The following is a 115,343-nucleotide window of genomic DNA, read 5'->3' on the forward strand; positions in this document are numbered from 1 at the left end:
TTGCGTAAGCAAGAGGAGTGCCAGAAGCCTATGTGTCGCAGACCGAGCGAGGGCGCAAGTCCCGAAGCGAAGCGGGTAGTCGCTGTTATGCGAAGTAATTTCTTGACTAAAAAGAGATTCCTGTAGAAATATATATCTGCTGAAATTCTGAATTTCTCTTTTTACTTTGGAATATTAAATTAGTCATTAAGTGTTGTTCGATGATAAAAGGTAAATTGTTTCCGTAATATTCAGGGTTGTAGGTAAAATGTTGGTTTACTTTTCCGGATTCAATGTAACCTCTTTGATATTCAAAAGCAAGTAAGAACCAATTTAGAAATTCTTCTCTATATCCTATTCCAACGGTGCCAAACATCCTATCATCATAAATGATTTTTTGAGCTACAGGTTGGTTTATGAAATAATCATTTCTTATTAAAATAAAATTGTTTTTATCAATTGAGAATCCTTTTTCTAGGCCAAGATTCAAACTAGTATAGAAAGATTTCCAAAAGAAATATTGGAAATTAAAAGTAAATGTTTGAGCTTCTCTTGTTATAGAATATTGATATATTCTTGCCGTAGATGAAGATCCTGTCGGTAAAGCTTCAATTGTTTGCTGGGGATTTTTTCCTATTGCATAGTTTAATCCCAAATATAGTTTACTAGTGAACCCGTAAAGGATTTGAAAATTAGTTGAATTTTTTATTTCTCTTGCTGAATTTTCTAAATTGGAATGTAAAACAATTGGTGAAATCATTATATGAATTTTCTTTCTTTGTTCCTCATCTGCATAGCTTGGTGTTGAAATAAAGAGAGCAAAGATAATTATTGTGAGTATTTTTTTCTTCATTTGATAAATTTTGAAATTATTTCGCATAACGAACTAGGCTACTCGACGTTCCCCGACCCTGAGTCCCAACGGGACGTTAGGGACTGGCATGTAGCTTGCGTATGCGAGCGAATGCCAGAAGGGGAATGTGCCACAGGCCAAGCGAGGCCGGAAGTGCCGAAGCGCAGCGTTTCCGCGCTGTTATACGCTGGTTGCGGAATGCTATAATCAGTTATTTTTATCGGAAACTAATCTTGCTTCCGTTATTAGTTCATGTGCAATGAAAAATAGGTTTGATAGTTTTGATTTTTCATTTCCAAGATTTTCCTCTAAATCAGCGAACGAAAATATTCCATTAGTAGTGAGAAAATAAAAGATAACTTCATTTTTTTCTGGAAGTCGAAATTGGTTACTTTTTTCTTGTTGTGTGAATGGAAGATAATTATTTGCTTCATTTGTAAAAAATATACTTTTGGCTTTAGGTTTTTCATGTTCACCTATTCCAATCATTCCTCCACCATTACTGAAGTATAAGCTTGTAGTTCCGTCAGCTAAAGAAATTAGAGATACAACAGCATCTGGGTATCCAGTTTCCATAACGACGCCATAAACTGAATTTTGTTTGTTTATTGGTAAGTTTATTTTTTCCGGAGTTATTGAAAAGGCGTTTGATCGTAATCCTTTGTATGTTTCAGAAACTTCATAATTCATTTTTTTTTTTGAGCAAAAATTTAATAGTGTAAGGAGTAATATAAGTATTGTTTTCTTTTTCATTTTTTCTCTATTGAGTTAATATTTATAATTTCTTACATTCTGAATAGCATTAAAACTATTTAATACTTCCTGAATTTCTTATATTTTCTATTTTTTAATGGGTTTATATTCGCTAATGTAGAGTGATCAAGAATTTTCAGAAATTTTTCGCAACTTGCGTATAACGAACTAGTCTTAACGAAGTTTCCCGCCCTGAGCCTGCGCAGTAGGCGTTAGGAGAGCGGGAAATTTGCCGAAGGCCGAACGAGGGCTAGTCCCGAAGTGAAGCGTTAAGATGCTGTTAATTGCAGTGTCCAATTAGAGTGTAAAATTTTGGTAAGAAAGTTTAAAGTTAAATCCAGTCTCTTAAAATTTCTTGTTCTTAATCTCTTAAATCAATTTTCGCGTGAATATCCCAAACAGTGTAAACTAAAACAGAACTGTGAATTAATTAAGCAAAGCCAATACATATTGAGAAAGACGAAAAATAAATAAAGACTTAATAAATCTCTTCCAAAGCGCTTTCTAATTCAATATAGTCTTTCTCAAAAGCATGACAAAGAACGTTAAATCAAAGACACCGCGAAAATTTAACACGAAAATTTCTTTATCTCTTTTTTTGGACATTGCAATTAACGAACTAGACTAACCGACGTAGGCTGGCCCTGAGTCCCGAATGGGACGTTAGGGATTGGCACGACGCTTGCGTAGGCAAGAGGAGTGACAAAAGCCTATGTGTCGTAGACCGAGCGAGGGCTCGTCCCGAAGCGATGCGGTTAGGTGCTGTTATGCGAAGCTGAATAGTGTTAAAAAATTTCTATTGGCGATACTTTAAGATTTTCTCTATATCTATCTTTTGATTTGCAAATAGTTGTTTTCCCGATCGAGAAGCTATAACTAAGTTCAAGTCATTTATTATTTTAGTATCGTTTTTGCTAAGCAAGTTTTTCCTCTTAATAGATTTGGTGGTGCTTTGAGAATTATAATATGTTTTTATAAAAATTTTGGGACTTAATGGGAAATAATAGGATTTGGCTAAAATAGGCACACCAAATTGATTATACCAATTTTTTGGATTATTAGAAACTACAGGAGTATCTGATGTTATAAAATTATCTTCAATTTTCGAGATATAGATAATCCAATTTTGCGTGTTTAGTATGTTTGCAAAATTAGGAATTTTTGATAAAAAATTAATATGCGGAGCATTATTGACGTCAATTTTGATTTGATTTTCTTCCAGGGCTTTTAAGAAATCTTTTTTGTCGCTTGAGCTTATGATACTCCCAGTATCTCGCTCATAATAATTAAAAAACCTTTTTTCTCCTTTTACATTAGCAATTCCTTTTAGTGCTTCTAAGGTTAAATTCGATGTTGTCTGCTTAATTTGATTTCTTGTAGTATTGTTTCTTATATAAAGCATACTCATCAAAAGAGAAATAATATGCTTTTCTTCAAGAGTTATTTCCGAACTTCCTATTAGTGATTTTTTTAGTATAGGAATGCTTTTTGATAATGGTGTTTCAAAACTTTGTAGAAATTCTTCTACGATTTGGCTGATTTCGTCTTGAACTCCTGTTTCCGCTCCATAGTAAAAATATTCTGCACAAAGTGGTTTTGTTCCTTTTGGTTGTCCGAATTTTTTATTTGAAATATCGTAATTTTCAATTAGATTTTTTTCATTCCTAAACTCTTTTAAATAGAATTGAGGAACTATATGCTGCCATTTTGTGATATTTTTCATCAGTAATTAGTTTATTCAATTTCGCATAACGAACTAGACTAACCGACGTGGGCTGGCCCTGAGTCCCGAATGGGACGTTAGGGATTGGCACGACGCTTGCGTAAGCAAGAGGAGTGACAAAAGCCTATGTGTCGCAGACCGAGCGAGGGCGTAAGTCCCGAAGCGAAGCGGTTAGTCGCTGTTATTTGCAGTGTGGCTTTTTTAACTATTTAATTTGTTTTGATTTTCTAAACTGATAGCCGTTTCTTTCTAAATGAGAGGATTTTTATGGATAGCAATTCATTTACCGCTTGGGGAACAGGAGTTTTGGCCTTCGTTGGAATAACCCAGGTAGTTATTTTATTTATTCAACATCGTCATAATCAAATTACATTGATTGAGGAATTTCGAAAGCAATTCGTAACAATTAAATTGAACTTAGGAACATTAGAGTTTCTTGGAAGAAGTTCTGAGGAGTATTATCAAATTTTAGACAAAAGCGAGATCGCAAGACTGAAAAAACTATCGTTGAGCAGTGATTCACCTACTGTTTGGGCATTAGATGCAGCAAAGTCTTTTTTTCCTTATTTCAGTGGTGTTTGTTTAAAAATACTTCAAGGTCAACTTAATATACAAGATATATATCCTTTGTTTGGAACTGAATTATTAAGACATAGTCTACCATTGAAGAGGTTACTGGAAAACTTTCATGAGGATTATTTTCCAGTAAATGATAAACATATTAGTATTCGATCTGAAATACAAGACTGGTTATTATATCACGATGGTATTCGTAGGAGGTGTTTAATTTTACTTGATTTACTTTGGGCAGAAGCATCTAGGTTGGAAGATTTGGTGCCATCAGATTTAATTTCTGCTGCTAATGTAAAAATAAACACCGGAAAAATTAATAGAAATCGAATATTTGAAGAATGTAACAGGATTAATAGACAATTAATACCATTTAGGGCATATTTTCTATCAGAGTATCTTCGACATAGTGAATATAAAAGATTCCGTTTATTAAAAGGATTGGATAAAGAACGCTTGAAAACGCTAGATGAAATTTGGACTAAAAATCTTTTAAAAGTTGATTTTGATTAAGATTTGCTAAATTGCATATAACGAACTAGACTTACCGAAGTTCCCTGACCCTGAGTCCCAACGGGACGTTAGGGACTGGCATGTAGCTTGCGTAAGCAAGGCGAATGCCAGAAAGGGAATTTGCCGGAGGCCGAACGAGGGCTTGTCCCGAAGTGAAGCGGTAAGCCGCTGTTATGCGAAGTAATTTCTTGTTAAAAGTAAATTGGATAATTAAATATTTCAAACAGGATTAATTGTGGAAAATACCTATCTGTTAATTTCAATAATCGATTTAAGATCCAATAAATATCATCTTTTTCAATTATTATTTTTTGTAAACTTTCTGGTTCATATCGGACTATATTGCTTAGTATAAACATTGCCATATGATAATAAGCAATTCTCGGGAAAGCCTTTTGTTTACTCTCATCATATAAATACCAAACTGAGTTTCCTTCAAATCCTTGCCAATCTAAGTCAGTCAAAAAAGTTTCATTAATATGTCGTATAATTTCATTTATATTTTCAAAAATAGGGTTATCATAGGAAAGTTTATTTTTGCTTTTTAAAATGTAATATTGTGATAATTTTGGAAACATTTCTTGCCAGCGACTTTCTAAATTATCTACTTTATGTAATACTCTTATTGAATGTTCTCCAGTTTTGAATGCTTCTGCTGAAAATGGAGTGTAAGCTAAGTTAAAATCAGAAAAAGTAACAATATCTCTACGAAATTCTATAATATGCTCAATACATTCTTTTAATGAATAGGTTTTCTTTAGAAAATTATTTTGATCATGAAGTTCTAAATAGTGTTTAAATGTTCCGTTTGTAATAACTGCTTTTGCGTTAAGAATCTCTTTATCGGAGGTAAATTTTGTCTTAGTTCAGTGAAAAACAGAGTTTTGAGATTCAAAATTAAGCTAAGCAACAAGCCTTATATTAGCCTTTACCGAGTATTGTTTTCTCTTCAATTTTGCTTCAAGTAGTTTTTCTTTTCTTTCTGCTAAAATCTTTTCCTTGCGACCATAAAACACATCCATAGGTGTTACGTAACCGATTGCAGAATGAAGTCTTACCGAATTGTATTCTTCAATCCATTTACCAACTTCTTCTCTAATTTGTTCGAGTGAATACATTGGTATTTCACGGATTAACTCAGTCTTAATGGTTCCATGAAATCTTTCTAGTTTCCCGTTGGACTGAGGATGATTTACAGAAGTCCGAACATTATGGATAGAAAATTCTTTCAAAATTTGTTTGAATTCCTTAGTCAAGAATTGAGATCCATTGTCAGTTATAAGACGAACCGCTAAAAACTTTTCGCCTCCAAGCCATTTGTCGCATGCGTCCCATAAAACTAACTGTGTATCAAGTGACTCCATTCGGGTACTGATTGACCAAGCAAGGACTGCACGTGAAAAACCGTCTAACACTGATATCAAATAAACAAAACTCCCTTTAAAATTGATATATGATATGTCCATATGCCAGTGTTCATGAATAGCTTTAGGTTGATCAAAACCTGTTTTCTTTGAATCTCCCAAGGGCTTTTGCCATCTGCGGTTTAAACCACAGTCCACCAGAATGCGATATACACTAGAAGGAGACATATATGCTATGTTTTCATCAATCATCATCCATGCCAAAAGAACATATCCTTTGAATGGATGATTTCGTTTGTAATCTTCAACTGCCTTTCGTTCCTCTGGTGTTATCCAATGCGATTTTGGAATTACTTTCTTTGGTGATTTGTTTTTACATTTTCTCCACACAGTTAACTTGCCTGGATTTACATCTATTTTACTACACAGGTATTTGATGGGGAGACCTGACGCCTCTTTCAGCCGATCTAAGGTATTTACAATCTCATGCTTTAATGCAGTCGAAACATGTAATCCTGTCAGAGCTCCCCAGCTTCTTTTTTTAGGTCGATGATCTCCCCTGTGAGTTCAGCTATGATTCTGTTTTTCCTCTCCAGTTCCTTTTCATACTTTTCTATCAGTTTCTTGTTTTCATTGGATTCTTTTTGATTCGACCCAGCCAATGCTTCGCGTCCTGCTTCCAATACTATTTTTAACCAATTTTGCATCATGGTTGGATGAATCCGATATTCATCACAGGTGTCTACCAACTTTGATTTTAATAGGTGTTTTCGGATGATGCCTATCTTGTCATCCGCTTTGAACGTACGTCTTTCTCTTACTTGTTTTTCCATCTCTAATCTCCATTTTCGGCTTGGAGTATTAGCTTAATTTAGGTCAGTAAAATTGCGTTTTCATCTGAACTGGAATAATTTTAATCCATGTCCTTTTTCAGCTTCCATTTCAAATGTAAGGGGGATCATTCCTCGGAGTAAATTTAACATTGTATAATAGTAAAGTAGGGGACTTGTCAATAATGATTGATTTGAGTATGATAATCTTAATTCTATTGCTTGGTTAATTCTGGTTGAAGAATAGTTTAGTAATTTTAAAATAATATCTTCAGATTTTTCTGATGTAAAAATTTTTTTCAAATAATTCAAAGAGCCAAATCTAGCAATTCTATCCCATGCTTCATTAGCAGGGTTGTCACTCTTATATCTATTATTAATTTGGAATGTGGAGATGTGTGGAACTTTAATCATTTTTTGACTTTATTTCGCATAACGAATGATATTGGAAATTTCTAATATTTGTTCTTATATGCTTTGTATGTGTATGTTTTATATTACTTAAATTTTAGTGTGCTATGCGACTATTATTTATTGTGTAATAGTTGTGTGGTTAATGGATCGTTAATCTCCGCTGCAGGCTGTATGATAATGGATATTTTTGTTTTATGGGACATAATTCCGTCTTCCTTGTAGGTAACTCGGTCATGGGTATCGGACAAATATGGTGTAGGAGGCATAGCTTCGCCCCCTTAGTCCCATAGTTGGAAAATTGAATCTGATTCTTAATTCAAGGGAGGTTTGTTCAAATATTTTTTTGTTTGGTGGTTAAATTTCTCGTTTAACACAGAGTTGTGCTTTCTTTTTTTTGATTCAATTTTCTTTGGATGATGCAATAAAAATGGAATTGGTAGAATTGATGGTTTTGGAGTAATTCTGATCTTTTTCAAAAGTGAAAGGTAAAAAAGTTTCTTCGCTTATTAGTATTTCAAAGTTTTTGAAACTAGAGATTCCAATCCAAATTTCTTTGAACGATTTAACTAAAAGGTTTCTGTAGTATTTTTGATCGTATTTTGGCGTTAGGTTGGTGAATCTAGAGTCTATTCCTCTACAATTCGATAAACTATCCATCATTTTGTCTCCAAAACGTGCTAAAAATTCCTGTTTTTCTGCAGTGTTTGGGGAAATCTGTTTGGGGTGTGAATTCTTGTGTAGTGATTGATTTATTTTTTTTTCCATACGTTCGATGGTAAGGTATCGGTTTCCTTTTTTATCTGATTTTTGGTTTAATACGATGTATTTGATTTTTTCGCCGGCTTGGACGCGGACTCCCATATCCATTAGGTCTTTGACTGCTATGGTGCTAGGTGCATCCACTGTGTAATCTTCTGGTTCTTTGGATGTTGATTTTTGGATGACAAGGTCTTTCCAGTGAAGATTGCCTAGAACGAGTTTTTTGTCATAGGAATAGAATAGGTTGATGATTTCGTTTTCTTTAGATTGCATTTCTTTGATTGTTTTGAATCGGCACATCCATTCGATCATTTGGTTTTGTGCGTCACGAATGAGTTTGGGAAAATCTTTTCTTCTTGTGATGATACCTCTACCTTTAAAGTTTCCATCAGTGAATCTTCCCATATAACGATTGGCAACGGGTAATTTTTCATCTTGAGTGGAGGGTGGAAAACACAACCAAGAATAAATACCTTCTACTTCCATTTTGATTTTAGTGCGTTTTTGAATTTCTAAACAAAGTTGTGTGAGTTCTGTTTTAGAGATTGGACTATGGTCTTTTTTTTGAATGAAGATACTATCCGTGATTCCATGAACTACTTTGTAATGATATTCTTCTGAGACTTCTTTTGCCGTAATCAGTTTTTCTCTACCAAATGCTGTAACGGCTTCATGACTTTCTAGTTTGCCAAATTTTGCATTTCGATATCCGAGATATCCAAAGGAGGTGACCAACATCCACTTTAAACTAGATTGTTTGGATTGGATGTTGATTGAGTTTGGGTGGTGATTTTTTTTTTGGTCTTTGTAATGATTCCGTCTTTGGACGATATGTGCCAGTGCTTCTGAAACAATTCCTTTTCGTTTGGAACAAATTCTATAACCGAGGGAAGGGACTTTTTCTATATGAACTTCGTTTTCGCAACACAAACAATTGATGGTTTCTGGTGAAATATTATGTGTTACCATAATACTAGGATACATTTGAGAAAAATCAAGTTGAGCAACATTTTCTAATACAAAACCGTTTTGTATATCTGCTTGGAAAACAAGGCCTCCTTTGTCAGCATTAAGTAATTGTAAGGCGGTTTTTTCGGATTCTAAGGCACTTTTTTGCCAAGGAACTAAGTAGTTCATTCGAAGAGCGACATCTACTTCGATGTAAGTGAGTGCCTTTCCTGTGGAGGCACGTGCCATTTTTTGAACGGGTAATCGAGAGATGCGAGAAAGTTCAATGATACCGATGAGTTCTGCTTCTTTGTATACAAAACTATTGCGAGAATCAATATGCCACCTGCCGAATAGGGGATAAGAGGGTGCCCTGTATACAATGGTTCCATAGGTGTTAAAACTTGTTCCTTGGGTTTGGATGGATCTTCTGATTAAACTTGTTTTGTCTCTATCGAATTCTGTTGTTAGGTGATTTTCTTGTGCGGTTTTAAATAGGTGTGGGAATATCACCTGGTCTCCAAAAGAAGACAAAACAATGTCTGGATTGTGTTTGAGAAAAATTTGGTTTAGATTCTGGATGAGAGAGATTCCATTCTTAGTTGGGATTTCGTAAGTTTTTTCCGTTGTTTCGACGATCAGTGTATTTTCCGAAAAAGGATGCCTGTGGCTTTTTTCTAAATAAAGGGAAATGGCGCGTAACTCTGGGATTTCATAGTCCAACTCATTGATATCGGTGAGAGACTTTATGGTTTTGATTTGATTTAATTTGTTTTTGGAAACTTCATATTCGATTGTAAGATATGCAAGTGGATAGATGTTTTTTTCTACCATATAACCGGTTGTGATTTCGATATCAGAATGATAGATGTCGTATTTACCATATAAATTAAAAAGTTTGTTTGTGATTTTGGGTAGAAGTTGTGGTTTTGAAATGACAAGTTTCAGAACAGGGATATTTTTGTTTTGGTAAAATAATCTTTTTTCGGTAAAGGTTGGTATTTCAGCTAACGCATCTAATTCATAAAATCGTTTTACTAGTTTTTTGAGAATGTTTGGGGAAGCATTGGCATAAATGATCGGAAAATACTCGTCAACAAAAAGTTTGAGTTCACCTGACTCTGATTTGATCCAAAGATAAATTTTTTGTTCGGAATGGTAGATATCAAACAAATACCCTTTATAGATTTCCATTGTAATTCGTTTGAATTCGTTTATTGTATTGGACCTTATTGGTTAAATCTTCTTTTCATTTTTTAGATTTTTCTTTCCTTTATGAATTTGTTTCTGTGGGAAGTTTTCTTTTTAATTCATTGAGTTCTTTTTTTAATTCAATCATCATTGATAGAAGCATGGAATCGATTGGATAGGGGAGTGAGGCCATCACTCCAGCTTGGACTTGTAATTTGGCAACACGAATCAGGTCATCGTAAATCTCTTGGTCTGCCTTTCTGAGTGCCCTTCGGAAATCAGACAAATTTTCTTCGATTTGTAAAATTTGGCGAGAGTAAGGGGAAATGGTTCTGCCCATTTTATCCTCCAGTAAGGGAAGTTTTTCGAGTGCGGATCCTTGAGAGACCTTTTTCTGTTTTGAGTTCCCACAAACTTTGGGAAGCACGTAAAAGTTTAGGGAAAAAAAGTCGGAAGTTTTGGTGAGAATAGGTCCAAGATTCTATAATGAGAAGTGGTATGTTTTGTGTAGGAAATTTTTCGATAAAGTTTAACATTAAATGTAATAAATAAATCCCTTCGTCGGCTTTGACATCTCCATCTAAGAATTGTTTGCAGGGAGCTAACAAAAAATAGACGGTGTTTTCCCTTTTTTCTTTTAAGATGTTTTGTAAAGCATCTAGGATTTGATACGGGGTAAACGCTCTTTGGATTTGGATTTGTTCGAGAAAAGGTTCTGGTGCCAAATTTTGTTTTCTGGTTTCTTCTGTGATGGTGAAAGGGTTAAAACGAATGGCGCAGTCCAAATTAAACACCTGAAACCCAGAACAGACCAGGGCATATTGCCAGTAGTGGGCAAGTTTGTACATCCCCCTTTCTCCTGTAAGAAGTCCCAAGTCCTTTTGGTTCCAGCTTTGTATGGGTTCGTAGAGATTGGAAGAAGAGTGGTTTTGTTCTGCGAGTTCCATAGGATAACTATATATATGTTTAGCAAAAATATGTAAAGCTAAATTTACTCGGGCTTACTTTTTTCACTTCCTGTAAAAAACCAAGTGAATTGGCTTTTATGGGACATAATTTATGAGATCCTTTCTGTCTCAATCCATCAGGTATCAATCTCCAAAGAAAGACAGGTCGTTGCCTCCTCTTAAAATCGACTCCAATTTCGATCAGGAAACGACTCACTGAAAATAGAACAGAAATTGGATCCGAACGAATCGCTGTCTTCAGAAAAAGAAAAAGAGCCATCCAATCATCAAGAGAACCAACAAGTAAACAGACAGACAAACAGAAGCACGCACGCACAAGGAAAGGAGGATTCGAAGAGAAGAGGGAAAGAAAGAGAACCACATGGAAACCTAGAAATACAAAAGAAAAGAATTCACTACGAAGGAATCTATCTAGTTGATCAGATTTAACGATTCGATGACCCGTGCCGCATAGCAAACGAGAGAAAAATCATTGTTTGGAAAACTTTGATCTCTTGAGATGTGATTTATCGAACATTATAAATGTTTGGATCGGATTCATTTGTAGGGGTAAATCGAAAATGAAATCATTGTTTTTGTATCTTGTGGCAATTTGTTCTTTATTCAGTGTGAGTCTTTTTGCATCTAACAAATCGATAGACTGTGGGCGAGCGAAAAAGGGGTTCTTCTATTATGAAGCGTCTCCTGATATGTTTATCATTATTGAAAGAAATACAAACTTTCAAAAACAACATCGATTGTATGAAACATTTTATAAAGAGGAAAGCATCACTTGGGTGGATTCGTGTTCCTACATTTTAAAAACAACAGAAGTTAAGGATCCATTTCTCGGAAATGAAATTGGTGCAGAATCTGAAATTAGAATTTTATCTGTAACCCAAGAATATTATGAGTATAAATCGAAAGAAAATGGGGAATGGAAAGAGGTGGAGAGGATTTATTTTCTGAAAGATCTGACAAAGATGATCGAAAAACAAAAGAAATACAACCAAATCGACTAAAAGCAAAGAAATCTTCGAACGACCAACACGAACAATTGATTGTTAGTTGGTCGTTCGAAATAAATCATCTAAACTAGATTCGTTATCATTAGAGAGGTGGAACTTCCCCAACCGATTTCACACCTGTGACAAAATAACGAGTTTCCGCAAAACAGCTGATAGGAACACCGATGTGTTCTTCATACTCTAAGACAACACGTTTGCCAATAGAACGATTGAGTTCATCAGCAATAGATTCGTCACGGACACTGAAATAAAATTTTTCCGTCATGGTTCCTGGCATGGTGACAAGAGCCATTTCCCCTTCCCAAGTTTTACAAACCCAACCTTTTTTGGAAAGTTTTTGGATGTAACCCGCACGATCCCCTTCGGAATAACTCCACGTAAGAGTAAGCCAAGTATATCCCGCAAAGAGTACTGCGAGTAGAATAAGAAATAAACTGAAACGAACGATGAATTTACTCATATAGTATGCAGAAGTTTGCCAAGGAATGAGAAACTTTCAAGACAATATTTGGAAAATCATTCTTTCAAAGCCCTGAAACAAAAGAGAATTCAGTGGATTCTTTGCGCCAGGGATGCGGCGGGCTTGGTCTGACTTTGGTCAGACGGGAGCGAACGCGGACCCCGGAGTAGCCCGCTCCTTCTGAAAACGAATGAGTGATTCCTATGGATGGGAGGCGCCATACGGCTTTCCCTCGTGTTAGTTTTCTGTGGAAAGGTGAACTTTTGGAAGAAAAAAAAGGGGGGTTTGCCAGTTGCGATTGCCAAAAGGATGCGGACGTGGTAGAGGAGAGACATTGGGTGGCGGGTCTAGTTCCCCTCCCTGAATCGGGCGGGGAGTACCCCGCAAATTCCTTGCCAAACCCCAAGTCCCAAACCAATCTAACACCATGCGTCAGATCTCGTTTTTGCTTTTTTTCGTCTCTTTTTTGGTGAGTTGTTCCTCTTCGGTTAGTTACCAAAAACCAGAGAATGCCAAACCAACAAAACAATGGGGGGTGATCGAAGTCAAAGAAACGGCAAAAAGTATGAGCCATTCTCTATCAGTATATTATAAAACAGAATTGAAGAATGGTTATTTGGAATGGAAGGCAATTGAAAATAGCACTTCGGAACATATCGATACCAAACTCATTAGCAATGAAATATTAAACCAACTTACCAAGGACAAAGTCCCTTTTGTGGATACAACGATTCGGGGAGATGCAACAAAAGAAATGGCGTTTGGAAAAACGGGAATGGTTTCGTCTGATTCACGTTTGGCGGTTGGAAAATTCAAATCACCGTCTCATCAAATCAAAGGGGAAATCAATGAAGTTGTGAATTATGAATCAGGAAATAAAATTCAATACATCACCGTGACTCTATTTTTGGTGAGTTTGGAAACAAACCAAATTGTTTGGTCGGAACAAACCAATTTTCTAAAAAGAAGTCGAGTGGAAGGTTATGGTTTTTGAACGTCAGGCACAAAACCAAATCGCACTTTGATTTTTCCTATGGCAGGTGTGAGTTTGTAAGTTACTGGACCTTGTGTGGAAGATAGTTTAGGATCTTTTAGTTTGGTTTTTGATTTTCCAATCCAAACGTATTCAGGAAAAAATCGAACATAACGGTATTCGTTGGAAATATCCAAATCTTCTTTGATATTGGTTTTGGCATCGTCAATGGACTTTTCTACCAATTCGCTTCCCAATTTGAACCCAGCGATCATCAGCGTAATTCCAATTCCAGCAAGTTCTTTTGAACTTGCTTCCGCACCCAAATAAACGATTCCAGCACCAAGTGCAACAATACTGGTTCCCACTAACACGGAACCGGTGATTTTTAAGGTACCTTTGGTTCCTTCCTTTAAGGCAGTTGCTGAAATCAATTGGAAGTATTTGGAATCTTCAACCAGTTCTGCAATTTCATTGTCTCGGATGAGGTGGCGTTCATACCATCCTAAAGTTCCTTTTTCTAAGTTTAAGGAAATGGTTTTGTTTCCATCAATGAGTAACAAATTACTTTGATTTCCGGAAGGGCGAAACTTGAGGTTACGGAGTCCTCGTATAAAGTTTAAGTTTACAGAAGGGTCCATCTCTGGTTCGGCACCTGGTCCACCGTAAACGAAGATGAATTCCCCATCCAATGGAAATGGTTCCGAAATGGTGGAGCGAATGATAGGTGAGTTTGGTTTTAATTGATTGGCTTTTCGGAAATCGACAAGTGCTTCTTCTCTTGCGCCAGTTGTGAGCCAAAGACTAGCAAGTAGGAGACGTAAGGTGGGATCATCAAATTGGCCTTCCGCACTCCATTCTCCACTCAGGAGATTTCCAGCATACCTTGCTTGGATTTTGGCTTTCTCATATTCTTCCGCTCGGGCATAGTATAGGCCAAGTAAGATGTGTAAGTAGATGATTTCTGCTTCCGATGCATAATAACCATCTTCTGATTCTAAATAAAAAAACGATTTGAGAGAACGAGTGGCACTAAACCGAAGCCGTGTTTTACTTTCCTCCGCTAGAGATTCTAAATCACGGTAATTGGTTTCTCCATTTAAAAATCCGAGATGGGCTTTTTCTAAGATGGAGATAAAACCTTTTCTTTCACTTGTGGGTAAAAGGGAGATCGTTTGGGATAGGTCAGCTGATTCGTATGATTTACGAGAGGCATCGTAGTCCTGTCTTTTGGCAAGGCTTCCGCATTGGAGAGTGCAACTCACTGCGAGAAGGGCAAAAAAAAGGATACGCATCAGGCATATCCTTTTCTTTCAATTCTCTGTTGTCTATTCGAAATAAGATTTGAGTCCTGATTCAAATTCCACTTCTAAAGATTTAATTGTCCACTCCCAATGGAAGGCATCCCCTTTCACAGAGAGAGCTGATTTTTGGCTGGAGTTTCCAAGAGAAGTAAAGGAAAGTCCGTTTTTCGTAAAACTTGTTTTTACGTTTTCCTCATCCTTTGGTAAATAACTTACGATGAAACTAGCACCTGTTTCTCCAAAACACAAAGTATCGAGTCTAGGAATTTGTTTTTGTAATTCACTCAAATTCACTTCGATTCCTTTTTTGCCAACAATCGCAATCTTTGCGAGCGCCACAAGAAGGCCACCGAGTGACAAGTCTTTGGCGGAAGTAAGCCATCCATTTTTGCGACATTGGATGAGGCTATCGATGGTTTGTTTCTCCTTTGCGAGGGAGATAGAAGGAATGGCTCCTGTATCAAGCCCTTGTGCTCTATACAAATACTCTGATGCTGATATTGTAGGTTGGAAATTTCCAACGAGAGCATACTTTACCTCACCCGTTGTTTTCGGATAGGTGCGAAGTCCCTTGGAAACATCATCAATCACTCCCACCATACCAATGGTAGGTGTTGGAAACACGGGTCCTTCCGGGGATTCGTTATAAAAGGATACGTTTCCCCCTGTGACAGGAAGACCAAGAAAACGACAGGCGTCTCCTAGACCTCGTACACATTCGCTAAACACATAATAGTTTTCTGGGATGTAGGGGTTTCCAAAGTTGAGGTTGTTTGTGACACCGTATGGTTCGGCACCGGTTGCAGCCACGTTTCTTGCCGATTCACAAACGGCAATTTGAGCCCCTTCATACGGGTTTAGATATGTATAACGAGAGTTACAGTCTGTGGCAACAGCGATTCCTTTTTTGGTTCCAGGAATTCGGACAAGACCACCGTCTTCCCCAGGTTCTACTACTTTCACAAGTCCCACTTCAGTATCGTATTGTTCATACAGAGGTCTTCTGGAACTGATATTTAAGGAAGAGAGTAGGCTATTTAGGGTTTGCGGAACTGTGTCGGCTTTGAGGTCAGGGATTTTGTTGGGATCAAATTTTACCACCTCATCTAAGTAAGCTGGTCTTTTTTCTTCTCTGACATACCGAGGAGCACCGCCACCCAAGACAAGGGATTCCGCTGGGATTTCTGCTTTGAGTTTTCCGTTTTTTCGGATGCGTAAAATTCCGTCACCAGTGACGGTTCCAATCTCAACGGCGTTTAACCCCCATTTGTGGAAGATGGAAACAAGTTCTGATTCTTTACCCACTTCAGGGATCACAAGCATCCGTTCTTGGGATTCGGATAACATGATTTCATACGCATTCATGTCCCCTTCGCGAAGAGGGACTTTGTCTAAATCCACATCCATTCCCGTTTTCCCTTTGGCACTCATCTCAGATGTAGCACAAGAAATTCCTGCCGCACCCATATCTTGGATTCCGACAAGGAGTTTCTTTTGGATGGCTTCGAGGGATGCTTCCATCAGAAGTTTTTCCATAAAAGGATCACCTACTTGGACGGCGGAACGTTTTTCTTCTGATTCTTTTGTGAGGTCTTTGGAAGCGAAACTTGCCCCATGGATCCCATCGCGGCCGGTAGTGGCACCGACGATGTACACTTTGTTTCCGACTTGGCCTTTTGTGGAAGCAGAAGCCATTTCATCGTGTTTGGCGATTCCTACTGTCATCGCATTCACAAGTGGGTTTTTGGTAAACGTAGGATGGAGGAATAACTCCCCACCACCAACAGCGATCCCAAGAGAGTTCCCATAATCCCCAATTCCTTTTACGGCACGAGTGAGTAAGTATTTATTACGAGGTTCTTTAGGATCACCAAACCGTAATGAGTTGAGGGAAGTGATGGGACGAGCTCCCATCGTAAAAATATCACGCATGATCCCACCCACTCCCGTTGCAGCCCCTTGGTAGGGTTCCACAGCGGTTGGGTGGTTATGGCTTTCAATTTTAAAAACCACAGCAAGGCCATCCCCGATGTCCATGGCTCCTGCGTTTTCTTCACCCGCTTGGGCCAGGAGTTTGTCTGATTTCGTAGGAAGGGTTTTTAATTTTAAAATGGAATTTTTATAAGAGCAGTGTTCCGACCACATGGCAGAAAAAATTCCGAGTTCTGTCGAATTCGGAATCCTTCCTAAGATTTTTTGAATTTCCACAAATTCAGTTTCGGTGAGTCCGTGTTCTTTCGCTTCTTCCAGACTGACTTTCTCTTTTTCCATGTTTGTTTCCTTAAATGAGTTCTCTATAATTGCGATTGAAATAGAGAAGGGGTGAACCTTCCTTTGTGGCCACAGCTTCCACAAGTCCAAGGAAGATCCAGTGGTCACCAGCATCGATGATTTGGTGCACCAGGCAGTCCAAAGAAGCCAAAGATCCATGTAAAATGGGGGCTCCGGTGGAAAGAGTTCCTGGGTTTAGGCCTTCCAAAACAACCGCTTTGTCCAGGGAACCAGAAGCAAAATCAGCGGAAATTTGTTTTTGTTCGGAAGAAAGAATATTCACAGCAAAGTTGCCAGCCGTTTCGATGGCTTCTTTGGCCTTGGATTGTTTTGCCAAACAGAATAAAACTAACGGCGGTTCTAAGGAAACAGAAGAAAAACTTGAAACAGTCACCCCACCTTTAATGGTCTTTGACTCATAGGTGATGACGGATACTCCCGATGCCCAATGGGAAAGTGAGGTTTTGAATTGGTCTGTGGCTACTGGCATAATGACTCCGTATTGACAAATATCAATTTCTGGAAGGATTCTAAAATCGAAATTCCAATTGACCGAGTGATATTTTTAAGCGTCTCATAAGAGAAAGGGCATTCGCATGAAAGCATTAACCAAACACAGAGAATTGATTTTACAAGACCTAAGAGACAGACACGACCATCCTACGGCAAAAATGGTGTTTGAGTCTGTCCGGGACAAAGCAGATAAAATCAGTTTTGCCACAGTGTACAACTCACTTGAGTACTTGGTGGAACACAAACTCGTGAACAAACTGAATATTGAATCCGATTCGGTTCGTTATGATGCATTTCTTTCAGACCATTCCCATTTGATCTGCACCTCCTGCGGAACGATTTTGGATGTTCCTGCCCTTAGTCTTAGCGAGAACACCGATTGGAAGGCGATGGGATTTGTGGCAAACCACATCGACATCGTGGTTTCCGGAACTTGTTCTTCTTGCCATTCCCATTAAAATGTAATAGATAGGGAGGTTTCCCCTCCCAAGCTTGCCCTATATGGGCATCATCCATTCTCTTTCTCCCGATCTCATCAACCAAATTGCAGCGGGAGAAGTCATTGAATCCACGCATTCCATCTTAAAAGAACTCATCGAAAATTCCATCGATGCAGGGGCGACGAAAATCGAAATCGCCACAGAAGCGGCAGGCCTTGGTCGTATCCTCATCTCCGACAATGGACATGGGATCGCAAAAGAAGATTTGCCCCTTGCCATCAAACGATATGCAACTAGTAAAATCCAAACCTTCCATGACTTGGAGCATCTATTTACCTTTGGGTTTCGGGGGGAGGCTCTCGCATCGATTGCATCAGTGTCGAGACTGACAATTGAGTCGGGAACCGAAGGAAACCGCACCGCAAGTCGTGTGGTGGTAGAAGAAGGACGGATTGTCTCCGAAGAAGAAATTCCTTTTTTCCAAGGAACCAAAATTGAGATCAAAGATTTATTCTACAATACACCCGTTAGGCGTAAATTCTTAAAAACCGAATCGGGGGAAGAGAAAAAAAATAGAACCCGTGTACAAACCATGGCACTTGGTGAACCAAACATTTCTTTTCGGTATTTACAAAATGGAAAAGAAGTGTTTCATGTCCAAGCGGAAGAACCACTGGAACGAGTGCTTTCGATTTACGGGGAAAACCTTCGGGATCATTTGCTCCCCATACATTCCAGCCGAAATGGAATGACATTACGTGGTTTTATCTCCCATCCAGATTTCTATAAATCCTCAAGGACGGGGCAATTTTTTTTCGTAAACAACCGTTCGGTGGAACTCAAATTTTCTGCACAAATTTTAAAACGTTGTTATGGGGAATTATTGCCAAGTGGTGCCTTTCCGTATGCGTTTTTGTTTTTTGACCTTCCACGTGAGTTTGTGGATGTGAATGTCCATCCGCAAAAAAAAGAAGTTCGGTTTTTATCAGAAGAAACCATCACAGGGATGTTATTCCAGGGAATCACGGAAGTCCTCCGCTCTTCCACTCCTGTGGAATTTTTAGAGATGCGACGAAGGCTTTCTATGCCCATTCCGTATGACAACACTGGCAACAAATCTCAGTTTGGTGGCAGTGACACTTCGTTTGGAGGTGGTTTGGGATTTGGATTTGGCAATTCTTTTGAAGGAGGGAACAGACAATTAGAAGGAAGCCCACTTCTAGGACCGAGTCATATCGAAGAAAGGCCTGGATTTTCTCTAGATGGGGTAGGGCCTGGTGCAAACTTACATTTATTAGGTGAAAATCCAACCAAACACCATTTGTTTGTTCCAAAAAAACACTTCGGTGTGATTTTTGAAACCTTTATCCTGGCGGAAGCAGAAGATGGGCTGTATATCATCGACCAACACACGGCCCACGAACGAATTCGTTACGAAGAAGTGTTGCGAGACCTGAAATCCAAAGCCTACAAATCCCAAAGCCTACTCACTCCGATTCGTCTCGAGCTCACAAAAGAAGAAGCAGAAGAGATGATTGCAGAGGCAAATCGGTTTCGAGAACTAGGGATCACCCTCGAACCTTTTTCTGGTGGCACAATCCTCATCCGGGAGGTTCCTTCCTACATCGATCCTGGGAAAGAAACAGAGACCATCCTCGATTTATGGGAGCGCTTCAAATCCAAAGACCCAGAAGAAAGAGAGTTGTATGATGAGATGGCCAAATGTGTGGCTTGTCGCTCTGCCATCAAAAAAGGAGACCAAGTCTCTGACCCCATCATTGGGGAACTTTTACAGAGGCTTTCGTTCTGCGAAAACCCGTCCCTTTGTCCTCACGGTCGACCCACTCTCATCAAACTCACAAGAAAAGACCTGGAGACCATGTTCCACAGAATCTAAACTCCCAAGAGACAGCGAAAAACATTGATGGATTTCTTGGTTTCGAAATTCTAGGTTACGATGCCAAGACCCCTTGAAGGCAAAAACATGACCCTGCGCGAGAAGGAAAAAATCCTCCTCCAAAAAATCAAAGCAGGGGATCCGACTGCCTATATGACACTCGTCTCTCCGTTTCGTGAGAGACTCTTCCGAAAAGCAGTTTCCATGGTCAAAGACGGCGATGATGCCGAAGACATTGTCCAAGACGCTCTCATTTCTGGTTACAAATCGATTCAAAATTTCCGTGCGGAGGCAGGTGTCTATACTTGGCTCTACCGCATTGTGGTGAATAAGTCCAAGGATTTACTTGCCAAAAAGAAACGTGGCCGTGAAAAACCCATGGATGACTCAGGGGATAACCAATTTGTGGATTCTCGTGTCGGATATGAAAAAAAATTGGAACTTTCTGAAGAATCGAGTTATCTAATGAGTAAGATTGCACTCTTAGAAGATTCCTACAAAGAAGTCCTAGAGCTTCGTTATTTTGAAAACCTTTCTTATAACGAAATTGCTGAGATTATGGAATGTAATGTAGGAACCGTTAAGAGTCGTCTCTTTAAGGCGAAGGAGTTTTTAAAGCACCTCATCCAGAAAGATGAAAAAGGAGAAGGGTTCTTTGAGAAATAGGATTATGAATTTAAAAGATTGGTTTCGTGCGCAATACCCAGGTCTTTTCCCAGAAGACACTGACTCGGTGGTTTTAGAGAATAAAATTTGTTCTCTGTTCCAAAACATCAAAGAAAAGGAAGATACCATTCTCCCTCGTATGTCAAATGACTTTGATGTTCGGTTACGAAACCTTTTAGAATCAGTTTCCATCGATCGTCCCACAGAAAAAACCTCTTTCTCCCTCCGGGATCTCGTAGAAAACCGCACAGTGCAGTATTCGTTTTCAGCTGTCATGGCAGTGAGTTTGGTTTTTGTATTAATGAACCGCACACAAACAGAAAACAGTTTCACTAAAAATGATTCTGCTGGTGTTGTGATTGAACAAAACAACTACCAATACGAACCAACAAGCATTGACTTAAGTGAATCTTACCAAAAACGAGTGTTACTCGACCACTTACGTTCGGCACCTGGTTCTGTATATGGACTTCGGGAACTCGAACTCTATTATGAAAAAACAGGAAGAGATGCAGCAGCAGAAGAGCTCCACCTCCTCATTGAATCAGTAGAAAGGTAAACTTTTCACTAAAAACTAAACTAAGTTTTTTGCAAACAAAACGGCATCCCTAGAACGGATGTCGTCTGCGGAGTTGAGGATGGCCAGAGCAAACTGTTCTATCCTTGCTTCCAATCGAAAATTCCCACCACTCCTTTCTTTACTATCTGTTAAACGTTTTAATTCGCTGTACCAAATTTGGATGGTGGTTTCTTCTTTTTTCACAGGGAGATGGAATAATCCTTCTCTCCAAGCAAAAACAGGAACCAGTTCCTTCATCTCTTCTTCTTTTTGGCTGAATGACTGTGCCTTTTGGATGAGATTCACAAGCGGTGGCCAACGAACGATGGTAAAAGGAAATAGTTGTGGGTCATTTAAGAAGGCAGTTCGGTACGATTCAATTCCTTCTTTTTCATTCCCCGTCATCACTTGCGTTTCGGCCAAATAGTAGAGTAAAACAGGAGACTGTTTGTTTCCCCCATACAAAAGCACTTCTAATGCCATGGGGTAATCTTGGATTTTGATTAGACTACGGGCAAGGTCACCTAATAACTCTTTGTCGAGAGCATTGGAGCCTTCCCATTGGTAGGCAAGTTTTAGGTGGTCCCTTGCTTCCTTTAAGATACAGTCTTGGGTGGCAAAAAAGCTGTCTGTGTTTTGGAATCCACGTTTACGGACTTCTGTTTCAAAATCGGAAAAAAGTTGGAGCAGTAACTTTCCTCGTTCTTTTCCTTCTCTTGTTTTTAAAATGAGATCCAGTCTGTGATCCCAAAAACTAGCGATATAAAAACCGCTGATGGTAAAAAGATCCTCGGGATCTCGATCCAGAAGTACAGAATAAATTGATTTTGCAGTTTCGAACTCACCGTTTGTAAGATAGGTGAGTGCTTCTTCCGACTTCTGGATCATAAGAGATTAGTGTTGGCTTTTTTTGTCGTGGTGTTTGCTTGTTTGTGAGATGATTTTGTCTTCTAAACCATCGATACAAACATAAATGTCTTTGTCTTGGTTGTGTGCATTAAAGTTGTTTCCATCAGCGTGTAACTTAAGGTTAGCGTGGATCTCTCCATGAATGGCTTCAAAGGAAACTTCACAAGATACAATTTTTTGAACGAATTTTGTCACACGTTCTAGTTTTTCATCTGCATATTTCTCTGCAGCTTCGGATCTGTCTAAATGTTTCCAAGTATAATTGATTTTCATATTTTGTCCCAGTTTGGTATGGATTGATTGTATTTTAGAAAAAAAGCTAACGTCAAATAAAAAAGAATTGAAGGTGGATCTTTCGAGGCATACTCCTTATAAGCATGGCAGAGGAAGAAAAAAAACGTAAGGCAGTGAAAAAAACTGCGGCCAAAAAAAAATCGGTCCCTCTTGTCCCCAAAGAATCAAATAGGTTGAGGAAAACTTCGTCCCCAGTGGAGAAGGACGTCTCTCCTAAAAAAACAACGACACAATCCAAAAAACCTCTTCCTAAAATTTACAATGATTCCAATTTCACGAAACATCCCACGTTTTCTGCAACGGATTTAGTCAAAGTCCTCGTTCGTTCCCCAAAAGAAGCGTTTGTGTTCTGGAAGTTTTCTTCTGAGACGATGGAACGAATCACCAAGGAATTGGAATCCCCCAATACAGAAGGACTTAAGTTTCGTTTGAAAGTGGAATACCAAAATGTCTTTGGAAGTGACCGGGTGGAATGGATGGAACTACTTCCGTTTACCGAATCGTATTATATGAAGTTTATGTTTCCAGTGCGTCATGTGCAATGTACGATTTTTGTTTCCTTCGGAGAGAAAGAAATACCCACCTTACATGCAACTGGCAAAGATCTTCCCCAAGGCACTGAGTCCTTTCGTTTGGACAAAGAATGGATCCATCCCAAATGGGTTGAGGCAGGACTTGTGGTGGAGAGCCCAGGAGGTGAGTTTTATTTTCGAGACGAAGACCCAAGTGGATATTATGTATATCCCCGTAACCAAACCATCCATAAAGAAGGAAAAGCGGAAGGGAATTTTCCTTTTGCCAATGGGTCAGGTTCTGGCAAGGGAATTCTTTGATGAATCATTCGATTAAGGGGCATTTGGTTTTCGTATTACATGCCCACCTACCATTTGTTAGACATCCTGGGTATGACACACCCTTCATTGAAGAAAATTGGTTTAATGAAGCAATTTTAGAAACCTATATCCCTATCATCCGTGTGTTTCGGAATTTAAAAAAAGAGTCAGTTCCTTTTCGAATCACCATGTCCTTTACACCCACTCTTTCCCAGATGATGACGGATCCGTATTTACAAAACCAGTTTCGGAAATACATAAAAAATCTCATCTCCCTTGCAAGGCACGAAACCAAACGAACCAAAACTGACCCTCACTTACACTATTTGGCTACAAGGTATTTGGAACATTTTTTAGACACAGAGTCCATCTTTGAAGAGACAAACGGTGATTTGACGAAGTTATTTTTGCCGTTTATCGAATCGGGAGAACTCGAAGCGATGACAAGTCCCGCGACCCATGCGTTTTTACCTTTTTATGATTCGGAAAAATCTGTCTTTCGTTCTCAATTGAAGAATGGCCGCCGTACCTTTCGTAGGATTTGGGGTCGAGATCCCAAAGGAATTTGGCTTTCGGAATGTGGGTATACGGAACGTTTGGAAGAGGAACTTGACCGCGAAGGATTTCGGTATTTCTTTGTCGACACTCACGGCATCACCCATGCCAACCCACGTCCTAAGTTTGGTGTGTATGCTCCAGTGGAAGTGGGGTATGGAGTGTTTGCGTTTGGACGCGACCCAGAGAGTAGCAAACAAGTATGGAGCTCCATCGATGGATACCCGGGTGACTTTCGTTACCGCGAATACTACCGAGACATTGGCCATGACCTTCCTTGGGAAGAGATCTCTCCCTATTTGCATTCCAACGGAATCCGGATCAATACCAGTATCAAATACTACCGCATCACAGGAAAAACCCAGGACAAAGGTTATTACCATCCTGACTGGGCGATGGAAGCTTGTGGAAACCATGCCGAAGATTTTTTACGAAATCGCATCAGGCAAGCAGAACACCTATATGAGATCAACAAACAACCGTCAGTGGTTGTGTCTCCGTATGACGCAGAGTTATACGGTCACTGGTGGTATGAAGGCCCACAGTTCATCGAATTTTTATTTAAAAAAATCCACTTCAACCAAAACACCATCCAACTTTCCCATCCTCTGGAAGCGGCAAGGGCTTTACCTCGGATCCAATCCGTGGAAATGAAGATGTCCAGTTGGGGAGAAAATGGATATGGAGATGTTTGGTTAAATGTTACCAATGATTGGATTTATCCTCTCATCCATGATTTGAGCATTCGGATGAACAAACGAGTGCATGAGTTTGGTTCTGGGACCGAAGACCAAATCCGGATCTTAAAACAAATGGGAAGGGAACTTCTGCTCTTACAAAGTAGTGACTGGGCCTTTATCATGAAAACGGGAACGATGGTGGACTATGCTGTGCGTAGGACCAATGTGCACACCAATTTGTTTTTAGCCCTGGAGGCGATGCTCACAGGACCAATCGATTGGGCGATTGTCGAAGCAGCTGAGTCTGAAAATAACGCATTTCCCGACATTCGTTTGGAAGATTTTCGTTAGAATCATTCTAAAAAGTATTGCCCTCTCGGTCTTGGTTTGGGAAACTGGAAGGGATCGGAGGGTGTTTATGACGAAGTTTACCCGTTTTCCCTTAGTTCTTTCCGCGCTTTTTTTGTTAGGCAACGTGATCTTTTGTCAGTGGAACCACCGCGATCCCCAAGAAGGAGTGTTTCGCATGAATGATTCCGTCATTCGTTATGTGGAATCTCTGGAGAATTCCGAAAAAATCCAAGTCACCAAAAAACCTTCTGGGTTGGGCCAAGGGATTTTATAAGACAAATCACTCCGTTCGGTACCCGCAAAATTTAAGAATGTTTTTGCGGGTGATTTACTTACCTTTGTGTTTCCCTAAAAGGTGGTTAGAAACAAACCAATCACTTCGGTTTGAAGTCTACGTTATCCCAATAATCCTTTCCGTAATCAAAAAAGATTTCTTCGCCTTCCTTAATGGTTTTTAATACCTTAAACCTTGCTGTTTTCCACCTGACCGATGTGATGAGTTCGGCATTGGGTTTGGAAGAGTGGTTGATGTAACGAGTGTAATTTGACTCTTTTCCTTCCCCATAAATCCACCAATCTTTACAGATCCAAAGTAGATATTTGGAATCTACATATTTATTGGATTCCGCTTGTTCATCGGTAATGATTTTACCCATATAATAACCAACGGTGTCACCTTTATATAATGTTTGTTTGGTGAAAAGTCCCATGCCAATATTGGGAACAGAAGACGGTTTTACGATAAAGTCTTTCTCGGTATACACTACCGGTTTTCTTTTTTTGGCCTTCTTTACAGATTTCTTTTTCTTCATTTTCTTCCTATATGACATAAGAGGAAAACAATTCTGGCTTGTAAAGTCATTGGCATTTAAGATTCACTAGTTCGCACTCCGAACTTTAAAGGGATAGGGGGGCCTATGAAACGGGAACCACAAATAAAGACGGAAGAAAAAACCAATGTTGTCAATTTGGCGATTTACCGAGCCAAAAAAGCACTGGAACGAGATGGTTTTGAAGTGGTGGAAAATCCAGATGGCAAAATTACCCTCGTCATTCGTCTTGCGAAATAACCCCTCTTTTGGAACTTGGATACATGACAGCACAATTGGAAGGCTTAAGGATAGGAAACGGACAAAAACATTGTGTCATCGTTTCAAAGTTCAATGAATTCATCACCGAGTCCCTCTTAAAAGGGGCAAAAGACGCTTACAGACAACATGGAGTTCTCGACTCTGATGTGACCGTCATTTATGTGCCGGGAGCTTTTGAGCTTCCTCAAACCGTCAAACGAGTCTTACAATCTAAAAAATACCAATTCTCTGCCATTGTTTGCCTAGGTGCTGTGATCCGTGGTGCGACTTCCCATTACGACTTAGTGTCTGGGGAAGCGGCAAAAGTAGGATCCGTAGCAGACGGCTCTGTTCCTGTGATCTTTGGAGTCATTACGACTGAATCCATCGAACAAGCAATTGAACGAGCAGGGACCAAAGCGGGAAACAAAGGATACGAAGCAGCGACCACAGCCATTGAAATGGCAAATCTTTTCAAAGAGATCGGATGAGTTCCAGACACCGTGGGCGTAGCCTTGCCCTCATGTGCCTCTACCAAATCGATTTAGTGGGAACAGACCCCGATCGTGCCATGAAATTTGATTGGTACGACAAAAAAATCACCCGAGAAGAAAAGGATTATGCTGTCTTTCTTGTGAAAGGAGTGGTCGAAAATCGAAAAGCGATCGATACTCTTATTAAGAAGTATTCGGAGAATTGGGAACTTTCGCGTATTTCCGTGGTCAATCGTTGCATTTTACGTTTATCAATCCTAAGTTTGCAGAAGGAACCATTCCTTGCGGCACCTGTTGTCATCAATGAAGCAGTGGAACTCACAAAGGAATTTGAAACGGACGAATCAGCGCAATTCATCAACGGACTACTCGATGCCTTCTATAAGAAGGAGATCTTAACAAAAGAGTCCCACTAACAAAAGAAATGGATCCTATCCAAAAAAACCGCTTTCGCATCGAGGAACAAACCTCCAAGCCAAGTTATTACCAGGAAGATCCATATTTAAGGAACCTGGGAAAAGAAAAAGAAACGACTTATGAATCAGAAACAACGGTAAGGCGACCTGTTTTATCGTTTTTGTTTTGGTCGTTTCTTGTTCTCCTCATCCTTGGGTTTTTAACCGCCGCATACTGGTGGTATTTACAAAAAAAACAAAATCCTGAAGAAATTGCCAAAGTCCTAAAAGACCTTCCCACAGACAAAAAAGCACTGAACCTTCTTGTCGACAAACCCTATCTGCCAGATGATTCAGTGAATCCTAAACTTGCGGCCTGTCTCAATGCCTATCACAACCGTTATGTGAATCGTGTGGGCACTGTTTGTGAAGAGTTTCTCAATTCCCCTGGCAGTGACGAAGACAAATCCATTGCCCTCACAGTGCTTGGGGTGATGTATGATGAAGCGGGGCGTTACATCAATGCCATCGAACGATTGGAAAAAGCCATCCAATACGATTCCAAAAACTATTTTGCCTTTTATAATTTGTCCCTTGCCTTCAAACATGCAGGGAAATTTGAAGAAGCTAGGCGTGCGGCCCAACGTGCCAAAGAAATTGCACCTAACGACTACCGCGTGGCTCTTTTACAAGGAAACTTGTTCCAAGAAATAGGGGACCCGGCAAGTGCCATTGAAGCCTATAAAGAAGGGCAAGCTCTTGCTCCAAGTGATGTCACTCTTACTTACAATCTTGCCATCAGTTATCTAAAACAAGGGAATATGGCCGAAGCCATCTCTGAGTTCCAAAAAGTCGTACAAACGGCACCCAATTCCCAAACCGCTGTTTTGTCCTATGGCCACCTCGGAACCATCTTTTACCAAAGAGAAGACTATGACCGTGCGGAGTATTACTTCCGAGAAGTGATTCGTTTGAAAACGGGAGATGCCAAAGCCTACTATAACTTAGGTTTGGTGTATCTGAAGAAAAAAGTCCCAGAAGAAGCAGCCAAATACTTCCAAAAGGCACTTGATTCCAATGCAAACGAACCAGAAGTGTATCGTTATATTGCGGATGCGTTTTTGTCCATGGGGCAAACCAATATGGCAATCACCGCTTTAAAAAAAGCACTGCTCTTAAAACCATCGGATGTGGACTCGTTATTTGCGTTAGCTGAGCTCTATTACAAGAAGGGTGAACTTGTAGAAGCGGAGAGTTTATTTCGTAGGATCATCCGTCTTACCCCTGGAGATACGTATTCCGAAACGGCCTATGTAAATTTAGGAATCATATTAGATGAAATGGAGCGGTATTCGGAAAGTATAGCGGCCTTTGAAGGGGCCCTTGCCTTAAATCCCAAAAACCAATCAGCTTATTACAATTTGGGTCTTTCCTATTTACATGCGGGAAAACCAACCATGGCGATTGAGTCCTTACGAAAGTCCCAAGCCCTGGATCCGAATCATGTTCCTTCGAGGCTTGCCATTGCGGATTATTATTTAGAGAACCGTTTTTATAACGAAGCCATTTCTGAATACGAAGAAGCCATCGCTTGGAAACCCGAACTCTATGAAGCAAGACTGAAGCTGGCCGATGTTTACATCCAAACCAAAAACTATCCTGCCGCCGAAAAGATGTTAGTCTATGTATTGGAAAATGCAAAAGACCCAAAAGAAATCAAACTCGCTCATAGAAAACTGGCCTTAAGTTATGCAAGTAGTGGAAACTCTGGTCTTTCGAAACGTGCCAAAGAAGAAGCCTTCCGTGCCACTCACATTGATCCAGAGGATATGGAATCAAGGTTAGTCCTATCCAAAATTCTCATTGATTCGGGATCCCTTGTGGACAGAGAGAAAGCGATTGAAGAGCTCACGGTCATCACACGTTCCGATGTCACTCCCACCATTTCTTCCAAAGCCCATAATTATTTAGGTGTTTGTTATTTTAAAAATGGGGAATTCAAACGCGCACTTTCCAGTTTCCAAACCGCCATTGACTTAAATCCCAGTTTGTCAGAAGCGTATGAAAACAAACGGGCGGCTCGCGCTCAGTATGAAAAATCTTTGGAAACGAAAAAGAGAACCTTTTATTGAGTTTGTTTGATTTTATTCCACATCGTAAATTCCCAGAATTTTACGAAATATGCCGTCATACGGGTGTTTTGCGATATATTCCCGCAAAACAAAGAGAGTACGGGGACAGTTATTTTATGGAAGAATACATGTCCCAATACAAAAAGTCCTATTACGAAGACGAACCAAACCTTCGTGTCATGGCAAAACGAAGGCTCGCCAACTTGGCAACTTTTTCTCCTCTCTCACCTGTAGCAAACGTTGACACAAGCGGGAGGACAGCGATTCCAAACCAAACATTACTCGAGATTGGTTCGGCAGCTGGATTTTTTTTAGACGAAGCAAGGATGGCCGGATACCAAACGAGGGGCCTCGAACTCTCTCCGAAAGAAGTGGAATATTCGAGAAACACTCTGGGACTCGATGTCGACAGGCGGTCAGTGCTTTCTGTGGAAGAGGGGGAATGGAAAGAATCCTTCTCCGTGATTTCTGCTTTTTTTGTGATCGAACACATAGATGACATCGATGGGATTTGGAAGAGGTTGCAGGCCTGGCTACAACCTGGTGGGTTTTTGTATTTGGCAGTTCCTTCTAGTTTTGGGCCAAGTTTTGAGACCAATCCCAAGGAATGGTTTAGGACCCATCCCTCTGACCACTTTTTTGACTACTCAGTCCACTCCCTGAAAAAACTCTTGTCAATCCTTGGCTTTGACGTGAACTATGTTAGACCTATGTCGTATCACTCCTACCGGGATTTAGGCCTCAGAGGCAAACTCCCCGAATGGCTGTATCGACTGTACGCAAACCAATTTGCCTATGGTGATACCATCGAACTGATTGCCAGAAAAAGAACACACTGAAATCCAATATGAAATTTAATGAATTACCTTTCCACGAGTCTCTAAAGAAAGCCTTAGACAAAATCGGTTACACAGAGCTCACACCCATCCAAGCTAAGTCCATCCCGTTCGCCATGGAAGGACATGACCTCACTGGTCTTGCCCAAACCGGAACCGGAAAAACGATGGCCTTTTTACTTCCCACTTTGCATAGACTTCTCTCTGCAGAGGAAGAGGAAGCACTTCCATATGCCCTTGTCCTTGCACCCACAAGAGAACTCACGATTCAAATCGCAGAAGAAGCAAAAAAATTATTAGAGTTCACAGACTTCGGAGTTGCCACCATCATTGGAGGAACCGATTACAAATCCCAAGAGCAAGCACTCGGAAACAAAGCATGTATCATTGTGGCGACCCCAGGACGACTCATTGACTTTGTGAAAAACCATGGACTCTCTTTGGAAAATATCAAAGTTGTGATCCTGGATGAAGCGGACAGAATGTTCGATATGGGGTTTGTCCAAGACCTCAAATACATCTTCCACAAATGTAAAAACAGAAAACAATCCTTACTCTTTAGTGCCACACTCAGTTACGAAGTGGTACGACTTGCCAGCCGGTATTTGAACGAACCCATCGAAGTTCATATCAATCCGGAAAAAGTCATTACAGAGCGGATCGACCAAACCCTTTTGCATTTGGGAAGAGAAGAAAAACTTCCTTACCTCGTCAATTCTTTGTTAAACTATCCAATCGAAGGCCTTGGGATCATTTTTACAAACTACAAAATGAATATCCCAAAAATTGTTTCTGTCTTACGTAAGTACGGAATCACTGCGACGGGACTTTCTTCGGAACTGGACCAGAAAAAACGAATCCGACTCTTACGTGATTTTAAAGCAGGGAAATACAAATACCTCATTGCGACAGATGTTGCTTCTCGTGGGATTGACATCGAAAACATCGATGTTGTTTATAATTATGACCTTCCCCAAGATGCGGAAAACTATGTGCACCGAATTGGTCGTACAGCCCGTGCGGGAAGAAAAGGACAATCGATTGGACTTTGTTCCGAAACCGATTATACAGAACTCGAACGCATTGAAAAGTATCTCAACTCGAAAATCCCTGTGGGGGAAATCAGAGAAGAGTATTTAGAATTCCCTAAAGGTGAATTTACTCCTGTGTTTGCCGATGAAGTGATTCCTGGTGAAAAAAAATACCAAGACCGCGAACAAAGAGGTGGGCGTGGAGGAAAACCAAGACGGGGAGACGAACCTCGTCGCACAGAACGTGGGGAACGTGGTGGAGAAAGAGGCGAACACCGGTCAGGTGACAGAAGCCGACACAAAGGAAAATCAGGGGGACACCCACCAGCAAAAATGTCTCATCCAGATGGCCATAGTCATGGACACCCAAGTGATCACAAACACCCAGCAAAGATGACCCACCATGAATTCAAACATGGGCATCATACAAAAGATGGTAAGGGCAAACCTGGGCACAAGAAAAACCAACAAGGCAAGTCCTATCAAAAGAATGATCCAAGACGGAATCTCTTCGATATCAACGAAGTGAAACAATCCAAAAAAAAGAACCAATCGATTTGGAAACGAATCCTTTCTTTTTTCAAAAAAGATTAATTCTTCTTTTACTGATTGTTTTCCCAAGTCTCGTAGTCGCAGAAGTCGCCAAACTTCCGCTCTACGGGAAGGGAAACTACGTTGCCTTTTCTGACTTAAAGGCAATTCTACCAGAACTCTCCACGAAACTTAAAAAATATACAAGTGTCGGTGGGATTTATACTCCCCAAGGGAATCTCCAATTTCGCATTGGCAGTAGCTTTTATACCTTAGATGGAAAAATTTACAAACTCCCCAAAGCCATTTTGAAAAAAGAGGACGAAGTGTATCTTCCACTCGATATGGTAGAAGCAGTCCTTCTCAATTTAATTGCCTATGATGTGCGTTACCAATTTAAGGAAGGTGAGTTACTCGTTCTCATTCCCAAGGAAACGGTTCCGAAACGGAGTTTGGGTGTGAAAGCCATTGTCATCGATGCGGGCCATGGAGGAAAGGATCCTGGGACTTCGGACACAACGGGGTATTTTGAAAAAGAGGTAAGCCTTGGTGTTGCCCGTTATACCTATTTGTACTTACGTAAATACTATCCCGAAATTCGGGTGGAGATGGTAAGAAAAGATGACCGTTTTGTGGAACTCGAAGACCGCTCCAAATTTGCGAACCGTGTGTTGTCAGATACAAGGGATGTGATCTTTATCAGCTTTCATTGTAATGCGTCTCTTTCCGAAAAAGCGGCTGGGTTTGAGGTCTATTACCTTTCCCAAAGCCCGAGTACGGAAACTGCGAGAGAAATAGCTCTCTTAGAAAATCGATACATCGGAAAACACAAAAATCCAGTGGTCTCCCAAATTCAGTCTCAAATGCTTTCCAGTGTGACCCAAAGGCGCTCTAAAAAATTAGCTGATGCGGTAGCCGAACAATACGAAAAGGATCTCAGTCCCGAAATTCCGTCTCGGGGAGTGAAAAAGGCAGATTTTTCCGTCTTGCGAGGAAGCCTAATGCCTGCTGTACTTGTGGAAATGGGGTATCTGACAAACCCTGAAGAAAGCAAACGACTGCGAGATAAAACCTTCCAAAAGAAAATTGCTCGGAGTGTGATTAAAGGAATTCATGAATACGCATCTGCAAAAGATTAAAGAAGTACTAAAAAAATATTGGGAATTTTTAAAAACTGTTTCTCGTCGTTTTTATCAAATTGGAACGGGGGAAACCAAACTCACTCGCGATTTTATCTTTTTATTTGGTTCTTGGTTTAGTTTACTCCTCTTTTTTAGTTTTTTCATTTTAGCAGAACAAAATCCATTTCGCCTGCTTGTACCTTTCCAATTGTATTCTTATCCTTCTTTCGACCATAGAGAACCCATTGTGATTTATATTTCCAATGGAGAAGGGGAACAAATTCCCATCCATCGTAAGGTTTTAAAACAAAACGAATCAGGTCCTCTCATTTACCAAATCGTAGGGGAAGTAGGTGCTCCACCTTACTTTGATTCTGTGGAAGCACTGGCAAAAGATGGAAAACTCTTTTCACCAAAAAAACTTTTGGACATTCGATTTGCGTTAAAACAATCCTGGTTTATCGACAAAAATCAAAAACTAGTGATCGATTGGAACACAAGTAAATTAGAAGCAATCATGGAAAAATACCGGCTTCCTCGCACTAAATCAGAAGGTGAGGCTGCCGACTCAGAAGAAGAGAATCCCAATGCACCTGTTGACACGATCACCTATTACACTGGTGGAACAGATACTGGTCCTAAAGATTCGGAAGAGGTTTTAAACAAACGTAGGATCCAAGCCATGGATCAAACCTTACGTGCGTTAAATGCAAGTCTTTTTGAGAATTTCAGAGAAATCAAATCCATCGAACATCAATTTTCAGGAAATTCGAATCCAGTTTACCAATGGAATTCGATTTCTCCCCTCGCTACCCGCTAGTTTAGGGGATTCCCCGCGGATTTTCTCCCTTTTTCAAAATTTGCTTATGGAAAATGGAGAAATACCGATGATCGTATTGGGAAAAATAGAATTTTTTTTAAAAAAAATAAAACGCTAAAGTCGCCAAAAATTGCCAAAAACGGCAATTTTCCTCAGAATCCTCCAAAAACTACCCAATTTCTTCAAATTAATTTCTTCTATCCAAGTACCGACATACTAAGGGAATAAATAGAAATTTTAGGCACCAATGGGGCCTGAAAGCCAGACACAAAAAAAAGCGAGAGAAGGGATTCTCTCGTTTGCCAGATCAAGTTTCAAGGAGGAAACCAATGATCATAAACCACAATTTAGCCGCGATCAACTCACATCGCGTTCTCAAGTTCCAAAACGAGGAAGTCTCCAAGAATATGGAAAAACTCTCCTCAGGTATGCGAATCAACCGTGCAGGTGATGATGCATCAGGCCTTGCCGTTTCGGAAAAAATGAGAACGCAAGTGAATGGTCTTAGACAAGCAGAAAGAAATACCGAAGACGGTATGAGCCTTATCCAAACAACGGAAGGCTTTTTGCAAGAATCGAATGATATCATTCAAAGAATTCGAACTCTTGCAATTCAATCGTCTAACGGTATTTATACTGAAGAAGACAGACAAATGATCCAAGTCGAAGTGTCACAACTTATCGACGAAGTGGACAGAATTGCTTCGCAAGCTGAATTCAATAAAATGAATTTGCTTCAAGGTGATTTTGCTCGTGGATCTAGAGCAACTTCCATGTGGTTTCATTTGGGACCAAACATGCACCAAAGAGAAAGAGTGTTCATTGCAACAATGACTGCACGTGCACTTAATCTTAAAGGTCAAAGTGGAGAGCTCTTGTCTTTGTCAACTGCTGATAAGTCAAATGATGCGATCGGAACTTTGGATGCTGCGTTAACACGTATTAGCAAACAAAGAGCAAACTTAGGTGCTTACTTTAACCGTCTTGAGCATACTGCAAAAGGGCTCATGAACGCTTATGAGAATACCCAAGCTTCCGAGTCTAGGATCCGTGATGCGGATATGGCAGAAGAAACTGTGGCTTTCACAAAGAACCAGATTTTAGTTCAATCTGGAACTGCTATGTTAGCTCAGGCGAATGTTCGTCCACAAGGAGTTCTTTCTCTCCTCCGTTAACATTAGTTAACGAAGTGAGTGGTTAGTGTAACTGAAGAGTTGTAATTAGATAATCAGCCGGCTTTCCCCTGCCAGGTGGCAAAATGAAAGCTCATCCTTGACACCGGACAGGGATTGTCCGGCTAAGAACGAAATACATACCGTTCTTGGCAATACACAAAGGAGTGTAGGCCAATGATTATCAATCACAACATGAGTGCGATCCAATCACATCGTGCTCTCAAGTTTACACAATGGGATGTAGATAAGACCATGAGGAACCTCTCCACTGGGCAAAGGATTAACCTTGCCGGTGATGATGCTTCTGGTCTTGCTGTTTCGGAAAAACTACGAACACAAATTCGTGGTTTACGTCAGGCGGAAAGGAATACGGAAGATGGACTCAGTTTCATCCAGACTGCAGAGGGTTTCCTCGACCAGTCGGCTGAAATCATCCAACGAATCCGGACCTTAGCGATCCAGACTTCGAACGGAATCTACACACCGGAGGACAGGCAACTCGTGCAGGTAGAAGTATCTGCGCTGGTGGATGAGATCGATCGAATTGCTTCGCAAGCAGAGTTCAATAAAATGAAACTGTTTGACGGAGACTTCGCTCGAAAGTCAACGAAAGCATCGATGTGGTTTCACATGGGAGCAAACGCAAGGCAAAGAGAGCGTTTCTACATTGGAACTATGACTTCGAAGGCTCTTAAGATGTCAGAAGGGGCAATTAAAATTGCACTTTCCACACCTGGAAAAGCTGATGAAGCGATTGCCAAAGCGGACTTCGCCTTGAACAAGATCATGAAGCAGAGAGCAGATATGGGAGCTTACCAAAATAGGCTCGAAAGTACTGCTAAAGGCCTCATGGGTGCATACGAAAATATGCAAGCATCCGAATCAAGGATTAGGGACGCAGATATGGCTGAGGAAATGGTAGCGCTCACGACGAAACAAATTCTCGTGCAAAGCGGTACGGCAATGCTAGCGCAAGCCAGCCTCAGACCAAATTCTGTATTACGACTTTTGAATAACACTTAAGGTCGTAAAAGGCAAGAGTTGCCTTAAAGACGGTTGCCTCTTCTCGAAGGAAACTTTGAGGAGGGGCTTTTTTTATTCGCCTAACGAGAAATGTTTGACAGATTAACACTTGAAAGACGAAGATAATCTATGTTAAAAATTATTTTCTCTTTTTTGATTTTTCTATTTTTTTCAAATTGTACTAATTTCTTTTCCCCGTTTGGCATTAGAGGTGAGGAAGCAAAAAAAGAACTCCAAGAACATCGGAATAATTTAGGTTTTGTGAGTTTTTTGGGAATCTTGTCTGCCTCATTTAATTCCTCATCTAGTTCAAATTCCAATTATACATGCCAAAGAGAGTCATCTGCAATCTCTTCTTTTACAACGCCTACCACTAGTGCAAATTTCAATTTACCTTCCACTACAGACTATGTAGATTTAATGGTTACGTCTGGTGGGACTCAATATTTTCGTTCCAACCAAACAACTAGTTCACTTAGATTCACAGGTAAGGTATTAAAAACACAATCTACATCTGCTAACGCCTTATGTTATTATACCGCAAGTGCTGGTGCCTGTGGAACAACGGATTTATCTGGTTTGGGGATCAGTTCGTCGATAACATCATTTATGACAGTTGATTCTGGTCAGTGTATGGCAATTCGTTGTACAGAAAATGCATACATTCGTTTAAAACAATACAGTAATGAAACTGCTAGTATGACAACTCTTGATTCCGTTTCTGGGCTAATCAATGGACCTTATCTATTCGAAGCAATCACAAGAATAGGAGACAGAACCTATTACACGATGGAGTCTTTTGATAAATGCAAAAAAGAAATTACAAATTTTGCCTTAATCGAAATCCAATACGCCAGTTTTTTCACAAGTCAATTGGTTGAAGTCAGTAATTGCAATAAACCCAATTCTGCCTTGCAAGGTATCAGTTTGAATCCAGCACTCACAGCTTCTTTACAAGCCGATGCTTGTGATTTAGAACCTGTGAATGCGATTGGATATTGATAGGAATAGATATAGGAATTAGATACTTTGGCAGGATTCCAATAGCTGGATAGTTTTGTTGTGAAAGCGAATGTTTGATTCGGTGAATTGGAATCAGGTTACATCCGTTTATTTAAAATGATAATAATGGTTTGGATCATCCCATTTTGCTTTTTCGATTCTTTCCAATGTTTCTAAGTTTTTTTTGTCTTGGAGAGCTAGGTTTTCATTTCCTAATCGTTTATGAATTTTAATCCTAAGTTCTAAGGCAGGTGTAAATTCTTTCATGATTTCTAGTGCCTTCTCACAGTGAACTAAGGCATCCTTGTGCCGATTGGTTTCAAAAAAGATTTCAGCCATCGAAAACCAAACCCCATGGGTAAAAGAAGGATCCACCATGGATAAATATTCTCGATACAGAGTCAGAGCTCTTTCATAGGATCCTTTTTGTTTTTCTTCTCTTGCCTTATCTAAGGTCGCCAGAGCTTTTTTTGCATTTACTTCCATAGGGAAACGATTGTAATCATTTTCAACCATTTGTCAACAGTCGTGATTTTTTTTGAATCAAATTGGATACAATCAAAAGTGGTAGGAAGAATTGTTATTAAGACTAGGCTTAGTTATTCCAAATCGGTATATACATTGTCTGGTTGGCCATAGACAAAAAGTCTTTTTCCTATCAAAACGGCTCTGTTCACAATGGAATTGAATCCAGAGTTAAAATTGAGACTTGGATTGGTACATGTCCATGTTTTCCCATCATTACTTTGCAAAAGGGCCAAATTGTTAAAGACAATGTGAAATTTATATGTTGTCATATCGGAGTAAACCATCCCAAGGACACTGATATCGTTTGTATCCTGGATGGCATTGCAAGGACGATTGATTCCACCACCTGATGTTTGTTTGACTCTATCTGTAATGAGAGTCCAGCTGATTCCGTCCGTTGACTCCCATAAATCAAATAGATTCGACGATCCGTTTTTTCCGCCGAGTAAATAGGCTTTTCCATTTGCATATAGGCAGGACCCGGAAGTGCGAGATGGATACGCTGGGGAATTTGATATCGTGTTTATGGAATTTCCGGAATCGATGGTTCTGTCTACAAATCCGTCTCCCAGTATATATGCACTTGCAGTGTTATACTTGATCATACAAAAACCAGAAATGAGGGCATTTGCAGTCCATGCTCCTCCTAAATTTAACGAATGATAATTCGATAGCTGTGATCGACCAGTGAAAGCTGCAAAAATATTTGTATTCGTATTATTGATCTGTACACCTAACTGAGAATAACTGATTCCATTCGTACTCGAATAGAGTCTAGTGGATAAGTTTGTATTTCTGATATAAATCGAATAGGTTGTTGCACCAATTTGGTCAAACAACGCTGAATCTATCGGATCCGTAGTTCCAAACGGAGAAGTGATGGTTGTCCAATCTCGAGTAGGACCTGGATTGAGGCTGTCATTGTAGATTAGAGTTGATAGCAGTCCTTCTGCAGTGAAGGGATCCAAAAGACTGCCTTTCGGATTGGGATTCACTCGACAATGGAATCCTAATACAAGGGAAAACAGAAATAAACATACGAAACTGGTTTTTTTTAAATTCTTATCATTCATTATTAAAATACCCAAGTGTAACCAAGTTTGCATTCTACACTTCCAGAAGTGATTCTTGATTCCTGCAAATTGAGAGATTGCCTCTGCGTTTGATTCATTTCCGTGTTTAGATAAATACCTGGCCTTGTTGCATTCGATGATACAGAAGGTTCTTTTTTATCAGCACGAAACAAGAATGAATCGATTAGACTGACAAGGAAAACTCCGATCACGATATTGGATGCTGCATTGACTGCATTCCCTGTTGTTCGATATTCCGTTGCTAAATTGTTTTTATCGATGAGATTGAGAAGAAAACCAGAATTTCCAGAACTTAAGATCACTAAGGAACGAAAATCGTTTTGATACGCTTCCTTAGCGTCCTTATGCTGATTCCAGGCATGGTTGTAATTGACGGCCGCACCTAAAAAAGCAATGAGATACACTGAACCCCATACCTGTTCGTTCCAATGGTATTGACCTAAGCCCGGTAATACGGCCGAGCGAGCCACTACTTCCCACCGAATTTTTTTTTGAGCTAGAGGAGGTGACGTTTCGTTTGAAGAAAAGGTTTGATTTGGTTTTTTTGAATCCAAGTCAAACTTCTCTTTTATTCCCTTCTCTTGGATTTCGGAAGTTTGATTCTTTTTGGTTTCGATTTCTATGATTTGTTTAATTTCTTTTGTATCTAAATCTTTATAGGTTACTTTTAAAATTTCGCTTTTTTGAAATTCTAGAATGTTTCCATTATTTTCTTTCAATTTTAATACATCTTTATTTTGGTCGATCACTCTTCCAAAATATGTTTTTCCAGTTTTTAAAATGATTGTTTCGGGGAAAAGAGAACCCGTTAGTAATAGATTCCCGATTAAGAATAGAGATAGTTTTATTTTCAGTTTCAATTGGATTCCTGTTTTCTCTTCAGCAACTGGATTTGGAATCCACCAAAAATCATTTAACTGCAATTTTATGCAAGTAAAACGTGGGAAATCTTCTAAAACGAAAACAATCATTTTGAAAAAAGGTTGAATCGGTATAGTTTTTATTGGCATAATTTTGAATTACAATGAAATGGATATACCTCTTTCTCGGAGATCCTAAAAAACATTCTCTGGAACACCGACTGTTTAATACAGTTTCTCTTATCAATGGTTTATTAAACTTACTTGGCGTTTTCGGTGTTTTATATTTAGAAAACTTTCAGATTTTAATCTCTCTAAATATTGGCTCCGGTTTACTCATGCTTGCCATGTATTACCTCAGTCGAGTGAAAAGTATTTATTTTGTTTTGTATTGGCCATTCAATTTAACCATTTTGTTTTACCTTTCTTCCATGTGGTTTTTTAATGGAGGATCCTTCGGGGGAAATCATTATTATCTAATTCCTTCCCTTGTCATTGCCTTAATCCTCATTCGTAATCATAACATTTGGTTCGTGTATACCCTTTATATTGGAGTCTCAGCTTCCCTCTATATTGTAGAATATTTTCATAAAGATTGGGTAACTGGTTATGAAAACGAGATGGATCGTTACTTAGATGCTGGTGGGAATTATTTATTTGTACAAATTTTGACAGGTCTTTTGATTTTTATCCTAAGTCGAAATTTAAATATAGAACGTAAAAAATCAGACGCATTACTTCTTAATATTTTACCTGAACCGATTGCTGATGAATTAAAAAAAGAAGCAAGGGTCACTCCGAAACGATATGAAAAAACATCTGTACTTTTTTGTGATATGGTTGGTTTTACCAAAATTGCAGAAAACATGAATGCCGAAGATTTGGTTCATGAACTCGATCAAATCTTTCGCGCTTTCGATTTTATCTGTAAAGAATATCGAATGGAAAAAATCAAAACCATTGGGGATGCTTATATGGCTGTTGGTGGAATTCCAAATGAAAACGACTCGAATCCCATTGACGCGGTGTTATGTGGATTGGCATTCCAAACATATATGGCAGAACAAAAAGAAATCCATTCCCTCCAAGGTAGAGAGTTTTGGGAAATTCGATTGGGAATCCATATGGGGCCTTTGGTTGCAGGTGTTGTGGGAAGTGATAAATTTGCGTATGATGTTTGGGGTGATACGGTGAATACAGCCAGTCGACTCGAAAGTGGTGGAATTGTAGGAGAAGTAAATATATCACGTGATTTGTATGAAGAAGTACAAAAAGTATTTGAATGTGAATCGAGAGGGTTTGTTTCCATTAAAAACAAAGCCGATATCGAAATGTTTCTCGTAAAAGGTTTTTTGCCTGAGTATGTGAGTGAAGTTCATCCCAAAGAACCAAATGAATTATTCCAAAGGATGTACAAAACAGGAGCTCTATTTTATTAAGGAAGGTGGGTGGAGCGAAATTCTGTGAAGAAAATTCGATATCCTTACCTGCTTTGGATGATCATTTTTCTTTTGTTCTCTTGTCTCATTTATATCAGTACAAATACGATTGAATTGTATCCAAAAGTAGGAAAAGAGGTTTTAGAAACTCAATTCATTCAAACAAAACAGGGAGAGATATTTGTTTCGAATAATGTTTGTTTATCGAAACAAAAACTTTTAGTTTTCATTCATGGTTCTCCTGGCAGTGGTGCAGATTTTTCTATGTATTTAAAAGAGGAAGATTTGCAACAAAAATATTGTATGTTGGCGCCTGATCGATTGGGATTTGGTAAGTCATACCAAAATCCATTTGTTCCTAACCTAAGACTCCAAGCGAAAGCCATTTCGGAAATGATTCAAATCTTTTTGGAACAAAAAAAACTTTCCTTCCAAGAGATCACGATCCTTGGCCATTCCTATGGAGGGCCGATTGCATTCAAAGTTGCGATTTTATTGCAAAACAGAATCCCTTCTACATTAAAAGTGGTTTTACTTTCTGCGCCAATTGACCCAAACTGGGAAGAACTAAAGAGCTACAACTATTTAGCAAAAAAAACGTATATCCAATGGTTCTTACCAAATTCTTGGGTGCGCAGTAATGAAGAAATGTTTCCATTGAAATCGGAGTTGGAATTGATGAAAGAAGATTTGAGACAAACAAAAATTTCTGTAGTATCCATCCATGGAGAAGAGGACGGAATTGTTCCCAGGGAACATGTAAACTATTTAAAATCGATTTCCTATGATGGAAGTCACAAAACCCATCTCATTAGTGGGGGCAGCCATTTCATTCCTTGGACAAGGTTTTCTGAAATCAAATCGATCTTACTTGGCGACGAAATATAATATGATAAAATCCATTTTATTCCATCCCTTTCTGTTTCATCTAATTCGAATTCTTGTCATTCTCATCATAGGACAAACCTTGTATTTTAAGTATACGGGGTCTGAGGAATCGATATACATCTTCACGACTCTTGCCATGGAGCCGTGGGGGAGACTTGGACTTGCCGTTCTAGAAACTATTTGTGTCACTTTGTTACTGTTTCCGAATCTGGTTTGGCTTGGTGCTTTATTTGCTTTCAATTTGATGTTAGGTGCTATCCTATCTCATTTTGTTTTTTTAGGCATTGTGGTAATGGGAGATGGTGGCCTTTTGTTTGGACTTGGTGTCATTATATTATTGTTTTCGATTTATCTTTTATATTACGAACGAAACAAAATCCCTTATCTCAAAGATTTCATCCAATAGAGCTCAAATTTTTTCTATATTCACTATGGTCTTTGATTAATCGGAATAACTCGAGGTAGGGAAATAAGGGAATTCCATTTTGGAAATTGGCAAAACCAATTTGATAGATGATTTTCCATTGCCGAAAGAGTATCGAATAACTTTGCAAAATCGAAAACTTGGGATCATAGAGATTCGTAGATTCACTTGTCACACCATTTAGTTCAATGATCTTGAAATGTTTTCCATTCTGAAAATCCTTCGGATTGGAAAAACGGATATCGAACCTTCCAAGATAAAATCCTTTGGTATTGTCACCAATCTGAATGATCTGAGTTTCAAGAGTTTTGTTACGGTAAGATTCCCCATCTTGGAACATACAACCCTGGATATGATTTCCGATTGATCCTATCGTGATAGTTTTTCCTTGGGGGAGAATTTTTTGTAATTGGGAAAAATTGTGTTTTTTGTGAGTTTCCACTTGGAACCGGTAACGTGGGTGCTCTTCCAATAAGGTTTCGATTGTAGACACGCCGTCCCCCGTGAGTGTTGGAAACACTTTGTCTGTGATGGAAAATATGTTTCCTTTCGATTGATGGGGAAGGCGATAGTAAAAAATTCCCACTTCAAAAGGTCCTTTTACATACTCTTGTAACAACCAATCAATGGGATAGGTTAGGAACAATTGTTTTAACTCTTTTTTAGAATTGATTTTATGCAGTAAAAAACCTCGTTCACCTTTGTCAGGTTTGGCGATTATGGGATATCGAATAGAATTCGTATTCATCCAGTTTTGAATGAATGTTATGTTTGCGTAATTTTCTTTTTTCACCAAAAGTGATTTGGTCACAAAACGTTTGGGAATTAAATTAAGGATTTCAGATTTGGATTCGGAAGCAATGCCAGAGGCAAGGATTCCAGGATTCACCGCTGTTAGATACCGAATTCCTCGGTAACGTAAACTCAAAATAATTAGGTAAGGAACAAGGGGAAGATAAAAGAGTAAGCTCGGCCAAAATTCTAACTGCATATACCTCAAACAAAGTAAAACTAGTTTTTTTCTTTGGTTCGGAAAATTCAGAAATAATGGAAGCACTGGAGACGACTCTTCCTCATTTTTGGAATTGGTCAATTGAAATCATTAATTTATTGTTTGCTTCCATAATCCAACTTTGTTCCTTTATCTTGTATGGTGAAGATTCTTGTTTTGTTAGCACACCCATATTTGGAAAGGTCCAAGGCCAACCAAATGTTATTAGATTCGATTCCATTATCGGAAAACATCACCTTACGTGATTTATATGAACTATATCCTCATTTTACAATCAACGTAAAAGAAGAACAATCTTTACTACTCAATCATGATGTGATACTATTCCAACACCCTTTGTATTGGTACAGTTGTCCTCCTCTTATGAAACAATGGATTGATTCTGTTTTGGAAGATGGTTGGGCTTATGGCATAAATGGAAATGCATTAAAAGGAAAAAAATGGATCCAAGCCATCACAACGGGAGGATCTCAAGTCGCATATACGAAGGAAGGTTTCCACGGTCATTTGATTGAGGAATTCCTATTGCCTTTCCAAAGGACTGCCGAGTTGTGTCAAATGGACTACCATAAACCATTCCTTGTGCAAGGAACGTTTCACTTACGGGAAGAAGAGTTTCAAAAAGAATCCATTCGTTATCGCAATTTTATTTTAAACAACTTAGAGGCAAACCATGGGTGAAGCCAGTTTTTTCATTCAAGCAATCATCTATTTGACAAGTGCCATCATTATGGTGCCGATTGCCAATCGTTTGGGATTAGGATCTGTGCTAGGGTATTTGGTCGCAGGAATTGTGATAGGCCCTTTTGTATTTGGTTTTGTGGGAACAGAAGGAAAAGACCTCTTACATTTTGCAGAATTTGGTGTTGTCATGATGTTATTTGCCATCGGTCTTGAGTTGGAACTAAACCTGCTTTGGCGATTGAAGTTTTGGTTACTCGGTCTTGGTGGATTACAACTGATTCTCACTACCATTTTTGTTTTTGTGATTGCAGTTTGTTTTCAATTCTCTTGGAAAGCATCACTTGCCTTAGGTCTCATATTGTCCTTATCATCCACAGCAATCGTACTGCAGACATTAAAAGAAAAGGGATTGATGAAATCAGTTTCGGGTCAGGCTTCCTTTTCGGTTTTATTATTCCAAGATATGGCTGTCATTCCAATTCTTGCCATCTTTCCCATGTTAAGTGAAGGAGAATCGGTGGGTGGTGAACATGGGCATTCCTTGGTAGAACATTTACCGGCGTATCAAAAAACACTTGTGGTCCTTTTTGTCATTTTAGGAATCATTTTGATAGGAAGGTATGTATTAAGTCCTCTGTTTCGTTTGATTGCGAAATCAGGAAGTCGCGAGATATTTACGGGAGCAAGTTTGTTACTTGTGATAGCCATATCGGTTTTAATGGGAGCTGTGGGAGTTTCCGCTGCATTGGGAACATTCCTTGCGGGTGTGGTCCTTGCGAGTAGTGAATTCCGACATGAACTCGAAAGTAATATTGAACCATTTAAAGGTTTGTTATTAGGATTATTTTTTTTAAGTGTGGGTGCTTCTATGGACCTACCAGTTGTATTGGAACATCCTTTCCAAATTCTTGGCATTGTATTTGGTATGATTTTGGTAAAAGCTTTGGTTCTGTTTCTACTTGGTTCTCTATTTAAACTTCCATTTGATCAAAATTTATACATGTCTCTTGCTTTGTCACAAGTAGGAGAGTTTTCGTTTGTTTTGTTTGGGTATTCCGAAGGACTTGGAATTTTTGCGAAAGAAACCATTGTGATTTTAGTAGCATGTGTTGCCTTAAGCATGGCTTGTACACCCATATTGCTTTTGTTATACGAAAAAACAATTTTTTCTTCCTTACAGTCAAAGACGCCAAAAAAGGAAACGAATGGGAATATTGAGAAAGAAGAAAATCCAGTCATCATTTGTGGATTTGGACGTTTTGGCAATATGGTGGGTCGATTTTTACGATCCAATGGTGTTGGCATTACGATTTTAGATTATGATGCGGATCGTGTGGAGATGTTAGGAAGGTTTGGTTTTAAAGTATTTTTTGGAGATGCCACGCGTTTGGAACTATTGGAAAATGTTGGTTTAGAACATGCTAAAATTTTAGTCGCTGCTCTTGACCATCCTGAAAAACAACAGGAACTCATTCGGAATGTAAAACAACATTATCCAGAAATCCAAATCGTTGCTCGGGTAGGTGACAGAGAGGAAGCCTACGAACTAAAAGAAATGGGTTTGGATTTGATCTATCGAGAAACAAGAGAAACTGCTGTGAAGCTTGGTGGAGATGTGTTAAAAATTTTGGGAACTAGGTCCTATGCTGCTGAACGAGCGAAACATTTATTTTTGACTCATGATGACGAAACCTTCCACGAGCTTTTTGCCTTAAGAAAGGATCGCGTTCAATACATTAGTTTGGCCAAACAAAGAAATACAGAGTTGGAACGTTTGATGTTTGTGGATTTAGGGAAAGAAGAGGAACTCCATCGTGACTCTTGGAGTGAGATGGAACGATTGTAGGATTGTTATTTAGATCGAAAGAGAAGTTGGAATGAAAAAAGGAATTCCCGAATGGTCACTTTTACCTTTTCGGGAATAGATCTTTTTCGACGGTTTTACTTTTGTTGGTTTCAAGGAGAAAATAGTCCTCGAAGCCATTTTGATTTGGACGATTGGTTTTGTTTTTTTGACCTCTTTCATAGTGTTTAGACTTAGGATGGAGGTCAAAAAAATGACAAGTTTTATTTTTTAGAATCGAGGATTTGATTCCACTCATCCAAAAATGGTTTTGCCACGGCAAACACACCTGAAGCATCTCCTTCAATGGTAATGGATTCAATCATATCACCTTGTTGGATTCGATTCACTACCTCTTGGTCGGATGCATCTACCACAGCACCAAAGACAGAATGTTTTCCATCAAGCCAAGGAGTTGGCACATGTGTGATAAAAAATTGACTCCCATTGGTTCCAGGTCCCGCATTTGCCATGGAAAGAATTCCTGGTTTATTGTGTTTTAAACTAGAATCAAACTCATCGCGAAATTTGTAACCAGGGCCACCTGTTCCTGTTCCTAGGGGACAACCACCTTGGATCATAAAATCAGCGATGACACGGTGAAATTTTAAACCATTGTAAAAATTTCTTTGGGCCAGGTTGACAAAGTTGGCAACCGTATTCGGCGTTTTGTCAGGAGTGAGATCGATTCGGATTTCTCCTTTATTTGTTTTGATAACAGCGCGTAATGTACTCATTCCTTTCACTCAATTCCGGATAAATCCCCTGGCAAGTCGAAAAAAGGTTTGAGTTCCTACTGATTTTTAAGATATACTCGATCTGTTTTCAGGAAGGGTAATTGGATGAAACGAGTTCTAGTATTGATCCTATGTTTATTTGTATCTTCTTTGGTAGCAAAACCAGTTTCCAAACAAACCAAAAAACCCAAAGTGGAGCCTATCCCCAACCGTCTCATCGACTATAGCCAGTTCAAAAAAATTGTGAATCGTTCCGAATCAGAACGGGAAACTCACCGTCTAACAGAAGACCAGTTTTTAAAAATGATGACAGAAGAGGGTGTTGTCGTATTGGATGCGCGAAGTGAAAATCGTTACAAGTTATTGCACATCAAAGGTGCTGTTAATTTACCATTTACTGAGTTTACCAAAGATAGTTTAGCAACTGTGATTCCAGAACCAAAAGCAAAAATATTGATTTATTGTAATAATAATTTTGAGGGAAACGAACAGGCATTTGCTGCCAAAAGCCCAGCTGCTTCTCTCAATCTTTCTACTTACAATTCCCTCAAAGCCTATGGGTATAATAATATTTATGAATTGGGACCACTTCTGGATGTCAACCAAACCAAATTACCTTTGGTCAGCGAACCAAAGGAAGGGAATGAAGTGAAAGAAACGGATAACACTTCAAAATGACCTTTGTTTTTTAGTTTTTGATCCAATCATAATCACATACTATGTTAACGGGTGATTTATTATCAGAAATTATTGAAGCAGTTTCCAATACCTATGGAAACGAGTTTTTAAATCGACTCACGGAAAAACTTTGTACAGTGATAGGAGCTGATTATACCTTTATAGGTCTTTTTGATAAAGAAAATTATAAGTCGAGAACCGTTTCCCTTGTCGCAAAAGGGCAATTGGTTGAAAATTTCGATTATAGTTTGGAAGGAACTCCCTGTGCCAATGTTTTTGAAAATATGATTTGTTTTTACCCAACAGAAGTGCAAAAACATTTTCCCGATGACCATCTCTTAGTGGAGATGAAAATTGATGGGTATATTGGAACTCCACTGATCAATTCTAAACAAGAAATTATGGGTTTAATTGTTGGGTTATTTGAACGAGAAATTCCAAATAAAAATCAGATTTTAACCTTGTTCCAAATTTTTTCAGGTAGGATAGCAGCTGAATTAGAACGCCTAGAATATGAACGAAAATTGGAATCCTCTAACCAGGAACTAGAGTTACAAGTAAAAGAACGAACCTCTAAATTAGAAAAAACCTTACGTGAGTTAAGTGAAAGACAAAACCAATTGATAGAATCGGAAAAACTGGCTAGTCTTGGATTGTTGTCTGCAGGAATCGCTCACGAGATAAACAACCCACTCAATTTTATCACCGGTGGTTATTATGGATTACTGGATGTTCTGGAATCATCTGGGATTTCAACGGAAAAAATAAATTTATATTTAGAAGCGATTCGAGTGGGAGTGGAGCGAACGACAAAGATAGTAAAGGGGCTGAACCAATACACAAGGAGTGGTGATTCTCAGGAGGAAATCATATCTGTAGAGGAGATGTTAGAGAACTGTTTAGTTATCCTGTCTCATTCCTTACGCGATAAAATCCATGTGAAAAAACAATTTGCCAAAGAAGAACTTTGTATCCGTGGGAATTCTGGAAAAATCCACCAAGTATTTCTCAATCTATTTACAAATGCCATCCAATCCATGGAAAAGAATGGAGGTGAACTTTTCATATCCACTTTCAATTTGGGTGACGTCGTTTCCGTATGTATCGAGGATACGGGAATCGGGATCCAAAAAGAACACTTATCTCAAATTGAGATTCCGTTTTTTACCACAAAGGAACCTGGTAAAGGTGTGGGGCTTGGGCTTTCCATTGCTTCAAAAATCTTAAATGAACATTCTGGTTCCATGGAAATCAAATCCGAATGGGGAGTGGGAACAAAGATTACGATCCAACTTCCTAAATTGACGGAGGTTCTTTAGTGAAAAAACCAAAATTACTGTATGTAGATGATGAAATCATGAATTTACATTTGTTTCGGGATTTGTTCCGAAATGATTTTGATGTCTTGGTTGCCAAATCAGGTGAAGAAGCATTGGAAGAAATTTTGGAGTCAGAGGTGATTCAATATGTAATCAGTGATATGCGTATGCCAGGAATGAATGGGCTTGAACTCATCTCAAAGGCAAAATCGGAAAGACCAAATGTCGTTTATTGTTTGTTAACTGGATATGATTTAACCAAGGAAATGGAAGAAGCGATCGCAAAAAAACAAGTGGCACGTTATTTTGCAAAACCTCTGGACCCTGCAGAGATACGAATGTTTTTCTCTGCAAGGGCATAACAGGTTTATGTGAAATTCAATTTATTTATTTTTAAATTCGATTTCCACCACACCACGTTTGGAGCTATTGATACTTAAAGTTTTGCTACTTAGGTAACGGAAACTTGAGTCCTTTTTATACATCAACTCTTCTGCAAACATAGATTCTTTTCCAGGATAAGTCAGTTCCCATTCCGATCCATTCATCTCTGTTTTGCGATCATTGATTTGTTTGACCGAAGTGTATTCCATCAAATCGTTTTTGAAATTGATGGCATCTTCTAAAGCCAGACCTTTGAATTTTAAAATCACTGTGTTTTGTTCTGTGAGTTTGAACCATTCATCTTTGATTTGTTTTCCCACTTTGCCAGACACTAAATTGGCCCAGTCTTTGACCGCTTGTTCTCTCGAAACTTCTTGGGTAATGTCAGCACCACGTCCTTCTAAACTTCCTGATCCAAAAATTTTACCGTCTCCCCATAACTGGATGATACGATACGGACCAGTTGCTGCAGAACTGAGGAAATCTGTTTTTTTGCCACCAGGTAATACGACTGGTTTTTGGTCTGTTGTTGTGACTTTTGCTACAATCAATACTTCTGCACCAGAATCTTGTGCAAGAGTGAGAAGAGGACTTCCTTCTTCCACAGAAGTGAGATCAAGTTTAGCAAGGCTTGGATTTTTTTTGAGTAGGGCAGTGAGTTGGGAACTATCCACAACTTTGTTGCCTTTGGTGCGGAGTTTTTCAATGAGTTCCGCCTCTGCAATGTTTGTTGCCGATCCAATCGGATAGGATTTTCCATTCACAACTGTTTGCACAAGAACTGCAATTCGGGGATTTCCCACATCATCCAAAAGGGCGTCCACTGCTGTGGAAAGTTTTGTTGCTTCCACTTCACAGCGAACATTCAATCGGATCATGTCTTGTGTGTCGAGTTTCCATTGTTCTTCACTGATGATGTCATATTTTTTGACAAAACTATCGGTTTTTCCGTAGAGTTTGGAACCAAGGGATTGTCCGTCAGAGACTCCAGATTTTTCTGTGATTTGTTCTCCCACGAGTTTACGAATGGCATTGAGTTTGGCGTCTTTTAGCGCCTTATTGCGGGCAAGGGCCAAATCCCCTTGGTAAATGGGGGCCTCTCCCATGGCAGTGACCACATTGTCTGGAAGAGACGGATTTTTTTGCGCGGAATTGGAACCAGCACATGCCAAGATGGTGAGGACTAGAATCCCAGTAAAGGGAGCAATTCGAAGTCTATGAAGCATGAAGGACATTTCTCCTTGAAGATTTGCTATATTATAGAAACATATACTTACATGACCAATTACTTTTTTCGGTTTTCTCTCGCGTTTCTTGTGCTTGCTTGCCAAGGAAACACGGTTCCGCAATTCCGTGTTCACCCAGCTGATTCCAAAGTTCGTTTGTCTCAGGACATTTTTTACGAAAAAATCCTTCCTACGATGGCAGGAAAAAAAGTGATGCTTGCGACCAATCCTTCTGGAATTGGAACGAATCCAAAAAAAATCATATCTTCCTTTGAGAAACACAATATTACATTAGAACATTTGATTGGGCTGGAACATGGGTTTTTAGGTCTAGAAGAAGAGTTTAGCCAAACTCCAGTCACAATGGATTCTACCTTCAATCGCCCTTTGTATCATATTTACCGCATCAAAGATTCTGAATTAAGGGATTTGGTAAGGGAAGTTGATTATGTTTTATTTGATGTACAAGACGTGGGCATGCGTTGTTACACATACTTAAGTGTTCTCAAACGATTGATGGACGCTTTAAAAAATACAAAAACAAAAATCATCGTTTTAGATCATATCCATGTGGCGATGCACCTTCCTCCCATGGGTGAAAAGATGAGTCCAAGGCATTTGAATTTTGCCGGAGAATTTCCATCCCTTCTCATCACAGGGATGACAACTGGGGAAGCTGCTATATTTTATAATAAAGAATATTTAAAAGAATCCGTGGATTTGAATGTGATTCCAGTAGAAGGTTACAAACGGAATATGTATTTTGAAGATACTGGAATTCCATGGACAACTCCTTCACCTAACTTACCCATGGTGGATTCGGCACGAAATTATTTGTCTCTTGTACTTCTCGAAGGTGTGAATGTATCTGTGGGTCGTGGGACACAAGCACCGTTTGTTTATTTTGGTGCGCCTTGGATGACAAATCCAGAAGAACTTGCGACAAAACTCAGTTCCCTTGGAAATAAATCTTATTATTTTTCCACTGTTTATTTCAAACCAACCTTTGGTCCACACAAAGGAAAAATTTGTTCAGGACTTCGGATGAATTTAGTTCGACCAGACTATGATCCAATGCTTCTCGCATATGAACTCATTCGATTATTAAAAGAAACGTATCCAAATGATTTTAAATGGAGTAAAGGTTCCACCAACCATTGGGTAGACCAATTATGGGGAAATGATCATTTCCGAACTTCCATAAGTGAAGGAAAAACCTATTCTGAATTTCATAACACCTATCTTGGTGAGGAAGAAAAAGAAAAAAAGCGAATCAAGCCATACTTATTATACTAAGGAAAACAATATGAAATATTTTTTGCTCATCTTCACGCTGTTTGGTTTCGGTTTGGTTGGCCTCCATCCTTCTGAAACCAAACTGAAAACCATTCCCAAACAAAAAACGGCCAAAGTACTCAAGTCAGTTGCCTATGCAACCATTCGTTCCACAGTGATGGCACAATACTCAAAGTTTGAAGAGAAAGAAACAAATTTCCAATCTTGTTCGGATGAGTTTCCGAGTATGCCAGGTGATTTCCCATGTAATTTTTTAGATGTAACGGGTGCGACAATCCAAGTGGATACTTCCTCTCAATCAAATGATGGAGAATTTGCAGAAGGAAGAGATCCTGAAGATATGAATCCTAGTGGGAAAATTCGAATCAAAGTTTCCAAAGAAAAATCACGTAACTTAAATGGGAGTGTATTTTTGATAGGGGAAGGTGATTCAAAATTATCTTTATTTTTCCAACCGAAAGGGCAAATCTCTCATTATTTATACCAAAATACCATCGTCATTTTTGTTTGGAATATGAAAGCTGAGATACCACAACTCTCTCACTTGTATTTTGTAAAAGTGAATAAAGATTTTTTTCCAGAAGAAGTGAAGGAATTTACGTTTTAATTCATGCCAAGTTTCCAAGGTTATGTGAGAAAGATGTCCCACAGGGGAACGGCTCCCGTTTCTTATTTTTGGGAATATGCCTCGTACACAGAAGACAAAAAACAAAAAGAGATTTCAGTTACAGAACATACATCTGAAATTCCTGTAGAAACTTTCCTTGGAAAAAAAATTACCCTTTCCACAACCGATGAAATTCGTTGTATCCATTGTGGCAAAAAAACAAAAAAGTCGTTTAATCAAGGTTATTGTTTTACATGTTTTTCCAGTTTAGCAGAAACTGATTTGTGTATCTTACGTCCCGAAACCTGTCATCATCACAAAGGAACTTGTCGAGACTCAGGTTGGGGGAATATAAATTGTTTTAAAAAACATGTGGTGTATTTTGCTAACTCGAGTGGTTTAAAAGTAGGGATCACAAAAGAAAATCCCATCACCAATCGGTGGGTAGACCAAGGTGCTCGGTTTGGTATTCCGATTCTCGAAGTGGATTCGAGAAGGGATGCTGGCATTTTAGAACATTTCCTCAGCCAATTTTTACCAGACAAAACCTCTTGGCAAAAAATGGTTTCAGGTGATCCAAACGAAATGGATCTAAAAAGAGAAGCAGAAAAATTTTTAAACCATTTGGAGAAAAATGAATTTTTTTCACCAATGGATACCAAACAGAAGTTAGTTTGGAGGAGACTTTCTACAACAAAGGTAGAAGAGATCCAATATCCCATTCTGTCCTATCCTTCCAAAATCAAATCATTAAAACTCACAAAGGAAACACCTGTTGTAGGCACACTTGTGGGAATCAAAGGGCAATATCTTTTATTGGAAGAAGGTGTGATCAATATTCGAAGTTTAGGTGGGCTTTGGATTGACTTCTCCGCCTAAACTCATTCCGTTAAAAGGCAACTTCACCACTCGGGTTTACTTTGAGTGTGAGGATTTTTTGTTAGCCGACAAACCAGAAGGGATTCCTGTTCATGAAACAAAAGATCCCAATCGAATGGACTTCACTCGTTTGTTGGCAAACCATTTACAAATTCCAGAACTTCGTACAATCAATCGGCTTGATTTAGGAACGAGTGGGATTGTGTTTCTTGGAAAAAATAAAACCAAAAATTTAGAATTAGATCAGATACTCAAAGAAGCAGAAAAAACCTATCTTTTTCTTTGTGAAGGCATTCCGGATTGGGAAAAACACCGAATGGAATGTTTCCTAAAAGATGGAAACAAACAAGTCTCCATTGTGCGCAGTGGTGGCAAAAAAGCGATTACTGAATTCACTATTCTCGAGACTAATCCAAAAGAAAAAATTTCCTTTGGATTAGCAAAAATTCTGACAGGAAGACGGCACCAAATTCGCGTTATGCTTTCTTCTCTAGGTTTTCCCATCCTTGGGGACAAGGTGTATGGAAAAAAAGAATCATCTGAAAAACGTATGTATCTCCATGCATTTCGATTTTCCTTTACTGACCTAGAAGGCCAAAAACATATGGTAGAAACAGAACTTCCCATTGCATTTTCGAAACGAATGCCAACTGTAACAAATTTCAATTTTCGAGAAACAGAAAGAATATGAAAAAATCGGAAACCTTTTCTCGTTTTTTAAAAGAACAAAAACTGTATCAGAAACTCACATCTACTTCTAAATTGATTTCCATCAGTTTTCTTGTGATTTACTTATATCTACTCTTTAGCTCACGTTATACGGCAAGTCCCCTGATTGTTGTGATCAATTATCTTGCTATATTTACTGGTTTTTCTGGACTCATTCGTTTTAAATACTTTGAAATTCCTTCGGTTTTACTCAGTGTTTTGGACTTTGGAAAAGATTCGCCCTTTTTTGAACTAAGCGAAGAGGAAAAACAATATGTCTGGAGAAAAGCTGGTAGGGAAGAGGATCTTCCCTTGGATGCAAAACCAGAATGGATCATCCAAACTTTACAACTAGAAGACAGGTTCCCTTGGAAACGGATCGGAAAACTGTATTTAGGATTTTATACCATGGTCATCCTAATTTCGGTATACCTTCTCACTTCTGTATATTTAGAAACAGGATTTCAAAACTAAGAGAACATTTTTCCTTGTCCTAGCGCTTCCTTCCAAAAAACCTATCAATATGGCTTTGAATTGTGGTATTGTAGGTCTCCCAAACGTCGGTAAGTCGACTATTTTTAATGCACTCACGAAGGCAGGCGCTCAGGCTGCGAATTATCCATTTTGTACGATTGAACCCAATACAGGGGTTGTGGAAGTTCCAGACGAAAGGTTAAGCCGTCTTGCTGACATCTACAAACCAAAACGAACTGTCCCTACCATGATTGAGTTTGTGGACATTGCAGGTCTTGTCAAAGGGGCAAGCCAAGGGGAAGGTTTAGGAAACCAGTTTTTATCTCATATCCGAGAAGTGGATGCCATTTGTCATGTTGTACGTGCCTTCCAAGATGAAAACATAACGCATGTTCATGGGAAAGTAGATCCAATTGAAGATATCACAGTGATCAATTATGAATTGATACTAGCGGATTTAGACAGTTTAGAGAAACAACAACAAAGGGTTTCAAAAACAGCAAAAACAGGAAACAAAGAAGCTGCTGAAATTTTATCAGTGATGGATAAAATCTTAGAAGCCTTAAAAAAAGGAAACCGTGCTTCCACTGTGGAGCTTTCCGAAGAAGAAGTTAAAATTGCCAAAAAGTTCAATTTAATTACCATTAAACCTGTGTTATACGTTGCAAATATTTTAGATTCTGATGTGAAGTCAACGGAAAATCCACTGGTAAAGTCGATCACTGATTTTGCCAAAAAAGAATCTGCTCCTGTTGTTGTTTTATGTGGTCGGTTTGAAGAAGAAATTTCTGGTTTAGAAAAAGAAGACCAATTGGCATTTTTAGAAGAGATCGGAGAAAAAGAGTCGGGTCTTTCCAGGATGATTCGTGCTTCTTACCAACTCCTCGGTCTCATTACTTTTTTTACAGCAGGTGTGGAAGAGGTGAGAGCTTGGACGACCAAACAAGGAAGTTCTGGGCCAGTTGCGGCGAGTGTCATTCACTCGGATTTTGAAAAAGGTTACATTCGTGCAGAAGTGATGCGATACGAAGACCTGGACCGAACAGGAGACCAAGCCAAGGTCAAAGAAGAAGGAAAACTCCGTGTGGAAGGAAAAGAATACATCGTACAAGATGGAGATGTCATTTACTTCCGAGTGAACGCTTAAAAAAAATCCCGACGAAAACGTCGGGATGTCTGTAAGTGAACTAGTTTGGAAAAAGAAAGTAGGTCCTACAGGTAGGGCCACTTCTTCAATTTATCAATTGCAAACTATTCCTTATTTATTGCATGTTTCTCTAAAAAAAATTACATTTGTAACATAAAATGGTAACGGCCAATTTCTTTGCCTGCTTCAAAGATGGCAAGCTCAGGACTCGAGTCCAAGGTGATCGGCGAATCAAACATGGACTGGTTTCCCAATTTCTGTAAGGTCTCCACCGGGGTCCCATCTAAAAACAATTTCGCAGAGAGTTTCTCTGCATTGGATGCTTCTACCGATAAAAACACTTGGTTTTTTTCAGGATTGGGTTGGAAAACAAAATCAAAATCTCGTCCGGCCACTTGTCGATGCACACGGAATGCGCCCCCATTGCCTTGGCCTCGTAGTGCCATCTGGGAGGTATGTAGTGTGGTATTCTCCCAATCACTCATTAACACTTTTAGCGAATCTTGGATGAATTGAAGATAAATACGGATTTTTGTATCAGGACTAGGAACCACAGATTCTAAGATCTTTTGGAGAGTCAGTTGATCCACATCTTCTCCTTGGGACATGAGATAGAGGGCTTCTTTGAGTTTCAGTTGGTTCATAAATGGATTTGGATCTTTTGTCTCCATATATCAATTACCCTCCGTTAAGGCTTTATTTCCTTTGTTTGTAATTTTTTTATCTTTTCTTTGGCTCGATTGGCGCGCGCTAGTACTGTTCCTATAGGAACTTCTAAAATTTCTGCAATTTCTTTGAATTTATAACCTTTCAAACGGAGAATGAGTATTTCTTTATGAGGTTCATCTAGAGCATCAATGAGGTCGTAAAACTCTTGTTTTTCTTCCCATTCAAAGTAAACATCTTCTTGGTTTTGTCTTTCATCTAAGATATCGATACTCAGATCGAGAGAGATCCCTTCTCGGAATTCGGTGCGACGAATGCTTCGAGTGTGTGACATGCTGATGTTTTTAGCAATTTCGTTTAGATAAATGATGAATGCAGGTAAACTTTCCCCTTTAAACTTTCGTAACAATTGGTAATCGTTTTCAGTAAGTTTGAGGTAAACCAGTTGCGAAGTGTCTACAACTTCTTCTCTCGGTACATAGTGTGCACAAGTTCCGATGATGAGGCGATGGAATTTTTGAATGAGTTTTTGCCAGGCTTCTCTTTTTCCGAGCAGGCAATTATCGATTAAACTTCGAATCTCATCACTCATAGTTCTTTCTGTGATTCGACGGAATTTTTGCAAGAGATCATTACATTTTCTAATCTTATTTGAAAATGATGGGATTGGAATAAAGTTAGGTGTATGTAGTGAAACCTCGGTTTGTTGGCAGTATTGGCAAGGATTTGTTCCTCTGTAACAAAGCGGCCATAATCATAAAAAAATCCAAAAAAACCGAATATTCGAATTTTCTTTTGATCTACTGGCATTTGTTCTAAACAGTTTTGTAAATTGTTCAGTTGTGTAATTTGTGAGTCAGAAAAAACGGGAGACTCTTTCCAATGGGAAAGCACTTTCAAATAAAAAGATTTTGATTTTTCATTCTCTGATTTTAAGTCTTTGAGATTCCAGGGATTTTGATTCGAATAATAAAACAATTGATAGGTGGATTTTTGATGAGCTTTGATATCTTGTAATAAACGAAGTAATAAGGATTTTCGTTTGGATTCAGGCATATCGGAATACAAAATTCGATTGATGGACAAAGAATATTCTCTTTCTTTTCCAAAAAACAAAACCTCATGTGGTTTGTAAAAATTAGAAATTAGGTAAACAGTTTTTTTCCATTCTTGTAAGATCTCTCGAACAAGTGAAATCAATTCAACATTGGTAATTTCAGAGGTGAGTATTTCCAATTTGGGAAACATGATTAAATCAAAAATTCGTTTTTTGGTTTCCTTCTCGATACTAGTGAGATCCTCTTTTTTTGCATCTTGGCAATGTTTCAATTGGAGTAGGGCATCATAAAAAGAAACTATTTTTAAGATTTCTGTTAGGTCGCCAATTTCTTTCGATTTGCAGTTTTGTAAAAAATACGCAAATTCATCTTCTTCTTTGGTTTCTACTTCCCGTAAAATGGGAAACGATTCCTTTTGGTAGACTTCGGATCGTAAGGAGGGATGTGTTTGGTATTCTTTCCAAATGGTTTCAAACGAAGCTTCCTTTCCAAACCATTGGGCAAACAGAGGTGGGTTGATTTGGAAAAAAATCAAAAATATGAAACAAATTCGTTTCAAAAACCACTCCTTGTTTTGAATTCATAAAACATTTTTTCTTCAGAGGAATCTTCTGATAAAATAGATTCTAAAATTTCTCGTTTGTGAGATTCGTCAAGTAATGCATGTTTGGTTTCCAAAAACAAAATTGCCTGTTTTTTGAATTCTTTATGAGATAAATTTTGAATTTTTTGAAATAAAGGGTCTTTTGTTCGGAAATTCTCTTTGGTTTCTTTGGGTAATGATGATTTGGTTTTTTCCTTTTGGACTAGTTTTTTTTCCAATCTTTCTTCCATTGTTTTCGTTGTATCGATCTCTTGTTTTTCGTTGGATGACTTGGATAAAAATAGAAAAAACAAAATGGAAAGAATTCCAAAGACAAGACTTAGGATTCGTTTGGAATTTCCGATTTTGGAAGTAGTTGAAAACTGAACTAAACTAATGGCTGTGATGATTTCTCGGCCAGATCCTTTTAGAAGTTGGTTTCTGATTTTGTTTAAACTTTTTTCTGCATTTTTTGAATCTAAAAAATGTTTCCAAAACGAGATTCCGATTTCTTTGGCAAGATTGGTTTCCACTGGGTATAAAAAACCAATCACTTCTTTGGCACCTGCTTTTAAAAAACTAGTGGTGAGACCCGATTGGTTTTTTGAATCAAAGGAAGAATAACAACTATTAAAAAATACCAAATCCAAATGGGAAAAGGATCGTGAAGAGATTTCATTCATCGATAAAAATTGTTCATTAAACAAAGGAATTCCGTTTTTTTCTGTATGGCCTGCATAATGTAAATATTTTACGGAATTCATTTCTTCGATAAATCGAATCTTAGTTAGGTGGTTTTGTTTTAAGATTCGTAAAGGAAGTTTTTTTTCTAAAATGGGATATAAGGTAGCACATTCTTCATTCACTGTATGTTCCAAGTTTGACTTCACTGGATTACAAATGATAAGAGCGACATTTGACTTTTTTATCATTTCCTTTTCATTGGTTTGAATCCGTATACCACGTTTGAAATTAGGATCTTGGAATAAATAACCTTGTTTGGTCTTCAGGACTTCCCATGGGATCGGTGAAAATTCTGGATCCACCAAAATTTGAATTTTGCCTACAAAACCTGGAGTGCGCCAGATCGGTGTGGTTTTTCCAAATACAATTTGTTCTAAGTTGTCTGACTTTTTATCCAGTTTCTCCCAAAACTCTTCCTTTTTAGGATTTTGAGCCAGGATTCGTTCTACAAAAATTGACCAATCCTTCTGGAATTCAATGAGAAGATTACCCGAGAAGGAAGTTGTTTTTTCAACGGTTCCCAATTGATTTTGTTTTTCTTCCCAAAAACATTCACCATCGGATATCCCTTGATCTGAATACTTAGATAAGATTCGAATTTTCATAAAGCCATCATTGGAGTTTTTGAATTAAATCCTGTGTTTCTTTTATGAGTATTTCCAACTCTTCTAATGTAGTAAAACTCCCCGTGGAAATTCGAATGGCTCGTAAAGCTTCTTCTTCCGAATAACCCATGTATAGTAAAGATTTAGACGCTTCTCTTGCTCTTGATTTGCAAGAACTTCCTGTGGAAACAATGATTCCCTTTTCTTCGAGTCCCAATAAAAAGAAGTCTACGGTTTGAATTGGCAAAATAAAAAAACTCGTATTGGGAAGCCTGTTTTCGTTTTTGGCAATGATTTCACAACCAAACGACTCTAATGCGACTTCTAGTTTGGATTGGAATCCCTTGAGGCGACTTATCTTTTCTTCGAGTGAGAGTAGTTGCAGTTCTGTTACTTTTTGTAAACAGGAGATGGCATAACTATTTTCTGTGCCAGCGCGATGTTCATTTTCCTGATTTCCACCACCAAACAAACGAAACTTCGGATTGGCTTCTGGCAAATAAGTTACCGCAGCCCCCATTCCAGCACCAATTTTATGACCAGAAAAACTATACCCATCAAAGAATGAGAAGGGGATGGGAATTTTACAAAATGCTTGCATGAGATCACTATAAAAAACTGTCCCATATCGTTTGGTCAGTTTGTGAATTTCTTCCGCTGGTTGGATCACACCCGTTTCATTTCCTGCATACAAACAAATCACTGGCCTTGGTTCTCTTTGCAGTAAAAAATCTAGATGTTTGAGGTTGATTGTTCCTGTTTTATTGGTTTGGATGAGCTCAATTGAAAATCCATACACATCCAAGGCAGCATACATACTTGAATGTTCAAAAGGAGATACAATGACTGAAGTTAGGTTTGGATACAAAACTCTTAGGCTTTGGACAAGTAAGTGGTTTGCTTCTGTACCTGTAGAAGAAAATACAAATTGTTTTTCGATTCCACCAGTGATTTTACTTAAATACTTTCGTGTTTGTTCAATTTTACCTTGGTTTTTTAGAGAGTAACGAGTGATTCCAGATGGATTATAAAAATTTTGTAAGTAATCCTCCAAACTCGATTCTAAAATCTCTGGGTAAGGAGGATGAGTTGCATTATAATCAAAATACTTTATATCATTCGTTAAATGGGATTTCATCTGCTTCTTCGTAACGTCCGAGCTTACGTAGAACGGATCGGTTTAGATTATGATATGCTTTCAGTATATCGTCTTTCTTCCCACCTACACTTCGTTCGTCGATATTCCGAAGTTTTGATTTTAAAGAGTCCAAGATCACTAAACTTTTACTGTTTTCTTTTAGTTTGTGGTAACTATCTGCTTGTTTTAATTTTGCTTCAAATTCATGTACTAAAAGTGCTGGTAAATTGATGTCTTCCAATTCGGAAGCAAGTTGGATATTAGATGCTTCTTTGAATTCGGTAGTGGCTTTTTGGTAATAGGAATTGTCTTCCTTTCCCAATTGGTAATACAGTTCTGCCCTTCGAAATTTAAATTTTAAATACTCCTTTTCATCGGAACCAACAAAGTACAAAATTCTTTCGTATATATCATCCATCTCTCTTGGGGAAAAATTTTTCATACCAGTGAGTAGGATTTGCCTGAGTAAAGACTCTAAATAATCGTTTGCCGATACTTCGCTAAAATCACTTCGTTTGATGCTAGATAAAACCACACTTCGTTTTTGAACAGCACTGAGACCACTCGGAACTTTTTGTAGATCCGTTAACTTTTGTAAAACGTAGGATTCGGTCTCCAACATATGAGTTTTGTAAGCAAGTAAGATCTCACTGGGTCGACAACTGGCCCATGCAACGGATTCTATTTTTTTCGGAGCAATGAGTTCTGGCCCAGAAAATCGTAACGCTCGTTTGTAGTAGTCAAGCGCGGTTAAAACTGCTTCGATGTGAGAGTTCCAATAGTCTTTTGGATTTGGTCCAAGTAACAACTCTCCTTGCGGCGCCATCCTTTGGAAGAGAGGGGATCCCCATTCACTGGCTTTTTCTCTCCAAGTGAGTTCTAAAAAATGGTCTTCCACATGTTCTTTACTGCGGAAGTACAAACAGGACTTTTCCATCAGAGCGAGGTCTAAAGGTAAAATGGTTCCTTTGGTATTTTCATCGGATGTGAAGAACTGACTTATGTTTTGGAGGAAATTGGTTCCACCTTCTTTTCGGCCATCGAGGATGGCATCTCCCTTTGCGATGAGTCCATGTGCGATCCTAGGATTCGGATAACCAAAAAACGAATTGTAGGTTAGGGTGATTTTGGCAAGGATAGTGTCCCTGTTTCTCAGAATCCATGGGAAAGTGATTGCCCACACGATGAGAACAGCCAGAATGTATTTTAAATTTTCTCGGAAGATTTGGTTCAAGGATTGTCCCTGTACCCGATCTTTGCCGGAATCTACTGATGTTTCAAGCAATTAAAACTCTAAACTACCCATTCCTCTTTGTTTTCTTTTGTTTTCTTACCGTTTTGCCAAACCAGGCAGATCCTAAACCAAAACAGAAAGATTGTTCCCTTCTTGAACCAGGTGTGCCAAGTGAGTTTCTTTTGTCTCGGGGCATCCAGGAACAAATCACCGCTTACAAAGCAAATCACACCCAAAAATTGGCGGAGGCAAAACAATCCTTCGAAACTTCGATTTCCCTTTTAGACAAATATCATGAATGCCAAAAAGAGAAAGGGAAGGGTCCGAGTGCTCAATCAGCAGAACTTCAGGCCCAAAATTATTTAGAGATCGGAAATACAGCAAAGGCTTGGGAATGGTCGGAGATTGCCAAACGGGAAGGCAAGGAACTAACCAAGGAAATTGTGGTGTTGCAAATGAGAATTCGTTTGCGGGAACAAAACTTGGTGCAAGCAACCGAAGTTTTGGAAAAGGATTTGGTTCATTTTCCAAACGATCCTGATTTTTTATACCTACTGGGAAATTTGTATTTTGAAAGGAAGATGTGGAACCAGTCAGTTTTGTATTACACTGCACTTTCCTTTGTCATCGAAAGAAGGGACAATTATTCCAAATACAAATTCAACACGGAAAAAGCTCTTGGTGATCTCAATTACAAACTAGATTATCCAAAAATCGCCATCAAACATTTTAGTGAGTACAACAAAGCGTATCGGAATGATATGGAAGTTTTGTTTCGTTTAGCACAAATTTACTTTGTGTTAGGTGACTTTAAAATGTCCAAATTTTATCTAGAACAAATTCGGGAACGAAATGTTAGAGACATCGATGCTTCTCATATGTTGGCCGAAATCTATTTTTTAGATGCCCGTGATGTTTCGTCCCAATTTTTTACCACTCTGAGAGAAGAGAAAAAAATTCCAAAAGAAGGACTCATCACACTTCTCAACCAATTGGTGGTTGGATCTACATTTGGTTTGGAAGAAAAACTAAAAAACTTTATCAAAACAAATCCGGCACGTCTCACTCCAAGGGTTGCTCTTTTGGAATTAGCAGACAAAAATGGTGACCCCAGTTACCATCAAATCAATGCAGAAACAGCGCAGTATGCCTATGAATATCGTCAGTATACATTGGCACTGAAGATTCTTACCAAAGGGTATCAAAAATTAGAACCAACGGATGAGAACCTTAACCTTCGCGTTGTTTATCTAGAAAAAATATCTGCCTGCCAAGAAATGCTTGGGTATTGGAACCACTCCATACTTTCCATCAAACAAGCGATTGCCCTTTCAAACGATTTGGATCAAAAATTTAAAATGCGATTTCGATTGGCGTATCTGTACTTACAAGGCAATCTAAAAAAGGAACAAACTTCTGTAGATATTTTATCGAATACAATCGCCGAAAATCCCAATCCAACACATTATTATTTGCGTGGATTGTCCTACTTTCAATTGGGTAAGTACAAAGAAAGTGTGAAGGATTATTCCGAAGCCATCCAAATCGATCCGAAGAATGCAAATTTTTATTTTTATCGAGCAAGTGCGTATGACAAATTAAAACAATTTGAAGAAACGGAATCAGACTTAAAAAAAACCATTTCACTCAATCCCAACGCATCAAACGCTATGAATTATTTAGGGTATTTATATGCAGAAAAAGATAAATATCCAGAAGAAGCAAATTCTCTATTAAACAAAGCGATTTCGTTAGAACCAGATAACCCTGCTTACCAAGATAGTTTGGGATGGGTGTATTATAGAAAAAAAGAATTTAATTTGGCTTTATTACATTTAAATTTTGCCGCATCACTCGCTCTAGAAAGAGGATTTGAAGATCCAGTGATTTATGAACATTTGGGAGATGTTTATTTGGCTAAAAAAGATCCCGTAAATGCTGTCCAATTTTATAAACTTTCACTCGCAAAAGACAAACAAGCGTCTAACAAAGAGTTGGCTTCCAAAATCAAACGAGTGGAAAAGGAAATTTCGCAATGATGATTCGTATTTTATTTATATTTTTAACTGTTACTTTTCTTTCTTGTGTATCCGCAGAAGTGGAAGATCCTAATTTTTTAGGAAAGGCTGAGGGAAAGTATTTACCTTCTAAAGATACTTCGTCTCAGGCATTTTTAAACCAAGTCCTAGAGAAAAATCCAAATTTTCCGAGTTTTAGATCTGATTTTTCCATGCAGATCCAAACCTTTGTTCCCAAAAAAGAAAACGTAAACTTGGATGGGAAGGTGTATTTTGCAAAGGACACCAAACAAATCAAAATCCAATTGATGGACAGTTTTTTTGGAATGGTGTTTTCTGAACTCATTGCAAATGCAGACCAAATCCAAATCAAACCAACAAGCACAAAAGAGATCCAAACCTTACCTATGGGAGATATTCTCATCCAAGATCCAGGTACAGGAAAAAAATACTCAATTCCCTTCCCTGTGATTTATTCCTATTTAACGGGAAATTATATAAACGAAATCCAAAACCAAAAAGCAAGATTCAATACAAGTGACGGCCGTGTGTATTTGACCAAACAAGATGGTGAGTATGAGTATTTTTTTCGGGAAGGGAGTTTGGATCGTTTGGAATTGACCAGTGGAAAACGTGGCCTAAGAGCCATTGCCCTTGTCAAAACCAATGGAACTCAGGTTCATCCACCAAAAGAAATTACGACGAAAGTGGTGAGTCTTGATACGGAAAAAGAAAATGTTCTCATCCAAATCAAATTAAAAAAATCTCAAATCACAGAAGTATCCCCACAAGTATTTCGATTTTAAACGATGAAATATCGTTTCCTACTATTGTTTGTTCTATTTTCGAGTTTTCTCTCAGCGTTTGATTTACCCGAATCACCAGAAGAAACATTAGAACTGCCAAAACCTTTTTTATACCAGTTTCGCACAGAAACAGGCGAATCCATCAAAATGCCCAATTCCACAAAGCTTTGGTTTGGTGGAGATGTGATGTTCAATTGGGGTGTGCGGGATGCCATGCGTTCGGAAGATGTCTTTTTTCCGTTCCGAAGTTTTTTCCATTTCCTTCACCAATTTGATTTTCGATTTATCAATTTAGAAACACCTATTTTACACAAAACTCCGGCGGCAGACCAACGTAAATCGTATGTGTTTTATGGAGAAAGAAGGGATCTTACTGTTTTGCGTTCCCTCGGCATTGATGGAGTTTTCCTTGGAAACAACCATACCATGGACTTTGGTGAAAATGGACTTTTTGAAACCTTAGATCTGTTAGATGAATTTAAAATATCCCATACGGGTGCAGGGAAAAATACAGACCATGCTTTGGTACCCATCCTTGTTAAAAAAGGAAATACGGAATTTCGATTGTTTTCCTTTTCTGATACAGGAGAAACTCGTCTTTTTTCGGGAACCAATTCCCCTGGTGCCGCTTATTTCCGTGTGGCCACTGCAGAAAAGGTTATCAAAAAAACAAAACCCGGGCAAGTGAACCTTTTATCCGTTCATTGGGGAGTGGAATACAATCCCACACCCATGGACACCGAACGAAACGCTGCCAAATATTTAATTAACGCTGGTTATAAGGTGATCATTGGTCACCATCCCCATGTCCCACAAGGAATCGAGGTATTTCCCAAAGGGATTGTGGTGTATTCTCTAGGAAACTTTTTCTTTGGATCGAAAAACCAATACTTAAAACACAATATCTCAGTAGTCACTCATTTTGATGGCGATAAACTTTTGTTTGTCGAAGTGATACCCGTGTTTGGAAAACACCAGGCCCTTCCTGGGGATCATTATTTTTTTCCACTGGGTCCAAAAGAAGCAGAATCTTTTTTAAAAGAATATGCCATCCTTTGTAAACAACTGGGGACAGATCTTGTGATCTCTGGGGGAAGGGGTTATGTTTTCTTTGAGAAAGAACTAAAAGCCAAACTAAAACCGTAGTGGAACCAACTGCAGACAAGACCCACCGCAAAAAAGGGAAAACTGAGTTCGAGTAAATTGGTGCGGATAATCGAGAAGATCTGAAGGAAAAAACCTGTAAAAAATAGAAGAGCCGCACTTCTGAGTATCCAACCTTTTTCGTATAACCAAAAATATACGGATACAATCGCCACATAGGAAAACAAACAAAACCATTTGAGTTGGGATGTAGGTTTTAAATACTCAAGAGACGGGGTCATTTCTTCGGCAGTTTTTGCATCTAAGATATTGAGGATGAGAATATTTTCGATGAGGTCAGCAAAGCCCGCAATCACCAGAAGGAGAATCATTCCCATAAAGATTTTTAAGAAAATCGGACGCACTTTCCGGCCCGCATAATGCCCTGTATACGTCAAAAATGCCAAATAACAAAAGATAAAGCCAAAATCAAAATAGTGAACCCTGCGGTATTCCGTTGAGAGGTGGAAAAAATCAATGGTGTCAGGGATCCCGATGAGGTCCTGAACTTGTTTCGGAGTTTCTGCCATCTCGAGGCCAAGGAGTGTGGATTCAAAACCAGAATGATTGTCAAGAGCGGGTTCTTTGGGGGTGATGTGGTTTAAAAAACCAGCATAAAGTGCTAAAAAGAGGCCAAGGCCAAGACCCCAAACTTCTGGAAAATTTGATTTTTCACCCATAAATGTCTGAAAATCCATGGAATGCGAAGGGTTTCAAGGCTCCAAGAAGAAATTCCATTGACCCAAGGCCCCATAACCAAAACCCTAGTGGAAACTAACAAATTCTTCTACCTACAAGTGTTTCTATGTAGGTATACCCATAGGAGAAATATGAGAAACTACGAAATCACGAATATTCTTCGTGAAGGGAATGTAGAAGAGACGAAGTCTGCCGTTAAGGAACTTCTCTCCAAATACAACTTCACGATCCAAGGCGAAGAGGATTGGGGTTCTAAAAGACTCTGGCATCCCGTCGGACAAGACGAACAAGGTCACTTCACACTTATCAAGTGTTCCGGATCTCCCACTGAAGTCGCTAAGATTGAACATGAGTTTAAACTCAATGCGAACATCTTAAAAACCCTCGTAATTAGGGCAAATGGCTAACGATCTAAACAAAGTACTACTCATCGGTCGTATGACTCGTGATCCGGAATTTAAATCGGTGAACGGAAGTTCTGTTGTCAATTTTTCAATTGCGAATAACAGAGTTTATGTGACGAACGGCGAAAAAAAAGAGGAAACTCATTATTTCGACTGCGTTGCATGGGGCCGACTTGCTGACATTTTAAAACAATATGCAGGCAAAGGAAAACAAGTAGCGATCGAAGGTAGACTCCAACAACAGTCATGGGAAACTCCTGAAGGCAAAAAAGCCTCTAAAATCCGCGTATATGTCGAGACCGCACAACTATTAGGTGGTCAAGGACAAGGTGGTGGATCGGGAGACCGTTCTGACAGTTCCAATTCTTATGATTCCGGCGTAAGTAGTGGTTATGATGATTATCCAGCCGGTGATGACGACATTCCTTTTTGATAGGTGATGACAATGAGTGAAACGACAAATATTGATGATACAAGAGTAGATTCCCGTGAGAGTATGGACGGGATGGATGACGACGAAAAAGGCGGTTTCCGTGGTAAAGACGGAGAAGGTAAATTCGGTCGTAAAAACGCAAAATACAAAAAGAAAGTATGTAAGTTCTGCGCTGACAAAGCGTTACTTGCAGGTTTAGATTACAAACGAGTTGATATCTTAGAAAGATTTGTTACCAATCGTGGTAAAATCATTCCAAGAAGAATCACAGGAACTTGTGGCAAACACCAAAGAGCCCTTGCTCGTGAAATCAGAAAATCCAGATCCATCGGTTTACTACCGTTTAAAGTTCTGTAGGAGTTACGGATGAAAGTTGTATTACAAAAAGACGTATTAAATCTTGGTGATGCTGGGGATGTAAAAGAAGTTGCTGATGGTTATGCACGTAACTTCCTCATTCCAAGAAGACTTGCCGTACGTGCAAACGATGGTAACACAAAAGCAGCGATCCACCAAAAGAGACTTGCTGAACTGAAACGCGACAAACGTGTGAAAGTGATGAAAGAACTTTCTTCTTCGATTGATGGTAAAACATACGAAGTGAAAGTAAAAGTGGGTGAGAACGACAAACTTTTTGGTTCTGTAACAGCGAATGATATTGCTCTCGCAATTAAAAACACTGGTGTAGAACTCGACAAACGTAAACTAGAGTTAGGCGAGCCAATCAAATCGGTTGGTGAGTTTAAAATCAAAGTTCGTTTGGCTGAAGGTGTTGTGCCTCAAATCGTAGTGAAAGTCGTCGGCCAAGCATAGTCTTACACTAACGCTTTTTCGATGAATTCTAACCCCCTTCAGGAGATAGAGTCTGAGAAGAACTTAATCGGTTACCTACTCATGCGAGGGGTAGCCGGGCAGGAAGACTTAGGTCTGAGTCCAGAAGACTTTTATATGGATACCCATAGAAGAGTCTTCGAAGCAGTGACTGACCTCATCAATGAAGGGACAAACATTGACCTAGTTACGGTCACAAACCAAATGCGAGAAAAACGTCTCTTTAAAGACGAATCTCGTGACTTGGAATACATCACATCTCTCTACAAAGACACAGTTCCGTTCCAACCATTAGAATATTATGTGCGGCGTGTGAAACGTGTTTCCGACAGACGAAAGTATGTCGAAGCTCTCTCTCAAGCCATTGACAAAGTCAAAATTGAACCTGGGGAAAACGATTCTGTTTTCAGTCTTGTGGAACAATCGCTTATGGATATCTCTCGCCAAGAGAGATCCAAAGGTTTACGAAAAGTAAAAGATGATGCCAATGCCCTTATCGATTACATCAAAAATGTTGTGGCGGCAAGCCAAAACGGAACCGGTGGTATCAATGGATTAAAAACCCATTTTACGGGACTTGATATGGCAACCACTGGTCTTAAGTCACACGAACTTATGATCCTTGCTGCCCGTCCAGGAAATGGTAAAACCACATTTGCATTGAATATCGCAGCCAATGCTGCTTTGAAAGAACGTAAAACAGTTGTTATTTTTTCGCTCGAGATGAGCCGGATCGAGCTCCTTCTCAAACTCATTAGTGCTGATGCACGGATTGATTCCTATGCTTTAAAAGCGGGAACACTCACCTCCGCACAGATGACACAATTAAAAGATAGTATTGGAAATATCACTTCTGCAAGCCTTTACATCGATGATTCAGGGTATTTAACCATCCAAGAATTTTCGGCAAGACTACGCCAACTTCGAACCACAGAAGAAGTGGGCCTTGTGATTGTGGATTACTTGCAGCTCATGAGTGATCCGAAAGCTGCTATGGGTGGACGCCAACAAGAGGTTGCCAATATTTCCAGAGGACTCAAACAAATGGCACGGGAAGTGGGTTGTCCCATCATTGCCTTATCGCAGATGAACCGTTCCATTGAAAACCGCTCCAAAGACCAAAGGCCACAACTTTCCGACTTACGGGAGTCAGGTGCTATTGAACAGGATGCGGATATTGTATGTTTTATTTATCGGGAAGAAATGGTGAAACCTCCCGAAGAGCTTGACCCAAACAAAAGGGGAATGGCTGAGATCATCATCGCCAAAAACAGAGCGGGAGCAACGGCCGATTTTCCATTGATGTTCAATCCGAAAATCAGTCGTTTCGATAACGTTCCATTATAAGAGGTTTTCAATTGAATCAGTGGGTAACATCAGAATACAAAAATCGAATTAGCGCAACAAGTGTCTCAGATGCTTCCGTTGGTAAAACATTATTCCTTTCCGGTTGGGCGTTTCGTTACCGCGACCAAGGGGGAGTGATCTTCATCGACCTTCGGGATCGTTCTGGAATTTTACAAATTGTAGCAAGAAAAGAAATCTTGGGAGATGATTTTTCCAAAGTCGAAAAAATTCGTTCCGAGTATGTGATCGCAGTGAAAGGAAAACTTTCCCTTCGTGATGCGGAATCCATCAATCCTAAGATGGAAACTGGGAAATACGAACTCATTGCCGAAGCAATCGAAATCTTAAATACATCCAAAACTCCTCCTTTCACTTTAGATGAGTTTGATCCTTCGGGCGAAGAAATTCGTTTGAAGTATCGTTACCTCGATATGCGAAGAGAAGAACTTCGGGATCGTTTGGTATTCCGCCATAAACTAACCTTTGCTTTGCGGGAATACCTAGACCAACATTCCTTTTTGGAAATTGAAACTCCGATTCTCAATAAATCCACTCCAGAAGGAGCCCGTGACTTTCTTGTACCGTCTCGTTTGAATGCAGGTGAGTTTTATGCACTCCCACAATCACCACAACTTTTCAAGCAGATCCTGATGATTGGGGGAATGGAACGATACTTCCAAATCGTAAAATGTTTTCGGGATGAAGACTTACGTGCTGATCGCCAACCGGAATTCACACAGTTAGACATGGAATTTTCTTTTGTGACGGAAGAAGACATCTGTCGTGAAATCGAAGCTATGTGGGCGTATGCCTTAAAAAAAGTGTTTCAATTAGAAGTGAATGCTCCTTTTGCCACCATGCCATACCATGTGGCGATGGAAGAATACGGATCTGACAAACCAGACATTCGTTTTGGAATGAAACTTGTGAATGTATCGGAACTTGTGAAATCTTGTGACTTCCAAGTCTTCACGGGTGCCATCGCAAGTGGTGGTGTGGTCAAAGCGATCTGTGTTCCTGGTGGGTCTACGATCTCACGGAAAGAAATCGAAGACTTCACTGCATGGCTATCTCGCGACTTCCGTGCCAAAGGCCTTGCTTACATGAAACATGGAGCAAACGGACTCGAATCAACGATCACAAAACGTTTCACTCCAGAAGCTTTAGAGGCCATTGCGAAAGCAGTGGGTTCCAAAGAAGGGGATATGGTATTTTTTGGCGCAGATTCGTCTAAGATTGTGAATGCCTCTCTTGGTGCCTTACGTTTGAAATTATCAGAAAAATACGATCCACCTAAGGTTCCTTATAGTTTCCATTGGGTGGTTGATTTTCCTATGTTTGAGTTGGATGAAACCACAAAAACTTGGACCTTTCTCCACCACCCATTCACCTCTCCCAAAGAAGAGGACTTCCAAAAACTAAGAGATTGGAAGGCAGGGAAAGAAGTTGACCTTTCTTCGATTGGTGCAAAAGCTTATGACCTAGTTCTGAATGGAACAGAAATTGGTGGTGGATCGATTCGTATTCATAACCCAGAGATCCAAAGCCTAGTGCTTGAGGCGATTGGGATTGGAGAAGAAGATGCAAAATCCAAGTTTGGATTTTTACTCGATGCTTTATCCTTTGGTGCTCCTCCTCATGGTGGGATTGCCTTTGGAGTGGATCGCATTATGATGTTACTCACTGGTGGAACTTCGATCCGTGATGTGATTGCCTTCCCAAAAACGCAAAAAGGAACTTGTATGATGAGTGAAGCGCCAGGTCCTGTCGAAGCAAAACAATTAGAAGAACTCAAACTCAGGGTAGTCACAATTTAGTATGGATGAAAGTTTTACATTCCAGGAAGAATCCCTCTACCAAACGGTATGTGGGATCAGTGACAGCAAACTCCCGTTATGGGAAAGTCGACTGAATGTAAAACTTATCCCCAGAGGGAAGTCTCTGATTATCCAAGGAAGTGAGGATCATGTGCAAGTGGCCCTTGATACCTTTCGCAAAGTAGAAGAAAATTTCAAACGAAGACCTGACAAATCCGAATATTCCTTTTTTGATATCGATTATTTGGTGAATAAGGTCAAAGACTCGAGTGGTGGTTGGCCAACACCTGGCTCTTCTGACTTCCAAACAGCGGGAGAAACTTGGACACCCAAAGACAAAATTTTTGTCACCTTTAAAGGGAAACCCATTTTCCCAAGAACCAAAAACCAAGAAAGTTTTGTGGATAGCCTGCATAAAAACTACATCACCATTGCCATGGGACCTGCGGGTACTGGAAAAACCTTTTTGTCCATTGCCACAGCATGTCGTATGATGCAAACGGGAGAAGTGGATAGGCTCATCCTCACAAGACCAGCCGTGGAAGCTGGAGAAAACTTAGGTTTTTTACCGGGTGACTTAACGCAAAAAGTAAACCCGTATTTACGTCCCATCTATGATGCGTTACACGAGTGTATTGGTTTTGAAAAAACTAGTGAATACTTACAAGTGGGAAAAATTGAAATTGCTCCGATTGCCTTTATGCGTGGACGAACTCTTTCTCATTCCTTTATCATTTTAGATGAAGCCCAAAACTGCACACTTCCCCAACTCAAAATGTTTCTCACACGTTTTGGGAAAAATTCCAAAATGGCAATTTCGGGAGATGCCACACAAATTGACCTGGCTCATGGCAAATCGGGGCTCGAAAAAACAGTTTACACACTCCGAAATTTGAATGGAATAGAGACAATTTTTTTCGGAAGAGAAGACATTACCCGTCACCCGATAGTGGAATCGATTGTCCGACGATTTGAAGAAAACGAGAGCCTTTTTAACAAAAAACCATGAAAGCAATCATTGATTCTTCGATGACAAGTGTGACTGACTTTTTAACAAAAGTTAGACCAGTCTCCGTTGTTCGTAACATCCAAATCATTTTAGTTTCTCTTACGTTGTTATTTGTGACCTACGTGCTTTCGATTCCTTTTTTTGGGCAATCCAAGGTCAATACGGATCCAGATGGATTATTTTCCGAAGGGAAAATTGCCCCCGAAACCATCCAATCCGTAAAAGAATTTTCTTATGAAGACGTAGAAAAAACCAATTTAGAAAGGCAAAAAGCAAAGGCCAATGTCCCTTTTGCTTTTGATAAAGACTTTGGTGTCCTTGCCTCAGGAATCGATACCAATTTATCGGAAGACCTAGAAATCCTTCGTTCCATCATCCAAGAAGGAAAATCCAATCCTTCCGTGATCAAAGATCGCATCCCAAGATGGCGCAATCGTACCAATGATGAAATCCAAGCGATTTTGGATTATCCGAAAAAAGAAAAATTAAAAAACTTCATCCAACAATACACCAATTTGATTTTTTCGAAGTACTGTATTGTCAAAGAAGATTTATCCTTTGCCAAAGACTTAGACAAAGCAGGTGCCAAAATTCGAAACATTGGAACCCAAGACCATACCACCATTATTGATGGAAACTTGGTGATCCCTAGGTCACAAATTTACAAAGATGGTCCTGTCACTTCCGTATTATCTAAGTTAGCTTCTGAAAAATTGCCAAATGTTTCCGACTCACTTCTCAAAGCTGTTTCTAGAATTGGATTGTATTATGTATATTCCTATCCCGCTTGTAATTACAACCCGGAAGAAACAGAGAATGCTAGGTTAAAAGCTGCGAATGCTGTATCCGTACAAAAAAGCCGAATCCAAGCCAACGAAATCATCGTCAGAGCAGGGGATGTCATCACACCCGAAGTGAAGTTAAAACTGGATATGATGAATTTGTATGCCACAAGAGCAAACCTTGCATCCATCATTTCTATTTTTCTCACACAATGTGTTCTCATTGTCATCGTTGGCTTTTATTTGATTCGGTACCGACCAAACCGGTTAAATGACCTTTCCAGTAACCTCATCATCTTTTTTACTCTTTGGATTGTCATTGCTTCGATTTATTTATTATCCAAGGTGTTTTATGCAACTGACAGTGATTTGTCGGCAGTGTATTATTTCGGAATGTTTGTCCCGGTTGGGATGTTATGTTTGTTACTCGGATTTGTGTATGACGAACAACTTTCAATAGCGATTGGATTCTTTTTAGCCTTTGCTGTGTTTTTTGCCTCTCGGTACAATCCTACTTCTTTTATGTTGGCTTTCACCGTGGCGGTGATGAGCTCCATTTATGGAAGAAGGTTACTGAAACGAATCGATTTTTTAAAAGCGGGTTTTTTACTTACCTTCGTTCAAATCCTTGTGACAACAGCAGGGTATCTCTTTGATGGACGGGAGTTTTACGTATCCACTGGAGCTGGTTTTTTTAAAGATCTAACCAATTCCAATTTGTTTCGAATCACTGTGATGTGTTTTGTGAATGGCTTTGCGAGTGCGACTGCGGTTCAGTTTTTACTTCCCCTCTATGAATATATTTTTAATATTCCCACTCGATTTAAGTTGATTGAACTGGCTGATACGGGCCATCCTCTCTTACAACAGCTTCTTACGAAAGCTCCTTCTACCTACACACATACCTTTATGGTGGCAGCTCTTTCCGAACGAGCGGCACAAAACCTAAACCTGGATCGCCTTCTTGTGCGAGTTGGTGTTTACTTTCATGATATAGGAAAAATTCCGAATGCTGGATTTTTTGTCGAAAACCAACATTTGATCCCAAAACCGGAACACATTGATAAAAATAATCCGGCTCTTGCTGCAAAGACAGTCATCGATCACGTGTTAGATGGAATTGAAATGGCTAAAAAAGCACGGCTTCCGCGTGAGATCATCAGTTTTATTCCAGAACACCATGGAACATCTACCATGGCTTTCTTTTACCACAAGGCTTTACAAGAAATCCCAAGCAGTGCTCGTAAAAATATAAACAAAAAAGATTTTCAATACCCAGGGCCAAAACCGCAAAGTAAGGAAACAGCCATTGTGATGATTGCGGATTCCTTGGAAGCCGCTTCTCGTTCGTTAGACGAAGTGTCCCCCGAAAGTTTGGATGATTTAATTCGTAAAATCATCAATTCCAAACTGGCTGAGAATCAATTGGATGAAAGTGGATTAACCATAGGAGATTTGGAAATCATCAAAGGAAGTTTTAAGGAAGTATTACTTTCTAGTCTCCACCAAAGACCCAAGTATCCAAAACCTGAAGACACAAAAGCATTAGAATCAGCCAATTCCAAAAAGTCAAAGCGATGAATTCCTCCCTTTTGGTGTCCACCGAGTGGAACGATGAAACCAACCAATCCGAAATTGATCCAGAATTAGTTCTTGGGAACTGTGAACGTATTTTAAAGTATTTAGCTCCTTCCTTTTTGCATGCATTAGAACTTTCTATTTTACTCGTGGATGATGCCCAGATGACAGAAATCAATGGGGAACGTCGCGGGAAAGAAAAACCAACGGACGTCTTATCGTTTCCTTTGTATTCCAATGTGGAAAAACTACCTGTTCAAATTTTGGGAGAGGTTGTCATTTCCATGGAAACATGTAAAAAACAAGCATTGGAAATTGGTCACTCCGTCATAGATGAATTTTATCGTTTGCTTGTACATGGAATCTTACACCTGTTTGGTTTCGATCATGAAACAAACGAAGAAGATGCGATTCTAATGAGAAAAATGGAAGATCAATGTTTGGATTTGGTTTTTGTTTCGTAAATGGCGATTCGGAAAGAAACGGGAATTATCATCCAAAGTAAGGACATCGGGGATAGTGATCGTCTGATCAGTTTAGCTGGGGAAACCCAAGTCCGAATGAATTTTATCAGCAAAGGGATTCGGAAGTCCAAAAGACGTGCCATCATCTCTACTGAACTCGGATGCCTTGTGGAAGTGGATTATTATGACCAAGCCGAAAAAGATTGGAAGTCAACAAAAGAGATCCACCTCACCAAACGTTTTGATGAATTAAAATCTGATTATGTAGGAACTCTATTTGTTTTGTACATCACAGAACTAACCGCCCATTTGTATCCGGAAGGAGAGAGTCATCCTTTTTTATACCAATTGCTCCAAGGAAGTTTGGAGACCTCCAATGCCAATGGATTTCGAAAAGAAATTTTACCGTTTTTTAAACTCCGAGCTTTGACACATATGGGCCATTTCCCATCTGAGTTTTACTGCCATACCTGCGGGGAAGAAGTCTTAACGAAAACAAAGGCATATTTCTCTGTGGATTCCCGTGAATTTTTATGTTCGGATTGTCATCCCATCACCAAAGATCATTTGCCTGTTTTAAAACTGTTTTCTACAATGTTATCTAAGAAATTTTCAAATGTGCTGGCTATCTTTCCAAAAGAAACGGAATACAGAGAAGGGGATTTGATCCTCAATCAGTTTTTACGGTCTCTTTTTGGGAGAGAGTTAAAGTCCTATTTTGAATTTTATAAAACCATTGGGGATTTATGAATTTTATCACCAAAACCATTTTGTTAGTGATGACGGTTTCCGTATTTCTTGCTCTCTTTCAATTGCTTTTAAAATCTGAGAACTTGAAATCGTCTTCTTTTTCCAAAACTTCCCAACCGAAACAAGTTTCCTTCCAAGCCATCTTTCGTGATCCGAAGGAAACCATTCCCAATTTTGTCACACGTTTCAAAATCAAAAGTTTTGCACTATGGGAAAATGCAGACCAATTAAAGATGGAATTAAAAATAGAAAAATGAAAGCCAATCAATTATTAAAGAATCTTGTATTAAAAGAACTCGAGACGGCGGTCAAATCGTATCTTTCCAAACTCAATGTAGATCTGCCACTCTCTGATTTTAAAATCCGAATTGAATACTCTAGGGATGAAAAATTTGGTGATTACTCCTCTCCCTTTGCCTTAGAAAATAAAAATTTACTAAAATTGAATCCAAAAGAAATTGCAGAAGCGGTTTTATTGGAGATCAAAAATGATTCTATTTTTGAATTTGTCACTTTTTCCCCACCAGGATTTATCAATTTTCGGATCCGTTCTTCTTTTTTAGTCCAGTATGCAAAATCGGTGATGGAACCAGTCGTTTCGTTTGCCAAAACAGAAACTACAGAAAACGTATTACTTGAGTTTGTTTCTGCTAATCCCACTGGACCTATGAATATTGTGTCTGCCCGGTCTGCAGCATATGGGGATGCTCTTGCGAATTTACTTTTAAGCCTTGGACACACCGTCAAACGAGAGTTTTACGTAAATGATTATGGAAACCAAGTATATCTTTTGGGTGTGGCTGTACTCTTACGTATCTTTGAGGAAAAGGGAGAATCCATTTCTTTCCAAGAAGAAGAAAGTGATGAATCCGTATTTCCTCTGATTGAAAAACGAATTTTACCAAAAGAAAGTTATCGTGGAGAATACATCAAAGATATTGCCAAAGAATTACTTATTGATGGTACGAAACGAAAACAAGTAGAAGAGTGGATTTCCAAAAAAAATTGGGAAGAGTTGGTTCAGTTTTTATCCAAGTATGCTGTGGAATACAACCTAAGTAGGCAAAAAGAAGATCTCAAATTATTTGGAGTCAACTTTGATTTGTTTTATAGCGAAAGAAGTTTACACGAAGTGGGAGCGGTGGAAGCAGTTCCCTCTCTTTTGAAAAAGGAAGATGTGACTACCATTGATGGCAAACTTCATTTTTTATCCACAAAGTATGGTGATGATAAAGACCGAGTGATTCGAAGAGAAGATGGAAGGCCAACCTATCTCATGGCAGATATTGCCTACCATTATGACAAATACAAACGAGGTTTTGATAAACTCATTGATATTTGGGGACCAGACCACTATGGTTATATCGCGCGATTAAAAGGTGCCGTCGAATCGTTTGGGAAACCAAAAGAGAGTTTTATGGTTCTCATCGCCCAACAAGTAAACCTCATTGAAAACAAAGAAAAAGTAAAGATGAGTAAACGTCTTGGGATATTCCAAACCATGCGGGATTTACTTGCGTATTTGGGAAAAAATGGAAAGGATGTGGGCCGTTATTTTTTCCTCATGCGTAGTTCGGATGCTCCCCTTGATTTTGATTTGGACTTAGCCAAAGATGAGTCGGATAAAAATCCTGTGTTTTATATCCAATATGCCCATGCCAGAGTTTGCTCCATCTTTCGTGAATTACAAATCTCTTTATCCGATTGGAAGGCTCCTTCCACATTGAATGGAGAATGGTTTCAATCAGAAGAACGACTTCGCCTTTTATTTTGGGTGTCCAGGTTCCAAGAAGAAGTTTATGACACAGCGACAAACCTCGAACCGCACCGCCTAACGAACTACCTACAATCCCTCAGTAAAGCCTTTACCAAGTTTTATTCACATAAGGACAACCGGATTAAGGAAAAACAAGGTGAAGAAAGAGATCACTTACTCCTACTCATCTACTTTACTAAACTTTCGATCGCTTCGGGTTTGGAACTTCTTGGAATTTCTGCTCCTGAAAAAATGTCCAAAGAAGAAGCGTAAGTGCACGTGTCACCCTACATTGTCATTTTGTCGACAGGATCGGAGCTCACTGCAGGAAGGAGTTTGGACACAAACTCTGGTTGGATCGCCAACCAATTGTTTGAACTCGGTTGGAAGGTAAAAAAATTCATTACCCTACCGGACGATCCCAAACTCATTTTATCTGAGTTACAATCTTTACAAACACTAGCCAAAGAAAGACCAGTTCTAGCGATTATGACAGGGGGACTCGGACCCACAGAAGATGATTATACCTTAGAAACGGTTCTCACATTAACTGGAAAAACATCCTATTCTGTCGAAAAAGCAAAACTACGGCTAACTAAAATCTATGAAGCCAGAGGAAAGGAATATAAAGATATCCTACCAAATGTATTTCGCCAAACATTTGTTCCTGAAGGCTGTAAAACATTGGATAACTCCGTTGGCATTGCCGTGGGATTCATAGAATCCTTAGGGGATCATTCTTATTTAGTCTGTATGCCTGGTGTCCCTTCTGAGATGACAGAGATGTTCAAACGACGCCTTGTCCCTGAATTAAAAAAATTCTACCCAAGAGAGAACTTAGTCCAAAAAACAAAATGGTTATGGAATATCGGTGAATCCTTATTTCAAAACGATTTTATTGAACCTAATAGGATAGAGTTTTTTTCGGAAGCGGAATGGGGAGTTACTGCTAATCGAGGTTATATTAAGTGTATCTTTCAATCTACAAATGAACCCTTACTTTCTACCATCATCCAAAGATTAGAAGAAACCTATCCAAAAATCATCTCTGATGATGTATTTCAATTTGTCCACGAACGGTTGTTAAAAGATAAGTTAACGATTTCAGTGGCAGAAAGTTGTACGGGTGGACTTCTTGGAAAAAAACTGACAGAACAACCAGGTTCTAGTTCTTATTTTATTGGTGGTTTTTTAACCTATTCCAATGAAATGAAATCGTCCTTACTGGGAATCCCTATGGAATGGATCACGACTCATGGAGCAGTGAGTGAACAAGTGGCAAAGGCCATGGTAGAAGGTCTATGCCAAAAAACAGAAACTGATTTTGGAATTTCCATCACAGGAATTGCGGGGCCAGAAGGTGGGAGTCCCCAAAAACCGGTGGGAACAGTTTGCATAGGACTTCGGGAACCAAATGGAAACGTCTCCGTACACCGATATATATTTCCAGGTAACCGGGAATCCATTCGCGAAAATGCAAGTAACACCGCTTTATTTTTAGTATACCAATCATTCAAACACTAGGATCGTATCAAATATGTTTCAGAACATCTTGTATTCCCTTGGATTTTTCATTTTGTTTTATTTGAGTTGGGATGTGGATTTACAATTTGTTCCAAACATTAGGGAAACGTGGATTTGGAATTTAGAAGGTCGATTTGGAACTACTTCTCCGAAATTAGGAGAAGACCCATTGAAAACCATCAATGGTTACAAATTCAACAAACAGTTTTACTCCTTTAAAACGAGTTCTCGGCCAGAGATTGATCCCAAGTATCTAGTCGATTTTCCGTTACTTGGAAATGGTTACCTTTTGTATGAGAAAATTGGAGATGAGGTAAATTTTTATTCCGATAGCAGTGAACTCTATTGGAAAAAACCAATCAATTCCTATCCAAGGAGTGGATACTATGCTTCCCCCGTTTTGTATTTATCCGGTGATAATAATACGGTATTTTTACTGGATGAAAGTGGTAATCGGATCGGTAAACAAGAGTTAAATGGAAGGTTTTTGACCGATTACCAATTTGATCCGAAAAACAAAGGGGTTGTGGTTTTGTTTTCGGGTGGAGAAATTTACCGTTTAGATGAAAAAGCAAATCTTATCTTTGGATTTGATCTTTCAAAAGAAAAACAAAATTCATTTTTTAAATCGGTTTCTTTATCTCCAGATGGCAAACTCGTATCCGTACATTATTCGGTTGAGGACAAAGACTGGATTCTTCTATTAGATGCGAAAGGGGAAGTGATAGAAGAATTTCCTTTAGTCAAATTTTATCCTCACCAATTGTACTTAGCAACAGGAAACGAAGGACAAATATTTTTGCAGACACCTGAGTCCTTACAATTTTATGAAGATGGAAAGTTGGTTTGGGAAAAAACAAAATCCAAACAAGGTGGTGTGTACCAGTCTATTTTTGCTACCGACTCTTTTGTCGTAACAGCAGTGGATTCAGAATTATTGTTTCTGAATGGGAAAGGGGATCTAATCCGAAAAAAAAGAATCGCACCGACGGAATTTCCGATTCGGTTTTTTCCAGGAAAATCCAATTCCGTTTTCTATATGGAAACAAAAACAGATTTGGTGCAGTTTCAAAAATTGTGAAAATGGATACGATTTTTTTCGAATCCATAGGGTTTCAATGATAGATTCGAGTTGTTCCGATGGCAATGAACATCAAAAGGAATCCGTGTTTCATTCTTTTGTTTTAAAAAAGGTTCTTAAAGCGAATTCGATTTTGGATCCACTTCATAGATGGATAAGGATTTAAATCCGGTTCTTCCTTCCCTGTTGATCATCGAAATGGTTTCTGTACAAACTCCAGGTTTGATATTAAAGATCAGTTGGTCTGAAATCTCTCGGCAAATATAAAGCCCTCGGCCATGGCTATCTTCTAACCCTTTTGGAAAACCTGTGGTTTCATCAATGCTAATATGTCTGTCCAATCGGTGTAAGATCTCCTCTTTCCGAAGGGATCCAAACTGATCTCGAACAACAATAAAAATTGTACTTTCTGTGGATCCATATCCAATCAGAAAATAATCGTCCGGCATGAGTTGGATATTGTCGAGAGGCACTACCATATCATGACTCGGAATTTCAAATTGGTATTTGTATTCCCCTTCGTTGGTTCTGGGAGCTCGGATCATCGCATTGGAAGTAAGTTCCTCAAGTACCTGTTGGATGGCTTTAGGGGCACCGAGTTGGATTAAGTTTTTCGAAATTTTCCCACAGAGGATGGAACGATCTTGATCTGATTTAATTTGTTTGTAAACGATCCCATTGATCGGGGCCTCTTCAAACTCACTATTGATATTCTGATCAAATACCTGGAAGTCTTTTGCAAAATACTTTTCAATTCCAAAGATATCATTGGATAATAATTTTTCTACCATCACTTCGATGAGGTGGATATCTAAAAAACTATATTTGGGGATGATATTCCAAATTTGTAGATCTTTGGCATACTTTATGTATTCATTGATATTGTAAGCAGTCATCAGTGCATACAACACATGTGGAAATTCTTTTTGGATGAGTTTCACAAGATCGATTCCGGATTTTCCAGGCAAACGAATGTCAGTGATGGTTAAGTCTATTTTTTCATTAGTCAAATACCAAACAGCTTCTTCAAAATGTTCCGCACCAAATACATTGTATTTTGTGCTTAACAAATCCATTATGGCTTCGCGAATGGAATGGATGTCTTCTACAATCAATATGGATTGTTTCATGTACTTGGCTCCGTGATATCATTTGTGAGCGGAAAAGAAATCGTGAATCTGGTTTTTTGTTCTACTGATTTTACAGAGATATTCCCATCGTGTTCTTTGACAATGGAGTGGCAAATCGAAAGACCAAGGCCTGTTCCTGTTCCTGATTTGTTACTTGTGAAAAAAGGATCAAATATCTTTTGGATGATGGCATCGGGGATTCCACCTGCATTGTCTTCAATGATGATATGCAGCCAGTTTTTGGTTTTTCGAATTTCGATACTAATTTCACCAGGTCTGTAATCGAATGCTTGCAAAGAGTTCCGAAATAAATTCATAAAGAGACGTTCCATTTTTCCTGGATGGAAGGGGAACTGATACTCATGGTCACAAGTGATTTTCCAATTGATGTTTTTACTTAAATGAGGGTAAAGTCGAATGATTGTATCTTTGGCACGATTGATCGTTTCCACAATATCACCAAGTGTGACTTTCACTTTATCTGTTTTGGCAAAAGAGATGATATCCGAAACAATGATTGCTGCACGAGAGATATCATTTTTAATCATATCCAATCGTTTCTCAATTTGTTCTGGGGGCTGGTTTTGCCAGTTTGCTTTGAGGTTTTGAAGGGTTAAACTAATTCCTGTTAATGGGTTGTTTAATTCGTGGGCAATCCCTGAAATTAAAATTCCAAGGGATGCAAGGTTACGCATCCGAAAGGATTCTTCTTCTTTTTCTCTTTGTTTGGTAACGTCAGAGATTTTTTCCACCATCCAAAACAAATCCTCTTGTTTGGGATATGGGTAAAATTCTAAAAGTAAGGTTTGTTTTTTGTCTTCGGATCTAAAAAAAATTTCGCGAGTGATGGGAGTCGAATAACTTTGAGTTTTTTCTTTGGTCTTAACATTGATTTTGGGACAATAAGGACAAACATCTGTTCGTTGGTATAAAACTTCGTAACATTTTCTGTCTAAAAGTTCATCGTATTTATTGTTTTTAGCAAAGAGGATGGTTGCTAAATTGGCTCTTTGGATGTTGAAGTCTGAATCGATAAGGACAAGGGGATCTTGAACCACATCATAAATAGCTTCCAATTCTCTGGCTTTTTCGGCCACTTTTTCGATGTTATCTATCGAATGGGAATCACCATTGTTTTTAAGTTCTGACAATTTAGTATCCTAAAGATTGGTTCAATTGTTTAAACATCTTCTTTTGGTTTCTGTTGCCACTTGTTTTTTGAAGGGAGGTAATCGAAGTCAGTTGGCTATGAAAATCCAATAAAAATTTGATATAAAAATCCTTTTTGAAATCGTTACGCTCTTGTTTGACAGAGTCATTTCGTAACGAGGATAGGGGGAAACTATCAGATCCATCGATTCCCGAAAATTGAATTACCATATCATTCACCGAATCATCTAGAGGAGTTGTATCTATGATTTTGGTTCTTGTTTTTTGTTCAATTTCCGTATCTTCTGTAGTGATTTGGATTTCCACTTTGGAAAGAACAGAACCATTGAATTCTAATAAAATTGATTTTTCTTCTGAATGTTTGATTCGGTTTTTGTTTTGTGGGTCTGGATCTACTTTAAACTTACGAATGCGTAGACCCGTCCTGTTGGGATAGGTTCCAATAAACTGAATGGTAGTATTGGCGGGTAAAGAAGACAATTGTTCGTAAGACAAAAGATCCCGAGCCTTCGCGATGTCTCGGTAAAGGCTTAAGATTTCCTTGTTTAAACGATTTTCTTTTTCGGTAATGTCAACCTCTGCGAAGAGGTTGACACTCAGTAAAAAAAGACTAAGGAGTGCTAGGTGCCGGTACTTCGGGAGTGGTTCCATCAGTTTCTACCGGAGCTTCCAAACTAGGTTCCAAGTCAGGAACCAAAACTTCATCTTTCTTTGCGAAAACAAAGGAAAGAGCAAGTGACAATACAATAAAAAGAATCGCGGCAACACGTGTGGTTTTCGTCATCACATCGGCCGTTGAAGCTCCAAACACAGATTGGCTAGCGGTGGATCCGCCGAGCATTCCTGCGCTTCCACCTTTTCCCGTTTGGATCATCACAAGAAGGATGAGGAAAAGTGAAAGTAGAACAAAAAGAGTGAGAATGGTTCCTGCAAAAAATCCCATAAAGTTTCCTTATTTTAAAAGTCCTAAAAATGAATCTAATTTTTGACTAGCTCCTCCCACGAGGCCACCGTCAATATTTGGTTTGGCGAGAAGTTCTTTGATGTTATCTGGTTTCACAGATCCACCATAGAGAATTTGGATGTTTTCTGCCACTTGGTCTGCTCCCACAAAGAGTTTGCCAATTTCTTTACGGATAAATGCATGTGCTTCTTCTGCTTCCACAGGTGTTGCTACTTTTCCTGTTCCGATCGCCCAAACAGGTTCGTAAGCAATGACTAGGTTTTGGAAGAGGTCACTTGTAATTTCTTTTAGACCTTTTTTGATTTGGTCTTGTAAGACGGAGAAGGTGTGTCCCTTTTCTCGTTCGGCCCAAGTTTCACCCACACAATACACAACACGAAGTCCCGTTTTCAAAAAGTAGGCAATCTTTGCATTGTCAAACTCAGACGTTTCCCCGAGAAATTGTCGTCTTTCGGAGTGACCGACAAGAACGGTCCTGATCCCAAGTTCACCCAGTTGCACAGGAGAAATCTCTCCTGTCATCGCCGTAAGCCCTGCTTGGTAGGCATTTTGTGCCCCCACGATGAGTTTCGAACCCTTGGCGATCGAAGAAACAACTTCTAAATGGAGAGCGCTTGGAAAGACCATGACTTCATAAGCGGAGGAATCACTGGCAGTTTTCAATCCAGATGTGATGGATTTCGCCTCTGCAAGGGTCAGGTTCATTTTCCAGTTTCCGGCTATGATTTTCTTTCTCATCTTATTTCTCTTCCTTTGGGAGTAAACATTGAACACCCGGGAGAGTGCGTCCTTCCAAAAATTCTAAGGAAGCACCACCACCTGTGGAAATATGAGTGATTTTGTCAGCCACACCCGCTTTGTTCACGGCAGCGATGGAGTCTCCACCACCTACAACGGTTTTGGCTTTGGACTTACTGATGGCTTTGGCAATTTCAATGGTTCCTTTGGAGAACTTATCCATTTCAAACACACCCATCGGACCGTTCCAAAGGATGGTTTTTGCCTCTTTGATTGCTTTTACATAATTGTCGATGGTCTTCGGTCCAATGTCCATACCCATCCAACCATCGATAATTCCCATTTTATCAACGGATTTCGTTTTTGCATTCGGATCAAAGTTGTCGGCAATGATATGGTCCACCGGGATTTGAAGGTCTACCCCTTGCACACCAGCACGATCAATCAATTGGAAGGCTTGGGATTCGAATTCTGGCTCCACAAGGGATTTTCCAATGGGAACAGCTCTTGATTTGAGGAAAGTATACGCCATACCGCCCCCGATGAGGAGGTGGTCTACTTTTTCGAGTAGGTTTTTTAAAATCGCAAATTTGGAACTGACTTTGGATCCGCCTACAATCGCCACAAAAGGACGTTCTGGTTTTGCAAGAAGCCCACTGAGTACTTCAATTTCTTTTCGCATCAGAAGTCCTGCAAACGCAGGGAGAAGGTGAGCCACACCTTCTGTGGAAGCGTGGGCTCTATGTGCGGTTCCAAACGCATCGTTGACATATACGTCAGCGAGTTTGGCTAGTTCCTTACAGAAACTAGGTGCATTTTCCTCTTCTTCCTTATGGAAACGAAGATTTTCTAAAAGTAAAATTTCACCTTCCCCAAGTTCATTTGATAACTTCACAACAGGTGCCCCAATGACAGCTTCTGAAAAACTGACTTTGGTTTTTACGAGTGTGGATAGAACATCAAACACTGGTTTCATGGAATATTTCGGTTCCGGTCCCCCTTTTGGTCGGCCTAAATGGCTTCCCAAAATGATTTTAGCACCTTTGGAAATGAGAAGTTCCAAAGTAGGGAGGGTCTTTTCAATACGAGTTTTGTCCGTGGCTTTTCCGTTTTCCACAGGGACATTGAAGTCCACACGAACAAAGACTCGTTTTCCTTTTAGATTTTGTTCTTCTAGAAGAGGTAATTTCATCTTAGCCTTTTTTTGCCATGTAACGTACGAGGTCTAATACTCGGTTGGAGTATCCCATTTCGTTGTCATACCAAGACACGAGTTTGAAAAAAGTAGGACTTAGTTCAATACAAGCATCTGCATCAAAGATAGAAGAACGAATGTCTCCTAGGAAGTCGTTAGAAACTACCATATCTTCTGTATAACCAAGGATTCCTTTCATAGAACCTTCACTTGCTTCTTTCATTTTCTTTTTGATTTCTGCAAGTGTTGTTGGCTTTTCTGTGCGAACAGTTAAGTCCACAACGGATACGTCTGGTGTTGGAACTCGGAAACTCATACCAGTGAGTTTTCCATTGACTTCAGGGATACAAAGTCCTACTGCTTTCGCAGCACCAGTGGAAGCAGGGATGATGTTTTGAGCGGCACCACGACCACCACGGAAGTCTTTTTTAGAAGGTCCGTCTACCGTTGGTTGGGTTGCTGTCATCGCGTGAATGGTGGTCATGAGTCCTTCTACGATTCCAAAGTTGTCAAGAACCACTTTTGTGATCGGAGCCAGGCAGTTAGTCGTACAAGATGCGTTCGAAACCACATTGTCTTTTGCTGCATCGTATTTCTCGTGGTTTACACCCATTACAAAAGTAGGGATGTCTTTGTCTTTGGCAGGAGCTGAGATCACCACTTTTTTGGCACCAGCTTTGATGTGTTTTTCTGCACCCACTCGGTCAGTGAAAAGACCAGTAGATTCGATCACAAAGTCGACTCCAAGTTCTTTCCATGGGAGTTTTTCTGGGTCTCTTTCCGAGAAGGTTTTTACTTTTTTGCCATCGATGATGATTTCGTTGTCGGTGTGAGAAACTTCCCCGTCGAAGCGACCATGAGTGGAGTCGTATTTAAAAAGATAAGAAAGGTTGTCTGGGGTCACTAGGTCGTTGATTGCGACAAATTCTAAATTGGGATCTTTGATTCCGGAACGAAGCACAAGTCGTCCGATGCGACCAAAACCATTAATTGCGATTTTTACCATGAGTTTCTCCTAAAAGGCTCGTATCTAGAGATAAAACGATTTTTTAATAACAGAATTTCGAGTTCGGGGTCTATGTCACTCATTTTAAAAGGAGATGGAGCCACTTGTCGCAGAGAAAATCCAGATTTTAGGCATGACAACTGGTTTTCCTGTTGTATTCTTTAGCAGCTTTCAGATGTCTAAACTTCCCATGGATTCCTATAAATTAGAGCTCACTCGTGCCAGAATCCAACAAAATATCTTGGCACAAGTTTCTTCCCATCCGAGTGCTCGGTCAGGGGACATACAGACATTAGCAAAACTCATCACCAAGTCTGTTTCCGAAGGTTTAGAAATCGAACGGGTAGGAGTATGGCTTTTCAATGATTCTAAAAATGAACTGGTGAATGTGGATCTTTACTTGAGGAGTAAAGGAACACATGACTCAGGCGCCATTCTGAAAGAAAATGAATTCCGGGAAGAGTTTCATTATCTCGTAAGTGAAAAATTTGTGGATGCAAACGATCCCTATACTGACCCAAGGACCAAGGGATTTATTGAATCGTACCTCACTCCAAACGGCATCACCGCCATGTTAGATGGTGTGATTCGCATGGGAGAAGAACTGATTGGAACTTTGTGTTTTGAACATGTAGGGAAACAACATGAGTGGCAAGAAGATGAGATTATCTTTTGCAGCCAATTAGGGGATCAAATCTCTCTTACCATCAGTAACCAAAGAAAAAATAAAATCAATGATGAGCTCACCAAACGTGAGAATGAACTCAAAGAACTGAATGAATCTTTAGAACGTTTGGTGGAAGAGAGAACTCACAAACTAAAAAAATCCAATGAAGAATTGGAGATGACGATCTCTACCTTAAAGAAAGCTCAAGACCAATTGGTGCTTTCTGAAAAAATGGCAAGCCTTGGACAACTGGTGGCAGGAATTGCTCACGAAATCAATAATCCCATCGCTGCCATCCAGTCTTCTGCCGAAAATCTAAAAGAGTTTTTATTTGAATCCGAACTTTCCATTTTCCAAAAAGAGTTAAACGAATACCTCCCAGATCCAAAAAAACAAACTCGATTTTTAGAACTCATCCAAGTGTTAAAATCTCGTATCGAAATCATTTCGGGAAGGGAACGGATGCAGAGAAGGAAACGTTTAGAATCCTGGCTTGTTTCACAAAAAATCTCTGAGTCATTTTCCTTTCATTTGATTGATACTGGTTTTGATTTGGATGTTTTAGATTCCTTTCCCGATGTATTTGTTACCGATCGATTGGAAAAACTCCTTACTTTGCTTGTGGAAGAAATCACAGTTTACCAATCCCTTCATATCATGTTACTTGCTGTGGAACGGGCGAGTAAAATGACATTCGCCTTAAAAAACTTTGTGCGATTTGAAATTTCCAAAAATCCAATCCAAGTCAATCTAAAAGAAAATATTGAAACGGTTTTAACTTTATACCAAAACCAATTTAAAAAGAATGTGTTACTCGTAAAAGATTTTGGTGAAGTCCCTTTTATTGAAGGGTATCCCGAAGAGTTATTACACCTTTGGACCAATTTGATTTATAATGCTCTCCAGGCCATGTCCTTCCAAGGAAAACTAAGCATCCAAACGAAATTAGAAGGGGATCATGTTTTGGTTTCTGTGGAAGACACAGGACCAGGAATTCCTTTGGAAATTCAAAGTAGAATCTTTGAGCCATTTTATACTACAAAACCCTTGGGAGAAGGAAGTGGACTCGGTCTTGATATCTCACGTAAAATTGTGGAACGACATTCGGGTTCGATTCGATTTGAATCCAAACCAGGTAAAACCATATTTACAATTGTATTACCTGTGAAGATTCCCGGTTAATCTACGTTAGCTTACCATAAGACAGCAAATATTTGAGATTCTTGGATGGGTCCAAGGATTCTCGAATCCACTCCCATCTCGCGATTGTCCGCTAGTAAAAAAAATGTTTTTTCAGGAACCGTGATTGGATTCATATCATCATGTTCCGTTTTCCCTTGCGGGATGAGGGGGATATTTTGTGTGGCCGGTTCTGGAAATAGAGTCGGATCAAGGATCGTTCCATTGCGAAAAACAAATCGTTTTTGAATGGAGATCGAATCTCCTGGTTTGCCAATGATTCGTGCAATGAAATAAGAATTGGGATCACTTGGTGAGTGACAGATCACAACATCACCAATTCCCAAATTGTCTTTCCGAAACCATTTGCTAAAGTATTTGGTCTCCCCTTGTTTTAAAGTAGGTTCCATATAGACATTGGTAATGGATACGGGTAATAACACTTTGTATTTCACATAAAGGGATAGGCCAAGGCCAATGCCCATTGGTAAAAAAATAGAAATCAGTTTTGTTTTGAGTGGAACTTTACTTTTTGTTTTAGACATGGAAATAATTGATCTCTTTACGTAAACTTTCTGTGAGTTGGTTCATGTTTTGTGAATTGGACTTGGTTCCATCGCTGGAAATTGCAGTGGTTTGTGCATGATGATTGATCTCTGCAATGGAACGTGAAATTTCCATCATCGCTGTTTTTTGTTCTTCGGTGGCTTCCCGTATCATTTCGGAAAGTTCGCGGATTTGAGTGACACCTTCGTTCACTTCCTCGTTGGTTTCAATTTGTTTTTGAACTACTAAACGAATCTCTTTCGTCATTTGGTTGATGGAATTCACACCCGTGATGGTTTCGCTTAAAATGGAGATGGACTGGTCAATTTTGGTTTGGCCTTGGCTAATTTCCCCCTCATTTTGTTGGATCAGTTCTTCGATATCATCGATGGATTTTGCTGTTTTGTCAGCCAGTTTTGAGATTTCATCGGCAACAACAGCAAAACCACGTCCACTGGCACCAGCCCTTGCTGCCTCAATCGCTGCGTTTAACGCAAGTAAATTGATCTGTTCGGAAATATTGTGGATGATTTCGACGACATTCGTCATCTCGGAAGAAGATTGGTAAATTTTGTCCATAGAGAGTTTCATCTCTCCTAAAGAAGATTCTCCTTTTTTGGCATCACTCGTGATCTCTTCGACTCGTTTGTCAGCGATTTGAAATTTTTTATCAATTTCGGAAACAGCTTGGTTGAGTTCCGTCATTTTTTTCATCAGAGAGGCGAGAGTGAAGGATTGGGTTTCTGTTCTTTGTGCTACACTTTCAATCCCTGCTGTGATTTCTTCTATCGAAGCGGAAATTTCTTCGCTACTTGCTGCTTGGTTTTGAGCTGCATCTGATAAAGTTAACATGGATTCGTAAATATCAGAACTGGTATTGGTGAGTTCGTTTGAAACTGATTGTGTTTGGTTGACAATTTGGCGGAGTTTGGTTTGAAAATCAAACATTGCATTTGCCATACTTCCAATTTCGTCTCGGCTTGGATCATAAAAATCAGATTTGAGATTCCCTTTCACCATTTCGCTAATCCGCACTTTGATTCGTTCCAAAGGTTTGAGTTTGGATTCGATCACAAGTACAGTGACAATACCAATCATAAACACAATGAAAATAGAAATTCCAAGAGTGAGTAAAAGACTTAATAACGTTTTTTCATAGAGTTCTGCATTTTCGAAAATGCTAAAAATGATGTAATTGAACTCGGGGTTTTTCACAAAAAAGATTCTTTTTTGCGTTCCATCTTCTGCTGTATCTAAAAATCCTAATGCTTCTGTTGTTTGGAAGGGTGTATCAAAAACTAACTTTGCTTTGGCGTTATCTCCAATTTCCTTTTTGTCGGAAAAATAAACAATCGTTCCATCTCCATCAAAAAATCCAACTTTGCCGGAGCTTCCAATTCTTAGATTTCCTAAAATGAAACTGGAAAGTTTTCCAATGTTGAGAAATCCTCCCACATACCCTTGGAATTGGTTATTTTCATACACAGGGAGAGTGTAAGGAGAAACAATATCACCTGAGATACGGGAACGAATGCTTATATGACGCAAAGGTCCTTGTCTTGCCAAATCTCCATCTTCAATATAAAATATCCCACCAGTTTTGGATTTGTCGTATTCGTTTGTGGAGATAAAAATTCCCTCTTCTGGTTTGTAATAAAACAAAGCTTCCACTGCATGGTTTGTACTTCTCAGTTGGATTTCATTCAGGACAGAACGGATCCCAGACAGATTCTTTTTTACAATTTGGTCTTTGAGTTTGTTTTCTGTAAAAATAGAAATTGTCAATCGATCTCGAAAGTCAACGAGGGTAAGTCTCATAAGAGATTCGGAATCCATCACCGATTGTTTCATACTGGAATTTACCAAATCTAACTCTTGTTTGAAGTTCATTCGGTAGTTGATGATAAACAGTAATAAAATCGCAGCTAAAAAAGACAAAACAGTTTGGAAACCTAAGTTTCTAGAAAGCCTTCTTGTATTGATTCGTGAATTTTTGTCCAAACGAATGGATAATAAAATGCCTTTGATATTGAATTTGGTTTCGACATAACCAATAAAAATGGATTGGTATAAAATGGTGAAAGCCAAAGTCATTCCAAGTCCAATGGCAAGTTCACTTAAGAGGACAAAATTTTTGGTTTTTAATAATAAAACTAAACAAGAGATGACAATCAAATAGCCAACGGAATAACGAATGGTGACATCGAACATCGAGACCTTTTCCAAATGGTCGAGCCAGAAATACGCCTTGTGGTTGTCCTTATTTGTGGCGGTTCCATTGTAAATGCGAAGGACCGGGGAAAAGCGGACATAGTAGAACGAAATACAAAAAACAATCAGAAAAAGAACGACAATACTTGTGGAAATTAGAATGATTTCAAGTTCTTCTTTTGTCCATTGGGTGAAAAAATAGATATATGACAGTAAAATCGGGAACCCAATTAAGTAGTTAAAACCTTCAAGACCAAAAATTATAAATTTGATCATTTTCCGTATGTCCATACCCTAGGGATACAGATTGTCTAAGAATTGTAAACGTAAAATTCCCGAAGCCAACTCTTTATGAAAGACTCACTTGTTCTCAAAACCATCCAAGAAAAAATTAAAAATTTAGGTAGTTTGCCTGGATGTTATCTTTGGAAAAACCAACTAGGACAAGTGATCTATGTCGGGAAAGCTCTCAAACTCCAATCACGAGTTAGGTCGTATCTCAATCCCAATCAAAAAGATCGGAAAACTCGTGCACTCTATGTCGAGTTATATGATTTGGATTGGATTGCGACGAGGACGGAAAAAGAAGCCTTACTTTTAGAAGCCACACTCATTAAAAAATACAATCCTAAGTTCAATGTTAGGTTAAAGGACGATAAAAAGTATCCATTTTTATGTGTTTCTACGAGTGAAGACTATCCTATGGTGTTTTTAACGAGGAAAGTCAAAGACAATGGAGACAGATATTTTGGTCCTTTTACCGATGTAAAAGCTGCAAGAGATACGTTAGAACTCATCCATCGCATTTTCCCCATACGTAAAACAAAATTAAAACTCCCTCTCGCGCGACCACAAAGACCTTGTCTGAATTTTCATATGGGACGTTGTCTTGGACCTTGCCAAGGGAATGTGACAAAAGAAACCTATTCGGAGTTAGTTGACGAAATCATCCGATTTTTAGAAGGAAAAAAAGATAGGCTTGTTGCTGATTTAAAATCGGCTATGCTCGATGCTTCCACCAAAATGGAATATGAAAGGGCAGGGTTTCTCAAACAAAGAATTGAAACGATCAACCAAATTCGTGAAAAACAAACCGTTGTCAGTTTGGATGGTGGAGACGAAGACATTCTTGGGATTAGCAAACGAGAAGATGAGGGTCAAATTGTGATTTTGGAAGTCAGAGGAGGGAGGTTAGATGGGAAAAAATCCTTCCCATTAACGGGACTTTCTTTTTCGGATGATGAAGAAGCCTTCACTTCCTTTTTACGAGATTATTATTTGAATGTCACCATCCTTCCGAGTGTGGTGTATCTACCAACTTCTGCCAAAGGGAATTATGATGTGTTTTTAGAAGCCATCTTGGAAAAATTTGGATCCTCCATCAAAATCAAATTTCCAGAGATGGGCCCTAAAAAATCCTTACTGCGATTAGCTGAAAAAAATGCCGACCTGAGTTTAACAGAAAGAATCCTGGCAACAAAACTTCGTGACCAAACGGTTGCGATGAAAGAACTACAAGAGAAATTAAATTTACCTACCTTACCAAGAACCATCGAGTGTTATGATATCTCTCATTTCCAAGGCAGTTCTCCTGTGGCAAGCGGTGTGATGTTTGTAGAAGGTAAACCGTATAAGGCGGGTTATAGGCATTATAAAATGCGAGGTTATGAAGGGATTAATGATCCTGGTATGATCCATGAAGTGATCGCAAGAAGATTAAGCCATTTAGTCAACGAAGAAGAACCACTTCCTGATCTCATTGTGATTGATGGAGGACTCACTCAACTTTCAAGGGCAGCAGAGGCTGCGATTGCTCTTGATTTAGGCCATATCCCGATGGTTGGCCTTGCAAAAAAACGAGAAGAGATATATTTTCCCGGGGAGAAACACCCTTATAGTTTTGACAAACATTCTCCTATGATGCGTCTTCTTCGGAATTTACGGGATGAGGCACATCGGTTTGGTGTCACGTTCCAAAGGTTACAAAGAAAGAAAAAAGCACTGAAATCGATACTCGATGAGATTCCTGATATTGGCGCCAGTCGCAGAAAAAGTATACTGATGTACTTCCAATCAAAAAAGAAAGTCACAGAAGCAACAAAAGACGAGTTAGAACAAGTGCAAGGCATAGGCCCCGTTCTTGCTGAAAAAATTTATTTGGGAATCCAAAACTTAAAAAAAATGCAACCGAACGAATCAAACTAAACCACTCCTTCCATAAGGGAGTGGGTATACGTGATTCGATTTCATTTTTTCTATCTCTATCTATTTCTCTCTAACATTTATTTTCTCTCTTGTCATTCCGAAGGAAAAACTCCCTTTTATTTTCCAAATGGAGGTGTTGGCGAAAGTCCAGTGTTTCGGTTTTCCTATGGAAAACAAAGCGAAGTTCCAGAAAAGAAAAACGAAACCTCATGGATGTTGTACGAAGATGGTGTGCTTTGTTTGTTTTCTCTTCCCTTTTCCCTTTACCAATTGGAGTTAGGTGCTAAATTCCAAATTTGTTTGCGAATGGAGGAAAAGGCATATTTCCGATGGAAGGAAGGATTTGCCAGTTTAGAAAATAGAAAAGCGGAATATCCTCATTTTTTTGAAGTTGGAAACGATTGGCAAATTCGTCTTACTGAGTTTGGGAAATGGCAAAAGGAAAGGGAGAACACCACTCCCATCCTGGAGTGGAAACACCAAATCTGGTCTACGGGACTTGTCTCTTACCAAGTGTTTGCTTTGCCTCATCCTTTATTTCTGCAAAAGACGACGGAGGAATGTGAGGTAGTCTTTCGTACGAATGATTTGTCCGAATCGGAAAAAAAATCCCCTGCCATTGTATTCACTTTTTCCTGTCCCGACACTCATGCTATTTTAGAGTCCATCCAAATCCAAAACGATCGTTGGTTTTTGGAATGCCAACCAAACTCACCTGTTGGATCTGAAGTCTTTCGTCATTCCGAATCGTCTTATGGGCGTTATCTGGAGTGGGAAAATCCTACGGATGAGATTCTTTGTCCGAGGGCCGAAACCTTAGAATGGGAGGATGAGGGGGGTGTGACTCAATTCCAATCGGATGAGTTTTTCAAAAGAAGTCGACTTATTCTACCGCACGGAATTTTACTCCTGTCGGATGAAGGCAAATTACAAGGGATTCCGATTCCCAAATTGTATCTTTCTTCTCTTGGAACTCGTAATGTCATTCGGTTTGGGGAAACTCGGTATCAAGATAGTAAGTTTTCCTTTCGCCAAGGGGATGAGTTTTTTTCCTCCCAAACCAGTTCTACTTCCTGCCGTGACCAATGGAATTTTTGGAAAACAAAAGAAAACTTTTGTGGGAATCCTGGAATTCCAAATGCACTAGAAAGAATCCCATCTCCAGAATCTCTTCCCCACTGTTCCCCAGAACAAATCTATTTGACTGAGTTTTATCCAGGAAACCAAACGGATTCCCAATTTCCTTTTCCTGGTTTTTTTGAATTCCAAAACAGAGGAACTCGTTGTGATCTTTCCGGCCTCAATTGGATTTTCGATGATACCATCTTTCCGTTTTCCACAAAAGAAACCATTTTAGAACAAGATGCCTTGTTTTTATTTGTGCGAAAACCTTGGACTGGTTGGGGGTATTTAGAAAAAGAAAAACCATTTTCACTTCCCCAACTGGTATTTCAAATTCCTTCGTTTCTAATCCAAACACGGAAAACCAAAAAAACAAAAACCTTTTTGTTTCCTGAAGATCATTTCCATTTACTTCGAAACACAAATTCCAATCTCCATTCGATTTATCAAAACGAAGAAGAGTTTCCCCATCCACGGGAAGGGGCCAATTCCATCTTACTTTCGTTAGGATTTCAGATGAGTCCTGGAACACACAAACCGATCTCCAAACCAAAATTAGGGGGAGAACTTTTAGAATTCTCTCCCTTTCAGTTTCCCTTTTTCGATTTTGGATTTCATACAAATGAAGAAGGAGTGTTTTCGTTCCGTACAGAATCCAGCCAAGAATTTTTTCTTTGGAAACCGAAGTCTCAATCCATCGTCAGTTTTACGAATCTTCCTTCTGTTTGCAATGGCGACCGTGTGGTTCATTTACCGGACCGATTTTTTTCAGGTGGTTTTCCTTCCCTTTTTTTCCAAGGAAGAGATGGGAAGCAAATGGTTCACTCGTTTGGGGAAGAAACTCTATTACAGGAATTGTCAAAGAAAGGAGTCCATTCTCTCCATCCCGAAGATCCCCCCATCTTTTTCTCTGCCTCTCTCCATCCGTCACCCAATTGTTCAGGATATTTTCGCACTCCAGGTGCGGAGAAAGTAAGAAGTTTAGAAATCAGAAAGTCAGAAATTTCGGGACTCTATCATACGAATGCATCTGTAGACAAGCAAGCAGTCGTTCAGTGGGGAAACCAACGTTTCCGCTTGGAAGGGAATGGAAATTCGATTTCTCCTCTGTTCTTTCAATTGGATCTTACTTCCTTTGTCACAGAGAATCAGAGTGAACAAATTTATTCTTACTTTTCCCATCCGAATCTCATACGACCTCTTGGATTTTTGGAACGAATTGGTCCCGTGCAGATCGAAGCCATTTATCCGAATCCTTATGAAGCCCAAAATGAATGGGTGTATCTTTGTAATCGTTCTCAATTTACAGAAGATTTGCGAATGTACAGAATCGAAGATGAGGTTTCTTCGGATCCCCTTGTACCTTACCAAACTCGTTTTCCTGGCAAAGATCCAAAAGGAAAACAAGGGAATGGTTTTGTATCCAATGAATCTCTTTTAGCACCAGGGCAATGTGCTTGGATCGTAGATCCAGATGGGAAGGATTGGTATCTTCCCATTTTCCATAAGGAATCAGACCTTCTATTAACGGTATCTTCTACTCAAACCATCGGGAATGGGATTTCCTCCGGAGAATCTGTCCAACTCCGAAAGGAAGAAAATGGGAAAACCTATCTAATCTCTTCGTTTGGTCACCCTGAATCCGCTTTTGTATTTCGTAAAACGGTTGTTACGGGAGAATACATTTGGTTGAAACAAGATCGAGAGGGAACATCTCTTGATGATTATGAAACCTTTCGTGAGGAAAATTGAAGTTTCCATTGTTTTCCAAAATTTGGATTCTCTTGGGGATCATTTTTCTTTTGCCTTTTACATCCGTTCGATCTGTCGGTTTGGAAGTAGGTGTGTTTGGTTATGAATTATTCTTAAAAGAAAACCAAAAGAATAAACAACTCGAAGTTCCTGGATGGGATTTTCACTATCAAAAATGGGGAAATTCGTTTCGCACCGAACCCTATCTCAATCGAACATCTGGTGAATCAATGTTTGTTGGTCTAAAAGATCAAAATTCGAATAACCAAATCGTTTGGGATTTAAATTTGCAACTCACATCAGGACCTGACACGGGATTACGGAGCTATTATCTCGGAAAAAATAATTATTTCGGAATCCAAACACAAAACTTTTTTTTAGGAGTCGGTAGAAGGGAACATCGATTTTCACCTAAAAGTTTTTCTACACTATTTGATGCAGGCGATGGACTGTTTCTGGAATGGAAACCCGTGCCGTCTCTAGTTGTACAAATTTTTTTATGGGACTTTCATTCCGGATCCCTTCTTATTTCTAAAGATCAGTTTCGTTCTCTTCTTCGTAACGAAGGGAATGAAAATCAAAGGGGAACAAACGAATCTCCCTTAGAACCCAAAGTGACAAACGTAAGCCGGAATCATCATCGCAGGCATAGTGTGGGACTTGTGTATGGCGAAACTGTAAACATACGGTTCGGGTTTCATTATCTGGAACTAGGAAGCCTGGGAGCTTATACAAAAGATCATCCTAACGACACAAAACGATATGGAGCAGATGGTGATTCATTACTCCATGGAAATTTTGGGACTCAGTTGTATTCCGATCTATTTTCCTTAGATTTCGATGTGTTGTGGTGCCGCGGAAATGACCGAACCAGATCAAAACTGGCAGAGTCTCCAGGTTCCATTCCCATTGCGGGGGAGGCTTTGCAAATGGGAGCTGAACTTCGGTTTGGTGGATGGAAAGTTCGGAGTTCTCATATGATCTCAGACAGAGAAGAAAAAAATGAAAAACAACAAGTGGTCAAAGAAGGTTATATTTCACTGGGAACACATCCAAGCCAAACTCCTTATTTTTCACAAATATTAAGAATATATCCCTCATCCGCCATTACAGAGTTAGGTTATGAAAAAAACTTTGCTCTCATCGAAGGAAGGGCTTTTGGGTATCTATCAGAACTTGAAATCAGTTTTACCTATCATCATATTGTTTCTAAACTCATTGGAACTTATTTTATACCATACACTCGAACTGGCCCGAGTGATGGCAAAATTAATTTCCAAAAACGGGACTTCGAACGGTTTTTCATAGCCGAAGGGATGTTCGAAATTTCATACAAGGAAGAGAAGAGTTTGGAATTAGGGATTGGTGTCTCGCAGTTATTTTTACCAGAAGCAATGGGGATTCACTCCAATTTTGGTTATGTGTTCGGGAGATTACAAATATGAATTTAGGAAGAAACATTCGATGGCGTCACTCCTTGGGATTTTTATTCCTTTGGTGTTTTTACAGTTGCCATTCTTCTAAAGAAAAATTAGATCTCTCGGCACTTTTGTTTCCCAATCCACCCATCAGTGATTTGCATTTTTCTTACCCAGGTAGGCATGTCTCTTCAGCAAAAAAACGACTGGTGAGAGAGGTCATTCTTTCTGAGATCCGAAAGGCCAAACATTCTATTCGGATGTATCTTTATTCGATCGATGATTTGGAAATCATTACAGAACTGTATCTCCAAAAGCGAAAGGGAATCGAAATCACAATTTTTGGGGACAAAGAAGAAAGTTATCCAGAACTAGAGTCATTCGGCTTTCCCGTCAAACGTTGGCAAGGTTCTGGGATCCATCATACAAAACTCATACTCTTCGACAAAATCAGGATGTTTTTAGGAACTGGAAATTTTACCTCTCATGGTTTAGAAACAGATAATAATGTCTATTGGATCCAAAATATCACTCCTTCGGAATCGGAAAACCTTGTCCAAACGTTAGAAGGCAATTCTCCCTTAGGCCGAGTGACGTTAGGTGAATTGGATTACCTCATCTCACCAGAAGCCGGTTTAGAAATCCAAACAGAAATTTTAGAAGCGATCGATTCGGCTAAACATTCCATTCGGTATTTGATTTATTCCCATTATGATCCTGTGATCAGTTTTCAATTAATGAAGGCGCATGAAAGAGGAGTAAAAATAGAGAGCGTTTACAATGGACCAATGAGTACAAATCCAGAGGGTGAATCTTTGAGCCAAATACTATCCTTTCCTTCCCAAATTTGGGAAGATGGGAACGTAGACTTTGTTTATAAAGAGGATTCTTATCGAGGAGGACTGCTACATCACAAAACAATGATTATAGATGAAAGGGATGTGTTGGTAGGTTCTTATAATTATTCTGTTTCGGCCCGCGACCAAAACAAAGAAATCTTTGTGAAGTTTTCCCACCCTCGGATCACAGTAGAATTTTTAGAAGAATGGAAACGAATTGTCTCCGAAGCACTCCCACTCAGTTCCTTTTTACAGAATCCCAATCCAATTCCAAAAACAGATTTTAAATCATTTGGGATTCAAAGTTATCGAAATTCCCTCTTTGAAACCAATTTGTTTTTTACAAAGAGTGGAAGTCTTGATTCCAATTCAAATGCTCTTTCTTCCCAATACCGTGAGTCTTTATCCTTAACGAGTGGACTTGATCCAAACACAATTTCCGAGGAAAGGGAAGGGAACAATCGATTCATCGTTCATTCCAATCTCCCAGATCCCATTTGGATGGAATCGGAAGTGTCAAATTTGACTTTGCAAACTCAGAATTTATTTTATGGAACCAAAGTATCGGTTTCCAGTGGGGAAGAGATTCGTTCCCTAGAGATTTGGGATGGCAAACATCCAAAAGAAACCATTTCCTTAGACAACCAGTCTGTTGCAGTGGGGAGAGGTGACTTTCGGTTGGGAAAAGAGATTTGGATTTGGACAGAGTTACCCAATCGAACCGTCAGTTTTTGTCATACAAAAGAAAAAGACAAACTTCCTAAGTGGATGAACTTTCTAAAGAATCGATTGTTCACCAAACAAAAGAAAGTTTTACATTGTTCTTACGACTGATCATTCCATTTTGTCTTCGATGATGGGAACCAAAATCTTTGCGATCTCTTCTTGTAACTTCATATAATTATTGATGCCTAAATGAGTAATTTGTTTGTTCACATCATTTAACATAGCTTGTATGAGAAGGATGAGCGTGTGTTTTTTATCTTCGGGCAGTTTGGAATCATGGATCAAATCAGACATGGTCAGTCCAGTTTGTCATGGAAATGAGAATTTCCAAGCATTTTTAAACCCAGTTTTTGAGCTCTAGTTCTTTTAGTTTCGGTGCCATACGATACGTAAAGATCACAATGAGAACTGTCATGGTTGCGCCGAACACAACTGAACCAACTGTGCCGACAAGTTTTGCCGATACCCCTGATTCAAAAGCACCAATCTCATTCGAAGAACCAATGAATACTTTATTGATGGCACTCACTCGTCCCCGCATTTCTTCGGGTGTCATGGTTTGCATGATGGTGGATCGAACAACGACGGAAACACTATCAAAAACCCCAGATAAAAAGAGAGCCACTAGAGATAAGGTAAAGGAGGTAGAAAGTCCAAAAACCAACATACAAATTCCAAATCCCATCACACACGACAAAAGCACTCTGCCTGATTTTTCCAATGGTGGTTTGTAGGTGAGGTAATACGCCATGATGAGAGCTCCAAAAGAGGGAGCAGCTCGTAAATACCCTAGACCTTCCGATCCAACAAATAAAATATCTTTGGCAAAAACAGGAAGAAGTGCCACAGCACCACCGAATAAAACGGCAAACATATCGAGTGCCATAGCACCTAACATGATTTCATTTTTTAAAACAAATTTGAGGCCTTTTAATAAACTATCTTTTAGAGCTTCTTTTTCTTTTCGTTCAGGCAAACTACGTTTTCGAATCCAAAAAAATAAGAAAAAGGGAAGACCGATACAAATTGTATCCAACCCGTATGCCCACTGCATTCCCAAACTTCCATACACAATTCCACCGAGGGCAGGTCCAATCACGGCACCTGCTTGGAAAGAAGTTCCCATCCAAGCGGCAGAGTGTGGGTAATGTTCTCTCGGAACGAGTTGGGTCACAAAACTAAAGATAGCGGGTGAAATAAAACCTCTCGCGATTCCTGAAACTAATATCACAAGGAAAATAGGGTAGGCTTTGTAGGTATCTAATAGAAAGGAAAGGGGACCAGTAAAAGCATACAAAGTAAGGGAACAGAGGAATAAAAAAAACAAACAAATCACAATGATATTGCGACGGTCTCTAAGGTCTGCTAGGTGGCCTGCATATAGTGCCACAATGATAGAAGGAATGGCTTCAAAAAGTCCCACAAGTCCTAAATCGAGGACACTTCCCGTCAGTTCATACACTTGCCAACCGACGATGGTCGCTTGGATATTGATCGCAAGAACCATAAAAAAACGGGCTACGATAAAAAATCGAAAGTCTCTGTGTTGGAAAATGGCCAAAGAAAGATTTTTTTTCATCTCTAATCAGCCAGAGTTTTCCCGAGAAAGGAAGGATCAATTCACAAATTGGAAAAAATTCGATTAATTCGAATCACTACCCAATTGAAACTGTAACGATTTGACAACCTCTTCATTTCCCACTTGGTCAACCGCATAATAAAAAATTTGGAACGAACCCTTACATTCATTTTTTAAATCCACAATGGATATATCCACACTAAAGGGCTTAAATTCCGACTGGGTTCCCGATTGGCATGTAGTAGAATACAAAATGTCTTTCAGTCCACTGCGATTGTCTTTCGCAACGAATCGGATTTTAGAATCAGGAGATAAAAAGTTTACATTCCCTTTTCCTTTGGTTGTGGGTCCCACCCATTCTACTTTTGTTTCTGGTGCTTTTGTATCTCGGACAAAATCTAAAATTTGAATGGGTTCTTTATTTCCCGCACGATCTACAGAGAAATACAAAAGTTTGTATTCTCCTTCTTCGGTAAATGGAATGGATGTGAGGGACTTTGCTGAATTCCATTGTCCATCGTTGATACGATAACGAACTTCCGAAATTCCAGAAGCATCATCGGATGGAGACAAGGTGATAGAGTCTTTTGCTAAATATCGAATTCCTTCTTCTTTTTCTTTTACGATCACAAAACTATCGTTAGAGATTACGGAAGTTACCTTTTTCGGAACTGGTTTTGGTTCAAATGTTTTTTTTGTGACAAACTCTTTGGGAACGGAAAGAGGTGATCCTGGATCCACGTTCGTTGAAAATACTTGTGTCCAAAAACCTTTTGCACCGTACTCACCTAATCTGCGCACACGAAAGTATTCAAAATCATCTTTCGGAGTCACTGTGATTCGGTTTCCTTTGAATTGAATCACTTCTGGTGGTTTCGGAGCAATGGATGCTTCCGTTTCGCTTGGTTTTTCTTGCCAAAGTTCTAATTCAAAATTTGCATCTGCTTCTGCATCGATGAGAATTCTGAGTTCTCGTTTTGGTTTGGAATCCAATGAGCTAAGAACGAGTAAAAAAATTGTGAAAATGAATGTTAGTTTTTGTTTCATATTCCTTTTATTCTTCTTTGATACGAGGTGCTTCTGGAATTTTATAAGGTTGTACAGGATTTTTTCCTTTTTCCACAAAGGTCGCCATACCTTGAGTGAGTTCGACTGTTTTGCCTTGTGCGCTGACATCCACAACTCCCTCAAAGCAGGAAATGGTAGAACTTTGTTTTTCATCCAGTTCGACTCGAAATTCTGTACCTCTCACACCCGCAGTGGAGGAAGGGCTAACGATACTGAATTTATGTTCTTTCGTTGGTGGATTACTTTTTGTTACCTTGGCATCAAGACTTCCTTTAAAGAGGGCTACAGTTACTGGTCCTCCTTTTTTGTCTTCGCCTCTCACTTCGAAATGGCTATTGTTTAAGATGCGAACCATACCCACTTGATTGACGTGAATGTCGGTTTTTCCTTTTGCGTTGGTTCGGATTTGATCATTGGGATGTAATTCTTGACCAAGTTTCAAAGGAGTCCAAGGACCTTTTCCGTTCGTTCCGTTCCATTCCACTTGCCCCATGACAAATTCAGTCACACCCACAACCGCTTTTCGAAGGAAAACAGGAACCACTAGAGAAAGACCTGGTTTGATCAAATCGGGATTTGGAATTTTATTATATTTCAGTAACTCTGGCCAACGTTTCGGATCTGATAAATGGCGTTCTGATATGAGAGAAAGAGTTTCTCCCTTTTGTACGGTGATGGTAATGGGTTCCAATGCCGTATCTGGTTCTGCCAAGAGAGGAAATTGACAGATCATTATGATAAGTACTAGGATAGTGTGTACGATGGACTTTCTCATATACATACTCTCTCAAACTTCTGTTTAAATTTCCAGCGATTTCGTAAAATCTTGGGGATTTTTCTAAACGACGAATTCCATTCATCCTTTCGGATCATCTAAAGAAATGATGGTGTAAAGCCGATCCCTTTGTATTTTCCACAAATCAAATGACTTCGTTTTGCAAAAAAATCCCAAATCGAAGTTAGGTTCTACTTTGATTGCAAAAAATAAATTCCTAGTGCGGCTGCCATATGAGGGTGGTGGATGGTTCCATCAAGTAACAACTGTTTGACTTCGTTCGGTGATTTTAAAACGATTTCAATGTCTTCTCCTTCATCGAAATCCACATCATGAATTGGTTCTACATCGAGAGCCACATAAGAAAACGACCAATTCGTAAACATCGCAGGGTTGCCGGAAAATTTTGATAACAAACGAATTTTACTTGGACTCGTGGCATATCCCGTTTCTTCCCTGAGTTCTCTGATCACGGAATCAAACTCAGCATCTGGTCCATCCTCATCCACGATGCCTCCGGGGATCTCCAAACTCACTTCCCCAATCCCGTGCCTGTATTGTTTGATGAGTACAATCTCTCCAGACTTTGTGACTGGTACAACGTTGACCCAGTTTTTGGATTTTAAGACATAGTAGGTTTTTTCTTCTTCCGAACGTGGGAGTTGGATATCAAAAGAAGCGAGTGTGTAAATTGGGGTAGGGAATAAGTCTTTCCAGTTTTTTCTTTCTTTCAAAGGTGGGAGTTTCCTATCTTTTGGGATTGCCTTTCAGTGTGAATCGTTCTCTTATGGAAAGCCACCCTTTTTTTAAAGGGAGTGAATCTTACTCCTTGCTAGAAGAAGCATTGTTTGAAATCCTTTCCTTATGAAATTATATGGTAGCATCACCTCTCCCTATGTCAGACGAATTCGTTTCCTTTGCTTAGAACTTGGACTTCCTTTCCAACTTGTGGATACGATGACTGAATCAGGACAAAAAGAACTCAGGGAAAAAAATCCCCTTTGGAAAGTTCCTTACCTGGAAACAGACGATGTGAAAATCTGGGATAGTCATACCATCACAGACTACATCTTTGTTACCAAAGGCCACGGTAAGTTTCGACCAAAAGAAGGTGATCATTTTTACAGAGAGGCAAATTTAATCACAGCCATAGACCAAGCTCTCGACAATGCCATTCTTCTCTTTTATTTGAACAAAGAAGGAATCAAACCCGATGCCGCACCGTACTTAACCAAAAATGCTCTTCGGATCAGTTCCATTTTAGAATACATCAAACGAGAGTTAAGTGGAAACCACTTCTTTTCAGATGGAAAGGTGGGTTTATCCGAAATTGCTCTTTATTCCACTTTGGATTGGATGCGATTTCGGTCTGTGTTACCGATTCTAGAAGAGGAACTCTTTGTGAATTTTCTCAATTTCCATGGGCCAAACAAATCCTGGATGGAAACGGCTCCTAAGTAAGGATTCTCATCCTTTTTTACTCGACCCCATTTGATTTCACGGGATTATGTCCCTTACTGGACCCCCTATGAAATTGAATGCGGCACAAATGGAAGCAGTTTCGACCATCCAAGGCCCCCTTCTTGTCTTTGCGGGGGCAGGATCAGGGAAAACCCGTGTCATCACAAACCGGATCGCCCATATGGTAGAAGGGGTCAAAATCCCTGCAGGGAAAATTGTAGCCCTATCTTTTACCAATAAAAGTGCCAAAGAGATGGCCGAACGTCTCAGAAAGATGGTTCCGAGAGAAAAACTAAAAGGGATCACTCTTTCCACCTTCCATTCCCTTGGCCTAAAGATCCTAAAAGAACATATTACAAAACTCGGTTACAATGAAACGTTTTTACTCTTTAATGGAACTGACCAGGAAGCCTTTGTTTCCGACCTTTTAAAATCCAAACGCCTGGATCCCAAAAAAGTTCCCCCAAAAGAAATCCTCCGCCGTATCTCTTATGCGAAAAATACACAAGTCCACCCCATGGACAATGGACTCACGGGTGAGTTTGATTTAGTTGCCGCAGAAGTGTTTTCCCTGTATGAAGACGGACTCAAAGAAAAAAATGCGATCGACTTTGATGATTTGATTTTGCTTCCCAAACGACTGTTAGCTGAGTTTCCAGAAATCGCTGCCTATTACCAAAGAAAACACGAATACTTTCTTGTGGATGAATTCCAAGATACAAACCAACTCCAATATGAGTTTTTATCACTCTTTCGCGGAAAGAGTGATAACCTCTGTGTGGTGGGTGACGATGACCAAAGTATTTATGCGTTTCGCGGATCCAATGTCCAACTCATCCTGAATTTTGAAAGGGAATTCCCTCATGCAAAAGTGGTGAGACTTCTTGAAAATTATAGGTCTACTTCTCTCATCATCCAGGCAGCTAACTCTCTTATCCAAAATAACAAGGGTCGTAAAGAAAAAACCTTATACAGTCGGATTCCTTCCGCCGAACGAGTGGAATACTATGAAACTGCTGATGAAAGGGAAGAAGCCATCTTTGTCGCTGGTCGGATCCAAACCCTCCTCATCAAAAATGAATTTAAGGGAAAAGAAATTGCCATCCTATTCCGTACAAACTTCCAATCACGTCCGTTTGAAGAAGAACTGCGGAACCGAAGTATTCCTTATAAAGTAGTAGGTGGGTATAATTTCTTTGATAGAAAAGAAATCAGGGATTGTATTTCTTACCTTCGCTACGTGGCAAATCCGAAGGATGATTATTCCCTGCTTCGCATCATCAACTACCCAAAACGGGGGATTGGTCCTGGCACCATGCAAAAACTCCAGGAAGAAGCCTTTACCCACAAACTTTCCCTCTATGAAATCTTTCATAAAATGATTGAGAGTCCCGACTATTTGCCCGAAATCAAAGCTAAGGTCAGACAAGAAATTTACCAATTTGTGGAAATGGTGGATGCCTTCAAAAAGAAGTTTGCCATGTCTCCGAAGCTGGCGCCAGTGTTACGGGAAATGATCACCCAAATCGGCTTCGAACGGGAAATTTCCATGGAAGAGACCGAAGAGAAGGTGGTCAAAGCACGGATCTACAATTTGAGTGAACTTGTGAACATGTTGTCCTTTTTTGAAGAAGAAGAGGGCAGGGAAGGAAAGGCTACGATTTTTGACTTCCTACAAAGGTTAGTCCTCCTCATGGAAGACGAACCGAAGGAAGACGAGGAAGATCGCAGGGTGCAACTTCTCACCATGCACCAGTCCAAAGGGCTCGAATACGATTTAGTATTTTTAGTGGGACTCGAAGAGGGAATTTTACCCAACTCACGTGTTATAGAAGAAGAAGGGGAAGTGGTCGATGAAGAAAGACGCCTTCTCTACGTGGGTATGACTCGCCCAAGACGAAAATTGTACTTGACTTCGGCTCGTACAAGACGCAAATTTGGGGAGCAAATCGAGAGTGCCCCCTCTCGGTTTTTAAACGAGCTGTCTCAGGAAGCTGTTCTTTTTTTCCCGATGGAAACGAAGGATAGAGACACGGAAACTAAGAATTTCTTAGAGGAATTAGACAAACTAAAGGTAGGCTAATGAAATCGATTCTCCCACTCACCCTCCTATTGTTGGTAGTGGCATTTGAAAATTGCGCATCAAACAAGGAAACCATCCGTCCAGGAGTTTCCAAAATCAATACAGGGTCTCATTTGGCCCAAATCGAAGCAATCGATGCTGATCTCAAATCTGCTACTCTATCTGACGAATCCCGTGACAAACTCATCATCAAAAAGGGAAAATTATTACTCGATTTAGGTCGTTATGAAGAAACGATCACAACTCTCAATCGTGTGAACCAAGCGAAAGCAAACCCAGTACAACTGTCTGAGTGGAACTTAGCAATGGGGAAAGCGTATATCGGGAAAAACGAATACAGCAAAGCGATCCAGTTCTTAAACCAATCGGAAAAATTAGATAAAAATACGAACCTTATGGAACGTAAAAAACTCGTTGTACAATCTCTAGTTGCTGAGAGAGAGTATTACCCAGCGCTCGCAACTCTTACGAAAACCTACACAAAAGGAAATCAGAAAAAGGATGAGTTCTATTTTGAGACGGCTGCAAAGACCTACCTCAAAATGGGCTTTGAATACAAAAACACTGGTTTTTATCAAAAAGGTTTACAGGTTGCTAACTTAGGACTAGAGGAATTTCCCAACAACGAAACCTTAAAGTCCATCCAAAAGGAATGTTTGGAAGTGTTACAGCCGGAGGGCAAACTCTAAGATTTTTTGGAACGTTTTTTCCCTACACATCGTTTCCTTGAATGGAAACAAAACTTAAGAAGTTTACTCAATAGAATCCGTGAAAACAAGCGGGTTCTATTTTCATTTTTAGCTCTTGGTTTTGTTTTTTTTCTATTTGTTCTCTCTTACTATGGTTTAGAATTTTATCTGCGCAATTATCGAATTCCACTTGTGAAACTTCGCAAAGTGCTCGCAGCCACCATCAACCAAGAATTAGGGAAGGCAGTAGACATTGGGGTTCTCGATTTTTCTCTGCGGGAAGGATTGATTATCGAAGACCTTGTTGTCTCCAATGAAGAGGATTTTTCGTTTAACGACTATATGTTGAAGGTGAAAAAAGTCACCTTTCGCCTCTCTAGTTATTTTAAAGAATCTCCTACTGTCGAACGGATTGATTTTTACAGCCCACAACTGATTCTCAATGATGATCGTGGTCTACGGGATAGACTTATATCCTATGCACAAACTAGTAAACTGAAAGACATACGTTTTCATGATGCCAAACTCACTGTCAAAAAATCAGATACCACTCTTGTGGATTGGAAAGAAGGTTGGGACATTGAACTAGTTCGTAAAAACAAACGATTGTATGTACAATACAATAATGGTTGGTTTTGGGTTCCGAATACAACTCGAGTGAAAGGAGAAGGAATTTTCTCCGAATCCAATTTGGACGAATTCCAATTTGAATTTTTTTGGAAAAACTTTCCTTCCGAAGAAGCCATCCTTCTTACCAATTATTTGTTTGGTTCTCAAGTACAGTCGGCGGTTCTCACTGGGGAAGGAAAAATTTCATCAAATCCGAATACTGGATTTGTGATCGATGGCAATGTGGAATTTGAAAATTCATTTATCATTCTTCCCTTTTTTGAAAATTATTTATTAGAAGGATTTCGGTTTCGGGAAAAATTCCATTTTACTAAGGATGTAGAAGACCGTGAATTTTTTGGAAATGAATTCCAAATCAAAACCCAAGTCGCCACAGTGATGGCGAAAGAGAGTTTACTTCATAGAAAACTAGAATTTCAAATTAACGAATTAGAAGATATCTTTGAGCATATCACAGACCTCTCTGGACTTTTTCGTTTTCCATTGTTTGGTGAACTACATGGCAACGTAGAAGTAAACGAAACTGGGGATAAAAACAAATGGTTTTCTGTTGCAGGGGAAGTAAAGGGAAGTGGTTTAAAACTTGAGTCTTCTTTACTTTCCATGGAAAATGGAAAACTTCTCCTCCACTGGAAACCAAACCAAGAATGGAATTTGAATTGGGATGCTGAAATTTTTGGCAAACCATCTCACCTTGTCGGATCAGGTACCGCTGACTTTAGCCGTTCGAAAAAGATAGATGGAACGTATTATTATCCCATGTCTTCCAAAACAAAACTCAATTTTCAATCTACGGAACTCTCAGCCAATGATTGGAAACCATTGTATGAAGATTGGAAAAAAGATACCATGGAAGAGATTCGGGAACGCCAAGAAAAACTGATTCCCGAAGAGTATTTTTACCAAACCAAACTCTATAAATACTTTTTAGAATCGATGAATTTTGATTTGGGAATTCATATTACAAACTTTTTTGCTTACCAAGGATCCAAATCCCTCGGCGAATCAAAAGGTAATTTAACAGTAAAAGATGGACGGTTTAGTTTTAATTTAGGATTAGGAAATGCAGATTCCAAAGTATCCGTTGTTTCTTTTTTCGCAAGTAAAACACCTAACTTCAGTTTTAACTTACTCCTAAAAGAATATCCTTGGTCTGACCTTTGGATGAATGTTTGTGGTGCCGAATGGAAACCATCTAACGTCAGTTTGGATTATAGTTTCAATAGTATTGGTAGTGATTATTATATGTTGCATAAGGATGCAAGGACATCCTATCATTTGAAATTATGGGGAGTGACCTTAAAAGAAGGGGATTTGATCGCCAAAGGCAATATTGACCTAAATCCTTTCAAAAAACCGTTTACCATGGAATTTTCTCTCAATCGGTATTCCGATTTGGATTATCTTTCGGACGTAGTTGTGACGAGTGAATCGTTAGACTTAAAAGGGTATGGAAATAATAAAAATGGAAACTACCAAATGACTCTCTACGGACTTGTGGGAGAAACGAGAGGAAGTTTTGCCATATCAGAAGAGGAAAACAAATGTCTATTCAAATGAAACATCTCCTACTTATTATTTTTTTAGTTTTGTTCTCTTTCCAATGCAAAGAAAAAACAAATCCAGCGGATATCGCACCAAACCTAAACAACATACCTAACGTGAAGGGAGAGTGGGTTTTGGAATGGGAAAACAAATCTCACATCCTAAAATTGGACCCGGATGGTCCAAAAGTCCTTTTGGATGGAAAAGAAGGATTAGAAATGGATTTAGACTCTATGGGAATTCGGATCCGTGCAAGTGACGAAGAGTCGATCAAAGGTTATTTTTTATATGCCGACAGCAAACCCAAATCTTGGATTGGGACTTGGGAAAACCGAGTGGTGCGTTTACTCCGCAGGAAGGGATCGGAGTAGGAATTGGATTTCTTTTGCCGCTTTTTTGGAGGCATTGGTTGTTCCGAGTTCTCGTTCCTTCGCTTCACGTAAAATCCCTTTGATTTTGTTACGCAATTTCGCATTGGAAAGAATTTTCCAAGCCTCATTCACAATGTATTCTGGCCTACATTCATTTTGAGTGATTTCTCGGCAGACTTCTTGACCACTTAGGATATTGGCAAGGCCGATGTACTTGGACTTCATCAGAAGAGATCCTAAAAAATACGTAAACAAACTCACCTTATACAAAATCACCATCGGTGTTTCAAAATACAAACCTTCTAAAGTAGCTGTACCGGAAGCAATAAGAAGAAGGTCACTTGCTTCCATCACACGAAGGGAAGAATTCCAAAGATAGTGGATTTGGATATCAGGATGTGTCGCTTTCACAGCAGCAATTTTTTCTAAAAGAAAGGATTCTTCTTTTTGGTTGATGTTCGGTAATAAAAAGACAATTTTCTTTTTTTCCAACTTACACTGTTCATGGAGTAAAACAGCTGTTCCGAGAATGGGATCAATCAAACGATGAATTTCCCCTTTTCTCGAACCTGGAAGTAATCCTACCGTATACCCATGGTGTGGATCTGGGAGTTTTTCCGGGATATGGGGTTCTTTTTTTAATTTTTCTGGAATCCTTTTGGTAATGGGGTGACCCACAAATTTTGCATTCACACCGTATTCTTGGTAAATCTCTTCTTCAAATCGAAAGAGAGTTAGCATTAAAGCGATATGTTCTTTGATAAAAAAGATCCGTTTGAATTTCCATGCCCAGATTTGTGGGGAAACATAAAAGACTGTGGGAATTCCCCGTTTTTTTAGTTCTTTCGCCAAACGTAGGTTAAATCCAGGATAATCAATTAAAATGGCAAGTTGGGTTGGTCTTTGAGAGGTTTCTTCCAAAACTCGGTAAAAAACTTTTTTTAAGTAACTATACTTTTTGATCGCTTCCGAAAATCCAATGACACTGAGGTTTTCCATCTCTTCCATGGATTCGAGTCCATTTTGGATCATTCCTTCGCCTCCGATTCCATAAAAATGGTAATCGGGCTCGATTACATTGAGTTCTTGTAAGAGGTCTGCGCCAATCAGATCACCGGAGTGTTCTCCTGCGATGACTAAGATATTTTTTTTAGCACTAGAGCGATGTGATTTTTTTTTGGCTACCATTGAGGACCTTACTACCATTTTTACCGAGGACACAGAAGTTTAATTTATGTTTTGTGGCAAACTCAATCACTTCTTTTGGATTGACCACTAGAGTTTCTCCCTCTCTGATACACAAGGTTTTACATCCACTTTCCAACATCACTTGAAAGGTATGGATACCAATGGTGGGTAAGTCAAAACGTTCATCTTGTTTGGCTTTGGGGCTTTTGCAAACCACAGCATCTCCCTTCTTTTTCGTGTATTGGCCACCCCGACGAATGGTTTCATCGGTTCCTTCCACCGCTTCTACTGCAATCACAGATTCATCACTCACGACGACCATTTGTCCAATGTCGAGATCTGCCATTTTTTCTGCGTAGTCCATACCAAAGACAATGTCTTTTAATTCTTGAGAGGAGAATTTTTTAGGAGTGTAGCGACCTTCTGGGAGTAGAAGGGACTTCAAATAAATTTTTTGGGAGATGACTTTGACTCCCATCGCTTCAAACTCCTCTGCGATCGCAAGGAAAATGGGATAGTCATTACGATTGATGGTTTTGGCTAAAATCGAAAGAGCTTTTAAATCAAATTTGAGTTTTTGGAAGAGTAAGTCTTTTCTCACTTTTCCAAGCATGAGAATCCTAGAGATTTTTTCTTTTTGGATGGTTTTTAGAATTTTTCCCACTTGGGTGATGTGGAGAGGAATAGTTCTATTTTCCATTCCTCTGGGAGAAAAATCAGATTCGATGAGTCCCAAAAAAAGGGGATCCTCGCCACTAGCGAGAGCTTCCTTCATACCAATGTGGGGAAGTTCGCCGCCACCAGCGATGATTGCCAATCTACCGTTTGAAGCCAAAGGAATTCCTGTTACGTCGTTCCAGAATCACTACTGGTTGTTGTAGAAGTCGGACTATCCTTTTTGTAATCGGTTACGTAAAATCCAGATCCTTTGAATATGATTCCTGCACTCGCAGAGATTCTTCGTTCCACGGATCCTTTTTGTCCACAAAGGCATTCAGTTAGTGCATCGTCCTTCATGGATTGAACGTGTTCAAAGTCTTTTCCACATGTGTTACAATGGTAATCGTAAGTTGCCATATTCTCTCCTTTAATGAATTCCTGTTCTCACTTCAAATAATAAGACATGGTCGCGGTTTGGTTTGGAGGCCAATGGAAGGCAAATCTCCCAAGAATACTTTCCCGCTTCGAGAATGGATTCGGAAAGAGGAAAGGAACGGATGGATTGGACAAGGCCTGTATTCCTTCTCCAGAGGCTTGCGTTCCATTTGTCCCCAAGTCGATTCTCGATATGTAAGGACAGATTTTCTCGCCTTTTTTCGCCGTCGAGGACATATCGATTTTTATTTACCCAAATTGAGTTTTGATCCGCAGAGATGGAATAGGCGAGGTGTTCCAAATGGTTGTATTGCAAATGAATTTCGATAAAGGGTATGGGTGTTTCGGAATCGGGAGGTAAAAATGAAAACTCAAAGTAGTTTTTATTGCCCGAAAGTTTTTTGCAAATTCGTTCCGCACCTGAAGGTTTCCCTGAATTTCCATAAATGGGAAAACCGGTTTCACCCGAAATACGAATGGAATCACGGGGGATATAGTTTCCAAAAAAGGTTTGCGGAATTTTTTTTCCATCCCAACCTTCAAAGTCGATGCGGATTTCGTTGTCCACGGCCTTAAATCGTTTTTCAAATTCTCGGATGAGACTTTCATCCGCCAAAGTTTCCTTTAGGAATCCAGAAAAAATCCATGCTGTTTTCTGATTGTTAGGAAAGTAACAACGTTTCCAATTGCCTTCGTTTCCTGCAATTGACTCTTCTGCACTGTCTTCTTCCAAACAGATGGTTGGTTCTGGTTCACTGACTTTTCCTACTTCTTGGTTTTCCCGACCAGGACCACTTCGAAGGTTTACATTTTTTCCTCGTATGATAGCCGTTTGGTGGTAAAGATTTGTTCCTGAAGTTTGGGATAAAAAATGTAAGGTTTGTAATAGGAAACTGGTTTCGATTTCTCCAATGGGTTCAAAAGGAAATTTGAGCAAATGGGAGAGGGCATCACTGAAACTCTCTTCCATTCCCCTTGGATCTTCTAAAATCAAAAGTAGTAGGTAATGTGTAACTTCCGTTTTCGGAATGGGTTTGGCAATGGCACTGATTTTTGTAATGAGAGCTCGTTTGTAACCAATACCATGTTTTTTGAGATGAGAAAAATAGGGATCTTCCAAGTGGTAGTAGGTCCCTCTTGTTGTTTCCCATTCGATTACCTTGGTATCCTTTCGTTTTTGAAAGTATTGTAACAGGTCTTTTTCTGTGTTTTTCCCATTGAGTTGTTTCTCCAATTGGGAGAGAGACTGAGAAAGAATTGTCAGCTCCAATTCACTCGTGGGGATTTCCGATTCTTTGTATAGTTTTAAAACCTTAAGATAAGACTCTGATTGGTACAAATCATACGCTTTGTCGTCCCTTTCTCGGAAATCAACAAAGGTGTAAGTAAAAATAATAACGAGAGATAATAGAATCACAAAAGCAAAAAAAACTCGGGAGCGAATCAAAAGGAACCTCCCGGATTCGTTTGATTAAAGATTTTCAGGTAGGAGTTTGGCGCGGTCCACTCCGTATTCTTCGAATAATGCATTTTTTGCCACGTAATAACGATGTAAATTGATGTTGTAATCAACCTTGGCTCTGACGAGTGAAAGTTGGTCTTGTACCAATGTGTCCAAAGCATTTTTCACGGCAAGTGCATTGAATCTCCCTTGTTGGAAGGATCGTAACACACCATTATAATACTTTTTGGATTCTTCTTCGGTTCGTTTTGCATTTTCCATCACACGGTAAGATGCTTTTAAGATATCAATTCTTGTTTTGACATCATCCGAAACTGCCTTCACTAAATCTGCTTCTTCTAAGGCTACTTGGCGTTTTTGGATTTCTGCGTCACGAAGTCCTACTTTTACCCCTTTGTCCATGATGGGATAACTCAAATCGAGTGATCCTTGCATGATAGGGTATTGGAACGATGTCACACCATTGCGACTATCCGAATAATTGGTTTGCGGACTAATTGTATTTTGCGCTTGGTAACCATATGTTCCCGCCGCTTTCAAAGTAGGCATTGCTTCGTTTTTTGCCATCTTCATAGAAAGTTCTGCATTTTCTTTTTTACGAAGCAGGGCTCGAAAATCAGCTCTATGTTGGTAGGCATAATCGATATCAGATTGGTAATCGAGTTTTGTAGGCAAGGTTTCAGAAAGAGGAGTGGTCTTTTGGAAGATAGTATCTTCTGGAAGATTGAGAGAACGAATGAGTTTTCGTCTCGCTTCTTCTTTTTCTGCACTCGCCTGAGCCATTTGCCCTTCGACTTGCGAGAGTAGAGCATTCCATTGGTTGACCTCAAAACTTTCTGAGAGACCAAGTCCTTGTTTGCGGATGGTGAGGTCCCTTACATTCTTTGTATTTTTTAATAATTGTTCGAAGGTTTGGAAACCTGATTCTTTGACAGAGTAGTTCCAATAATCAACAAGAGTGGATACCACTTTACTTGCGACTTGGTCTTCCATTTGCTCTCGCATGATCTCTGTTTGGTTCTCAAGGATTTTTTCCATATTCCTTTCATTCGCACCAAAAGCATTTTTCAAAAGGTCTTGGGCGATGGTGACAGAAAGACTATCTGTAAAGAGAGGAGGTAATCCGAGAGCCGTAAATCCTGCCGGAGTTTGGTTTGGATTCCCAAAAGCGTTTGAGTCAAATCGTTGGGATTTGGCTTCCACTTTAAAATAAGTTCCCGTGGTGAAGATTTTTCAATCCCTGCACTATAGGTATTGGTTTGGATTTTGGTTCCCGTGAAGATATTGTTTTGGTTAAACGGGAATTTTTTTTGGTCGTATTCGGCTCTGGAAACCGCACGCCAAGAATACTTTGCTTCGTACTTCATCAAATTGGTATCAGCTTTTGCCAATTCCAATCTTGCCTGTAAAACCTCGCGATTGTTCTCAATGGCATAACGGACCGCTTCTTGTAAGCTAAGGCTAAACGCCTTATTGTCCGATTCTGCTGCCAGTAAACCTACGGAAATGAGAAGAATGATGACACTAGAAACCCATGAACGTTGTTCCATACTCTTAATTCAGACTCCTCATTTCCCCTGCAAAGTTGTTTTTTTTTAGAAACTAGCCTTTATTTTTTAAAGGCTGCCTTCATTTTTTCACCAACTTCCCCAATGTGAGCACAAATGCTGACACCAGCATCTTGCATCGCTGCGATTTTGGAAGTAGCTGTTCCCATACCACCAGAAATAATCGCACCGGCGTGGCCCATACGTTTTCCAGGAGGAGCTGTTTGGCCTGCGATAAAACCAACTACTGGTTTTTTCACATGAGCTTTGATGTAAGCGGCTGCTTCTTCTTCAGAAGTTCCACCGATCTCACCAATCATCACAATGCCTTCCGTGTCTGGGTCTTCGTTGAGAAGTCTGACTGCTTCTACGTGGTTCATCCCAGGAACTGGGTCTCCCCCGATTCCAATACAAGTCGACTGGCCAAGGCCTGCCGCTGTAAGAGAAGCAACGGATTCATAAGTTAAGGTTCCAGAACGAGAAACGATTCCAATGTTTCCTGGTGTGTGGATAAAACCTGGCATAATTCCCATTTTTACATTGTAACGTGGGTTAATCACACCTGGGCAGTTTGGTCCCACGAGTTTCGTTTTGGAATTACGTAACACACTGTACACTTTTAACATGTCGTGAGTAGGGATCCCTTCAGTGATACAAACCACGAGAGGGATCTCTGCAAAAATTCCTTCTAAGATTGCATCTGCTGCAAATGGAGGTGGAACAAAAATCACCGCAGCGTTTGCTCCATCTTCTTTCATTGCATCTTTAATGGTATTCCGAACAGGAGCCGATTTTCCGAATTCAGAAGTCCAAGTTTGACCACCTTTACCCGGTGTGACACCTGCAACTACTTTTGTACCATATTCCAACATCTGAGTTGCATGGAAGGAACCTTCTTTTCCAGTGATCCCTTGTACAACTACTCTTGTATTTTCATCAACTAATACAGCCATGTTTTTTAGTTTCCTATTTTTTGATTAGGGAGACAATTTTGTCTGCCGCGTCACGGAGTCCTTCAACTCCCACAATGTTCATACCAGATTCGTTCAGGATTTTTTTCCCTTCTTCTGCGTTGGTTCCTTTCAAACGAACCACAACTGGCACAGATACGTTTACTTTTTTGGTCGCTTCGATGATACCAACCGCAACACGGTCACATCGTACGATTCCACCAAATACGTTCACAAAAATACCTTTTACGTTTGGATCGGAAAGAATGAGTCGAAAACCATTTTCTACCGTGGTAGGGTTTGCTCCACCTCCGACGTCAAGGAAGTTTGCAGGTTCAGCACCCGCAAGTTTTACGATGTCCATAGTTGCCATCGCAAGACCGGCACCATTCACCATACAACCGATGTTTCCATCTAACTTCACGTAGTTGAGGTTGTATTCTTTGGCTTTTACTTCGTAAGGATCTTCTTCTGTAATATCACGGAGAGCTTCGTTGTCTGGGTGACGGTAAAGAGCGTTTTCATCCAAGTCCATCTTGCAGTCACCGGCAATGATTTCGTTTTGTTTAGTTAGGATGAGTGGGTTGATCTCAAGGAGAGCCGCATCTTCTTTGATGTACGCATTGTACACAGAGTTTACAAGAGCAGTGAAGGATTTTTGCGCTTCCGCTGGAATGCCTAAAGCAAATGCAAGTTCTCTGACTTGGGATCCTTGGATTCCAATTCCTGGATCGATTTGGATTTTGATGATTTTTTCGGGGTGGGTTTCTGCCACTTCCTCAATTTCCATACCACCTTCGGTAGAAGCCATGATGATGGTTTTGCGAATGGCACGGTCAAGTAGGATGGAAAGGTAGTATTCCTTTGCAATTTCAAGACCTTGTTCTAGGTAAACTTTTAGGACTTTTTTTCCTTCTGGACCAGTTTGTGGAGTGATGAGTTGCATTCCGAGGATTTTCTCAGCTGCTGCTTTGGCATCGTCTTTTGTTTTGGCAACTTTGACTCCGCCACCTTTTCCGCGTCCACCTGCGTGGATTTGGGCTTTTACCACCACTACTGGTGATTTTTGGACAACTTCGTTATATGCCTTTTCGAAATCACCGACAGTGTCGATGACCTTTCCGAATG

General features: G+C 39.4%; 113 protein-coding genes and 1 pseudogene (1 of these 114 running past the window's edge). 62 read left to right on the forward strand and 52 right to left on the reverse strand.

Going from position 1 to position 115,343, the window contains the following annotated elements; translation table 11 throughout:
* Positions 1-106: 106 nt before the first annotated feature.
* The 3 genes from EHQ59_RS17020 to EHQ59_RS17030 form a co-directional block, all read right to left on the reverse strand.
* The gene (locus EHQ59_RS17020) at positions 107-832 is read right to left on the reverse strand and encodes a hypothetical protein (RefSeq protein ID WP_135621117.1); all 726 of its coding nucleotides are present in this window, start codon (positions 830-832) and stop codon (positions 107-109) included.
* A gap of 207 nt (positions 833-1,039) precedes the next feature.
* Positions 1,040-1,585, reverse strand: a complete 546-nt coding sequence (locus EHQ59_RS17025) for a hypothetical protein (RefSeq protein WP_135621119.1) — start codon at positions 1,583-1,585, stop codon at positions 1,040-1,042.
* 796 nt (positions 1,586-2,381) lie between these two features.
* Entirely contained in the window at positions 2,382-3,308 is a 927-nt protein-coding gene (locus EHQ59_RS17030) for a DUF4238 domain-containing protein (RefSeq protein WP_135621121.1), read from the reverse strand.
* A 267-nt stretch (positions 3,309-3,575) separates the two neighbouring features.
* Here EHQ59_RS17030 and EHQ59_RS17035 point away from each other — a divergent pair, with 267 nt between their 5' ends.
* Positions 3,576-4,391 carry a hypothetical protein gene (locus EHQ59_RS17035; protein ID WP_135621123.1) on the forward strand — a complete coding sequence of 272 codons (816 nt, stop codon included), beginning with the start codon at positions 3,576-3,578 and terminating at the stop codon, positions 4,389-4,391.
* A gap of 191 nt (positions 4,392-4,582) precedes the next feature.
* On the opposite strand, the gene EHQ59_RS17040 is transcribed toward EHQ59_RS17035, so the two are convergent.
* The 8 genes from EHQ59_RS17040 to EHQ59_RS17070 all read right to left on the reverse strand — a co-directional run bounded on the left by EHQ59_RS17040 (position 4,583) and on the right by EHQ59_RS17070 (position 10,844).
* Entirely contained in the window at positions 4,583-5,227 is a 645-nt protein-coding gene (locus EHQ59_RS17040) for a YaaC family protein (protein ID WP_135621125.1), read from the reverse strand.
* A gap of 66 nt (positions 5,228-5,293) precedes the next feature.
* On the reverse strand, positions 5,294-6,145 hold the full coding sequence (locus tag EHQ59_RS17045) for an integrase core domain-containing protein (RefSeq protein WP_244245603.1): 852 nt from the start codon (positions 6,143-6,145) through the stop codon (positions 5,294-5,296).
* Positions 6,146-6,273: 128 nt separating this feature from the next.
* The gene (locus EHQ59_RS17050) at positions 6,274-6,588 is read right to left on the reverse strand and encodes a hypothetical protein (RefSeq protein ID WP_002975869.1); all 315 of its coding nucleotides are present in this window, start codon (positions 6,586-6,588) and stop codon (positions 6,274-6,276) included.
* Between the two features lie 60 nt (positions 6,589-6,648).
* Positions 6,649-6,999, reverse strand: coding sequence for a hypothetical protein (locus EHQ59_RS17055; protein ID WP_135621126.1), 351 nt, complete (start codon positions 6,997-6,999; stop codon positions 6,649-6,651).
* Positions 7,000-7,112: 113 nt separating this feature from the next.
* Positions 7,113-7,265 carry a hypothetical protein gene (locus tag EHQ59_RS17770; protein ID WP_167481427.1) on the reverse strand — a complete coding sequence of 51 codons (153 nt, stop codon included), beginning with the start codon at positions 7,263-7,265 and terminating at the stop codon, positions 7,113-7,115.
* A gap of 133 nt (positions 7,266-7,398) precedes the next feature.
* Positions 7,399-9,900: a DNA polymerase domain-containing protein gene (locus EHQ59_RS17060; protein WP_135621128.1), complete on the reverse strand. Its 2,502-nt coding sequence runs from the start codon at positions 9,898-9,900 to the stop codon at positions 7,399-7,401.
* A 79-nt stretch (positions 9,901-9,979) separates the two neighbouring features.
* Positions 9,980-10,237, reverse strand: coding sequence for a DUF8156 family protein (locus EHQ59_RS17065; protein WP_135621130.1), 258 nt, complete (start codon positions 10,235-10,237; stop codon positions 9,980-9,982).
* Position 10,238: 1 nt separating this feature from the next.
* On the reverse strand, positions 10,239-10,844 hold the full coding sequence (locus EHQ59_RS17070) for a hypothetical protein (protein WP_135621133.1): 606 nt from the start codon (positions 10,842-10,844) through the stop codon (positions 10,239-10,241).
* Between the two features lie 581 nt (positions 10,845-11,425).
* On the opposite strand from EHQ59_RS17070, the gene EHQ59_RS17075 reads away from it, so the two are divergent.
* On the forward strand, positions 11,426-11,866 hold the full coding sequence (locus EHQ59_RS17075) for a hypothetical protein (protein ID WP_135621134.1): 441 nt from the start codon (positions 11,426-11,428) through the stop codon (positions 11,864-11,866).
* An 88-nt stretch (positions 11,867-11,954) separates the two neighbouring features.
* Here the strand turns inward: EHQ59_RS17075 and EHQ59_RS17080 are convergent, their stop codons facing one another.
* Entirely contained in the window at positions 11,955-12,332 is a 378-nt protein-coding gene (locus EHQ59_RS17080) for a hypothetical protein (protein ID WP_135621136.1), read from the reverse strand.
* 427 nt (positions 12,333-12,759) lie between these two features.
* Between EHQ59_RS17080 and EHQ59_RS17085 the strand changes: the two genes are divergently transcribed.
* Positions 12,760-13,326, forward strand: a complete 567-nt coding sequence (locus EHQ59_RS17085) for a penicillin-binding protein activator LpoB (protein ID WP_135621138.1) — start codon at positions 12,760-12,762, stop codon at positions 13,324-13,326.
* On the opposite strand, the gene EHQ59_RS17090 is transcribed toward EHQ59_RS17085, so the two are convergent.
* The 3 genes from EHQ59_RS17090 to EHQ59_RS17100 are packed head-to-tail and all read right to left on the reverse strand — an operon-like array spanning position 13,314 to position 17,370.
* Positions 13,314-14,600, reverse strand: coding sequence for a hypothetical protein (locus EHQ59_RS17090; protein WP_135621140.1), 1,287 nt, complete (start codon positions 14,598-14,600; stop codon positions 13,314-13,316). The two genes, EHQ59_RS17085 and EHQ59_RS17090, sit on opposite strands and share 13 nt — an antisense overlap.
* Before the next feature lie 33 nt (positions 14,601-14,633).
* Positions 14,634-16,880, reverse strand: coding sequence for a phosphoribosylformylglycinamidine synthase subunit PurL (gene purL, locus EHQ59_RS17095; RefSeq protein WP_135621141.1), 2,247 nt, complete (start codon positions 16,878-16,880; stop codon positions 14,634-14,636).
* Between the two features lie 10 nt (positions 16,881-16,890).
* Entirely contained in the window at positions 16,891-17,370 is a 480-nt protein-coding gene (locus EHQ59_RS17100) for a flavin reductase family protein (RefSeq protein ID WP_135621143.1), read from the reverse strand.
* Positions 17,371-17,476: 106 nt separating this feature from the next.
* Between EHQ59_RS17100 and EHQ59_RS17105 the strand changes: the two genes are divergently transcribed.
* Genes EHQ59_RS17105 through EHQ59_RS17120 form a run of 4 tightly spaced genes read left to right on the forward strand, consistent with a single transcriptional unit; the run spans position 17,477 to position 20,955 of the window.
* Positions 17,477-17,851 (forward strand): Fur family transcriptional regulator, encoded by a 375-nt coding sequence (locus EHQ59_RS17105; protein WP_135621145.1) that lies wholly within the window; start codon positions 17,477-17,479, stop codon positions 17,849-17,851.
* A 43-nt stretch (positions 17,852-17,894) separates the two neighbouring features.
* Positions 17,895-19,730 carry a DNA mismatch repair endonuclease MutL gene (gene mutL, locus EHQ59_RS17110; protein WP_135621147.1) on the forward strand — a complete coding sequence of 612 codons (1,836 nt, stop codon included), beginning with the start codon at positions 17,895-17,897 and terminating at the stop codon, positions 19,728-19,730.
* 60 nt (positions 19,731-19,790) lie between these two features.
* On the forward strand, positions 19,791-20,396 hold the full coding sequence (locus tag EHQ59_RS17115) for an RNA polymerase sigma factor (protein ID WP_425270168.1): 606 nt from the start codon (positions 19,791-19,793) through the stop codon (positions 20,394-20,396).
* Positions 20,397-20,400: 4 nt separating this feature from the next.
* Positions 20,401-20,955, forward strand: coding sequence for an LIMLP_12425 family protein (locus EHQ59_RS17120; protein WP_135621151.1), 555 nt, complete (start codon positions 20,401-20,403; stop codon positions 20,953-20,955).
* 15 nt (positions 20,956-20,970) lie between these two features.
* Here EHQ59_RS17120 and EHQ59_RS17125 read toward each other — a convergent pair whose 3' ends face one another.
* On the reverse strand, positions 20,971-21,843 hold the full coding sequence (locus EHQ59_RS17125) for a hypothetical protein (RefSeq protein WP_135621153.1): 873 nt from the start codon (positions 21,841-21,843) through the stop codon (positions 20,971-20,973).
* Positions 21,844-21,849: 6 nt separating this feature from the next.
* On the reverse strand, positions 21,850-22,137 hold the full coding sequence (gene hpf, locus EHQ59_RS17130) for a ribosome hibernation-promoting factor, HPF/YfiA family (protein WP_135621155.1): 288 nt from the start codon (positions 22,135-22,137) through the stop codon (positions 21,850-21,852).
* 104 nt (positions 22,138-22,241) lie between these two features.
* Here hpf and EHQ59_RS17135 point away from each other — a divergent pair, with 104 nt between their 5' ends.
* The 3 genes from EHQ59_RS17135 (at position 22,242) to EHQ59_RS17145 (ending at position 24,851) form a co-directional block, all read left to right on the forward strand.
* Positions 22,242-22,991, forward strand: a complete 750-nt coding sequence (locus tag EHQ59_RS17135; protein WP_208652455.1) for a hypothetical protein — start codon at positions 22,242-22,244, stop codon at positions 22,989-22,991.
* The gene (locus EHQ59_RS17140) at positions 22,991-24,577 is read left to right on the forward strand and encodes a glycoside hydrolase family 57 protein (protein ID WP_135621158.1); all 1,587 of its coding nucleotides are present in this window, start codon (positions 22,991-22,993) and stop codon (positions 24,575-24,577) included. The genes EHQ59_RS17135 and EHQ59_RS17140 overlap by 1 nt, the downstream gene beginning before the upstream one ends.
* Positions 24,578-24,644: 67 nt before the next feature.
* On the forward strand, positions 24,645-24,851 hold the full coding sequence (locus tag EHQ59_RS17145; RefSeq protein WP_135621160.1) for a hypothetical protein: 207 nt from the start codon (positions 24,645-24,647) through the stop codon (positions 24,849-24,851).
* Positions 24,852-24,951: 100 nt separating this feature from the next.
* Here EHQ59_RS17145 and EHQ59_RS17150 read toward each other — a convergent pair whose 3' ends face one another.
* A complete protein-coding gene (locus EHQ59_RS17150; RefSeq protein WP_015678381.1) occupies positions 24,952-25,389 on the reverse strand; it encodes an SET domain-containing protein in 438 nt (145 codons plus the stop codon).
* A gap of 105 nt (positions 25,390-25,494) precedes the next feature.
* Between EHQ59_RS17150 and EHQ59_RS17775 the strand changes: the two genes are divergently transcribed.
* From EHQ59_RS17775 to EHQ59_RS17200, 11 genes are all read left to right on the forward strand, one after another.
* Positions 25,495-25,647, forward strand: coding sequence for a hypothetical protein (locus tag EHQ59_RS17775; protein ID WP_167481428.1), 153 nt, complete (start codon positions 25,495-25,497; stop codon positions 25,645-25,647).
* 23 nt (positions 25,648-25,670) lie between these two features.
* Complete coding sequence (gene ribH, locus EHQ59_RS17155; protein ID WP_135621162.1) at positions 25,671-26,138, forward strand: 6,7-dimethyl-8-ribityllumazine synthase; 468 nt, start codon at positions 25,671-25,673, stop codon at positions 26,136-26,138.
* Positions 26,135-26,557, forward strand: a complete 423-nt coding sequence (nusB, locus tag EHQ59_RS17160) for a transcription antitermination factor NusB (RefSeq protein ID WP_100719589.1) — start codon at positions 26,135-26,137, stop codon at positions 26,555-26,557. The genes ribH and nusB overlap by 4 nt, the downstream gene beginning before the upstream one ends.
* A gap of 8 nt (positions 26,558-26,565) precedes the next feature.
* A complete protein-coding gene (locus tag EHQ59_RS17165; RefSeq protein WP_135621164.1) occupies positions 26,566-28,668 on the forward strand; it encodes a tetratricopeptide repeat protein in 2,103 nt (700 codons plus the stop codon).
* Positions 28,665-29,507, forward strand: coding sequence for a class I SAM-dependent methyltransferase (locus EHQ59_RS17170; protein WP_135621165.1), 843 nt, complete (start codon positions 28,665-28,667; stop codon positions 29,505-29,507). Before EHQ59_RS17165 ends, EHQ59_RS17170 begins: the two co-directional genes overlap by 4 nt.
* 8 nt (positions 29,508-29,515) lie before the next feature.
* Complete coding sequence (locus tag EHQ59_RS17175; protein ID WP_135621167.1) at positions 29,516-31,129, forward strand: DEAD/DEAH box helicase; 1,614 nt, start codon at positions 29,516-29,518, stop codon at positions 31,127-31,129.
* Positions 31,093-32,205 carry an N-acetylmuramoyl-L-alanine amidase gene (locus tag EHQ59_RS17180; protein WP_167481429.1) on the forward strand — a complete coding sequence of 371 codons (1,113 nt, stop codon included), beginning with the start codon at positions 31,093-31,095 and terminating at the stop codon, positions 32,203-32,205. Before EHQ59_RS17175 ends, EHQ59_RS17180 begins: the two co-directional genes overlap by 37 nt.
* Positions 32,180-33,007 carry an LIC_10740 family protein gene (locus EHQ59_RS17185; RefSeq protein WP_135621169.1) on the forward strand — a complete coding sequence of 276 codons (828 nt, stop codon included), beginning with the start codon at positions 32,180-32,182 and terminating at the stop codon, positions 33,005-33,007. Before EHQ59_RS17180 ends, EHQ59_RS17185 begins: the two co-directional genes overlap by 26 nt.
* 329 nt (positions 33,008-33,336) lie before the next feature.
* Positions 33,337-34,182 (forward strand): flagellin N-terminal helical domain-containing protein, encoded by an 846-nt coding sequence (locus EHQ59_RS17190; RefSeq protein WP_135621170.1) that lies wholly within the window; start codon positions 33,337-33,339, stop codon positions 34,180-34,182.
* A 174-nt stretch (positions 34,183-34,356) separates the two neighbouring features.
* Entirely contained in the window at positions 34,357-35,205 is an 849-nt protein-coding gene (locus EHQ59_RS17195; protein ID WP_135621172.1) for a flagellin N-terminal helical domain-containing protein, read from the forward strand.
* Between the two features lie 129 nt (positions 35,206-35,334).
* Positions 35,335-36,207 (forward strand): hypothetical protein, encoded by an 873-nt coding sequence (locus EHQ59_RS17200; RefSeq protein ID WP_135621173.1) that lies wholly within the window; start codon positions 35,335-35,337, stop codon positions 36,205-36,207.
* Positions 36,208-36,315: 108 nt separating this feature from the next.
* Here EHQ59_RS17200 and EHQ59_RS17205 read toward each other — a convergent pair whose 3' ends face one another.
* The 3 genes from EHQ59_RS17205 to EHQ59_RS17215 form a co-directional block, all read right to left on the reverse strand.
* On the reverse strand, positions 36,316-36,723 hold the full coding sequence (locus EHQ59_RS17205; RefSeq protein WP_135621175.1) for a tetratricopeptide repeat protein: 408 nt from the start codon (positions 36,721-36,723) through the stop codon (positions 36,316-36,318).
* Between the two features lie 83 nt (positions 36,724-36,806).
* On the reverse strand, positions 36,807-37,808 hold the full coding sequence (locus tag EHQ59_RS17210) for a hypothetical protein (protein WP_135621177.1): 1,002 nt from the start codon (positions 37,806-37,808) through the stop codon (positions 36,807-36,809).
* Positions 37,809-37,810: 2 nt separating this feature from the next.
* Positions 37,811-38,752 carry an LA_0442/LA_0875 N-terminal domain-containing protein gene (locus tag EHQ59_RS17215; protein WP_135621179.1) on the reverse strand — a complete coding sequence of 314 codons (942 nt, stop codon included), beginning with the start codon at positions 38,750-38,752 and terminating at the stop codon, positions 37,811-37,813.
* Between the two features lie 101 nt (positions 38,753-38,853).
* On the opposite strand from EHQ59_RS17215, the gene EHQ59_RS17220 reads away from it, so the two are divergent.
* The 3 genes from EHQ59_RS17220 to EHQ59_RS17230 are packed head-to-tail and all read left to right on the forward strand — an operon-like array spanning position 38,854 to position 41,422.
* Entirely contained in the window at positions 38,854-40,128 is a 1,275-nt protein-coding gene (locus EHQ59_RS17220) for an adenylate/guanylate cyclase domain-containing protein (RefSeq protein WP_135621181.1), read from the forward strand.
* 24 nt (positions 40,129-40,152) lie between these two features.
* Positions 40,153-41,016, forward strand: coding sequence for an alpha/beta fold hydrolase (locus tag EHQ59_RS17225; RefSeq protein WP_244245604.1), 864 nt, complete (start codon positions 40,153-40,155; stop codon positions 41,014-41,016).
* A 1-nt stretch (position 41,017) separates the two neighbouring features.
* Entirely contained in the window at positions 41,018-41,422 is a 405-nt protein-coding gene (locus EHQ59_RS17230; RefSeq protein ID WP_244245605.1) for a DoxX family protein, read from the forward strand.
* Here the strand turns inward: EHQ59_RS17230 and EHQ59_RS17235 are convergent.
* Positions 41,412-42,431 carry a carboxylate--amine ligase gene (locus tag EHQ59_RS17235; protein WP_208652457.1) on the reverse strand — a complete coding sequence of 340 codons (1,020 nt, stop codon included), beginning with the start codon at positions 42,429-42,431 and terminating at the stop codon, positions 41,412-41,414. The genes EHQ59_RS17230 and EHQ59_RS17235 overlap by 11 nt on opposite strands.
* 177 nt (positions 42,432-42,608) lie before the next feature.
* Between EHQ59_RS17235 and EHQ59_RS17240 the strand changes: the two genes are divergently transcribed.
* A complete protein-coding gene (locus tag EHQ59_RS17240; RefSeq protein ID WP_244245606.1) occupies positions 42,609-43,133 on the forward strand; it encodes an NAD(P)H-dependent oxidoreductase in 525 nt (174 codons plus the stop codon).
* Complete coding sequence (locus EHQ59_RS17245; protein ID WP_135621184.1) at positions 43,126-44,982, forward strand: monovalent cation:proton antiporter-2 (CPA2) family protein; 1,857 nt, start codon at positions 43,126-43,128, stop codon at positions 44,980-44,982. Before EHQ59_RS17240 ends, EHQ59_RS17245 begins: the two co-directional genes overlap by 8 nt.
* A gap of 221 nt (positions 44,983-45,203) precedes the next feature.
* Here the strand turns inward: EHQ59_RS17245 and EHQ59_RS17250 are convergent, their stop codons facing one another.
* Positions 45,204-45,716, reverse strand: coding sequence for a peptidylprolyl isomerase (locus EHQ59_RS17250; protein ID WP_135621186.1), 513 nt, complete (start codon positions 45,714-45,716; stop codon positions 45,204-45,206).
* A gap of 105 nt (positions 45,717-45,821) precedes the next feature.
* On the opposite strand from EHQ59_RS17250, the gene EHQ59_RS17255 reads away from it, so the two are divergent.
* Genes EHQ59_RS17255 through EHQ59_RS17265 form a run of 3 tightly spaced genes read left to right on the forward strand, consistent with a single transcriptional unit; the run spans position 45,822 to position 48,075 of the window.
* Complete coding sequence (locus EHQ59_RS17255; protein ID WP_135621188.1) at positions 45,822-46,394, forward strand: rhodanese-like domain-containing protein; 573 nt, start codon at positions 45,822-45,824, stop codon at positions 46,392-46,394.
* A 41-nt stretch (positions 46,395-46,435) separates the two neighbouring features.
* Positions 46,436-47,713 carry a GAF domain-containing sensor histidine kinase gene (locus EHQ59_RS17260; protein ID WP_135621190.1) on the forward strand — a complete coding sequence of 426 codons (1,278 nt, stop codon included), beginning with the start codon at positions 46,436-46,438 and terminating at the stop codon, positions 47,711-47,713.
* Complete coding sequence (locus tag EHQ59_RS17265; RefSeq protein WP_135621192.1) at positions 47,713-48,075, forward strand: response regulator; 363 nt, start codon at positions 47,713-47,715, stop codon at positions 48,073-48,075. Before EHQ59_RS17260 ends, EHQ59_RS17265 begins: the two co-directional genes overlap by 1 nt.
* Positions 48,076-48,096: 21 nt before the next feature.
* On the opposite strand, the gene EHQ59_RS17270 is transcribed toward EHQ59_RS17265, so the two are convergent.
* A complete protein-coding gene (locus tag EHQ59_RS17270; RefSeq protein ID WP_135621194.1) occupies positions 48,097-49,323 on the reverse strand; it encodes a lipoprotein LipL46 in 1,227 nt (408 codons plus the stop codon).
* Positions 49,324-49,374: 51 nt separating this feature from the next.
* Here EHQ59_RS17270 and EHQ59_RS17275 point away from each other — a divergent pair, with 51 nt between their 5' ends.
* From EHQ59_RS17275 to ychF, 6 genes are read left to right on the forward strand one after another with little or no spacing between them, the layout of a single operon-like run.
* Positions 49,375-50,619, forward strand: a complete 1,245-nt coding sequence (locus EHQ59_RS17275) for an exo-beta-N-acetylmuramidase NamZ family protein (RefSeq protein ID WP_135621196.1) — start codon at positions 49,375-49,377, stop codon at positions 50,617-50,619.
* A 10-nt stretch (positions 50,620-50,629) separates the two neighbouring features.
* The gene (locus tag EHQ59_RS17280) at positions 50,630-51,226 is read left to right on the forward strand and encodes an LIC_11883 family protein (protein ID WP_135621197.1); all 597 of its coding nucleotides are present in this window, start codon (positions 50,630-50,632) and stop codon (positions 51,224-51,226) included.
* Between the two features lie 3 nt (positions 51,227-51,229).
* On the forward strand, positions 51,230-52,105 hold the full coding sequence (locus EHQ59_RS17285) for a DUF2797 domain-containing protein (protein ID WP_135621199.1): 876 nt from the start codon (positions 51,230-51,232) through the stop codon (positions 52,103-52,105).
* Positions 52,089-52,796, forward strand: coding sequence for an RluA family pseudouridine synthase (locus EHQ59_RS17290; RefSeq protein WP_135621201.1), 708 nt, complete (start codon positions 52,089-52,091; stop codon positions 52,794-52,796). Before EHQ59_RS17285 ends, EHQ59_RS17290 begins: the two co-directional genes overlap by 17 nt.
* Positions 52,793-53,287, forward strand: coding sequence for a hypothetical protein (locus EHQ59_RS17295; protein WP_135621202.1), 495 nt, complete (start codon positions 52,793-52,795; stop codon positions 53,285-53,287). The genes EHQ59_RS17290 and EHQ59_RS17295 overlap by 4 nt, the downstream gene beginning before the upstream one ends.
* 49 nt (positions 53,288-53,336) lie before the next feature.
* Entirely contained in the window at positions 53,337-54,434 is a 1,098-nt protein-coding gene (gene ychF, locus EHQ59_RS17300; RefSeq protein ID WP_135621204.1) for a redox-regulated ATPase YchF, read from the forward strand.
* Between the two features lie 140 nt (positions 54,435-54,574).
* Here the strand turns inward: ychF and EHQ59_RS17305 are convergent, their stop codons facing one another.
* The 6 genes from EHQ59_RS17305 to EHQ59_RS17330 are packed head-to-tail and all read right to left on the reverse strand — an operon-like array spanning position 54,575 to position 60,462.
* Positions 54,575-55,105, reverse strand: coding sequence for an autophagy protein 5 (locus EHQ59_RS17305; protein WP_135621205.1), 531 nt, complete (start codon positions 55,103-55,105; stop codon positions 54,575-54,577).
* Between the two features lie 17 nt (positions 55,106-55,122).
* Entirely contained in the window at positions 55,123-55,692 is a 570-nt protein-coding gene (locus tag EHQ59_RS17310) for an RNA polymerase sigma factor (protein WP_135621207.1), read from the reverse strand.
* Positions 55,689-56,717: a hypothetical protein gene (locus EHQ59_RS17315; RefSeq protein WP_135621208.1), complete on the reverse strand. Its 1,029-nt coding sequence runs from the start codon at positions 56,715-56,717 to the stop codon at positions 55,689-55,691. The genes EHQ59_RS17310 and EHQ59_RS17315 overlap by 4 nt, the downstream gene beginning before the upstream one ends.
* Positions 56,714-58,090 (reverse strand): CHAT domain-containing protein, encoded by a 1,377-nt coding sequence (locus EHQ59_RS17320; protein WP_135621210.1) that lies wholly within the window; start codon positions 58,088-58,090, stop codon positions 56,714-56,716. The genes EHQ59_RS17315 and EHQ59_RS17320 overlap by 4 nt, the downstream gene beginning before the upstream one ends.
* Before the next feature lie 7 nt (positions 58,091-58,097).
* Entirely contained in the window at positions 58,098-59,228 is a 1,131-nt protein-coding gene (locus tag EHQ59_RS17325) for a cysteine desulfurase family protein (protein ID WP_135621211.1), read from the reverse strand.
* Positions 59,206-60,462, reverse strand: coding sequence for a hypothetical protein (locus tag EHQ59_RS17330; RefSeq protein ID WP_135621213.1), 1,257 nt, complete (start codon positions 60,460-60,462; stop codon positions 59,206-59,208). The genes EHQ59_RS17325 and EHQ59_RS17330 overlap by 23 nt, the downstream gene beginning before the upstream one ends.
* 38 nt (positions 60,463-60,500) lie before the next feature.
* Here EHQ59_RS17330 and EHQ59_RS17335 point away from each other — a divergent pair, with 38 nt between their 5' ends.
* The 3 genes from EHQ59_RS17335 to EHQ59_RS17345 are packed head-to-tail and all read left to right on the forward strand — an operon-like array spanning position 60,501 to position 64,432.
* Positions 60,501-62,501, forward strand: a complete 2,001-nt coding sequence (locus tag EHQ59_RS17335) for a tetratricopeptide repeat protein (protein ID WP_135621214.1) — start codon at positions 60,501-60,503, stop codon at positions 62,499-62,501.
* Positions 62,498-63,286: a hypothetical protein gene (locus tag EHQ59_RS17340; protein ID WP_135621216.1), complete on the forward strand. Its 789-nt coding sequence runs from the start codon at positions 62,498-62,500 to the stop codon at positions 63,284-63,286. The genes EHQ59_RS17335 and EHQ59_RS17340 overlap by 4 nt, the downstream gene beginning before the upstream one ends.
* 3 nt (positions 63,287-63,289) lie before the next feature.
* Complete coding sequence (locus EHQ59_RS17345; RefSeq protein WP_135621217.1) at positions 63,290-64,432, forward strand: CapA family protein; 1,143 nt, start codon at positions 63,290-63,292, stop codon at positions 64,430-64,432.
* Here EHQ59_RS17345 and EHQ59_RS17350 read toward each other — a convergent pair.
* Positions 64,387-65,109 carry a hypothetical protein gene (locus EHQ59_RS17350; RefSeq protein WP_135621219.1) on the reverse strand — a complete coding sequence of 241 codons (723 nt, stop codon included), beginning with the start codon at positions 65,107-65,109 and terminating at the stop codon, positions 64,387-64,389. The two genes, EHQ59_RS17345 and EHQ59_RS17350, sit on opposite strands and share 46 nt — an antisense overlap.
* 150 nt (positions 65,110-65,259) lie before the next feature.
* Between EHQ59_RS17350 and rpsF the strand changes: the two genes are divergently transcribed.
* The 14 genes from rpsF (at position 65,260) to EHQ59_RS17420 (ending at position 78,904) form a co-directional block, all read left to right on the forward strand.
* Entirely contained in the window at positions 65,260-65,535 is a 276-nt protein-coding gene (gene rpsF, locus EHQ59_RS17355; protein ID WP_135621221.1) for a 30S ribosomal protein S6, read from the forward strand.
* Positions 65,528-65,965: a single-stranded DNA-binding protein gene (locus EHQ59_RS17360; protein ID WP_015678373.1), complete on the forward strand. Its 438-nt coding sequence runs from the start codon at positions 65,528-65,530 to the stop codon at positions 65,963-65,965. The genes rpsF and EHQ59_RS17360 overlap by 8 nt, the downstream gene beginning before the upstream one ends.
* Before the next feature lie 72 nt (positions 65,966-66,037).
* On the forward strand, positions 66,038-66,322 hold the full coding sequence (gene rpsR, locus EHQ59_RS17365) for a 30S ribosomal protein S18 (protein WP_174705011.1): 285 nt from the start codon (positions 66,038-66,040) through the stop codon (positions 66,320-66,322).
* Positions 66,323-66,331: 9 nt separating this feature from the next.
* The gene (gene rplI / locus EHQ59_RS17370) at positions 66,332-66,778 is read left to right on the forward strand and encodes a 50S ribosomal protein L9 (RefSeq protein ID WP_108958491.1); all 447 of its coding nucleotides are present in this window, start codon (positions 66,332-66,334) and stop codon (positions 66,776-66,778) included.
* A 21-nt stretch (positions 66,779-66,799) separates the two neighbouring features.
* Complete coding sequence (gene dnaB, locus EHQ59_RS17375; protein WP_135621223.1) at positions 66,800-68,143, forward strand: replicative DNA helicase; 1,344 nt, start codon at positions 66,800-66,802, stop codon at positions 68,141-68,143.
* Between the two features lie 11 nt (positions 68,144-68,154).
* Complete coding sequence (gene aspS / locus EHQ59_RS17380; RefSeq protein ID WP_135621224.1) at positions 68,155-69,960, forward strand: aspartate--tRNA ligase; 1,806 nt, start codon at positions 68,155-68,157, stop codon at positions 69,958-69,960.
* Between the two features lies 1 nt (position 69,961).
* On the forward strand, positions 69,962-70,969 hold the full coding sequence (locus EHQ59_RS17385; protein ID WP_135621225.1) for a PhoH family protein: 1,008 nt from the start codon (positions 69,962-69,964) through the stop codon (positions 70,967-70,969).
* Complete coding sequence (locus tag EHQ59_RS17390) at positions 70,966-73,332, forward strand: HD family phosphohydrolase (RefSeq protein ID WP_135621226.1); 2,367 nt, start codon at positions 70,966-70,968, stop codon at positions 73,330-73,332. The genes EHQ59_RS17385 and EHQ59_RS17390 overlap by 4 nt, the downstream gene beginning before the upstream one ends.
* Positions 73,329-73,793, forward strand: coding sequence for an rRNA maturation RNase YbeY (gene ybeY, locus EHQ59_RS17395; protein ID WP_135621227.1), 465 nt, complete (start codon positions 73,329-73,331; stop codon positions 73,791-73,793). Before EHQ59_RS17390 ends, ybeY begins: the two co-directional genes overlap by 4 nt.
* The gene (gene recO / locus EHQ59_RS17400; RefSeq protein WP_135621228.1) at positions 73,794-74,543 is read left to right on the forward strand and encodes a DNA repair protein RecO; all 750 of its coding nucleotides are present in this window, start codon (positions 73,794-73,796) and stop codon (positions 74,541-74,543) included.
* Positions 74,540-74,800: a hypothetical protein gene (locus tag EHQ59_RS17405; RefSeq protein ID WP_135621229.1), complete on the forward strand. Its 261-nt coding sequence runs from the start codon at positions 74,540-74,542 to the stop codon at positions 74,798-74,800. The genes recO and EHQ59_RS17405 overlap by 4 nt, the downstream gene beginning before the upstream one ends.
* Positions 74,797-76,572, forward strand: a complete 1,776-nt coding sequence (gene argS, locus EHQ59_RS17410) for an arginine--tRNA ligase (RefSeq protein WP_135621230.1) — start codon at positions 74,797-74,799, stop codon at positions 76,570-76,572. The genes EHQ59_RS17405 and argS overlap by 4 nt, the downstream gene beginning before the upstream one ends.
* Positions 76,573-76,578: 6 nt before the next feature.
* Positions 76,579-77,823 carry a nicotinamide-nucleotide amidohydrolase family protein gene (locus EHQ59_RS17415; protein WP_135621231.1) on the forward strand — a complete coding sequence of 415 codons (1,245 nt, stop codon included), beginning with the start codon at positions 76,579-76,581 and terminating at the stop codon, positions 77,821-77,823.
* A 13-nt stretch (positions 77,824-77,836) separates the two neighbouring features.
* Positions 77,837-78,904 carry a hypothetical protein gene (locus EHQ59_RS17420; protein WP_135621232.1) on the forward strand — a complete coding sequence of 356 codons (1,068 nt, stop codon included), beginning with the start codon at positions 77,837-77,839 and terminating at the stop codon, positions 78,902-78,904.
* A 116-nt stretch (positions 78,905-79,020) separates the two neighbouring features.
* Here the strand turns inward: EHQ59_RS17420 and EHQ59_RS17425 are convergent, their stop codons facing one another.
* From EHQ59_RS17425 to gap, 7 genes are read right to left on the reverse strand one after another with little or no spacing between them, the layout of a single operon-like run.
* Entirely contained in the window at positions 79,021-80,034 is a 1,014-nt protein-coding gene (locus EHQ59_RS17425; protein WP_135621233.1) for a response regulator transcription factor, read from the reverse strand.
* A complete protein-coding gene (locus EHQ59_RS17430) occupies positions 80,031-81,185 on the reverse strand; it encodes an LIC_12097 family sensor histidine kinase (RefSeq protein ID WP_135621234.1) in 1,155 nt (384 codons plus the stop codon). The genes EHQ59_RS17425 and EHQ59_RS17430 overlap by 4 nt, the downstream gene beginning before the upstream one ends.
* A 1-nt stretch (position 81,186) precedes the next feature.
* Complete coding sequence (locus EHQ59_RS17435; RefSeq protein ID WP_135621235.1) at positions 81,187-81,855, reverse strand: LIC_12096 family protein; 669 nt, start codon at positions 81,853-81,855, stop codon at positions 81,187-81,189.
* Entirely contained in the window at positions 81,815-82,147 is a 333-nt protein-coding gene (gene secG / locus EHQ59_RS17440; protein ID WP_012389055.1) for a preprotein translocase subunit SecG, read from the reverse strand. The genes EHQ59_RS17435 and secG overlap by 41 nt, the downstream gene beginning before the upstream one ends.
* A 9-nt stretch (positions 82,148-82,156) precedes the next feature.
* Positions 82,157-82,906, reverse strand: a complete 750-nt coding sequence (tpiA, locus tag EHQ59_RS17445; RefSeq protein ID WP_135621236.1) for a triose-phosphate isomerase — start codon at positions 82,904-82,906, stop codon at positions 82,157-82,159.
* Position 82,907: 1 nt separating this feature from the next.
* Positions 82,908-84,098, reverse strand: a complete 1,191-nt coding sequence (locus EHQ59_RS17450) for a phosphoglycerate kinase (protein ID WP_135621237.1) — start codon at positions 84,096-84,098, stop codon at positions 82,908-82,910.
* 1 nt (position 84,099) lies between these two features.
* Positions 84,100-85,107 carry a type I glyceraldehyde-3-phosphate dehydrogenase gene (gene gap, locus EHQ59_RS17455; protein ID WP_135621238.1) on the reverse strand — a complete coding sequence of 336 codons (1,008 nt, stop codon included), beginning with the start codon at positions 85,105-85,107 and terminating at the stop codon, positions 84,100-84,102.
* 94 nt (positions 85,108-85,201) lie between these two features.
* On the opposite strand from gap, the gene EHQ59_RS17460 reads away from it, so the two are divergent.
* On the forward strand, positions 85,202-86,956 hold the full coding sequence (locus EHQ59_RS17460; protein WP_244245607.1) for a GAF domain-containing sensor histidine kinase: 1,755 nt from the start codon (positions 85,202-85,204) through the stop codon (positions 86,954-86,956).
* A gap of 11 nt (positions 86,957-86,967) precedes the next feature.
* Here the strand turns inward: EHQ59_RS17460 and lepB are convergent, their stop codons facing one another.
* Both lepB and EHQ59_RS17470 read right to left on the reverse strand, forming a co-directional pair.
* Complete coding sequence (gene lepB / locus EHQ59_RS17465; protein WP_135621239.1) at positions 86,968-87,498, reverse strand: signal peptidase I; 531 nt, start codon at positions 87,496-87,498, stop codon at positions 86,968-86,970.
* The gene (locus EHQ59_RS17470; RefSeq protein WP_167481430.1) at positions 87,491-89,986 is read right to left on the reverse strand and encodes a methyl-accepting chemotaxis protein; all 2,496 of its coding nucleotides are present in this window, start codon (positions 89,984-89,986) and stop codon (positions 87,491-87,493) included. The genes lepB and EHQ59_RS17470 overlap by 8 nt, the downstream gene beginning before the upstream one ends.
* A 75-nt stretch (positions 89,987-90,061) precedes the next feature.
* On the opposite strand from EHQ59_RS17470, the gene uvrC reads away from it, so the two are divergent.
* From uvrC to EHQ59_RS17490, 4 genes are read left to right on the forward strand one after another with little or no spacing between them, the layout of a single operon-like run.
* The gene (gene uvrC / locus EHQ59_RS17475; RefSeq protein ID WP_135621241.1) at positions 90,062-91,915 is read left to right on the forward strand and encodes an excinuclease ABC subunit UvrC; all 1,854 of its coding nucleotides are present in this window, start codon (positions 90,062-90,064) and stop codon (positions 91,913-91,915) included.
* Between the two features lie 30 nt (positions 91,916-91,945).
* Entirely contained in the window at positions 91,946-94,789 is a 2,844-nt protein-coding gene (locus tag EHQ59_RS17480; RefSeq protein WP_244245608.1) for an LIC11755 family lipoprotein, read from the forward strand.
* Positions 94,790-94,797: 8 nt separating this feature from the next.
* Positions 94,798-96,234, forward strand: a complete 1,437-nt coding sequence (locus EHQ59_RS17485; RefSeq protein WP_135621242.1) for an LA_2168 family protein — start codon at positions 94,798-94,800, stop codon at positions 96,232-96,234.
* Positions 96,231-97,880: a phospholipase D-like domain-containing protein gene (locus tag EHQ59_RS17490; protein ID WP_135621243.1), complete on the forward strand. Its 1,650-nt coding sequence runs from the start codon at positions 96,231-96,233 to the stop codon at positions 97,878-97,880. The genes EHQ59_RS17485 and EHQ59_RS17490 overlap by 4 nt, the downstream gene beginning before the upstream one ends.
* Here EHQ59_RS17490 and EHQ59_RS17495 read toward each other — a convergent pair whose 3' ends face one another.
* From EHQ59_RS17495 to EHQ59_RS17515, 5 genes are all read right to left on the reverse strand, one after another.
* A complete protein-coding gene (locus tag EHQ59_RS17495; RefSeq protein WP_135621244.1) occupies positions 97,881-98,066 on the reverse strand; it encodes a hypothetical protein in 186 nt (61 codons plus the stop codon).
* Between the two features lie 43 nt (positions 98,067-98,109).
* Positions 98,110-99,351 carry an MFS transporter gene (locus tag EHQ59_RS17500; RefSeq protein WP_135621245.1) on the reverse strand — a complete coding sequence of 414 codons (1,242 nt, stop codon included), beginning with the start codon at positions 99,349-99,351 and terminating at the stop codon, positions 98,110-98,112.
* Between the two features lie 63 nt (positions 99,352-99,414).
* Positions 99,415-100,398 (reverse strand): LBF_2017 N-terminal domain-containing protein, encoded by a 984-nt coding sequence (locus tag EHQ59_RS17505; RefSeq protein ID WP_135621246.1) that lies wholly within the window; start codon positions 100,396-100,398, stop codon positions 99,415-99,417.
* 7 nt (positions 100,399-100,405) lie between these two features.
* Positions 100,406-101,152, reverse strand: a complete 747-nt coding sequence (locus EHQ59_RS17510; protein WP_244245609.1) for a FecR family protein — start codon at positions 101,150-101,152, stop codon at positions 100,406-100,408.
* Positions 101,153-101,385: 233 nt separating this feature from the next.
* Positions 101,386-101,928, reverse strand: coding sequence for an NUDIX hydrolase (locus tag EHQ59_RS17515; RefSeq protein ID WP_135621248.1), 543 nt, complete (start codon positions 101,926-101,928; stop codon positions 101,386-101,388).
* A gap of 130 nt (positions 101,929-102,058) precedes the next feature.
* On the opposite strand from EHQ59_RS17515, the gene EHQ59_RS17520 reads away from it, so the two are divergent.
* The 5 genes from EHQ59_RS17520 (at position 102,059) to EHQ59_RS17540 (ending at position 107,973) form a co-directional block, all read left to right on the forward strand.
* The gene (locus EHQ59_RS17520) at positions 102,059-102,655 is read left to right on the forward strand and encodes a glutathione S-transferase family protein (protein ID WP_135621249.1); all 597 of its coding nucleotides are present in this window, start codon (positions 102,059-102,061) and stop codon (positions 102,653-102,655) included.
* 67 nt (positions 102,656-102,722) lie between these two features.
* A complete protein-coding gene (locus EHQ59_RS17525) occupies positions 102,723-104,738 on the forward strand; it encodes an ATP-dependent helicase (protein WP_208652459.1) in 2,016 nt (671 codons plus the stop codon).
* Complete coding sequence (locus EHQ59_RS17530; protein ID WP_135621251.1) at positions 104,738-105,427, forward strand: tetratricopeptide repeat protein; 690 nt, start codon at positions 104,738-104,740, stop codon at positions 105,425-105,427. The genes EHQ59_RS17525 and EHQ59_RS17530 overlap by 1 nt, the downstream gene beginning before the upstream one ends.
* 6 nt (positions 105,428-105,433) lie before the next feature.
* Positions 105,434-107,617: an LIC_12586 family protein gene (locus EHQ59_RS17535; RefSeq protein WP_135621252.1), complete on the forward strand. Its 2,184-nt coding sequence runs from the start codon at positions 105,434-105,436 to the stop codon at positions 107,615-107,617.
* Complete coding sequence (locus EHQ59_RS17540) at positions 107,602-107,973, forward strand: hypothetical protein (RefSeq protein ID WP_244245610.1); 372 nt, start codon at positions 107,602-107,604, stop codon at positions 107,971-107,973. Before EHQ59_RS17535 ends, EHQ59_RS17540 begins: the two co-directional genes overlap by 16 nt.
* Here EHQ59_RS17540 and lpxB read toward each other — a convergent pair.
* From lpxB to sucC, 7 genes and pseudogenes are all read right to left on the reverse strand, one after another.
* A complete protein-coding gene (lpxB, locus tag EHQ59_RS17545; protein ID WP_135621253.1) occupies positions 107,947-109,161 on the reverse strand; it encodes a lipid-A-disaccharide synthase in 1,215 nt (404 codons plus the stop codon). The two genes, EHQ59_RS17540 and lpxB, sit on opposite strands and share 27 nt — an antisense overlap.
* A complete protein-coding gene (locus tag EHQ59_RS17550; protein ID WP_135621254.1) occupies positions 109,130-109,996 on the reverse strand; it encodes an LpxI family protein in 867 nt (288 codons plus the stop codon). Before EHQ59_RS17550 ends, lpxB begins: the two co-directional genes overlap by 32 nt.
* 11 nt (positions 109,997-110,007) lie before the next feature.
* Entirely contained in the window at positions 110,008-110,238 is a 231-nt protein-coding gene (locus EHQ59_RS17555; protein ID WP_135621255.1) for an FmdB family zinc ribbon protein, read from the reverse strand.
* Positions 110,239-110,248: 10 nt separating this feature from the next.
* The gene (locus tag EHQ59_RS17560) at positions 110,249-111,703 is read right to left on the reverse strand and encodes an SH3 domain-containing protein (RefSeq protein WP_135621256.1); all 1,455 of its coding nucleotides are present in this window, start codon (positions 111,701-111,703) and stop codon (positions 110,249-110,251) included.
* 24 nt (positions 111,704-111,727) lie between these two features.
* Positions 111,728-113,268, reverse strand: a pseudogene (locus EHQ59_RS17565) (TolC family protein).
* Between the two features lie 59 nt (positions 113,269-113,327).
* Complete coding sequence (gene sucD, locus EHQ59_RS17570) at positions 113,328-114,218, reverse strand: succinate--CoA ligase subunit alpha (RefSeq protein ID WP_012389029.1); 891 nt, start codon at positions 114,216-114,218, stop codon at positions 113,328-113,330.
* A 13-nt stretch (positions 114,219-114,231) separates the two neighbouring features.
* Positions 114,232-115,343, reverse strand: the 3' portion of a protein-coding gene (gene sucC, locus EHQ59_RS17575; protein ID WP_135621257.1) for an ADP-forming succinate--CoA ligase subunit beta. 58 nt of this gene lie beyond the right edge of the window; 1,112 of the gene's 1,170 nt are visible here — the last part of the coding sequence; its start codon lies beyond the right edge, outside the window; its stop codon occupies positions 114,232-114,234.

This window comes from Leptospira kemamanensis (assembly GCF_004769665.1).
Classification (GTDB): Bacteria; Spirochaetota; Leptospiria; order Leptospirales; family Leptospiraceae; genus Leptospira_A; species Leptospira_A kemamanensis.

Coding starts and splice junctions, on each gene's coding strand:
- EHQ59_RS17135 (WP_208652455.1), top strand. CDS start 22,242: ATGGCAGAGGAAGAAAAAAAACGTAAGGCAGTGAAAAAAACTGCGGCC.
- mutL (WP_135621147.1), top strand. CDS start 17,895: ATGGGCATCATCCATTCTCTTTCTCCCGATCTCATCAACCAAATTGCA.
- lpxB (WP_135621253.1), bottom strand. CDS start 109,161: ATGGTAGCCAAAAAAAAATCACATCGCTCTAGTGCTAAAAAAAATATC.
- EHQ59_RS17250 (WP_135621186.1), bottom strand. CDS start 45,716: ATGAGTACATTACGCGCTGTTATCAAAACAAATAAAGGAGAAATCCGA.
- EHQ59_RS17435 (WP_135621235.1), bottom strand. CDS start 81,855: ATGGAACCACTCCCGAAGTACCGGCACCTAGCACTCCTTAGTCTTTTT.
- EHQ59_RS17085 (WP_135621138.1), top strand. CDS start 12,760: ATGCGTCAGATCTCGTTTTTGCTTTTTTTCGTCTCTTTTTTGGTGAGT.
- rpsR (WP_174705011.1), top strand. CDS start 66,038: ATGGATGACGACGAAAAAGGCGGTTTCCGTGGTAAAGACGGAGAAGGT.
- EHQ59_RS17080 (WP_135621136.1), bottom strand. CDS start 12,332: ATGAGTAAATTCATCGTTCGTTTCAGTTTATTTCTTATTCTACTCGCA.
- EHQ59_RS17075 (WP_135621134.1), top strand. CDS start 11,426: ATGAAATCATTGTTTTTGTATCTTGTGGCAATTTGTTCTTTATTCAGT.
- nusB (WP_100719589.1), top strand. CDS start 26,135: ATGAGTTCCAGACACCGTGGGCGTAGCCTTGCCCTCATGTGCCTCTAC.
- EHQ59_RS17145 (WP_135621160.1), top strand. CDS start 24,645: ATGACGAAGTTTACCCGTTTTCCCTTAGTTCTTTCCGCGCTTTTTTTG.
- gap (WP_135621238.1), bottom strand. CDS start 85,107: ATGGTAAAAATCGCAATTAATGGTTTTGGTCGCATCGGACGACTTGTG.
- EHQ59_RS17150 (WP_015678381.1), bottom strand. CDS start 25,389: ATGAAGAAAAAGAAATCTGTAAAGAAGGCCAAAAAAAGAAAACCGGTA.
- EHQ59_RS17235 (WP_208652457.1), bottom strand. CDS start 42,431: ATGCAGTTAGAATTTTGGCCGAGCTTACTCTTTTATCTTCCCCTTGTT.
- EHQ59_RS17195 (WP_135621172.1), top strand. CDS start 34,357: ATGATTATCAATCACAACATGAGTGCGATCCAATCACATCGTGCTCTC.
- EHQ59_RS17405 (WP_135621229.1), top strand. CDS start 74,540: ATGAATTTTATCACCAAAACCATTTTGTTAGTGATGACGGTTTCCGTA.
- ribH (WP_135621162.1), top strand. CDS start 25,671: ATGACAGCACAATTGGAAGGCTTAAGGATAGGAAACGGACAAAAACAT.
- hpf (WP_135621155.1), bottom strand. CDS start 22,137: ATGAAAATCAATTATACTTGGAAACATTTAGACAGATCCGAAGCTGCA.
- EHQ59_RS17325 (WP_135621211.1), bottom strand. CDS start 59,228: ATGAAATCCCATTTAACGAATGATATAAAGTATTTTGATTATAATGCA.
- EHQ59_RS17460 (WP_244245607.1), top strand. CDS start 85,202: ATGGAGCCACTTGTCGCAGAGAAAATCCAGATTTTAGGCATGACAACT.
- EHQ59_RS17520 (WP_135621249.1), top strand. CDS start 102,059: ATGAAATTATATGGTAGCATCACCTCTCCCTATGTCAGACGAATTCGT.
- EHQ59_RS17320 (WP_135621210.1), bottom strand. CDS start 58,090: ATGAAAATTCGAATCTTATCTAAGTATTCAGATCAAGGGATATCCGAT.
- EHQ59_RS17025 (WP_135621119.1), bottom strand. CDS start 1,585: ATGAAAAAGAAAACAATACTTATATTACTCCTTACACTATTAAATTTT.
- EHQ59_RS17280 (WP_135621197.1), top strand. CDS start 50,630: ATGAAATATTTTTTGCTCATCTTCACGCTGTTTGGTTTCGGTTTGGTT.
- dnaB (WP_135621223.1), top strand. CDS start 66,800: ATGAATTCTAACCCCCTTCAGGAGATAGAGTCTGAGAAGAACTTAATC.
- secG (WP_012389055.1), bottom strand. CDS start 82,147: ATGGGATTTTTTGCAGGAACCATTCTCACTCTTTTTGTTCTACTTTCA.
- EHQ59_RS17175 (WP_135621167.1), top strand. CDS start 29,516: ATGAAATTTAATGAATTACCTTTCCACGAGTCTCTAAAGAAAGCCTTA.
- EHQ59_RS17100 (WP_135621143.1), bottom strand. CDS start 17,370: ATGCCAGTAGCCACAGACCAATTCAAAACCTCACTTTCCCATTGGGCA.
- EHQ59_RS17270 (WP_135621194.1), bottom strand. CDS start 49,323: ATGCTTCATAGACTTCGAATTGCTCCCTTTACTGGGATTCTAGTCCTC.
- EHQ59_RS17230 (WP_244245605.1), top strand. CDS start 41,018: ATGATAAAATCCATTTTATTCCATCCCTTTCTGTTTCATCTAATTCGA.
- EHQ59_RS17255 (WP_135621188.1), top strand. CDS start 45,822: ATGAAACGAGTTCTAGTATTGATCCTATGTTTATTTGTATCTTCTTTG.
- EHQ59_RS17220 (WP_135621181.1), top strand. CDS start 38,854: ATGAAATGGATATACCTCTTTCTCGGAGATCCTAAAAAACATTCTCTG.
- EHQ59_RS17295 (WP_135621202.1), top strand. CDS start 52,793: ATGAAAAAATCGGAAACCTTTTCTCGTTTTTTAAAAGAACAAAAACTG.
- EHQ59_RS17190 (WP_135621170.1), top strand. CDS start 33,337: ATGATCATAAACCACAATTTAGCCGCGATCAACTCACATCGCGTTCTC.
- EHQ59_RS17390 (WP_135621226.1), top strand. CDS start 70,966: ATGAAAGCAATCATTGATTCTTCGATGACAAGTGTGACTGACTTTTTA.
- EHQ59_RS17490 (WP_135621243.1), top strand. CDS start 96,231: ATGAATTTAGGAAGAAACATTCGATGGCGTCACTCCTTGGGATTTTTA.
- ychF (WP_135621204.1), top strand. CDS start 53,337: ATGGCTTTGAATTGTGGTATTGTAGGTCTCCCAAACGTCGGTAAGTCG.
- EHQ59_RS17165 (WP_135621164.1), top strand. CDS start 26,566: ATGGATCCTATCCAAAAAAACCGCTTTCGCATCGAGGAACAAACCTCC.
- EHQ59_RS17470 (WP_167481430.1), bottom strand. CDS start 89,986: ATGATCAAATTTATAATTTTTGGTCTTGAAGGTTTTAACTACTTAATT.
- EHQ59_RS17345 (WP_135621217.1), top strand. CDS start 63,290: ATGAAATATCGTTTCCTACTATTGTTTGTTCTATTTTCGAGTTTTCTC.
- EHQ59_RS17420 (WP_135621232.1), top strand. CDS start 77,837: ATGTTTCAGAACATCTTGTATTCCCTTGGATTTTTCATTTTGTTTTAT.
- EHQ59_RS17125 (WP_135621153.1), bottom strand. CDS start 21,843: ATGATCCAGAAGTCGGAAGAAGCACTCACCTATCTTACAAACGGTGAG.
- EHQ59_RS17450 (WP_135621237.1), bottom strand. CDS start 84,098: ATGAAATTACCTCTTCTAGAAGAACAAAATCTAAAAGGAAAACGAGTC.
- EHQ59_RS17775 (WP_167481428.1), top strand. CDS start 25,495: ATGAAACGGGAACCACAAATAAAGACGGAAGAAAAAACCAATGTTGTC.
- EHQ59_RS17205 (WP_135621175.1), bottom strand. CDS start 36,723: ATGGTTGAAAATGATTACAATCGTTTCCCTATGGAAGTAAATGCAAAA.
- purL (WP_135621141.1), bottom strand. CDS start 16,880: ATGGAAAAAGAGAAAGTCAGTCTGGAAGAAGCGAAAGAACACGGACTC.
- EHQ59_RS17335 (WP_135621214.1), top strand. CDS start 60,501: ATGTTTCAAGCAATTAAAACTCTAAACTACCCATTCCTCTTTGTTTTC.
- EHQ59_RS17285 (WP_135621199.1), top strand. CDS start 51,230: ATGCCAAGTTTCCAAGGTTATGTGAGAAAGATGTCCCACAGGGGAACG.
- EHQ59_RS17540 (WP_244245610.1), top strand. CDS start 107,602: ATGTCTATTCAAATGAAACATCTCCTACTTATTATTTTTTTAGTTTTG.
- EHQ59_RS17770 (WP_167481427.1), bottom strand. CDS start 7,265: ATGCCTCCTACACCATATTTGTCCGATACCCATGACCGAGTTACCTAC.
- EHQ59_RS17210 (WP_135621177.1), bottom strand. CDS start 37,808: ATGAATGATAAGAATTTAAAAAAAACCAGTTTCGTATGTTTATTTCTG.
- EHQ59_RS17055 (WP_135621126.1), bottom strand. CDS start 6,999: ATGATTAAAGTTCCACACATCTCCACATTCCAAATTAATAATAGATAT.
- EHQ59_RS17200 (WP_135621173.1), top strand. CDS start 35,335: ATGTTAAAAATTATTTTCTCTTTTTTGATTTTTCTATTTTTTTCAAAT.
- EHQ59_RS17105 (WP_135621145.1), top strand. CDS start 17,477: ATGAAAGCATTAACCAAACACAGAGAATTGATTTTACAAGACCTAAGA.
- EHQ59_RS17020 (WP_135621117.1), bottom strand. CDS start 832: ATGAAGAAAAAAATACTCACAATAATTATCTTTGCTCTCTTTATTTCA.
- EHQ59_RS17275 (WP_135621196.1), top strand. CDS start 49,375: ATGACCAATTACTTTTTTCGGTTTTCTCTCGCGTTTCTTGTGCTTGCT.
- rpsF (WP_135621221.1), top strand. CDS start 65,260: ATGAGAAACTACGAAATCACGAATATTCTTCGTGAAGGGAATGTAGAA.
- EHQ59_RS17310 (WP_135621207.1), bottom strand. CDS start 55,692: ATGAGTGATGAGATTCGAAGTTTAATCGATAATTGCCTGCTCGGAAAA.
- EHQ59_RS17065 (WP_135621130.1), bottom strand. CDS start 10,237: ATGGGCAGAACCATTTCCCCTTACTCTCGCCAAATTTTACAAATCGAA.
- lepB (WP_135621239.1), bottom strand. CDS start 87,498: ATGTCTAAAACAAAAAGTAAAGTTCCACTCAAAACAAAACTGATTTCT.
- recO (WP_135621228.1), top strand. CDS start 73,794: ATGGCGATTCGGAAAGAAACGGGAATTATCATCCAAAGTAAGGACATC.
- ybeY (WP_135621227.1), top strand. CDS start 73,329: ATGAATTCCTCCCTTTTGGTGTCCACCGAGTGGAACGATGAAACCAAC.
- tpiA (WP_135621236.1), bottom strand. CDS start 82,906: ATGAGAAAGAAAATCATAGCCGGAAACTGGAAAATGAACCTGACCCTT.
- EHQ59_RS17260 (WP_135621190.1), top strand. CDS start 46,436: ATGTTAACGGGTGATTTATTATCAGAAATTATTGAAGCAGTTTCCAAT.
- EHQ59_RS17060 (WP_135621128.1), bottom strand. CDS start 9,900: ATGGAAATCTATAAAGGGTATTTGTTTGATATCTACCATTCCGAACAA.
- EHQ59_RS17350 (WP_135621219.1), bottom strand. CDS start 65,109: ATGGGTGAAAAATCAAATTTTCCAGAAGTTTGGGGTCTTGGCCTTGGC.
- EHQ59_RS17090 (WP_135621140.1), bottom strand. CDS start 14,600: ATGCGTATCCTTTTTTTTGCCCTTCTCGCAGTGAGTTGCACTCTCCAA.
- EHQ59_RS17340 (WP_135621216.1), top strand. CDS start 62,498: ATGATGATTCGTATTTTATTTATATTTTTAACTGTTACTTTTCTTTCT.
- EHQ59_RS17120 (WP_135621151.1), top strand. CDS start 20,401: ATGAATTTAAAAGATTGGTTTCGTGCGCAATACCCAGGTCTTTTCCCA.
- EHQ59_RS17185 (WP_135621169.1), top strand. CDS start 32,180: ATGAATACGCATCTGCAAAAGATTAAAGAAGTACTAAAAAAATATTGG.
- EHQ59_RS17510 (WP_244245609.1), bottom strand. CDS start 101,152: ATGATCTGTCAATTTCCTCTCTTGGCAGAACCAGATACGGCATTGGAA.
- EHQ59_RS17070 (WP_135621133.1), bottom strand. CDS start 10,844: ATGGAACTCGCAGAACAAAACCACTCTTCTTCCAATCTCTACGAACCC.
- EHQ59_RS17425 (WP_135621233.1), bottom strand. CDS start 80,034: ATGAAACAATCCATATTGATTGTAGAAGACATCCATTCCATTCGCGAA.
- EHQ59_RS17500 (WP_135621245.1), bottom strand. CDS start 99,351: ATGAAAAAAAATCTTTCTTTGGCCATTTTCCAACACAGAGACTTTCGA.
- argS (WP_135621230.1), top strand. CDS start 74,797: ATGAAAGCCAATCAATTATTAAAGAATCTTGTATTAAAAGAACTCGAG.
- EHQ59_RS17555 (WP_135621255.1), bottom strand. CDS start 110,238: ATGGCAACTTACGATTACCATTGTAACACATGTGGAAAAGACTTTGAA.
- EHQ59_RS17035 (WP_135621123.1), top strand. CDS start 3,576: ATGGATAGCAATTCATTTACCGCTTGGGGAACAGGAGTTTTGGCCTTC.
- EHQ59_RS17140 (WP_135621158.1), top strand. CDS start 22,991: ATGAATCATTCGATTAAGGGGCATTTGGTTTTCGTATTACATGCCCAC.
- EHQ59_RS17115 (WP_425270168.1), top strand. CDS start 19,791: ATGCCAAGACCCCTTGAAGGCAAAAACATGACCCTGCGCGAGAAGGAA.
- EHQ59_RS17385 (WP_135621225.1), top strand. CDS start 69,962: ATGGATGAAAGTTTTACATTCCAGGAAGAATCCCTCTACCAAACGGTA.
- EHQ59_RS17050 (WP_002975869.1), bottom strand. CDS start 6,588: ATGGAAAAACAAGTAAGAGAAAGACGTACGTTCAAAGCGGATGACAAG.
- EHQ59_RS17360 (WP_015678373.1), top strand. CDS start 65,528: ATGGCTAACGATCTAAACAAAGTACTACTCATCGGTCGTATGACTCGT.
- EHQ59_RS17305 (WP_135621205.1), bottom strand. CDS start 55,105: ATGGAGACAAAAGATCCAAATCCATTTATGAACCAACTGAAACTCAAA.
- EHQ59_RS17245 (WP_135621184.1), top strand. CDS start 43,126: ATGGGTGAAGCCAGTTTTTTCATTCAAGCAATCATCTATTTGACAAGT.
- EHQ59_RS17505 (WP_135621246.1), bottom strand. CDS start 100,398: ATGAAACAAAAACTAACATTCATTTTCACAATTTTTTTACTCGTTCTT.
- EHQ59_RS17495 (WP_135621244.1), bottom strand. CDS start 98,066: ATGTCTGATTTGATCCATGATTCCAAACTGCCCGAAGATAAAAAACAC.
- sucD (WP_012389029.1), bottom strand. CDS start 114,218: ATGGCTGTATTAGTTGATGAAAATACAAGAGTAGTTGTACAAGGGATC.
- EHQ59_RS17030 (WP_135621121.1), bottom strand. CDS start 3,308: ATGAAAAATATCACAAAATGGCAGCATATAGTTCCTCAATTCTATTTA.
- EHQ59_RS17525 (WP_208652459.1), top strand. CDS start 102,723: ATGAAATTGAATGCGGCACAAATGGAAGCAGTTTCGACCATCCAAGGC.
- EHQ59_RS17530 (WP_135621251.1), top strand. CDS start 104,738: ATGAAATCGATTCTCCCACTCACCCTCCTATTGTTGGTAGTGGCATTT.
- uvrC (WP_135621241.1), top strand. CDS start 90,062: ATGAAAGACTCACTTGTTCTCAAAACCATCCAAGAAAAAATTAAAAAT.
- rplI (WP_108958491.1), top strand. CDS start 66,332: ATGAAAGTTGTATTACAAAAAGACGTATTAAATCTTGGTGATGCTGGG.